Origin of the sequence: Vibrio metschnikovii CIP 69.14, from assembly GCF_000176155.1 — a bacterium.
Lineage (GTDB): Bacteria > Pseudomonadota > Gammaproteobacteria > Enterobacterales > Vibrionaceae > Vibrio > Vibrio metschnikovii.
In genome coordinates this window covers 749,729-865,071 of sequence record NZ_ACZO01000007.1, presented here as the reverse complement: position 1 = coordinate 865,071, position 115,343 = coordinate 749,729, and the positions used below count along the sequence as shown (strand labels likewise).

100 protein-coding genes, 4 pseudogenes and 5 CRISPR repeat arrays (2 of these 109 running past the window's edge) are annotated in these 115,343 nt (G+C 40.7%); of the genes and pseudogenes, 27 read left to right on the top strand and 77 right to left on the bottom strand.

Annotated features, from left to right (window positions below):
* The 24 genes from VIB_RS15405 to VIB_RS15285 all read right to left on the bottom strand — a co-directional run.
* Positions 1-379, bottom strand: partial view of a hypothetical protein gene (locus VIB_RS15405; RefSeq protein ID WP_040905389.1) — the 5' portion only. Its footprint begins 182 nt before the window's first position; 379 of the gene's 561 nt are visible here — the first part of the coding sequence; it begins with the start codon at positions 377-379; its stop codon lies off the left edge, out of view.
* Positions 380-1,509: 1,130 nt separating this feature from the next.
* Positions 1,510-2,697, bottom strand: a complete 1,188-nt coding sequence (locus VIB_RS15395) for a hypothetical protein (RefSeq protein WP_004397247.1) — start codon at positions 2,695-2,697, stop codon at positions 1,510-1,512.
* 841 nt (positions 2,698-3,538) lie between these two features.
* Positions 3,539-4,138, bottom strand: coding sequence for a pentapeptide repeat-containing protein (locus VIB_RS15390; protein ID WP_004397245.1), 600 nt, complete (start codon positions 4,136-4,138; stop codon positions 3,539-3,541).
* 135 nt (positions 4,139-4,273) lie between these two features.
* Positions 4,274-4,759 carry a GNAT family N-acetyltransferase gene (locus VIB_RS15385; RefSeq protein ID WP_040905388.1) on the bottom strand — a complete coding sequence of 162 codons (486 nt, stop codon included), beginning with the start codon at positions 4,757-4,759 and terminating at the stop codon, positions 4,274-4,276.
* A 136-nt stretch (positions 4,760-4,895) separates the two neighbouring features.
* Complete coding sequence (locus tag VIB_RS15380; protein WP_040905385.1) at positions 4,896-5,318, bottom strand: GNAT family N-acetyltransferase; 423 nt, start codon at positions 5,316-5,318, stop codon at positions 4,896-4,898.
* 202 nt (positions 5,319-5,520) lie between these two features.
* The gene (locus VIB_RS17480; protein ID WP_083797786.1) at positions 5,521-5,718 is read right to left on the bottom strand and encodes a DUF1289 domain-containing protein; all 198 of its coding nucleotides are present in this window, start codon (positions 5,716-5,718) and stop codon (positions 5,521-5,523) included.
* A gap of 908 nt (positions 5,719-6,626) precedes the next feature.
* Positions 6,627-7,253: a CRISPR direct-repeat array (repeat unit 28 nt; unit sequence TTTCTAAGCTGCCTGTGCGGCAGTGAAC).
* Between the two features lie 272 nt (positions 7,254-7,525).
* On the bottom strand, positions 7,526-8,314 hold the full coding sequence (locus VIB_RS15370; RefSeq protein WP_040905380.1) for a DUF2971 domain-containing protein: 789 nt from the start codon (positions 8,312-8,314) through the stop codon (positions 7,526-7,528).
* A gap of 613 nt (positions 8,315-8,927) precedes the next feature.
* The gene (locus VIB_RS15365) at positions 8,928-9,764 is read right to left on the bottom strand and encodes a DUF4393 domain-containing protein (RefSeq protein WP_004397240.1); all 837 of its coding nucleotides are present in this window, start codon (positions 9,762-9,764) and stop codon (positions 8,928-8,930) included.
* 1,114 nt (positions 9,765-10,878) lie between these two features.
* Positions 10,879-11,292 (bottom strand): VOC family protein, encoded by a 414-nt coding sequence (locus VIB_RS15360; protein ID WP_004397238.1) that lies wholly within the window; start codon positions 11,290-11,292, stop codon positions 10,879-10,881.
* Positions 11,293-11,473: 181 nt separating this feature from the next.
* Complete coding sequence (locus tag VIB_RS17800; protein WP_167535089.1) at positions 11,474-11,851, bottom strand: hypothetical protein; 378 nt, start codon at positions 11,849-11,851, stop codon at positions 11,474-11,476.
* A 73-nt stretch (positions 11,852-11,924) separates the two neighbouring features.
* Positions 11,925-13,454, bottom strand: a complete 1,530-nt coding sequence (locus tag VIB_RS15350; RefSeq protein ID WP_004397236.1) for an IS66-like element ISVme1 family transposase — start codon at positions 13,452-13,454, stop codon at positions 11,925-11,927.
* Between the two features lie 89 nt (positions 13,455-13,543).
* Positions 13,544-13,891: an IS66 family insertion sequence element accessory protein TnpB gene (gene tnpB, locus VIB_RS15345; RefSeq protein WP_040904400.1), complete on the bottom strand. Its 348-nt coding sequence runs from the start codon at positions 13,889-13,891 to the stop codon at positions 13,544-13,546.
* On the bottom strand, positions 13,885-14,193 hold the full coding sequence (gene tnpA, locus VIB_RS15340; protein WP_040904403.1) for an IS66 family insertion sequence element accessory protein TnpA: 309 nt from the start codon (positions 14,191-14,193) through the stop codon (positions 13,885-13,887). Before tnpA ends, tnpB begins: the two co-directional genes overlap by 7 nt.
* Positions 14,194-14,485: 292 nt before the next feature.
* Positions 14,486-15,325, bottom strand: coding sequence for an HNH endonuclease (locus VIB_RS17120; RefSeq protein WP_004397235.1), 840 nt, complete (start codon positions 15,323-15,325; stop codon positions 14,486-14,488).
* Between the two features lie 2 nt (positions 15,326-15,327).
* The gene (locus VIB_RS15330; RefSeq protein WP_004397234.1) at positions 15,328-16,905 is read right to left on the bottom strand and encodes an AAA family ATPase; all 1,578 of its coding nucleotides are present in this window, start codon (positions 16,903-16,905) and stop codon (positions 15,328-15,330) included.
* A 171-nt stretch (positions 16,906-17,076) separates the two neighbouring features.
* A complete protein-coding gene (locus VIB_RS15325; RefSeq protein ID WP_004397233.1) occupies positions 17,077-17,997 on the bottom strand; it encodes a hypothetical protein in 921 nt (306 codons plus the stop codon).
* Between the two features lie 2,146 nt (positions 17,998-20,143).
* Complete coding sequence (locus tag VIB_RS15320) at positions 20,144-20,503, bottom strand: VOC family protein (RefSeq protein WP_004396253.1); 360 nt, start codon at positions 20,501-20,503, stop codon at positions 20,144-20,146.
* 155 nt (positions 20,504-20,658) lie between these two features.
* Positions 20,659-21,072, bottom strand: coding sequence for a VOC family protein (locus VIB_RS15315; RefSeq protein ID WP_040905378.1), 414 nt, complete (start codon positions 21,070-21,072; stop codon positions 20,659-20,661).
* Between the two features lie 189 nt (positions 21,073-21,261).
* On the bottom strand, positions 21,262-21,549 hold the full coding sequence (locus VIB_RS15310; RefSeq protein ID WP_000221356.1) for a type II toxin-antitoxin system RelE family toxin: 288 nt from the start codon (positions 21,547-21,549) through the stop codon (positions 21,262-21,264).
* Positions 21,539-21,790, bottom strand: a complete 252-nt coding sequence (locus VIB_RS15305) for a type II toxin-antitoxin system Phd/YefM family antitoxin (protein WP_001250181.1) — start codon at positions 21,788-21,790, stop codon at positions 21,539-21,541. The genes VIB_RS15310 and VIB_RS15305 overlap by 11 nt, the downstream gene beginning before the upstream one ends.
* Before the next feature lie 207 nt (positions 21,791-21,997).
* The gene (locus VIB_RS15300; protein ID WP_004397231.1) at positions 21,998-22,597 is read right to left on the bottom strand and encodes a pentapeptide repeat-containing protein; all 600 of its coding nucleotides are present in this window, start codon (positions 22,595-22,597) and stop codon (positions 21,998-22,000) included.
* A gap of 147 nt (positions 22,598-22,744) precedes the next feature.
* Entirely contained in the window at positions 22,745-23,020 is a 276-nt protein-coding gene (locus tag VIB_RS15295; protein ID WP_004397230.1) for a hypothetical protein, read from the bottom strand.
* Positions 23,021-23,858: 838 nt separating this feature from the next.
* Positions 23,859-24,326, bottom strand: coding sequence for a GNAT family N-acetyltransferase (locus VIB_RS15290; RefSeq protein ID WP_040905372.1), 468 nt, complete (start codon positions 24,324-24,326; stop codon positions 23,859-23,861).
* A gap of 135 nt (positions 24,327-24,461) precedes the next feature.
* A complete protein-coding gene (locus tag VIB_RS15285; protein ID WP_040905370.1) occupies positions 24,462-24,932 on the bottom strand; it encodes an HPP family protein in 471 nt (156 codons plus the stop codon).
* Between the two features lie 94 nt (positions 24,933-25,026).
* Between VIB_RS15285 and VIB_RS15280 the strand changes: the two genes are divergently transcribed.
* The 3 genes from VIB_RS15280 (at position 25,027) to VIB_RS15270 (ending at position 28,172) form a co-directional block, all read left to right on the top strand.
* Positions 25,027-25,578, top strand: coding sequence for a TetR/AcrR family transcriptional regulator (locus VIB_RS15280; RefSeq protein ID WP_040905368.1), 552 nt, complete (start codon positions 25,027-25,029; stop codon positions 25,576-25,578).
* A 917-nt stretch (positions 25,579-26,495) separates the two neighbouring features.
* The gene (locus VIB_RS15275) at positions 26,496-27,302 is read left to right on the top strand and encodes a HipA family kinase (protein WP_004397228.1); all 807 of its coding nucleotides are present in this window, start codon (positions 26,496-26,498) and stop codon (positions 27,300-27,302) included.
* A complete protein-coding gene (locus VIB_RS15270) occupies positions 27,303-28,172 on the top strand; it encodes a hypothetical protein (RefSeq protein ID WP_040905367.1) in 870 nt (289 codons plus the stop codon). It abuts the gene before it with no gap.
* Between the two features lie 203 nt (positions 28,173-28,375).
* Positions 28,376-28,703: a CRISPR direct-repeat array (repeat unit 28 nt; unit sequence TTTCTAAGCTGCCTGTGCGGCAGTGAAC).
* A 1,027-nt stretch (positions 28,704-29,730) separates the two neighbouring features.
* On the opposite strand, the gene VIB_RS15265 is transcribed toward VIB_RS15270, so the two are convergent.
* The 31 genes and pseudogenes from VIB_RS15265 to VIB_RS15110 form a co-directional block, all read right to left on the bottom strand.
* Positions 29,731-30,225 carry a hypothetical protein gene (locus VIB_RS15265; RefSeq protein WP_040905364.1) on the bottom strand — a complete coding sequence of 165 codons (495 nt, stop codon included), beginning with the start codon at positions 30,223-30,225 and terminating at the stop codon, positions 29,731-29,733.
* 2,984 nt (positions 30,226-33,209) lie between these two features.
* Positions 33,210-33,725, bottom strand: coding sequence for a peptide deformylase (gene def, locus VIB_RS15260; RefSeq protein ID WP_004397216.1), 516 nt, complete (start codon positions 33,723-33,725; stop codon positions 33,210-33,212).
* 150 nt (positions 33,726-33,875) lie between these two features.
* Entirely contained in the window at positions 33,876-34,322 is a 447-nt protein-coding gene (locus VIB_RS15255) for a hypothetical protein (protein WP_040905362.1), read from the bottom strand.
* On the bottom strand, positions 34,315-34,800 hold the full coding sequence (locus tag VIB_RS15250; protein ID WP_004397210.1) for a hypothetical protein: 486 nt from the start codon (positions 34,798-34,800) through the stop codon (positions 34,315-34,317). Before VIB_RS15250 ends, VIB_RS15255 begins: the two co-directional genes overlap by 8 nt.
* 153 nt (positions 34,801-34,953) lie before the next feature.
* Positions 34,954-35,580, bottom strand: a complete 627-nt coding sequence (locus VIB_RS15245) for a class I SAM-dependent DNA methyltransferase (RefSeq protein WP_004397171.1) — start codon at positions 35,578-35,580, stop codon at positions 34,954-34,956.
* A 158-nt stretch (positions 35,581-35,738) separates the two neighbouring features.
* A pseudogene (locus tag VIB_RS15240) lies at positions 35,739-36,140 on the bottom strand (pentapeptide repeat-containing protein); the annotation flags it as partial.
* 11 nt (positions 36,141-36,151) lie between these two features.
* Positions 36,152-37,291, bottom strand: a complete 1,140-nt coding sequence (locus VIB_RS15235) for an ISAs1 family transposase (RefSeq protein WP_004396577.1) — start codon at positions 37,289-37,291, stop codon at positions 36,152-36,154.
* Positions 37,292-37,796: 505 nt separating this feature from the next.
* A complete protein-coding gene (locus tag VIB_RS15230) occupies positions 37,797-38,336 on the bottom strand; it encodes a hydrolase (protein WP_040905359.1) in 540 nt (179 codons plus the stop codon).
* Positions 38,337-39,859: 1,523 nt separating this feature from the next.
* Entirely contained in the window at positions 39,860-40,267 is a 408-nt protein-coding gene (locus VIB_RS15220; protein WP_172465335.1) for a hypothetical protein, read from the bottom strand.
* A gap of 154 nt (positions 40,268-40,421) precedes the next feature.
* On the bottom strand, positions 40,422-41,150 hold the full coding sequence (locus VIB_RS15215) for a hypothetical protein (RefSeq protein WP_004397203.1): 729 nt from the start codon (positions 41,148-41,150) through the stop codon (positions 40,422-40,424).
* Positions 41,151-41,299: 149 nt separating this feature from the next.
* Positions 41,300-41,692 (bottom strand): VOC family protein, encoded by a 393-nt coding sequence (locus VIB_RS15210; RefSeq protein ID WP_040905355.1) that lies wholly within the window; start codon positions 41,690-41,692, stop codon positions 41,300-41,302.
* 915 nt (positions 41,693-42,607) lie between these two features.
* Complete coding sequence (locus VIB_RS15205) at positions 42,608-42,928, bottom strand: hypothetical protein (protein ID WP_004397201.1); 321 nt, start codon at positions 42,926-42,928, stop codon at positions 42,608-42,610.
* A gap of 1,523 nt (positions 42,929-44,451) precedes the next feature.
* Positions 44,452-45,159: an aspartate/glutamate racemase family protein gene (locus VIB_RS15200; RefSeq protein ID WP_004397198.1), complete on the bottom strand. Its 708-nt coding sequence runs from the start codon at positions 45,157-45,159 to the stop codon at positions 44,452-44,454.
* A 159-nt stretch (positions 45,160-45,318) separates the two neighbouring features.
* Positions 45,319-45,927 (bottom strand): DUF3159 domain-containing protein, encoded by a 609-nt coding sequence (locus VIB_RS15195; protein WP_004397196.1) that lies wholly within the window; start codon positions 45,925-45,927, stop codon positions 45,319-45,321.
* Positions 45,928-45,999: 72 nt separating this feature from the next.
* Positions 46,000-47,130, bottom strand: coding sequence for an ISAs1 family transposase (locus VIB_RS15190; protein ID WP_004394916.1), 1,131 nt, complete (start codon positions 47,128-47,130; stop codon positions 46,000-46,002).
* Between the two features lie 333 nt (positions 47,131-47,463).
* Positions 47,464-47,754 carry a hypothetical protein gene (locus VIB_RS15185; RefSeq protein ID WP_040905353.1) on the bottom strand — a complete coding sequence of 97 codons (291 nt, stop codon included), beginning with the start codon at positions 47,752-47,754 and terminating at the stop codon, positions 47,464-47,466.
* 164 nt (positions 47,755-47,918) lie between these two features.
* Positions 47,919-48,761 carry a hypothetical protein gene (locus VIB_RS15180; RefSeq protein WP_004397194.1) on the bottom strand — a complete coding sequence of 281 codons (843 nt, stop codon included), beginning with the start codon at positions 48,759-48,761 and terminating at the stop codon, positions 47,919-47,921.
* A gap of 202 nt (positions 48,762-48,963) precedes the next feature.
* Positions 48,964-49,069 (bottom strand): annotated as a pseudogene (locus VIB_RS18285) (DUF645 family protein); the annotation flags it as partial.
* A gap of 266 nt (positions 49,070-49,335) precedes the next feature.
* Positions 49,336-49,659, bottom strand: a complete 324-nt coding sequence (locus tag VIB_RS15175) for a hypothetical protein (RefSeq protein WP_004397191.1) — start codon at positions 49,657-49,659, stop codon at positions 49,336-49,338.
* 1,505 nt (positions 49,660-51,164) lie between these two features.
* Positions 51,165-51,761: a glutathione S-transferase family protein gene (locus VIB_RS15170; protein WP_004397189.1), complete on the bottom strand. Its 597-nt coding sequence runs from the start codon at positions 51,759-51,761 to the stop codon at positions 51,165-51,167.
* Positions 51,762-51,911: 150 nt separating this feature from the next.
* A complete protein-coding gene (locus tag VIB_RS15165; RefSeq protein ID WP_172465335.1) occupies positions 51,912-52,319 on the bottom strand; it encodes a hypothetical protein in 408 nt (135 codons plus the stop codon).
* Positions 52,320-52,474: 155 nt separating this feature from the next.
* The gene (locus VIB_RS15160; protein WP_244262440.1) at positions 52,475-52,957 is read right to left on the bottom strand and encodes a toll/interleukin-1 receptor domain-containing protein; all 483 of its coding nucleotides are present in this window, start codon (positions 52,955-52,957) and stop codon (positions 52,475-52,477) included.
* Positions 52,958-53,415: 458 nt separating this feature from the next.
* On the bottom strand, positions 53,416-53,835 hold the full coding sequence (locus VIB_RS15155) for a GNAT family N-acetyltransferase (protein ID WP_004393806.1): 420 nt from the start codon (positions 53,833-53,835) through the stop codon (positions 53,416-53,418).
* Between the two features lie 204 nt (positions 53,836-54,039).
* Positions 54,040-54,321: a hypothetical protein gene (locus tag VIB_RS15150; protein ID WP_004397184.1), complete on the bottom strand. Its 282-nt coding sequence runs from the start codon at positions 54,319-54,321 to the stop codon at positions 54,040-54,042.
* Positions 54,322-54,476: 155 nt separating this feature from the next.
* Positions 54,477-54,941, bottom strand: a complete 465-nt coding sequence (locus VIB_RS17115) for a hypothetical protein (protein WP_050782762.1) — start codon at positions 54,939-54,941, stop codon at positions 54,477-54,479.
* A gap of 169 nt (positions 54,942-55,110) precedes the next feature.
* Positions 55,111-55,558: direct repeats of the CRISPR family, unit length 28 nt; unit sequence TTTCTAAGCTGCCTATGCGGCAGTGAAC.
* 953 nt (positions 55,559-56,511) lie between these two features.
* Positions 56,512-57,081, bottom strand: coding sequence for a hypothetical protein (locus tag VIB_RS17825; protein ID WP_004397182.1), 570 nt, complete (start codon positions 57,079-57,081; stop codon positions 56,512-56,514).
* 1,205 nt (positions 57,082-58,286) lie between these two features.
* A complete protein-coding gene (locus tag VIB_RS15130; protein WP_004397180.1) occupies positions 58,287-59,123 on the bottom strand; it encodes an HNH endonuclease in 837 nt (278 codons plus the stop codon).
* A 169-nt stretch (positions 59,124-59,292) separates the two neighbouring features.
* Positions 59,293-59,679: a CRISPR direct-repeat array (repeat unit 28 nt; unit sequence TTTCTAAGCTGCCTATGCGGCAGTGAAC).
* A 277-nt stretch (positions 59,680-59,956) separates the two neighbouring features.
* Positions 59,957-60,517, bottom strand: a complete 561-nt coding sequence (locus VIB_RS15125) for a hypothetical protein (RefSeq protein ID WP_040905340.1) — start codon at positions 60,515-60,517, stop codon at positions 59,957-59,959.
* A gap of 637 nt (positions 60,518-61,154) precedes the next feature.
* Positions 61,155-61,628: a GNAT family N-acetyltransferase gene (locus VIB_RS15120; protein WP_004397178.1), complete on the bottom strand. Its 474-nt coding sequence runs from the start codon at positions 61,626-61,628 to the stop codon at positions 61,155-61,157.
* 141 nt (positions 61,629-61,769) lie between these two features.
* A complete protein-coding gene (locus tag VIB_RS15115; protein WP_004397177.1) occupies positions 61,770-62,540 on the bottom strand; it encodes an alpha/beta fold hydrolase in 771 nt (256 codons plus the stop codon).
* A 625-nt stretch (positions 62,541-63,165) separates the two neighbouring features.
* A complete protein-coding gene (locus VIB_RS15110) occupies positions 63,166-63,870 on the bottom strand; it encodes a GIY-YIG nuclease family protein (protein WP_004397175.1) in 705 nt (234 codons plus the stop codon).
* 265 nt (positions 63,871-64,135) lie between these two features.
* Here VIB_RS15110 and VIB_RS15105 point away from each other — a divergent pair, with 265 nt between their 5' ends.
* A complete protein-coding gene (locus tag VIB_RS15105; protein ID WP_004397173.1) occupies positions 64,136-64,804 on the top strand; it encodes a class I SAM-dependent methyltransferase in 669 nt (222 codons plus the stop codon).
* A gap of 114 nt (positions 64,805-64,918) precedes the next feature.
* Here the strand turns inward: VIB_RS15105 and VIB_RS15100 are convergent, their stop codons facing one another.
* Positions 64,919-65,545, bottom strand: a complete 627-nt coding sequence (locus VIB_RS15100; RefSeq protein WP_004397171.1) for a class I SAM-dependent DNA methyltransferase — start codon at positions 65,543-65,545, stop codon at positions 64,919-64,921.
* Between the two features lie 262 nt (positions 65,546-65,807).
* Between VIB_RS15100 and VIB_RS15095 the strand changes: the two genes are divergently transcribed.
* Positions 65,808-66,476, top strand: coding sequence for a class I SAM-dependent methyltransferase (locus tag VIB_RS15095; protein WP_004397170.1), 669 nt, complete (start codon positions 65,808-65,810; stop codon positions 66,474-66,476).
* Between the two features lie 124 nt (positions 66,477-66,600).
* Here VIB_RS15095 and VIB_RS15090 read toward each other — a convergent pair whose 3' ends face one another.
* Positions 66,601-67,503: a hypothetical protein gene (locus VIB_RS15090; protein ID WP_147285757.1), complete on the bottom strand. Its 903-nt coding sequence runs from the start codon at positions 67,501-67,503 to the stop codon at positions 66,601-66,603.
* A 240-nt stretch (positions 67,504-67,743) separates the two neighbouring features.
* Between VIB_RS15090 and VIB_RS15085 the strand changes: the two genes are divergently transcribed.
* On the top strand, positions 67,744-68,706 hold the full coding sequence (locus tag VIB_RS15085) for an integron integrase (protein ID WP_004397167.1): 963 nt from the start codon (positions 67,744-67,746) through the stop codon (positions 68,704-68,706).
* Positions 68,707-68,753: 47 nt separating this feature from the next.
* On the opposite strand, the gene rplT is transcribed toward VIB_RS15085, so the two are convergent.
* The 5 genes from rplT to VIB_RS15060 all read right to left on the bottom strand — a co-directional run bounded on the left by rplT (position 68,754) and on the right by VIB_RS15060 (position 74,034).
* Positions 68,754-69,107, bottom strand: a complete 354-nt coding sequence (rplT, locus tag VIB_RS15080) for a 50S ribosomal protein L20 (RefSeq protein WP_004397165.1) — start codon at positions 69,105-69,107, stop codon at positions 68,754-68,756.
* A 41-nt stretch (positions 69,108-69,148) separates the two neighbouring features.
* On the bottom strand, positions 69,149-69,343 hold the full coding sequence (gene rpmI / locus VIB_RS15075) for a 50S ribosomal protein L35 (RefSeq protein ID WP_004397162.1): 195 nt from the start codon (positions 69,341-69,343) through the stop codon (positions 69,149-69,151).
* Positions 69,344-69,443: 100 nt separating this feature from the next.
* Positions 69,444-69,995 carry a translation initiation factor IF-3 gene (gene infC / locus VIB_RS15070; RefSeq protein ID WP_083797783.1) on the bottom strand — a complete coding sequence of 184 codons (552 nt, stop codon included), beginning with the start codon at positions 69,993-69,995 and terminating at the stop codon, positions 69,444-69,446.
* Positions 69,996-69,998: 3 nt separating this feature from the next.
* Complete coding sequence (gene thrS / locus VIB_RS15065) at positions 69,999-71,927, bottom strand: threonine--tRNA ligase (RefSeq protein ID WP_004397152.1); 1,929 nt, start codon at positions 71,925-71,927, stop codon at positions 69,999-70,001.
* Positions 71,928-72,132: 205 nt separating this feature from the next.
* The gene (locus tag VIB_RS15060; protein ID WP_004397151.1) at positions 72,133-74,034 is read right to left on the bottom strand and encodes a DEAD/DEAH box helicase; all 1,902 of its coding nucleotides are present in this window, start codon (positions 74,032-74,034) and stop codon (positions 72,133-72,135) included.
* A gap of 583 nt (positions 74,035-74,617) precedes the next feature.
* Between VIB_RS15060 and VIB_RS15055 the strand changes: the two genes are divergently transcribed.
* Both VIB_RS15055 and rnb read left to right on the top strand, forming a co-directional pair.
* Positions 74,618-75,580: an OmpA family protein gene (locus VIB_RS15055; protein ID WP_004397149.1), complete on the top strand. Its 963-nt coding sequence runs from the start codon at positions 74,618-74,620 to the stop codon at positions 75,578-75,580.
* A 281-nt stretch (positions 75,581-75,861) separates the two neighbouring features.
* Complete coding sequence (gene rnb / locus VIB_RS15050) at positions 75,862-77,865, top strand: exoribonuclease II (protein ID WP_004397141.1); 2,004 nt, start codon at positions 75,862-75,864, stop codon at positions 77,863-77,865.
* A gap of 70 nt (positions 77,866-77,935) precedes the next feature.
* Here rnb and VIB_RS15045 read toward each other — a convergent pair.
* A pseudogene (locus VIB_RS15045) lies at positions 77,936-78,606 on the bottom strand (MaoC family dehydratase).
* 192 nt (positions 78,607-78,798) lie between these two features.
* On the bottom strand, positions 78,799-79,569 hold the full coding sequence (locus VIB_RS15040) for a helix-turn-helix domain-containing protein (protein WP_004397129.1): 771 nt from the start codon (positions 79,567-79,569) through the stop codon (positions 78,799-78,801).
* Between the two features lie 339 nt (positions 79,570-79,908).
* On the opposite strand from VIB_RS15040, the gene VIB_RS15035 reads away from it, so the two are divergent.
* From VIB_RS15035 to VIB_RS17635, 8 genes are all read left to right on the top strand, one after another.
* Entirely contained in the window at positions 79,909-80,763 is an 855-nt protein-coding gene (locus VIB_RS15035; protein ID WP_004397127.1) for a hypothetical protein, read from the top strand.
* A 165-nt stretch (positions 80,764-80,928) separates the two neighbouring features.
* Positions 80,929-84,972: a zinc-dependent metalloprotease gene (locus tag VIB_RS15030; protein WP_004397125.1), complete on the top strand. Its 4,044-nt coding sequence runs from the start codon at positions 80,929-80,931 to the stop codon at positions 84,970-84,972.
* A gap of 168 nt (positions 84,973-85,140) precedes the next feature.
* Positions 85,141-86,793, top strand: coding sequence for a peptide ABC transporter substrate-binding protein (locus VIB_RS15025; protein WP_040905564.1), 1,653 nt, complete (start codon positions 85,141-85,143; stop codon positions 86,791-86,793).
* Between the two features lie 4 nt (positions 86,794-86,797).
* A complete protein-coding gene (locus tag VIB_RS15020) occupies positions 86,798-87,763 on the top strand; it encodes an ABC transporter ATP-binding protein (protein ID WP_040905561.1) in 966 nt (321 codons plus the stop codon).
* Positions 87,753-88,778, top strand: a complete 1,026-nt coding sequence (locus tag VIB_RS15015; RefSeq protein WP_004397116.1) for an ABC transporter ATP-binding protein — start codon at positions 87,753-87,755, stop codon at positions 88,776-88,778. Before VIB_RS15020 ends, VIB_RS15015 begins: the two co-directional genes overlap by 11 nt.
* Positions 88,775-89,743 carry an ABC transporter permease gene (locus VIB_RS15010; RefSeq protein ID WP_004397114.1) on the top strand — a complete coding sequence of 323 codons (969 nt, stop codon included), beginning with the start codon at positions 88,775-88,777 and terminating at the stop codon, positions 89,741-89,743. Before VIB_RS15015 ends, VIB_RS15010 begins: the two co-directional genes overlap by 4 nt.
* A 17-nt stretch (positions 89,744-89,760) precedes the next feature.
* On the top strand, positions 89,761-90,693 hold the full coding sequence (locus VIB_RS15005; RefSeq protein ID WP_050782769.1) for an ABC transporter permease: 933 nt from the start codon (positions 89,761-89,763) through the stop codon (positions 90,691-90,693).
* Positions 90,694-90,913: 220 nt separating this feature from the next.
* Entirely contained in the window at positions 90,914-91,126 is a 213-nt protein-coding gene (locus tag VIB_RS17635; RefSeq protein WP_115342682.1) for a hypothetical protein, read from the top strand.
* Between the two features lie 178 nt (positions 91,127-91,304).
* On the opposite strand, the gene VIB_RS15000 is transcribed toward VIB_RS17635, so the two are convergent.
* The 6 genes from VIB_RS15000 to phhA all read right to left on the bottom strand — a co-directional run bounded on the left by VIB_RS15000 (position 91,305) and on the right by phhA (position 96,460).
* The gene (locus tag VIB_RS15000) at positions 91,305-92,735 is read right to left on the bottom strand and encodes an aspartate kinase (protein WP_004397110.1); all 1,431 of its coding nucleotides are present in this window, start codon (positions 92,733-92,735) and stop codon (positions 91,305-91,307) included.
* A 95-nt stretch (positions 92,736-92,830) separates the two neighbouring features.
* Positions 92,831-93,217, bottom strand: coding sequence for an ectoine synthase (locus VIB_RS14995; RefSeq protein WP_040905329.1), 387 nt, complete (start codon positions 93,215-93,217; stop codon positions 92,831-92,833).
* 9 nt (positions 93,218-93,226) lie between these two features.
* Positions 93,227-94,492: a diaminobutyrate--2-oxoglutarate transaminase gene (ectB, locus tag VIB_RS14990; RefSeq protein WP_040905326.1), complete on the bottom strand. Its 1,266-nt coding sequence runs from the start codon at positions 94,490-94,492 to the stop codon at positions 93,227-93,229.
* Between the two features lie 11 nt (positions 94,493-94,503).
* A complete protein-coding gene (gene ectA, locus VIB_RS14985) occupies positions 94,504-95,058 on the bottom strand; it encodes a diaminobutyrate acetyltransferase (protein ID WP_172465337.1) in 555 nt (184 codons plus the stop codon).
* 285 nt (positions 95,059-95,343) lie between these two features.
* Complete coding sequence (locus tag VIB_RS14980; protein ID WP_004397099.1) at positions 95,344-95,676, bottom strand: 4a-hydroxytetrahydrobiopterin dehydratase; 333 nt, start codon at positions 95,674-95,676, stop codon at positions 95,344-95,346.
* A complete protein-coding gene (gene phhA, locus VIB_RS14975) occupies positions 95,666-96,460 on the bottom strand; it encodes a phenylalanine 4-monooxygenase (RefSeq protein WP_004397097.1) in 795 nt (264 codons plus the stop codon). Before phhA ends, VIB_RS14980 begins: the two co-directional genes overlap by 11 nt.
* 242 nt (positions 96,461-96,702) lie before the next feature.
* On the opposite strand from phhA, the gene VIB_RS14970 reads away from it, so the two are divergent.
* Complete coding sequence (locus VIB_RS14970; RefSeq protein ID WP_004397095.1) at positions 96,703-98,685, top strand: acetoacetate--CoA ligase; 1,983 nt, start codon at positions 96,703-96,705, stop codon at positions 98,683-98,685.
* A 58-nt stretch (positions 98,686-98,743) separates the two neighbouring features.
* On the opposite strand, the gene VIB_RS14965 is transcribed toward VIB_RS14970, so the two are convergent.
* The gene (locus tag VIB_RS14965) at positions 98,744-99,325 is read right to left on the bottom strand and encodes a class I SAM-dependent DNA methyltransferase (RefSeq protein ID WP_004397087.1); all 582 of its coding nucleotides are present in this window, start codon (positions 99,323-99,325) and stop codon (positions 98,744-98,746) included.
* A gap of 193 nt (positions 99,326-99,518) precedes the next feature.
* Between VIB_RS14965 and VIB_RS14960 the strand changes: the two genes are divergently transcribed.
* The gene (locus tag VIB_RS14960; protein WP_004397076.1) at positions 99,519-100,397 is read left to right on the top strand and encodes a LysR family transcriptional regulator; all 879 of its coding nucleotides are present in this window, start codon (positions 99,519-99,521) and stop codon (positions 100,395-100,397) included.
* Between the two features lie 176 nt (positions 100,398-100,573).
* Complete coding sequence (locus tag VIB_RS14955) at positions 100,574-101,473, top strand: cation diffusion facilitator family transporter (RefSeq protein WP_040905323.1); 900 nt, start codon at positions 100,574-100,576, stop codon at positions 101,471-101,473.
* 48 nt (positions 101,474-101,521) lie between these two features.
* Here VIB_RS14955 and yddG read toward each other — a convergent pair whose 3' ends face one another.
* Together yddG and VIB_RS14945 are read right to left on the bottom strand one after the other, a co-directional pair.
* Entirely contained in the window at positions 101,522-102,427 is a 906-nt protein-coding gene (yddG, locus tag VIB_RS14950; protein WP_004397074.1) for an aromatic amino acid DMT transporter YddG, read from the bottom strand.
* A 25-nt stretch (positions 102,428-102,452) separates the two neighbouring features.
* Positions 102,453-102,857 carry an OsmC family protein gene (locus VIB_RS14945; protein WP_040905320.1) on the bottom strand — a complete coding sequence of 135 codons (405 nt, stop codon included), beginning with the start codon at positions 102,855-102,857 and terminating at the stop codon, positions 102,453-102,455.
* 858 nt (positions 102,858-103,715) lie between these two features.
* Between VIB_RS14945 and VIB_RS14940 the strand changes: the two genes are divergently transcribed.
* The 4 genes from VIB_RS14940 to VIB_RS14925 all read left to right on the top strand — a co-directional run bounded on the left by VIB_RS14940 (position 103,716) and on the right by VIB_RS14925 (position 107,983).
* Positions 103,716-104,189, top strand: coding sequence for a dCMP deaminase family protein (locus VIB_RS14940; RefSeq protein ID WP_004397071.1), 474 nt, complete (start codon positions 103,716-103,718; stop codon positions 104,187-104,189).
* A 547-nt stretch (positions 104,190-104,736) separates the two neighbouring features.
* The gene (locus VIB_RS14935; RefSeq protein WP_004397069.1) at positions 104,737-106,170 is read left to right on the top strand and encodes a glyceraldehyde-3-phosphate dehydrogenase; all 1,434 of its coding nucleotides are present in this window, start codon (positions 104,737-104,739) and stop codon (positions 106,168-106,170) included.
* Positions 106,171-106,643: 473 nt separating this feature from the next.
* Entirely contained in the window at positions 106,644-107,594 is a 951-nt protein-coding gene (locus VIB_RS14930; RefSeq protein ID WP_004397066.1) for a VirK/YbjX family protein, read from the top strand.
* Positions 107,595-107,734: 140 nt separating this feature from the next.
* A complete protein-coding gene (locus tag VIB_RS14925; protein ID WP_040905317.1) occupies positions 107,735-107,983 on the top strand; it encodes an FxsA family protein in 249 nt (82 codons plus the stop codon).
* Between the two features lie 41 nt (positions 107,984-108,024).
* Here the strand turns inward: VIB_RS14925 and yghU are convergent, their stop codons facing one another.
* Positions 108,025-108,885 (bottom strand): glutathione-dependent disulfide-bond oxidoreductase, encoded by an 861-nt coding sequence (gene yghU, locus VIB_RS14920; protein ID WP_004397061.1) that lies wholly within the window; start codon positions 108,883-108,885, stop codon positions 108,025-108,027.
* Positions 108,886-109,343: 458 nt separating this feature from the next.
* Here yghU and cspE point away from each other — a divergent pair, with 458 nt between their 5' ends.
* The 4 genes from cspE (at position 109,344) to panF (ending at position 112,026) form a co-directional block, all read left to right on the top strand.
* On the top strand, positions 109,344-109,556 hold the full coding sequence (cspE, locus tag VIB_RS14915; RefSeq protein ID WP_004397054.1) for a transcription antiterminator/RNA stability regulator CspE: 213 nt from the start codon (positions 109,344-109,346) through the stop codon (positions 109,554-109,556).
* Between the two features lie 244 nt (positions 109,557-109,800).
* Positions 109,801-109,959, top strand: a complete 159-nt coding sequence (locus VIB_RS17630; RefSeq protein ID WP_004397053.1) for a hypothetical protein — start codon at positions 109,801-109,803, stop codon at positions 109,957-109,959.
* A gap of 326 nt (positions 109,960-110,285) precedes the next feature.
* On the top strand, positions 110,286-110,567 hold the full coding sequence (locus VIB_RS14910; protein WP_004397051.1) for a YhdT family protein: 282 nt from the start codon (positions 110,286-110,288) through the stop codon (positions 110,565-110,567).
* Positions 110,560-112,026, top strand: a complete 1,467-nt coding sequence (gene panF / locus VIB_RS14905) for a sodium/pantothenate symporter (protein WP_004397050.1) — start codon at positions 110,560-110,562, stop codon at positions 112,024-112,026. The genes VIB_RS14910 and panF overlap by 8 nt, the downstream gene beginning before the upstream one ends.
* Before the next feature lie 117 nt (positions 112,027-112,143).
* Positions 112,144-113,425: a CRISPR direct-repeat array (repeat unit 32 nt; unit sequence GTTTCAATCCACGCGCCTGCGGGAGACGCGAC).
* A gap of 175 nt (positions 113,426-113,600) precedes the next feature.
* Here panF and cas2 read toward each other — a convergent pair.
* The 3 genes and pseudogenes from cas2 to cas4 all read right to left on the bottom strand — a co-directional run.
* On the bottom strand, positions 113,601-113,894 hold the full coding sequence (cas2, locus tag VIB_RS14900; RefSeq protein WP_040905314.1) for a CRISPR-associated endonuclease Cas2: 294 nt from the start codon (positions 113,892-113,894) through the stop codon (positions 113,601-113,603).
* Positions 113,895-113,906: 12 nt separating this feature from the next.
* Positions 113,907-114,938: a type I-C CRISPR-associated endonuclease Cas1c gene (gene cas1c / locus VIB_RS14895; RefSeq protein WP_004397042.1), complete on the bottom strand. Its 1,032-nt coding sequence runs from the start codon at positions 114,936-114,938 to the stop codon at positions 113,907-113,909.
* Positions 114,935-115,343, bottom strand: a pseudogene (gene cas4, locus VIB_RS14890) (CRISPR-associated protein Cas4); its annotated part runs 101 nt beyond the window's last position; the annotation flags it as partial. The gene cas1c and the pseudogene cas4, both read right to left, overlap by 4 nt.

Here is a 115,343-nt window from a genome sequence, read left to right as displayed (position 1 = left end):
TATCAAACAGCACTTTAAATGGTTTTGATATCTCGAAAGGCTCACTTAAATCTAAGCAATGAATTTCAGCACTTGTCAGGTCACCAAAAATGTACTTTCTGAAACAAGCATTTTCGTTGTGAGCGCCACTTAAACAATAGAAAATCTCTTTTCCCGACTCGAATTTCTGAAAGCAGCGATTAGAGCCATTATGAAAGTTGTTTTGAGTAAAGATAAGAACATCCGCATCGGAAATTCTATCGCCAGTACCAGCAGCAAGTGAACCAAGTAAAACACCTGCAACCACATTTTCCTCATGCATAAATGAAGATAGGACAGACTTAATCAGTTCTCTTTGAAGTGGCAACGTTTCATCAAGTCTCAAATCATCTAGATTCAAAGCTACCTCCGTTTGTATAACGCCCGCTTAAGGGGCTGACAACGCTACTACCAAGTTTCCGCATAACACCGTAACCACCAAAATCAACGCATAATGAAAATGCTGCGCGTTGGAAGTCCCTCTTGAAGCGTTTGTTATGTTTCATTACCTATTGATTGCATTGGATTTTTACAATGCTTATTGGTTCAAGCAACTTTAACTCAAAATGATAAACTTGCCTACTTTCAGCAATCATTGGTGCAGATAAGATCCCAAATAAGCTGCAGCGAATTAGCCTGCGGAATCAAGGGACAAACAACACCAAAGGAAGAGACCGTTCAGCAAAAACAGAACCTTTTGCGTACACAATTTATCAGAGCAAAACCCGACAGAAACACAAAAGTATCGTTCAACTTTTAATAGCCACCAAAAAGAACAATAAACTCATAATATCAACAAATTAGAACAGAGAGCCTCTTAAATCAGACCAGATTTTTCCATTAAAACTTGTGAATTGATCTTGCTGAGGCTCAATAAAACATAACGCCCGCTTAAGGGGCAGACAACGCTACTACTAACTTTCCGCATAACACTGTAACCACAAAAGCCAACGCATAGTAAAAATGCTACGCGTTGGCTGTCCCTCTTGAAGCGTTTGTTATACGTGAATTCACAGTAACTCATTGTTATAATACAAAAAATAATGCTACATTAGCATTAATATCATGTTGAATGCCAATGGCAAACAAATAGCTAAATTACCCATTTTAGTGTTTGAGACACTTTTAAGCAGTGTAATAATCACTACCAACACCCAGATTGATGTAGATATGTAGCCTAAGTTATCATCCAAATTGCGGTAATATTGAAAGTTATCAAGTGACACTAGGATATTTGAGTCTTGTGCTTCCACTGCAGCTTGTAACACGCTATTCGCAACGAAACCATAATATTTCGATAAACTCAGAAGAACCAATTGAGTAAGTGTTGCTGTTATTAAAAATATCTTCATCATCTTCATACTTTAATTACGTATAACGCCCAATTAAGTAGCCCGAAACGCTACTGCCAAGCTTCCGCACAACACCGTAATCACTAAACTCAACGCAAAACGAAAATGCCACGCGTTGAGGGTCTGCTTGAATTGTTTGTTATATTTTCATTTCTGAGGAAAACTTTTTCTCAATACTAGTCAATAAATTAGAGACGAACTTTTCACTCCAACCAGAAACGAAAGATATAAGATAAATTAAATAAACCTCATGAGTGTTTAAGAAACCGAAGATCAAATTTGAACGTATTACAAAGTAGACCAGCATACCTGAAATACTTGTTACTACAATCTTAACAAGTAAATCAATAATCAACTCAACTTTACTGTAACCTCCCGACTGCTTAAAATAACCAATCGTAGAAAATAAAGAGAAAAAGCCGCCTAGAACACTAAAAAATACTACGTATCCTAACCCTTCCATTACTCTTGAAATATGGTGTTCACTGAGGAATTTAGTCGTGAGAACAATCAAATAAATCATGAACCCAAGCAAGGTATTAAAAATCACCTTTTGATTATAGAGTTGCTTAGTTGCTGATTGCAAAGATTTTTTGGCAATATCGAAATGACCTTCAAACACATCTCTTAAAGCAGTAGCATAAACTATAGTATACTTTTTCCTCAACTTATGATTAGTTAGAAGAGCTTGGAGATTATCTTTCTCTTGAGATAATAGTGAAAGCTGATTAAGAACATCTCCATTAGAAACACCATTAGTTGTTATCTTTACATGGTAAGCATAACTAACTTTTCCATCTTCCTCTTCGAATATTGTATAGTTAGCATTTGAAAAAATTGGAATTTTCTTTCCTTTAATGATCTTTTCTTCAAAGTTATACAGAGGTACATATGTTATTTGTGGAGAAATCATTTCAATAGAATCATCTATTGATTGATAAACATTTGCAGATATTCCTTTACATCTAAAGGAATCAACTAATTTTGGATAGGACTTACTATTTGAGTTAGTAATAATAAATAACTTCCTTGTAAAGTGAATATCCTCACCACTAAGAACCGTATCCTTCAAGTTTTTAACATGCTTATCCGCTATAAATAAAATATTGTCTAGCTCATTAATAAACTGGTCATTTAAATTATCAACAGCAACAGAAATATGAAAAAACATGTGGGAATAGTCGACAAGAAAAGTGATTTCATACTGTTCTGAATGCATCTCACCATCAGCATCTACATATTGAAATTTATTATCCCAATGTCCCGCTACTTCCCTAAATGGAAAAGAAGCGTTCAATTTCATTAAAATATCGATTAAGTTATTCACTAGTTAATAGATCCTTATTGAAAATATAACGCCCGCTTAAGGGGCTGACAACGCTACTACCAACTTTCCGCATAACACCGTAACCACAAAAACCAACGCATAATAAAAATGCCACGCGTTGGAAGTCCCTCTTGAAGCGTTTGTTATGTTTTATTACTTATTGATTATATTGATTTTTTACAATTTGCATTTGTTTCGGTCACTTTACCTCAAAATGATAAACTTGCCTACTTTCAGCAAGTATTGTTGCTAATAAGATCCCAAATAAGCTGAAGCGAATTAGCTTGCGGAATCAAGGGATCAATAACACCAAAGGAAGAGACCTTTTAGCGACAATTGAATCTTTTACGAACAAAATTTATCAGGGCGGAGCCGGAAAAAGCACAAAATCATCGATAAACTTGCGCTAACAAAACACTGTCAGCAAACGATGTGTCCATGAGATCCCAAACATGCTGAAGCGAAATAGCCTGTGGAATCAATGAGCAAACAACACCAAAGAAAGAGACCTTTCAGCAACAGTTTAATTTTTTGCGTACACAATTTATCAGAGCAGAGTTGGCCGAAAAAACACAAGCATCGTTCAACTTTCAATAGCCACGGAAAAGAATAATAAACTCATAATATCAACAAATTAGAACAGAAAACATCTTAAATTAAACCGGATTTTCCCATTAAATTTTGTGAATTAAGTTTGCTGAGGCTCAATAAAACATAACGCCGCGTTAAGGGGTGAGCAACGCAACTACCAACTCACCGCATTACACTAAAAACCAATAAAATCAACGCATAACGAAAATGCTACGCGTTGCGAATCCCTCTTTAACGCTTTGTTAGGCTATTAATCCACTAGTTCAATACCCAGACTTTCTAGTAAGCTTAACGCTTCATATCGTGAAAACTTTGCCTTTTTAACGTTATTTTCTAATACGTCAATTGAGTATGCTGTAGATTCACTGAAATCAACACCTTGCAAATTTGTTCTCATAAATAAACTGTGGCTAAAATCGCTATAAGTCATTGTTGAACGAGCAAAGTTACCTTCACGGAAATCAACATCATGCAGCTTGCACTCATCAAAAACCAATTCATTTAAGGTCAAGCCAAAGAAAGACGAGTCGTTTAAAATACAACGCTTAAAACTTAGCTCAAAGTCTGAATGATAAACTGGCCATGTCGCTTTCGTCCAATCAACACCAACTAACTTACTGTCTTGAAATTTAAGCTCAAATAACTTTGAGTTAGCAAAATCGACCAAGCTCAAATTACAGCGTTCAAATGTGCAGTTTGTGAACTTACATCTATGAAATTTAACCGATGAGAAATCGCAATCAGAGAATTGGCAATCTTCAAATTCAACGTCGGTATATTGCTGCTCAGGGGTAGCAATTTTCTCAAATGAAACGTCGAAATATTGCTCATTATTTTTTAAATCGGTCATAGTATCCTCTGAATAGCCTAACGCCCAATTAAGTAGCCCGAAACGCGACTACCAGCTTCCCGCATAACACCGTAATCACCAAAACTCAACGCACAACAAAAATGCCACGCGTTGAGGGTCTGCTTGAATTGTTTGTTATGTTTGTAGCCATTTATACATGATCAAACTATCAATATAACCTAAACGACCATGTTTATACCCTTTGGGAATGCGACCTATTACTTCAAACCCTAAATTTTGCCAAAGGTTTACTGCAACTTCATTTGTCGAAACAACACTATTAAATTGCATTGCTTCAAAACCAAGCTCCACTGCAATTTTCTGAGAATGCTCGCACATTTTACGAGCAACACCTTTACCTCTTGCTTTACTCGATACCATGTAACCACAATTGCATATGTGACTACTCGGTCCTGTTGCATTTGGCTTGATGTAGTAAGTTCCGAGAACCACATCATTTTCAATGAAAACAAACGTTTTTAAAGGCAATTCACACCAAATTGAATAAGCTTGTTCTAAAGTCATTGTAGGCTCAAAAGCGTAAGTTTCTTGAGCTTGGATTACATCTAAAAATGTTGGCCAGAATGATTCAAAATCTGACTTCGTAATTTCTCTGATCATAATTTTCCTGAAAAAACATAACGCCGCGTTAAGGGGTGAGCAGCGCGACTACCAACTAACCGCATTGCACTAAAAACTAACAAAATCAATGCATAACGAAAATGCTACGCGTTGCGAATCCCTCTTTAACGCCTTGTTAGGAGATTGTTCTCGACATGCTATAAAACCTGTCATCTTCACTATCGACAACAAAACCTGACCTATCATAAAGGTGGTAAGCTGGACTGATTTTAAACACCCGCAATCTAAGACGATTTGCACCTGAATTAATTGCTAAACGTTCACATTCAGCGAGTGCGTCTGCTCCAAACCCTTTATTTTGATGATTATGAATAACCTGTAAATCACGGATATAACAACCATCATTATCAAATGCTAAACGAATTGCACCGACAACTTCGTCTTTCAGCAACATGTCGAAATTGACCAAATTACTAATTTGTTCTTCAATTTTTGAACAATCCCAATCAACAGCATAGTGCTCGTAATATGAGCGCATATTTTCATAAGTAATCTGAGCTGAAGATGTTAAATTTTCTGTTCGCTGAAATGAAATCATGAAATCTCCTAACGCCCGGTTAAGGGGCAACCAACGCCACTACCAAGCTTCCGCATAACATCGTAACCACAAAAACCAACGCATAATAAAAATGCCACGCGTTGGTTGTCCCTCTTGAACCGTTTGTTATGTGTTTGTTTCAATTGGACTTTCACATGATCACTAAAATAATTACCGACCATATTTTGAATAGTGAAAAGCTCTACCTCGAATAGTGCTCTTTTCTTTTTTGGCATAATGATAGAATTTCAATCCTTTCTGCTATCGTTGATGATTGCCATTTGAGTATGTCATTGAGTGTTCTGAAACATCCTAAACAAATGTCATTTTCATCTAGACTGCAATGCCTATTACAAGGTGATTTAGGATCTTCACTTTCGGTTTCATTTACATTAACCATAGTTAATATCCCTTTATAAACAACATCTTGTGACAGAAAAAGTTATTGGGATTTGGCCTTACACATAACGCCCGCTTAAGGGGCTGACAACGCTACTACCAAGTTTCCGCATAACACTGTAACCACCAAAATCAACGCACAATGAAAATGCCGCGCGTTGGAAGTCCCTCTTGAAGCGTTTGTTATGCTTTATTACTTATTGATTAAATTGAACTTTTTCAAAACTCATTGGTTCAATCCACTTTAATTCAAAATGATAAACTTGCCTACTTTCAGAAAACATTGTTGCCGATAAGATCCCAAACAAGTTGAAGCGAATTAGCCTGCGGAATCAAGGGGTCAACAACACCAAAGGAAGAGACCTTTCAGCGACAATTGAACCTTTTACGAACACAATTTATCAGAGCAGAGCCGGAAAAAAGCGCCAAATCATCGATAAACTTGCGCTCACCAAACACTTTCAGCAAACAAGATGTTCATGAGATCCCAAACATGCTGAAGCGAAATAGCCGGTGGAATCAGTGAGCCAGCAACACCAAAGAAAGAGACTTTTCAGCGATAATCGAACCTTTTGCATACACAATTTATCAGAGCAAAACCCGACAAAAACACCAAAGCATCGTTCAACTTTCAATCGCCACAAAAAAGAACAATAAACTCATAATATCAATAAATTAGAATAGGAAAACTTCTAAATCAGACCAAGCTTTCCCATTAAAATTTATATATTGATTTTGCTGAGGTTCAATAAAGCATAACGCCGCGTTAAGGGGTGAGCAACGCAACTGTCAACTCACCGCATTACACTGAAAACTAATAAAATCAAAGCATAACGAAAATGCTACGCGTTGCGAATCCCTCTTTAACGCTTTGTTAACTGGCCGATCCCAAATGCCAAAATCACCAATTTCTTAAGCTGCCTATACGGCAGTAAACTGGTTGCTTGATTTGGATTAGAGCGAGTTTGTTTCTAAGCTGCCTGTGCGGCAGTGAACATGAAGACGAAGGCATCCAGTTCGACCAAGCATTTCTAAGCTGCCGGTGCGGCAGTGAACGTCTGGATTCACTATTAACGATATACCAGATATTTCTAAGCTGCCTGTGCGGCAGTGAACCAAATGACTGGACAACGATCGGAAGAATTACTTTTCTAAGCTGCCTGTGCGGCAGTGAACTTGATAAAGACGGCCAAGCAGTCGCCAAAGGCTTTCTAAGCTGCCTGTGCGGCAGTGAACAAACCCGAAGCGGACGCGCTCTGTCTAGGTCCTTTCTAAGCTGCCTGTGCGGCAGTGAACCCGATGATGTTTATGAAATGAGTCGTAAGCATTTTCTAAGCTGCCTGTGCGGCAGTGAACTGACGCTGTCATTTCTGTACGGTGTATATACATTTCTAAGCTGCCTGTGCGGCAGTGAACGTATAAACGTTAAGTAATTGGATAAATCAAAATTTCTAAGCTGCCTGTGCGGCAGTGAACGACTTGTAACTGAACCTTTTCAATGTCAAGAATTTCTAAGCTGCCTGTGCGGCAGTGAACTATGAAACTGTATCAGTAACCTATTGTTAATAAAAGTAATTACATCAAATTTCTCAAAATAACCTTTTATTTTTAACTCGATTTATTATTAATATAAATCAATAACTTAAAATTCAACGAAAAAAGATGGGTAATTTCATTGCCAGTTAACGCCCGCTTAAGGGGCAGCCAACGCTACTACCAACTTTCCGCATAACACCGTAACCACCGAAATCAACGCACAGTAAAAATGCCACGCGTTGGCTGTCCCTCTTGAAGCGTTTGTTATGTGATTAGATTACACCCAACTCTTGGGCTTTAATATTCGAGGTATAGAAAAACTCTTCAAACTTCAAGCCAAATTTGTCTTCACATTTCTTTCCTTGCCAAAAGCGAACATTTGGATTCTGACCTTGTAAAATGAGACAAATAATTTCAATGCACGCTTCATCAGTTTCAGAACCAAAATAAACCCCGGTTAAAGATGCTTGTTCGTACATATATGCCAATGGAGCTTCATTATGTATACAGCGCCATTCATTTTCATAGCGCCAAGCTGCCGACTTGGTATGAAGTAACTCGAGAACTGGCTCATAATTGCAATCAACAACCATGACTTCTGCGTCTAACTTAGGGAAATCATCAACGTATTTAACTTTTCTAGCTTTGCTAAATGGCTCAAGTGAAGTATCAAACTCTAAACAAAAGCCAGTATGCTTTGCTCCATAGTGAGACCACATCAGAAGGTTATTAAAATCGCTTGAGAAACATGACACTCCCTTGCCTTTTAAGTTAGTACCTAAAATGTCATACATTGCTCTATTTAACATCTGAGACAAATCACTATCACTCATGTTATTAAGCTGTTTGAGACTAAGCTCAGGTAAGTTTCCACGACCAAGGAAACTCTGCCGAAACCTTGATAACGACTCGACTCTGAGATCTAGACTGATCGGAAGTGAGCAATCAAATGGGTCATTAAATTGGCTTGGAAGAGAAAAATATATTTGACCATTTTTAAGATTAGCTAAAGCTTGCGTGGTAACGCTCTCATATTTGTATAATTTTTTCGGAATACTCATTTTTGTCCTAATCACATAACGCCCAATTAAGTAGCCCGAAACGCAACTACCAACTTCCCGCATTACACCGTAATCACTAAACTCAACGCATAATAAAAATACCACGCGTTGAGGGTCTGCTTGAATTGTTTGTTATATTTCAGTTCCAGACAGCTACTGAAACACCAAACAATCTTTGAAAATAGCAAACAACATCAATCACTTAACGTAACTTGAGCTAACTTTGGCACAAAAAACAGTTAATTTTTAAATTGGCTCAAGCTTACCCATTGATTCTGATGATAAATCTCAGAGAAACAAACCATTAATGTAAATCAAATCAAAATAGCTGCTAAATGCGCAAAAACGATAACATTCGTTAGCCATTGTTATACTTAATCAAATCAACAGCTATCCGTCACAAGAAATCATCAACCAACAAAGATCGCACATTACCACTTAAACCACTTAACTTTTAAATTTGTAACACGTTGAATTTAAGAGAAATATAACGCCCGGTTAAGGGGCAACCAACGCTACTACCAACTTACCGCATAATACCGTAATCACCAAAAACAACGCATAGTAAAAATGCCACGCGTTGGTTGTCCCTCTTGAACCGTTTGTTATGCATTTACCCTTTTGCACGCTTATCTATGACACACGCATTTATAAACTGTCTGCCTATGCCAGTAACGGCGATAAATTTTTGATCAAAACCAATTGAATGAGTCTCGTTATTTTCAAATTGCTTTTTGAGCATTTCAATATCTTGGGAGCTAGTAATAGCTTCGTATGCTTTAGGATCGTTCAGCCTTCGTCCTGAAGGAATTTCGAGAATTCCTAGCCTGCATAAGTTATCCAAGTAGTTAGGCGTAAGCTGTTGGTGCGTACAGCCGGCGATAGCCCCAATTTTTGAGACATTTCTATGGATAATGTTGAAACCTCTATCTTTTTTGTTTTGTAATTTAATGTCTACCATTGGAAACTGTTGCGCTGCCGCGAAGACTTTCAAGATTAAGCCTTCGTCGGGAGATAAGCTTTTAATAATATCTACGAATGACGGGTGTGCTTCTAAAACTGTTTTCGAATCTAGTGAATTCGCAATAAGGTTGGCAAACATATCCTGCAACGTTTCGTCCTGACCTGTAAATTTTAGTGCTTCAATAGCAGGGCCAGCAACATTCGGGGGTGGGGTCGTTATTCTATCTTGAGGGACGTTCTCTAATTTCTCTGATACTTTATTCTCCAGAAAATCCCTCATTTGGTCATAACCCCAAACCACTAAAGATATAGGTGCCAGTGCTACATTCACTGCTTTTCCTATAGTGCCGAGAGCCTTACCTGTTTCCTTGGCCAATGGCTGTAAAGCATCTTCATATATCGGTATAGCCTTCGTTAAAGCCGTGGCAGAGTCAATTGTCTGCTTAATAATTCCACCAGGGCTTTCGTTTTCCGTTTCTTCACTCATACTCGTTCCTTATGCATAACGCCCAATTAAGTAGCCCGAAACGCTACTACCAACATCCCGTACAACACCGTAATCACTAAACTCAACGCATAATAAAAATGCCACGCGTTGAGGGTCTGCTTGAATTGTTTGTTATATTTCAGTTCCAGATAGCTACTGAAACACCAAGCAACCCTTATAAAATAGCAAACAACATCAAATACTTAATGTAAAATGAGCTAACTTTTGATACAGAAAAACCGTTAATTTTTAAATCGACTCAAGCTTACCCATTGATTCTAATGATAAATATTAGATAAATAAGCAATTAATGCAAACCAAATTAAAATAGCTGCCAAATGCGATTAAACGATAATGTTTGTTAGTCATTGATATACTTGATCAAACCAACAGCTATCCATCACAAAAAATCATGAGCCAGCAAAGATTCCACATTACCACTTAACTTTTAAATTTGTAACACGTTGAATTTAAGAGAAATATAACGCCCGCTTAAGGGGCTGACAACGCTACTACCAACCTTCCGCATAACACTGAAACCACCGAAATCAACGCATAATAAAAATGCCGCGCGTTGGAAGTCCCTCTTGAAGCGTTTGTTATGCTTTATTACTTATTGATTACATTGAATTTTTTCAACGCTTATTGGTTAAAACAACTTTAACTCAAAATGATAAACTTGCCTACTTTCAGCAAGTATTGTTGTCAATAAGATCCCAAACAAGTTGAAGCGAAATAACCTGTGGAATCAATGAGCCAGCAACGCCAAAGGAAGAGACCTTTCAGCAACAATCAAACCTTTTTGCACACACAATTTATCAGAGCAAAACCCGACAAAAACACAAAAGCATCGTTCAACTTTCAATCGCCACAAAAAAGAACAATAAACTCATAATATCAATAAATTAGAATAGGAAAACTTCTAAATCAGACTGAGTTTTCCCATTAAAATTTATATATTGATTTTGCTGAGGTTCAATAAAGCATAACGCCCGCTTAAGGGGCTGACAACGCTACTACCAAGTTTCCGCATAACACCGTAACCACACAAACCAACGCATAGTAAAAATGCCACGCGTTGGAAGTCCCTCTTGAAGCGTTTGTTATGTGCGTACTAACGATGATCGCTGCTTAATTGCAACAAATCCCACTTATTTCCATAAAGATCCTGAAATACTACAACCGTTCCATACTCTTCAATTCGTGGCGCTTCGTTGAAAACAACACCATTCTCTTTCATCAGCTCATAATCTCGCCAAAAGTCATTCGTTTGTAGAAATAGGAAAACTCTACCGCCAGTTTGATTACCGATAAACTGAGTTTGTTCATCTGTACTCGCTTGAGCTAACAGTAAATTTGTCCCATTCGAATTGGGTGGTGAAACTTGAACCCAACGCTTACCGCCACCTAAATCGGTATCTTCAACTAGCGTAAACTGAAGCTTTTTAGTATAGAAATCAATGGCATCATCGTAGTTTTCGACCACCAGGGCGATATTGCCAATTTGCTGTTGGACGACTTTAGGCATAATTGCTTTCCAATAGTTTAAACACCTGATTCTATACTACTTTTGAACGTTTACCGAAAGCACATAACGCCCGCTTAAGGGGCAGCCAACGCTACTACCAACTTACCGCATAACACCGTAACCACAAAAACCAACGCATAGTAAAAATGCCACGCGTTGGCTGTCCCTCTTGAAGCGTTTGTTAGGAGTTTTCAATCTCCGCATCCCACATGTCGGTATCGCCATTAAACCTTTTGTACCAACTCCGTAGCGATACGTTGGATACGCTATTACTTTGTGCCCCCAACATTAGTGCTTCTGATATTTCAGCAAGCTCTGTATGCCTTTCAGTCGCATATGGCAATAATTTTTCAATTAAAAACAGAAGTCTAACAATGTTTCTCTGTTCTTGAGCTTGAAGTTTCTCTTGGGTTAGCAAATGCAAAACTTGAGCAGTGAGAACAGGTAAAATTATATTCAAATTCTTCTTTCGCTTAAGCCAAATTCCTTCGACTAAACTAATGCCTATTGTTCTAGATTGAGCACCTTGATTAAAATAATTGAGAGTCTTTTCTAGCAACTCGGCTTCATTTTTATCTTTAGCTTCCCTGAAGGTAAATACAAATGTAAGCGCCTAGTTAACCAGTGAGACCTTATTCAGCCTCGCTGATTTCTACATTCCATGGCATAAGATCAGTTAAATCATCGCTTGGTGAACGCTTCGGTAACTCCCTGAACAGGTGCACGAAGTAGAAGTAGGGATTGATGTCGTTGGCACGGCAAGTCATGACCAGGCTATAGAGGTTTGCGCTGGCCTTTGCTCCGTCTACTGAAGTTGAGAACATCCAATTTTTGCGCCCCGTGGTAAACGGACGCACATCTCTCTCAGTCACGTTATTATCGATGCTGATATGACCGTCTTCAAGATACGTAAGAAGTTTTGGCCACTGGTTTATCGCATAGTTGATGGCGATCCCGAGCTTACCTTTCGGTAGTTGTGTTTCCTTAATTCCGACCAACCATTGATGGAACTCATCGAGTATAGGCTTGGCTTTTTGTTGCCTTATCTGTCGCCGCTTTTCTGGGCTTAGTTTTCTAGTCTCCCGTTCTATACCGTAAAGCTTCCCGATATAGTTCAGCGCTTTTTCTACACGGCCAACTTTCTTGGTCGGTTGAGCTTTTTGAGCATCGGTGAACTTACGTCTTGCATGGGCCATGCAACCCGCTTGCGTGACATCTTTAAGAGTGTCATATGCGGGATACCCATCCGACAGCAGATAACCAGAGTAATCACCAAGGAAGGTGTTGAGGCAGTTTGCCCCGCGCCCTGGCTGATAATCATAGATAACCACAGGTGACTTATGGAACTCGCCACTGCGATAGACCCACATATAGGACTTGCTTTGCGCTGTTTTCCCTGGCTCTGACAGTACCTGTACCGTGGTTTCGTCTGCGCAGATTAAGCTTTCAGATAACAAGCGTGCTTTCATCTGGTCGATAATGACGTCAACGTTGTTCCCTAGCTGAACACACCAGTTGGCCAGCGTACCTCGGCTAATATCGATGTCGCCTCGCTTAAGAATATCAACCTGACGGTATAGCGGTAGCGCATCAACGTATTTGGCAGTAACGATGGCGGCGAAGGTTTCTGGACAACCGATACTTTTCGGGATCATGCTGGCGGGTTTGGGGGCTGTGACGATCTTGCTGCTGGTTTCGGTGTGTTCACACTGACGGCAGGCATATTTGGTTCGTTCATGGCGGATCACACTGATTTTCTGAGGGATGATCTTCAGCTCTTCAGAGGTTTCCACCCCACATTTATGTAATTCGTGCCCACAACATTTGCAGTGTGGGGCATTCAGAGTGTGAACCTGAACTTCTCGCTCCAGCTCTTCAGGTAGCGGTTTACGTCCTTTTTTATGATGAGCTGGCTCTGGTTTGTGCAGTGCATTTTGCTGCTCGGCTTCATTGAAGGTACCTTTAACCACCTTTTCACTCTGGGAAGAGAACCGTTTGGATTTACTGAGGTTGAGTTGCTCAAGCAGGAGTTCCACCCGTGTTTTAAGCTCAGCCATTTCTTCTTGCTGGGCCTGTAGTTGCCTGTCCTTCGCTTTGTTTTCTTCCTGAAGTGCTAACAGCATCGCTTTCAGTTGTTCTACATCGTCAGGAAGGTGATTCATCGGTCAGGCTGCTCTTGGTCAGGATTATGCTGTTAGTCTGACAGGGTAAAAGGATCGTTCAAGTCCTTTATCACGATCATGGTATTGGCTCACACTTCAAGGCCATATAAGGGCTGATGAGCTTTAGGGTGTTCCAGATTAAGCCCAGAGAGTAACCATTGAAGTTGCTGTCTGGAGATAGCGACATGACCAGATGCATTGGGTTTAGGCCAGTTAAAACGACCTTTTTCCAGTCGGCGGTAATAAAGCCAAAAACCATTAGTATCCCAGAACAAGATCTTAATTTTGTCTCGGCCGCGGTTGCAGAAGATAAACCAGGCTTCACTGAACGGATCCATTTCCAACACATCAGCCACAATCAATGACAAGCCATCAATAGACTTGCGCATGTCAGTTATGCCCGAGACCAGGTAAATACCCAAGTTCGGTATTAACACGTCAGAGCCTGTAACCAGTTTTGGATTTGGTGTGCTGGCATGTTAGAGGGAAATTCAACGGTCATTCCTGTTGGTAGTGAAAGCATAACCGACTGGCGTTCCCCTATGCTTTTCGGGCTATCTTCTATCAGGACAGGATGCACCACTTGTTGCTGTTCGCCCCCATAAAGCTTTTTGCGCCAGTAGTAAAAGGTATTTACCGTCAGTTGGTTTGCCTTGCAAAACGCGACAATGGATAACTCACTTTGGCTCTGTTGCTCAATGATTTCTGCCCAGAATTGAGTTTTGTTCGATTGGTTCATAGTGACTCCTTGGTTGCGAAATCACTATGCCTAGAATGCTGAGTTATTGGTAGGTGGGTTTAAATAGACGCTTACATACAAATTGAAGAATGGCTAAAAACCAACCAGCAATTGCGATTAAAATTGTCCAGTTCATATAAGTTACCTGAAACTCCTAACGCCCGCTTAAGGGGCAGACAACGCTACTACTCACTTTCCGCATAACACCATAATCACGAAAACCAAAGCATGATAAAAATGCCACGCGTTGGCTGTCCCTCTTGAAGCGTTTGTTAGTTGCGTTGCACATTTATCATTGAAAGCCCCCATTACAGTACCAATCACTTGATGCCAAAGCTTGATACATTGCAGTTCTCCACCAGTTCAAATGAACACAAGCTGAAGCATCTTTCTTGCTATTTAAAAAATCTCTAACGCCCACCTTAGAAGAAATATCATAAACTTTCTTTAACTCATATTTCAAAGGAGCGAGCTCAGTCGCTACTTGGACAGAAAATCTAGTTGCCAATTTGAAATCGTCAAAGTGTGCTTTGACCCTATCTTTATCAATTTGATGCCAGTTATCTGGAGGACTAACATAAAATGTTACTGAGGCTGGCGATGTCTGTTTCACAGATGCATACAACCACTGTTCATTGAACAACTTATGATCAAAATATGGATGAATTACCTGACTCTTTTGGTCAGTGGCCACACCTTCGTTCTTACCTCTATTACAGTCACTACATGCAGGAACTAAGTTTATTGGGATTATCGAAAAGCTCGGATATTTTTTCTTAGGCATATAGTGGTCTAGGGTGGTTGCCTGAGAAAAACCACAAAAAGGGCATATACCATTAGGTGCCAAGCTTAAGAGTAAGTCATACTTTACTCTACCTGCCTTATTTTTGACAAGTTGCTGCTCATATAGTTTAACTAACTCGTCTTTTAGAAGCTTACCAGTAGCTTCATACTCGTCATTTAGCTTATACAGTAAAGAATAGCCTGCATGTATTTTATATACTTTGTAACATGCTCTAATATATGATTTTGAATTAGACAGCCTTACTCTGTTTTCATTATTTTGTATACCTTTAATGCAAGCATCAAAAATTTCATCTGCATCTAAAGTTGGCTTACAGATTGTGAACATACTTAATCCTCTATATTCGCAATTAGTGCACGAAGAATAGCTTGCCCCTCGTAACCAATTTGGTTTCGATAATCCCTAAGAATTTGATCGTAACTTTTTCCTTCTTTTACGCTTTTAGCTAGTAAATCATAAAAGCCAGATTTTGACACTTCGAGGCCAAAAATCTCTCTTGTCAAAATACCTACGTTCTCACCAAAAGTTTCACTCTTAGGCCGAGTAACAGTACTAACTGTACGATTTCGTCTTAATATTGACACACAAGACTTAGGTATTTCCTGCAAAACCACAGGAGAATGAGTTGCGATGATAGCAACACCATTACGATTCAATAACATGTCCGAAAGCGCACGTGTGAACGCAGAAAGTAAAGGAGGATGAAGGTGGCTTTCAGGTTCATCAATCAGTACAAGAGTTTTCTCTTCTAAACATTCAACTAAACGAGTTAAGATTAATAGCACAATCGCGTGACCTGAGCTTAGGCTGGTGAATTTTTCGATTGCTGCCAGACCTAAATTACGTCTATCTTCAGTTAAATCACCTGCTTCGATTTCAATAAGCGAATCTAGATCCATGTTTGAAAAATTCACATCTGACTCTAGTTTATGCACAGCATTTAACCAACGTTCTCTTTTACCACTTACAGACAAACAAACCTTCAGGCTATCCAGCAGTTCTTGACATAGTTCATCCTTAGTTTTGAGTCTATCTTCACCGTTGTAGCTAGACTGATTTATGGTTTTTAAGCCAATATAATTGAAGTCTATATTTTTCAAAGTCTCTTTAGGTGGTGGAGTAAAAGGATCAAAGGCACTAAATGAAACTGAAATTACACCTCGAAAATAATCATCTTCTAAGTCAATAGGACCAAAAATACTTGGTTGATAGAAATGCCCGACTTTAGACCTTTCACTATTTCCATTTGAAATTATAGCATTAACCATATTATTCAAAATGGTTGTTTTTCCTACTCCATTTCTACCAATCAATGCGTGTATATTACTAATGGGTTTTGATTCAGGATCAATATTAAATTCCAAGATTATTCCTGAACTAGTATCATCGGCTTCTGTTTCATAGTAGAAATCATATTTTGTAAGAGGAACTCCTCCCTCAATAATCCTTTTAAATTGACTAGTTATTACACTCAAAGAAACATTACGCAATAATGAAGCATGAAATACTGAATCCGCCCCCCTTGAGCCATCTCTTTCCGCGATAGATAACCTCTTACTACTGAAAACAATATCTCCCAATCCTGTCAGTAAAGCACTTTTAAATTCGCTAGTTAGTGAGTTATTAATTTTTTCATAAAACTCAGGCTCTTGACCCACTGAGAAAAATTCATTTGGCAATGAACGGAAATTTTTATCAATTTTTTCACTAGTCCAACCCTCAGACTGACCAAAGTAACCAATCTTTGTGACACCCAAGTCATACCGATTGCCTAACTCATCAAAAACGATTATCGTAAAGATAGTTTTAAAGCCAAAATCATCCCAGTTATCCTCCTTTAAATACACTGTATTCTTAGCGATCGCGGGTATAGGTTCACTTCTGGTTGATTTAATAAAAATTAACATAAATTTCTCTACTCTATTTTTTGGCACTTTACACATGGAAAACAATTTAGCAACTAACGCCCGCTTAAGGGGCAGACAACGCTACTACCAAGCTTCCGCACAACACCGTAATCACAAAAACCAACGCATAGTAAAAATGCCACGCGTTGGCTGTCCCTCTTGAAGCGTTTGTTAGTTGGCTTTTCGCGTACTAACCGCCTTCTTATTTTTGCGTCGGAGTCGATAACTGTCATACTTGGTAAGAACTGAACCAATTACTCTATACGTAAACCAATTGTAATATTCTGCTTCAAAACTCTCTTTGTGCTGAATATCGTAGTTTTCTTGATTCCACGACTCAATGTCATGCACCGTGATTTCCGAACAAACTAAATTACCTAAACCAACTTGCTCATACAAAAAATTTTCTAACTGCTCTTTTGACTCCAAGCTTTCTTTCGTCAACCGAAAGCCCTTGAAACACCTTATTTCATAGTCGCGAGGATAAATAGCAACAACCTCCTCTTTACCATTTTCAAGCTTAATATCAACTATGAACTTTGTGTTCCCACCATACGACTTTCCTTTGTATGTCCCACGGTTAATTCTTATCACCGCGGTAAGGTAGTTTTTGAAAAAGTCTACAATCGGATTCCATATACGAATGTAGTCATTTACTACGTACTTGCCGTCTGATGTTGAGAGCAATAACTGTTTTTTTACTTTTTTGTTATCAAATAAGCTATCCAGTCGAATTCTCTTCATATTCACGCTGTATAAGTCAACAGCATCGTATTCTTTTCGATAAACTTCGAAAGGCTTTAAAATTAATGGAGAGCTTTCGAAATTTTCTATTTCTAGAAAATAGTTATGCCCTATTTTTAGGTAAATACTAAAAATGACCGTAGAGCGATCTTTCAGGTTTTCTAATGTAACACTAGAAACATATTTATCTTCGCAAAAAATACTGGAGCAAGTGACATACGAACCTCTAACACTTGAACCTGATTTAAGAAGGTAGGTTCTAACTGTGTAAATAAGAGCAATCACAGATATAATAAACGCTACGATCGAGTTGATTAGCGATATAAAATTTCCAATTTCTTCACTCATTTCAATTCACTTCCATCATACATAGTTGCACTGCCAACTAACGCCCACTTAAGGGGCTGACAACGCGACTACCAACTTTCCGCACAACACTGAAACCACCGAAATCAACGCATAATGAAAATGCCGCGCGTTGGAAGTCCCTCTTGAAGTGTTTGTTATGCTTTATTACTTATTGATTAAATTGAACTTTTTCAACATTTATTGCTTACGAATACTTTAACTCAAAATAATAAACTTGCCTACTTTCAGCAATCATTTGTGCCGATAAGATCCCAAACAGGTTGAAGCGAATTAGCTTGCGGAATCAAGGGGTCAACAACACCAAAGGAAGAGACCTTTCAGCAACAATCGAACCTTTTACAAACACAATTTATCAGAGCAGAGCCGGAAAAAAGCGCACAAACATCGATAAACTTGCGCTAACCAAACACTGTCAGCAAGCAAGATGTTCATGAGATCCCAAACATGCTGAAGCGAAATAGCCAGTGGAATCAATGAACCAGTAACACCAAAGAAAGAGACTTTTCAGCAACTGTTGAATCTTTTGCGTACACAATTTATCAGAGCAAAGTTGTCCGAAAAAACAGAAGCCTCGTTCAACTTTCAATATCCACCCAAAAGAACAATAAACTCATAATATCAATCAATTAGAATAGAAAACCTTTAAATCAGGCTAGGTTTTCCCATTAAAATTTATATATTGATTTTGCTGAGGCTCAATAAAGCATAACGCCCGCTTAAGGGGCTGACAACGCTACTACCAACTTTCCGCATAACACCGTAACCACAAAAACCAACGCATAATAAAAATGCCACGCGTTGGAAGTCCCTCTTGAAGCGTTTGTTATAACAACATAACCACTTTCATTTGATATATCAATTAATTAGCTCTTGAGAGAAGAAGAGCGTCTTACCACATTGTGAACAGAAGTGTTCTCGATGATAAGTTCTATTTAATAACGCTCGTACATTGACTCGTGAATTTCCGCATGAATAACAAGAAACTCGGTTTTCTCGAAAATTGTTGGGATATAACTCCCGATATCGTTCGTATGTCATTTTCTCAAACATAGATAATTGGCTAAGTCGTGATTTCATAATAAGAAAAGGGATAGCAACAAACATACCTCCCCAAACCAGACCAAATAAGTTAAACCCTAATGCAATTGAAATTATGATTGCACTGCAACCAATCAGCATAAACAACGAACAAAATACAATTATTGAAATTTTTGAAGTTTTATAATTCATAGGACTCCCCGTGTGAAGAATTAGTTATATTGACAATTTAGTTATTTTTAATGATGCGATTACTAGCGCAATAATTAACTGTTGTTATAACGCCCGCTTAAGGGGCTGACAACGCTACTACCAAGCTTCCGCATAACACCGTAACCACAAAAATCAACGCATAATGAAAATGCCACGCGTTGGAAGTCCCTCTTGAAGCGTTTGTTATGTTTTATTACCTATTGATTACATTGGATTTTTACAATGATTATTGGTTCAAGACACTTTAACTCAAAATGATAAACTTGCCTACTTTCAGCAATCATTGGTGCCGATAAGATCCCAAATAAGTTGAAGCGAATTAGCCTGCGGAATCAAGGGACAAACAACACCAAAGGAAGAGACCGTTCAGCGACAATTGAACCTTTTGTGTGCACAATTTATCAGAGCAGAGCCGGGAAAAAGCGCAAAATCATCGATAAACTTGAACGAACCAAACACTGTCAGCAAGCAAGATGTTCATGAGATCCCAAACATGTTGAAGCGAAATAGCTTGTGGAATCAATGAGCCAGCAACGCCAAAGAAAGAGACCTTTCAGCAAAAATAGAACCTTTTGCGTACACAATTTATCAGAGCAGAACACGATAAAAACACAAAAGCATCGTTCAACTTTTAATCGCCACCAAAAAGAACAATAAACTCATAATATCAACAAATTAGAACAGAAAGCCTCTTAAATTAGACCAGATTTTCCCATTAAAATTTGTGAATTGATCTTGCTGAGGCTCAATAAAACATAACGCCGCGTTAAGGGGTGAGTAACGCAACGACCAACTCACCGCATCGCACTAAAAACCAATAAAATCAACGCATAATGAAAATGCTACGCGTTGCGAATCCCTCTTTAACGCTTTGTTATGCGCGTGCTTCAGACCAAACAGCAAATTCATTACCACTTGGCTCTATAAAATGAAAACGACAACCACCAGGAAATTCAAAGATTGGACGGATGATATCGCCGCCATTTTTCACAACTTTCTCCAATGTGCTTTCAATATCTGAACTATAGAAAACTAAGAGTGCGCCACCATTTTCAGTCCGACTAGAACGCTCAGATTTGAAAAAACCACCATCTAAACCTTCATTTGAAAAAGCTGCGTATTCAGGCCCATAGTCAACAAAGCTCCAGCCAAAAACCTTTGAAAAGAATGCCTTCGTTGACTCTAAGTCTTTCGCTGCAAATTCTACATAATTGAGCTTTTCATGCTGATTCATTCTTCTGTCATTTTTCCAATTAGCGCATAACGCCCGCTTAAGGGGCTGACAACGCGACTACCAAGTTTCCGCATAACACTGTAACCACCAAAATCAACGCATAATGAAAATGCCACGCGTTGGAAGTCCCTCTTGAAGCGTTTGTTATGTGCGTACTAACGATGATCGCTGCTTAATTGCAACAAATCCCACTTATTTCCATAAAGATCCTGAAATACTACAACCGTTCCATACTCTTCAATTCGTGGCGATTCGTTGAAAACAACACCGTTCGCTTTCATAAGCTCATAATCTCGCCAAAAGTCATTCGTTTGTAGAAATAGGAAAACTCTACCGCCAGTTTGGTTACCGATAAACTGAGTTTGTTCATCTGTACTCGCTTGGGCTAACAGTAAATTTGTCCCATTCGAATTGGGTGGTGAAACTTGAACCCATCGCTTACCGCCACCTAAATCGGTATCTTCGACTAGCGTAAACTGAAGCTTTTTAGTATAGAAATCAATGGCATCATCGTAGTTTTCGACGACAAGGGCGATATTGCCAATTTGCTGTTGGACGACTTTAGGCATAATTGCTTTCCAATAGTTTAAACACCTGATTCTATACTACTTTTGAACGTTTTCCGAAAGCACATAACGCCCGCTTAAGGGGCAGACAACGCTACTACCAACTTACCGCATAACATCGTAACCACAAAAGCCAACGCATAATAAAAATGCCACGCGTTGGCTGTCCCTCTTGAAGCGTTTGTTATGCCGCTAGCTGAAGCGTGAAGCCAGCTTCTTATAAACAGCGTCTTTGTCTCGTTTACCAACAGCGAGTACATAAACGACAACTTCATTATCGATGACTTCATAAGCCAAACGATAACCAGATGTACGAAGTTTGATTTTGTAAACAGAATCATAACCTCGTAATTTTGATGATGGGACGTGGGGGTTTTCTAGCCTTTCTTTGAGTTTCTTTTTAAATTGACTCTGAATCGTTGGCGCTAGCTTACTCCACTCCTTTTGGGCTGCTGGCAAAAACTTTAACTTATAAGTCATCAATATTGATTTCCACAGCTTGCGACAAATCACCACGACGACTATCTACTATTTGGGAAAGCTCATAATCATCAAGCATATCCATCAGATACTCGTAAGTTTCAGCCGGTACAAGGTAAGCTGCGGGTTTGTTGTGGTTAAGGATCGCAATAGCTGAACCATCTGCCTCGTTCAAAAGAGCAGTTGGATTTTTCTTTAACTCTGAAATACTGGCAGAGCAATTCGCTAATACCTGTCTCATAACTTCACCATATAAGCATTAAAATCAGACCTAATTTTAGACCTTAATTTAAGCAATTGCTAGAGATTTACAAAAGAGGCATAACGCCGCGTTAAGGGGTGAGCAACGCAACTACCAACTCACCGCATTACACTAAAAATCAATAAAATCAACGCATAACGAAAATGCTACGCGTTGCGAATCCCTCTTTAACGCTTTGTTAGGCTATTAATCCACCAGTTCAATACCCAGACTTTCTAGTAAGCTTAACGCTTCATAACGTGAAAACTTTGCCTTTTTAACGTTATTTTCTAATACGTCAATTGAGTATGCTGTTGATTCACTGAAATCAACACCTTGCAAATTTGTTTTCATAAATAAACTGTGGCTAAAATCGCTATAAGTCATTGTTGAACGAGCAAAGTTACCTTCACGGAAATCAACATCATGCAGCTTGCACTCATCAAAAACCAATTCATTTAAGGTCAAGCCAAAGAAAGACGAGTCGTTTAAAATACAACGCTTAAAACTTAGCTCAAAGTCTGAATGATAAACTGGCCATGTCGCTTTCGTCCAATCAACACCAACTAACTTACTGTCTTGAAATTTAAGCTCAAATAACTTTGAGTTAGCAAAATCGACCAAGCTCAAATTACAGCGTTCAAATGTGCAGTTTGTGAACTTACATCTATGAAATTTAACCGATGAGAAATCGCAATCAGAGAATTGGCAATCTTCAAATTCAACGTCGGTATATTCCTGCTCAGGGGTAGCAATCTTCTCAAATGAAACGTCGAAATATTGCTCATTATTTTTTAAATCGGTCATAGTATCCTCTGAATAGCCTAACGCCCGCTTAAGGGGCAGACAACGCTACTACCAACTTTCAGCATAGCACCGTAACCACAAAAACCAACGCATAGTAAAAATGCCGCGCGTTGGCTGTCCCTCTTGAAGCGTTTGTTATATGCGTACTCAAGTTTTAGCTGAGGACTGCTCAGTTGCAACAATTTGGTCATGCTGCATTTTTGTCGACCATACTGTTACTGCTGTATAAATAACAGTACAAAGCGCAATAACGACCGTTAAAGCTACAATAGACTTTTGATGCTTATCTTGAACTTTAGAGCTTTCTTCTATGGCTTTTTGATGCAATTTTTGATTTTCAGCTAGGGTATCAATTGCTGAAATCAGACGATTGCCTACCCCAACAACACGATCTGTAGATTGGCTTATTTGATTGTATTCCAATATCTCATCTCCATATTTCGTAAAAGCATATAACGCCCACTTAAGGGGCTGACAACGCTACTACCAAGTTTCTGCACAACACCGAAACCACCGAAATCAACGCATAATGAAAATGCTGCGCGTTGGAAGTCCCTCTTGAAGTGCTTGTTATGCCTTATTACTCATTGATTACATTGAATTTTTACAATGATTATCGGTTGCAGCCACTTTAACTCAAAATGATAAACTTGCCTACTTTCAGCAATCATTGGTGCAAATAAGATCCCAAATAAGTTGAAGCGAATTAGCCTGCGGAATCAAGGGGCAAACAACACCAAAGGAAGAGACCTTTCAGCGACAATTGAACCTTTTACGAACACAATTTATCAGAGCAGAACCAGACAAAAGCGCACAACCATCGATAAACTTGCGCTAACCAAACACTGCCAGCAAGTAAGATGTTCATGAGATCCCAAACATGCTGAAGCGAAATAGCCTGTGGAATCAATGAGCCAGCAACACCAAAGAAAGAGACCTTTCAGCAAAAATAGAACCTTTTGCGTACACAATTTATCAGGGCAAAGTTGGCCGAAAAAACAGAAGCCTCGTTCAACTTTCAATAGCCACGAAAAAGAACAATAAACTTATAATATCAATAAATTAGAATAGGAAAACTTCTAAATCAGACTGAGTTTTCCCATTAAAATTTATATATTGATTTTGCTGAGGCTCAATAAAGCATAACGCCCGGTTAAGGGGCAGCCAACGCCATTACCAAGCTTCCGCATAACACCGTAACCACAAAAAACCAACGCATAATAAAAATGCCGCGCGTTGGCTGTCCCTCTTGAACCGTTTGTTAGCTTACAGTTTTCCACAGAGTCTTTGATTGCTCTGCAAAACCAAGTTTTGTATAAAATTTTTGTGCATGACCATTGAATGCCATGACCTCAAGCTTTATTTGCTCTGCACCTTGAGATTTAGCCCAATCGCTACATTTAGCCATTAGTTGTGTCCCAATACCGGAAACTCGGACACTTTCATCGACTACAATCGTGCCAACACGACAAATCGGTATTTTAACTAGAAATGGAACTACTTCATTTTTACTAATAGTGGCAGTAATAAACCCAACTACAGCACCGGAAACTTCCGCTACAAGAAATAGCCTTGATTGATCATTTAAGGCACTAAGAAGAAACTCTTTTTCTTCGAAAGACGGTTCAACAAATGCTTCCGGAGCATTTTCAAAATGCATTATTCCTATTTGATAATTTAGACGCAAAAGTGAGTCTATATCTGATGCTTGAGCTTCTCTAATTTCCATTTTCGTTCTCTGAATATGATATGTAAGCTAACGCCGCGTTAAGGGGTGAGCAACGCAACGACCAACTAACCGCATTGCACTAAAAACCAATAAAATCAATGCATAACGAAAATTCCGCGCGTTGCGAATCCCTCTTTAACGCCTTGTTAGCACTTTAACTGTTTCCCACTTAACTACCAACATTTGCATACTTTTACCTGCTAATACAATCAAAATTGCACCTAATAAAACTGGCGTAATTAGAAAACCCCAACTTTGTCCCGATAGCATGATTAACAACGGATTTGCTCCTGCTGGGGGATGTGTCGTTTTTGTCATTAACATTGCACTCACCGCTATTCCCGTTGCTAGCGCCAATGTAACTGGTGATACACCAATATACTGCGTAAAAAACACCCCAACAAAAGCTGTAATTAAGTGTCCAAAAATAACATTTTTAGGCTGAGCAAGAGGGCTACTTGGCACCCCAAACACAAGTACCGCTGTAGCACCAAAAGGAGCCATTAATAAGGCAACTTCATTCAATGTTGAATCTAGAAAAGAGAGTAACCCTATGGCTAAAAAAGCCCCGACACCTGCAAAAATCGACATGACCATACTATTCATAAATACACTCCAAGAAAGTAGACCAATCTGTCTACACAAGCAGAGTAGACAATTCGGTCTACACATGTCAATATCTATTTAAAGGAGAAATAAAATGAATCCAAAACGTCAATTACTGATAGATACAGCATTAGACCTTTTTTATAAAAATGGAATAAATTCAATTGGAATCAATGAAGTAATCAGTGTTTCTGGTGTAGCAAAACGCACTCTCTATTCTCATTTTGAAAGTAAAGAAGCCTTAATTATTGCATCTTTACAAAAACGACACGAAATATTTACTTCGTGGTTAGAACACAAGCTCTCAGGTTCTAACTCAAATCAGGATGTCATTCACCGTTTATTTTTATCGCTAGCAAGTTGGTTTGAGCACAAAGAGAATATGTTAGGTGATTTTAGAGGCTGCTTTTTCATTAATACTTCAGCAGAATTTAGCAACATGAACAGCGAAATATTTCAATTCTGTCACTTCCACAAAGAACAAGTACGGGAAATTATTAGTCGCCATCTTATAAGTACCGATAACACATTACTCGATGCTATCTGTATTATGAAGGAGGGAGCAATAGTTACCGCACATCTCGGTGGAAATGGAAATTTGGTGACATCAAAATGTATTCAAATACTGGAATCGTTTGAGTGCTAACGCCCACTTAAGGGGCTGACAACGCTACTACCAAGTTTCCGCACAACACGGAAACCACCGAAATCAACGCATAATGAAAATGCTGCGCGTTGGAAGTCCCTCTTGAAGTGTTTGTTATGCTTTATTACTTATTGATTAAATTGAACTTTTTCAACGTTTATTGGTTAAAGCCACTTTAACTCAAAATGATAAACTTGCCTACTTTCAGCAAGTATTGTTGCCGATAAGATCCCAAACAAGTTGAAGCGAATTAGCCTGCGGAATCAAGGGGCAAACGACACCAAAGGAAGAGACCTTTCAGCAACAATCGAACCTTTTACGAACACAATTTATCAGAGCTGAGCCGGAAAAAAGCGCACAAACATCGATAAACTTGCGCTAACCAAACACTGTCAGCAAGCAAGATGTTCATGAGATCCCAAACATGCTGAAGCGAAATAGCCAGTGGAATCAATGAACCAGTAACACCAAAGAAAGAGACTTTTCAGCAACTGTTGAATCTTTTGCGTACACAATTTATCAGAGCAAAGTTGTCCGAAAAAACAGAAGCCTCGTTCAACTTTCAATATCCACCAAAAAGAACAATAAACTCATAATATCCATCAATTAGAATAGAAAACCTCTAAATCAGGCTAGGTTTTCCCATTAAAATTTATATATTGATTTTGCTGAGGTTCAATAAAGCATAACGCCGCATTAAGGGGCAGCCAACGCTACTACCAACTTACCGCATAACACCGTAACCACCAAAACCAACGCATAATAAAAATGCCACGCGTTGGCTGTCCCTCTTAAATGCTTTGTTAAGCAGCATTCTATTTACGTGCGCTGACTAACGTAAACAAATTTCTCTTGTTGACCATATACACTATTGGCTTAGACTACATGCAATATGAAACTCAAGTCCATACAACATAATGAATACATGCATTGAAGTGCTTTCATCCGAACAGCTATCGGCAGTTTATGCGCAGCAAACGTCTGGTTTGATGGCTCAAACCTATTCTTGTGGCATAAAGTGGAACGATGGGAAAAGTTCTAAAGCGTTTATCAAACGCTTTAGCAAAACACGTACGCTAGCTCTAGTAAACGAAATCACTGGGTATATTATTGCCAAACACTGTGGATTGCCCGTTCCTCAACATGCAGGATTGATTAGTACGACTCCACAACAATTTGATGACGATACAAACCAGTATGAAAACTGGGCATTCGTTGTTAGTAGCCTTGATGGTGCGACCCCTGGTAGCTTTTACGAAGTCGACGATATTAAATCATGTAAAACCTTAATGAATTTGGTTGCTGGCTGGGATAAAGTTTCTGACGCAATTGCATTTGATGATTGGGTAGCAAACGAAGACCGACACTTAGGTAACATTATGGTTGCGGGGAAAAACCGAATTTATCTTTTTGACCACAGCAACTTGCCTATTAATTTGAACTGGCAAGCTGACCAATTGGACCCGAACCACGTGGCAAAGAATGTTTTAACGAACAACCTCTACGCTTTAAACTGTACTCCTCTACCTGTAAAGTCAATGGTTGCTCATGCAACTAATGCTCATGAAGATGTCTACTATGCTACAAAGCAGGAGTTATGTTATTGGTGGGACGTTTTACTTAGTAAAGATCCTGAAAGACGCGCTGCCCTCGAAACATTTATTGAAACAAGGGCGACTTTAGGTAATGAACGCGTTTGCGAAAGCTTGAGAATGTTGGCATAAATGATGGATACGTTAAACGATATTTTAAACTCCACCACCCGAGTTACAAATGTTTCAGGTAACTGGTATCAGTTTCAGTGGACTCCCGATATATCAACGGGTGAGACACTGAACATTGGTGTAGGCTTCAAAGAGCAATCTGGTGAGTTCAGCTTACAAATGCTTGACTACTACGAGCGTATTAATTGTTTTTACGGCAAAGAAATGCAATTTCAGCTCGAGCTAGCATGCAACATTGCACGAGAATTAGTCTTTAAAAAAGAGCTAAACGACACACAGAACCTGACACCACAAATAACGTTAAAACGAATTGGTTTTGCTCAAGGGAGAGACGTTGCCGAAGTACTGAATAATTTGTATAAGAACACTATTCCACTGGGTAAAAAAGTACGAAAAGCAGCCACCAATAGATTTTCGTCTACTTCAAGAGATCATGTTTACAATAGCTTAAAAGAAAAACTTAAAGCGAATTTGGATGTAGCATATTCACTCCACGTGCCAGAGAACCCTTATCAAACGGTTAGTGAAGGAAACGTAATACATAATCTGTTTTTGCCTTATAAGAAAACAAATGGTGTAGCTACTCTTGTATCTACTGCCTATTCAGATGTCCAACGAGTAAAGTGCAATTTGTTTGATGGATATAGAGACATAGATATCGCATCTAATCACCTAAAAACCAAAGCGAATGCCGTGTTCTTAATGCTGCCTGACGACTCATTGAAAAGAGATGCACAGATTGAAATCGAGAACGAATTAGACAAGTTTATCTGGCTCTTAAAACCACATAACTTTCACGTTGGCTCGCATGTAAAGATAGATTCATTAGCGGATGAAATTGCCGAGTGGTGTAACATCCAAGTTGCTTGATATGTACTCTCAGTAGCTTGTATACAAGTTATTGTTTACAAGCTGCTGCTTAACGCCGCGTTAAGGGGTGAGCAACGCGACTACCAACTAACTGCATTACACTAAAAACTAATAAAATCAATGCATAACGAAAATGCTACGCGTTGCGAATCCCTCTTTAACGCTTTGTTAACTGGCCGATCCCAAATGCCAAAATTACCAATTTCTTAAGCTGCCTGTGCGGCAGTGAACATGATCGGCATACAAACGATGCAACTGACCAATTTCTAAGCTGCCTGTGCGGCAGTGAACAGAGCAGGAGCTTGATGCGGCAAATGCACGCTTTTCTAAGCTGCCTGTGCGGCAGTGAACGGGCGAACATTGCAAAAAAGTTTAACGGGTTATTTCTAAGCTGCCTGTGCGGCAGTGAACACATTCTCCGGCTCATGTATGGGACGCCGTGATTTCTAAGCTGCCTGTGCGGCAGTGAACAATGTGTAAGACGTTTTATTCAATACGTTCTCTTTCTAAGCTGCCTGTGCGGCAGTGAACTATGAAACTTTAGCAGTAACCTATTGTTAATAATAGTAATTACATCAAATTTCTCAAAATAACCTTTTATTTTTCACTCGATTTATTATTAATATAAATCAATAACTTAAAATTCAACGAAAAAAGATGGGTAATTTCATTGCCAGTTAACGCCCACTTAAGGGGCTGACAACGCGACTACCAACTTTCCGCACAACACTGAAACCACCGAAATCAACGCATAATGAAAATGCTGTGCGTTGGAAGTCCCTCTTGAAGTGTTTGTTATGTTTTATTACTTATTGATTAAATTGAACTTTTCCAACATTTATTGGTTCAAGAAACTTTAACTCAAAATGATAAACTTGCCTACTTTCAGCAATCATTGTTGTCGATAAGATCCCAAACAAGTTAAAGCGAATTAGCCTACGGAATCAAGGGGTCAATAACACCAAAGGAAGAGACCTTTTAGCGACAATTGAATCTTTTACGAACAAAATTTATCAGGGCGGAGCCGGAAAAAAGCACAAAATCATCGATAAACTTGCGCTAACAAAACACTGTCAGCAAACGATGTGTCCATGAGATCCCAAACATGCTGAGGCGAAATAGCCTGTGGAATCAATGAGCAAACAACACCAAAGAAAAAGACCTTTCAGTGACAGTTTAATTTTTTGCGTACACAATTTATCAGAGCAGAGTTGGCCGAAAAAAACAGAAGCCTCGTTCAACTTTCAATCGCCACCAAAAAGAACAATAAACTCATAATATCAACAAATTAGAACAGATAGCCTCTTAAATCAGACCAGATTTTTCCATTAAAACTTGTGAATTGATCTTGCTGAGGCTCAATAAAACATAACGCCCAATTAAGTAGCCCGAAACGCAACTACCAACTTCCCGCACAACACCGTAATCACTAAACTCAACGCAAACCAAAAGTGCCACGCGTTGAGGGTCTGCTTGAATTGTTTGTTAGCAAAATATGAGGTGCATCGATTAAATTTCTGAGTTTTTCTAAACAGTGCAGCCATATTACTAGCAGCATTCACATATCCAGGTTTTCAAGTCGCCAATTCCATTCACCCTCATATTTAACGGTACAAATGAACTGAGTGCGGACCTCTGCACCAAAGGCATTCTGAGCATCGACATACGAACTTATTCGATATCTTCCACCCTCTAGGTCAGTTGTATGACGACTAGTAGCCACAAGAGAAGGAAAATTAGCAGTTCTTGGGGAGAGCAGTCGTTCACGTACGAATTGCTGACAAATATGAGCGGCCTCAACTGAAGAATGTGAATCTTTTGACGTATTTTTTATTCGATCTGGGGAGGAGTCATTGATGGGAAGCAACCATATGATGCATAAAATTATCATAATGGCTATAATCCAGCCGCCTTTACGATTTTTGACTTTCTCATTATTAAACGTAGTTTTTATCGTCCCAGCCTCCCATATATTTGCTCCACAGTTAGGACAGGCTTCCACCTTCTCTGAAGTCTCTTTCTTACAAATCGAGCATATAAATATAAATGCCATGAATTTTTCTCCTTAAAAAATAACATAATCCCTTTGCTACCTACTTTTTCTGAATTTGATTAACTCATTTGTACAAACTGTGGTAACGATAGTTTGCTAACGCCCGCTTAAGGGCAGGGAAAAATCATGAATATCCTTGCTACATAAGGGCTCAAAGCTGGTCAAAAACTTTACAACGAGCCTATTAGATAAATAGCCAAAAATTGTAACTCATTGATTTTAATAAACCATGAAAATCAACTCGATTCAAACTATTCAATCTATCCGGATTTTTCACTTTCGAATTCTTTATCAGAATGCTGCAAACCCTTTAAACATGGGCATGTTCATGATTTTTCCCTGCGCTTAAGGGGCTGACAACGCTACTACCAAGTTTCCGCATAACACCGTAACCACAAAAACCAACGCATAATAAAAATGCCGCGCGTTGGAAGTCCCTCTTGAAGCGTTTGTTATGCTTTATTACTTATTGATTAAATTGAACTTTTTCAACATTTATTGGTTAAAGCCACTTTAACTCAAAATGATAAACTTGCCTACTTTCAGCAAGTATTGTTGCCGATAAGATCCCAAACAAGTTGAAGCGAATTAGCTTGCGGAATCAATGGGCAAACAACACCAAAGAAAGAGACCGTTCAGCGACAATTGAACCTTTTACGCACACAATTTATCAGAGCAGAGCCGGACAAAAGCGCACAATCATCGATAAACTTGCGCTAACCAAACACTTTCAGCAAGTTAGATATTCATGCGATCCCAAACATGCTGAAGCGAAATAGCCATTGGAATCAATGAACCAGTAACACCAAAGAAAGAGACTTTTCAGCGATAATCGAACCTTTTACGTACACAATTTATCAGAGCAAAAGCCGACAAAAACACAAAAGCATCGTTCAACTTTCAATCGCCAAAAAAAAGAACAATAAACTCATAATATCAATAAATTAGAGGAGGAAAATTTCTAAATCAGACTGAGTTTTCCCATTAAAATTTATATATTGATTTTGCTGAGGTTCAATAAAGCATAACGCCCGCTTAAGGGGCTGACAACGCTACTACCAAGTTTCCGCATAACACCGTAACCACCAAAATCAACGCACAATAAAAATGCCGCGCGTTGGAAGTCCCTCTTGAAGCGTTTGTTATGCTTTATTACTTATTGATTAAATTGAACTTTTTCAACATTTATTGGTTAAAGCCACTTTAACTCAAAATGATAAACTTGCCTACTTTCAGCAAGTATTGATGCCGACAAGATCCCAAACAAGTTGAAGCGAATTAGCCTGAGGAATCAAGGAGCAAACAACATCAAAGGAAGAGACCTTTCAGCAACAGTTGAATCTTTTGCGTACACAATTTATCAGAGCAGAGCCGGACAAAAGCGCACAAACATCGATAAACTTGCGCTAACCAAACACTTTCAGCAAGTAAGATGTTCATGAGATCCCAAACATACTGAAGCGAAATAGCCTGTGGAATCAATGAACAAGCAACACCAAAGAAAGAGACCTTTCAGCGACAATCGAACCTTTTGCGTACACAATTTATCAGGGCAAAGTTGCCGAAAAAGCACAAGTATCGTTCAACTTTCAATCGCCACCAAAAAGAAAAATAAACTCATAATATCAATAAATTAGAATACAAAAACGTCTAAATCAGACTAAGTTTTCCCATTAAAATTTATATATTGATTTTGCTGAGGCTCAATAAAGCATAACGCCCAATTAAGTAGCCCGAAACGCGACTACCAACTTCCCGCACAACGCCGTAATCACCAAACTCAACGCACAACAAAAATGCCACGCGTTGAGGGTCTGCTTGAATTGTTTGTTATATTTCAGTTCCATACAGCTACTGAAACACCAAGCAACCTTTAAAAATAGCAAATAACATCAGTTATTTAACGTAAGTTGAGCTAACTTTTGGCACAAAAACAAACAGTTAATTTTTAAATTGGCTCAAGCCTGCCCATTGATTCTGATGATAAATCTCAGAGAAACAAACCATTAATGTAAACCAAATCAAAATAGCAGCTAAATGCGCCAAAACAATAATGTTCGTTAGTCATTGATATAATTGACAAAACCAACAGCCACCTGTCAAAAAATCATCAACCAGCAAAGCTTTCACATTACCACTTAACTTTTAAACTTGAACACGTTGAATTTAAGAGAAATATAACGCCCACTTAAGGGGCTGACAACGCGACTACCAAGTTTCCGCACAACACTGAAACCACCGAAATCAACGCATAATGAAAATGCCGCGCGTTGGAAGTCCCTCTTGAAGTGTTTGTTATGATTTATTACTTATTGATTAAATTGAACTTTTTCAACATTTATTGCTTACGAACACTTTAACTCAAAATGATAAACTTGCCTACTTTCAGCAATCATTGGTGCAAATAAGATCCCAAATAAGTTGAAGCGAATTAGCCTGCGGAATCAATGGGCAAACAACACCAAAGGAAGAGACCGTTCAGCGACAAATGAACCTTTTGTGTGCACAATTTATCAGAGCAGAGCCGGAAAAAAGCGCACAAACATCGATAAACTTGCGCTAACCAAACACTGTCAGCAAGCAAGATGTTCATGAGATCCCAAACATGCTGAAGCGAAATAGCCAGTGGAATCAATGAACCAGTAACACCAAAGAAAGAGACTTTTCAGCAACTATTGAATCTTTTGCGTACACAATTTATCAGAGCAAAGTTGTCCGAAAAAACAGAAGCATCGTTCAACTTTCAATATCCACCAAAAAGAACAATAAACTCATAATATCAATCAATTAGAATAGAAAACCTCTAAATCAGGCTAGGTTTTCCCATTAAAATTTATATATTGATTTTGCTGAGGTTCAATAAAGCATAACGCCCGGTTAAGGGGTGAGCAACGCAACTACCAAATCACCGCACAACACCATAACCACTGAAATCAACGCATAATAAAAATGCCGAGCGTTGCGAATCCCTCTTTAACCGTTTGTTATGTGCGTGGTTGAGAGTGCGATTTGACATACTTTTTCACCTTTTTCATCGCCATTTGACGCTTTAACGGTGAAATATAATCAATGAATAAATTACCAGAAAGATGATCAATCTCATGCTGCATAACGATAGCCAGAAAATCATCACTTTCGATCGTGATTCGCTGACCTGTTCGATCTAACGCCGATACCACAACTGATGTATAACGCTCCACCTCTGCATAATAATCTGGAACTGAAAGACACCCCTCTTGACCTAAAGCTTTGTTGCTACCACTCACTACTTCAGGGTTAATCAATATCAATGGCTGATCTCGATTATCTGAAAGATCGATAATAACAACCGCTTCTTTACGACCCACTTGAACTGAAGCTAGACCTATACCATTATCAGTTGAATATAGGGTTTCCAACATATCATCGATTAATTTCTGAACCGATTCAATATCCTGAACTTTCTCTGCTGTAATCTTAAGCCTTGGATCTGGTGCTGTAAGAATTTCTAAAACTGCCATATTTACCTTTATACTTTAAGCACATAACGCCCGCTTAAGGGGCTGACAACGCTACTACCAAGTTTCCGCATAACACTGAAACCACTGAAATCAACGCATAATAAAAATGCTGCGCGTTGGAAGTCCCTCTTGAAGCGTTTGTTAGCATGCTTAAATTTCCCACTCGGCTAAATCTCGTACAATAGACTTAGCTTCTGAAGGTGCCCACTCCATCATTTTTGCCCAAAGGATTTCATCAAAACGCTCATCTAAGTACGCATACCGTAAAATAGTAATCAACTTTCCTCTATGACATCTACCTCCAAAATGAGTTTCGAGATCGTAGAAACTATAAAGACGATTTTCTAGCCATTCTGCATCTATGTAATTAAGCACTTCACTAATGTCATTTTCTGATATTCGATAACAATCGTAATAAGGATCAATCAAATTTTCTTCTGGTATATGCACTGCCTGAAAAATGGGATAAAGATCATTTGCTACTGCATAAACATATGATGGACTGAACCCACAAACATCACCGTGAATACGATAATTTAAAGTAATTATCAATTTTCTATTTTCATAAAGAGCTAGTAATTGTAAATCGTTAGTCATTTTTATTGGCCTCATGATCAATTGCTACTGCTATGGTGTTTAGGTTTTCAATTAAGCTACTAATTGCATCAATTCTTTCGTTTTCTTCTGCTTTGTTAAAATCAATAGTTATTAGAAGATTAAATATTTCATCAAGTTCTTTCTTAAATGTTTCAGAGTGCTTATATGTCGCTTTGAAGTCATTTCTAAAATCTGTAACTTCAGCAAGATCATCTTCAATTGAAAGCCCCTGTCGACTAATATTCTGACCTCGCCTCACATACCGACCAAGTTTTTTCACTAGAGCCTTAATCTTCTCGACTTCTTTTACCAAGTCTTTCTGCTTCATTACATCCATTAGACGTAATTCGATTTTAGATGCTTCGCTAGCACTATCTCTCGCTTTTCGGTATTGAAGCCAAGCAACACCTGCACCAAAAACAGAGCCAATGGCTCCTAGACCTGATACAAAGCCTAAAATATTGCTGCTTTCTTCCACTTAATACCTCGGAATCATAATTTTTACTCTGCATGCTAACGCCCGGTTAAGGGGTGAGCAACGCAACGACCAACTCACCGCACAACACCGTAACCACTGAAATCAACGCAAAACAAAAATGCCGAGCGTTGCGAATCCCTCTTTAACCGTTTGTTAGGCTTTGCTTGCCTCAACCATTATGTAATAGCACTCATACCCTTTACTGGAAACGTAACCGCGTAGTGTTTCTAATTTAGTGAGATTAAAGCCTGCTCTTTCAAACATACTTTTTACCTCAGCTTCTGTGTATGCGTTATGCACGACTTCACCACTATGGGTCATCCTTGGCAACTTTGCATTACTTGGATCATGCAACTGAAACGACATAAAACAGATACCATTTGCGCTTAACAATTGGTGAACTTCTTTCAAGAGCTGTTCAGGGTTTGATAAAAATTCGCTAAAACCGAGTGCAGTAACAACATTTATATCATTAGAAATAAGATGACCTAAAGGTTCATCAAGGTTATGAACATGTAGACTTTGGTAAATATTTCGACTCTCAGCAATACGTATCATTTCAGGTGATACATCAATTCCAACAATACTTGAATTTGGGATTAGCTCAGAAATAATAGTCCCGATAGTGCCAGTCGCACACCCTAAATCTAAGTACTTCCGAAATGGTAATTTCAAAGAATGTAGCTTTTTTTCTATCCAAACAGGACCAATGTATTGTGAATCTAAAACTAAATCTTCATACCTTACAGCAATTTGATCGTACATATTCGATACGCTCATACTCATTACTTCCTTATAATCTGTGTAAAGCCTAACGCCGCGTTAAGGGGTGAGCAACTCAACTACCAACTCACCGCATTATACTAAAAACCAATAAAATCAACGCATAACGAAAATGCTACGCGTTGCGAATCCCTCTTTAACGCTTTGTTAGGCTATTAATCCACCAGTTCAACACCCAGACTTTCTAGTAAGCTTAACGCTTCATAACGTGAAAACTTTGCCTTTTTAACGTTATTTTCTAATACGTCAATTGAGTATGCTGTTGATTCACTGAAATCAACACCTTGCAAATTTGTTTTCATAAATAAACTGTGGCTAAAATCGCTATAAGTCATTGTTGAACGAGCAAAGTTACCTTCACGGAAATCAACATCATGCAGCTTGCACTCATCAAAAACCAATTCATTTAAGGTCAAGCCAAAGAAAGACGAGTCGTTTAAAATACAACGCTTAAAACTTAGCTCAAAGTCTGAATGATAAACTGGCCATGTCGCTTTCGTCCAATCAACACCAACTAACTTACTGTCTTGAAATTTAAGCTCAAATAACTTTGAGTTACACGGAAAAATCATGAACATTCCCGTAAATAAAGGCTTCCCAAAACCTTCAAAAGATACTCTGGATCCATCGCGCACATCGCTCGTTTGTGTTTAATGCTCGCTTTCAGCGTCGTTTCACTTTTTAGCATGTTTAAGCACATCTGTCTGATCCTTGCGAAATTCTCTGCTCGTGCTTCCGCTCGTTTACGGCAAGCATCTTCACCAAATTCTGTATCCAACATCCAATGCATCGACTCAACTAACCAGTGCGAGCGCGAAGCATTTAACAATTCTTTAGCACTGAGCGCTTTCGAACTAATATAATATCGAACCGTTACATCCGATTCTTGAGCCACTGCTGATTCTTGACGAATAGATACCACAATTCCCATCGTTTTAAGCCCCGGCCAATCAAATTCAAGATCACCCAAAACACTTAAATCTTCGTTCACTAAGGCTAATCGTGTTTCTTTTCGGCCTCGCGATGTTTCTTGAGTACTGTAAGAATCACCGTCATGTTGTTGCAGCATGCCCATATTGAAATAATGATTAAAAGCTTGCTCAAGACGACCTTGGTTTCTTTTTACTGCCAGCAAGTAATCTGCGTTCTTTTCAAGGATTTTTCGTGCGATTTTCTTTTGGCAACCCATCGCATCAATGGTCACTAAACAACCTGATATATCAAGCACTTGAAGCAGATCAGGGATGGCGGTTATCTCATTAGATTTCTCGTAAACTTTATGCTGTCCCAGACACACGCCATTTTCTGTGGCAAACGCATTAACCATATGAATCGCACCAAGCCCACGAGAATCATCATAAGACCCTCGAACAGTTTTACCGTCTATCGCTATCACTTCACCGTCAGTGAGTTCACAGCACGATTTCATCCATTCGATAAAACACTTTTGTAAGCGTGTCGCATTAATCATGCCCATCACTCTAGCTATGGTCATAGCAGAAGGAACACCATGACTAAAATCACCAAAGCGTTTGAGGAAATCTAGCCACCTTGTGCCGTAAAGATGAATGGCTTTCCAATCATCCTGTCCGGAAAGTACTGCACAGATTGTTAACAAAATGATATCCGTTAACTTGTGTTCGACTTTACCTTGTTGACGGTAATCTGGGATGACATCGAAATGCATAAATGGGTGCTGGTTACTCATCGTTTTTGACCTCCATTTTGTCTATGAAGGTATTAGAAAACACTGAAAATGATCGTCAAATTGATCATCGGTTAATTGCTTGTTGTGTGATAGCGTTATCGATCGGAACAAGAAAACCGTGAACTTACTATGCCATAAACCCTTTAAACATGGGCATGTTCATGATTTTTCCCTGGATAAATATCAGATAAATAAGCAATTAATACAAACCAAATTAAAATAGCTGCCAAATACGATTAAACGATAATGTTTGTTACTCATTGATATACTTGATAAAACCAACAGCTATCCATCACAAAAAACATGAACCAGCAAAGATCCCACATTACCACTTAACTTTTAAATTTGTAACACGTTGAATTTAAGAGAAATATAACGCCCACTTAAGGGGCTGACAACGCTACTACCAAGTTTCTGCACAAAGCCGAAACCACTGAAATCAACGCATAATAAAAATGCCGCGCGTTGGAAGTCCCTCTTGAAGTGTTTGTTATAAGGTGGATAACTACTTAATTAAATTGAGTATTTCTTTAAACTCTGGCTCTCGGCAATCTTTAACTAGTTCATAAAGACTCATTTCCAAACCAGTTATATCAACTCCAGAACCTGCTAACTTTCTGATTGCTAGCTTTTTGTTTAATTCATCACGTGACGCAACACAATCGCTTACCAAGTGTATATCGTAACCCAGATTTTTTAGATGAAGTGCCGTTTGATAAACACATATATGAGCTTCGATCCCACATATTAACCAAGAAGCTTTATCTGATTTTTGGATTGCCTCAATAAAACGAGGCTCACTACAAGCGTCAAAACTGAACTTGCCAATAGGCTTTTGATTACTCAATAACTCATTTATCTCTTCGATAGTTTTACCTAATTTATCAGGATTCTGCTCAAGCCAAACTATTGGTAAACCAAGAAATTGTGCTCCTTTAACTAGTTTTGTACAGTTTGAAACGAGCTCGTTACTATTAGATACCAATCGGGCAAGCTTACCTTGAATATCAACGACAATCAGGCCAGTGTTTTCCTTATTAAGCATACAAACTCCTTTGCTAAACCACCTTATAACGCCCACTTAAGGGGCTGACAACGCGACTACCAACTTTCCGCACAACACTGAAACCACCGAAATCAACGCATAATGAAAATGCTGCGCGTTGGAAGTCCCTCTTGAAGTGTTTGTTATGCTTTATTACTTATTGATTAAATTGAACTTTTTCAACATTTATTGCTTACGAATACTTTAACTCAAAATGATAAACTTGCCTACTTTCAGCAATCATTGTTGCCGATAAGATCCCAAATAGGTTGAAGCGAAATAGCCTGCGGAATCAAGGAGCAAACAACGTCAAAGGAAGAGACCGTTCAGCAACAATCGAACCTTTTACGGACACAATTTATCAGAGCAAAGCCGGACAAAAGCACAAAATCATCGATAAACTTGCGCTAACCAAACACTGTCAGCAAGCAAGATGTCAATGAGATCCCAGACATGCTGAAGCGAAATAGCCTGTGGAATCAACGAGCCAACAACACCAAAGAAAGAAACCTTTCAGCAACAATCGAACCTTTTGCACACACAATTTATCAGAGCAAAAGCCGACAAAAACACAAAAGCATCGTTCAACTTTCAATCGCCACAAAAAAGAACAATAAACTCATATTATCAATTAATTAGGATAGAAAACCGCTAAAACCAGACCAAGCTTTCACATGAAAATTTATATATTGATTTTGCTGAGATTCAATAAAGCATAACGCCCACTTAAGGGGCTGACAACGCTACTACCAAGTTTCCGCACAACACGGAAACCACCGAAATCAACGCATAATGAAAATGCTGCGCGTTGGAAGTCCCTCTTGAAGTGTTTGTTATGCTTTATTACTTATTGATTAAATTGAACTTTTTCAACGTTTATTGGTTAAAGCCACTTTAACTCAAAATGATAAACTTGCCTACTTTCAGCAAGTATTGTTGCCGATAAGATCCCAAACAAGTTGAAGCGAATTAGCCTGCGGAATCAAGGGGCAAACGACACCAAAGGAAGAGACCTTTCAGCAACAATCGAACCTTTTACGAACACAATTTATCAGAGCTGAGCCGGAAAAAAGCGCACAAACATCGATAAACTTGCGCTAACCAAACACTGTCAGCAAGCAAGATGTTCATGAGATCCCAAACATGCTGAAGCGAAATAGCCAGTGGAATCAATGAACCAGTAACACCAAAGAAAGAGACTTTTCAGCAACTGTTGAATCTTTTGCGTACACAATTTATCAGAGCAAAGTTGTCCGAAAAAACAGAAGCCTCGTTCAACTTTCAATATCCACCAAAAAGAACAATAAACTCATAATATCCATCAATTAGAATAGAAAACCTCTAAATCAGGCTAGGTTTTCCCATTAAAATTTATATATTGATTTTGCTGAGGTTCAATAAAGCATAACGCCGCGTTAAGGGGTGAGCAACGCAACGACTAACTTACTGCATTGCACTAAAAACTAATAAAATCAATGCATAACGAAAATGCCGCGCGTTGCGAATCCCTCTTAAACGCTTTGTTATGTGATTTTACGCTTGAGTTCCATTTCTTGCTCTTTGAACAATACATAATCACTAGACTTTCGACTTTTTGCTGCCGTAAACCATTGAATCCCTGTTTCATCTAAGTGATTAAATTCCAAACGAAACTCGTATTTGTTACTGCTAACAAAACCTAAAAAAGCACCGAACAAAAACGCTACCAATGGCAAAAAAGACGCAAAAGCTAATCCATATTCGTGATGTTCTGATGGGATAAAGATAAAAAGTAAACTCGATGAAATTGCACCCAAAAGGAGCATTCTCAAAAGATGGTCTTTGAACGTCAAAACTTTTACTTCAACACCAACAATTCGGCTTAAATCATAAGCATCCGAATTTACTTTCAATTGATTATTTGATTGTTGAATTACCACTGAATTAGCCACTAAATTCTCCTTTTTGTAGCCGAATTTACAATATCACATAACGCCCAATTAAGTAGCCCGAAACGCAACTACCAACTTCCCGCACAACGCCGTAATCACTAAACTCAACGCATAATAAAAATGCTACGCGTTGAGGGTCTGCTTGAATTGTTTGTTAAGCAAAATATTCACCGCCCCACCTTGCGCTGTTTTCGCTAACTTCTTTATAGGTAGCTACTTCTCGATAATATAAATGCCCATGCCCCATATCGACTTCTTCACAAAATACAATTTCTGCATAAGGTTCGCCTTTGTTAGCAAAATGACAATAGATATGCGGAAAGTAGTAATATTCATCTCCATCAAAATCAACATCTTCGATGAACTCATAAGGGATTTTCCCTATCATGTAGACCCTTATGTCACCTGTTTCGTTTTCTTTATAGTTAGTATATCGCCAGCCATCAGGACCTTCAGATAAGGTACCAAACCTTAAAGCAACATAGATTCCTTTATGGTAGGTATCCAGTAAACCAACTCTAAACCAAGGTGAGATACCTTTAGAGTCAGGATCAACATCAGGGTAAGAATCTAGTCGATTCACATGGCGGATTATTACGTCTTTTCTAAGGTTGTCTCTGCGACATTTGAGAACTTCAGCTTCAAATTTCTTTTTTAAATTTTGGCTATGCTTAATTAGTTCGCCAGGAGTGAATGACTTACCCTCACGCTTAATAAAATGAACCTCGTAGCGACGAAATACCTCTAGTGCAACAAAAGATAAGCCACCGAGATACAGAGCAGGTTCGTAATTACCCTCTGGAAATTTGACCCATTGATATCCAAAATACGCACAACTTATGAGAGCAACTATCTCAATAACGCCTAATACTTTTTTTACCACTGAGGTTCCTCTATTTTGCTTAACGCCGCGTTAAGGGGTGAGCAACGCAACTACCAACTGACCGAATTGCACTAAAAACTAATAAAATCAACGCATAACGAAAATGCTACGCGTTGCGAATCCCTCTTGAACGCCTTGTTATAGCGTGGTTATTTGCTCTCTGTAGACAAAAAATGGGTTGCACAAAGTTTATTACCTGAAGGATCTCGTAAATAAGCTAAATAGAGCTTTCGGTCTCCACTGATTCGGATCCCTGGTGGATCCTCACAAGTAATGCCTCCATTCGCTATACCTGCTGCATGCCATGCATCAACTAATTCAGGACTACTAACTTTAAAACCAATCGTTATGCCATTACCATGAGTAGCTGGTTCACCATTTACTGGCTTCGTAATGCCTAAAGTACTTTCTTTATTACGATAGAAACAGCGGCCTTTCGCATCAATAAAACCATTCGAGTAACCAAGAACGGCCATAATGGCATCATAAAAAGCCTTTGATTTCTCTATATTATTTGAGCCGATCATTATATGACTAAACACAGTAATTCCCTTTCTTAAATGAAGTTATGACATACTCTGCAACATCGAATCATCTCTGTCTATGCCAAAATGAACAGTAAGCTATAACGCCCACTTAAGGGGCTGACAACGCTACTACCAAGTTTCCGCATAACACCGTAATCACTTAAGCCAACGCATAATGAAAATGCCGCGCGTTGGAAGTCCCTCTTGAAGTGTTTGTTATGCTTTATTACTTATTGATTAAATTGAACTTTTTTCAACATTTACTGCTTACGAATACTTTAACTCAAAATGATAAACTTGCCTACTTTCAGCAATCATTGGTGCCGATAAGATCCCAAACAGGTTGAAGCGAATTAGCCTGCGGAATCAATGAGCAAACAACGCCAAAGGAAGAGACCGTTCAGCAACAAATGAACCTTTTGTGTGCATAATTTATCAGAGCAGAGCCAGGCAAAAGCGCACAAACATCGATAAACTTGCGCTAACCAAACACTGTCAGCAAGCTAGATGCCAATGAGATCCCAAACATGCTGAAGCGAAATAGCCTGCGGAATCAAGGAGCAAACAACGCCAAAGAAAGAGACCTTTCAGCAACAGTTGAATCTTTTGCGTACACAATTTATCAGAGCAAAACCCGACAAAAACACAGAAGCATCGTTCAACTTTTAGTTACCATAAAAAGAACAATAAACTCATAATATCAATCAATTAGAACAGAAAGCCTCTAAATCAGACTGAGTTTTCCCATTAAAATTAATATATTGATTTTACTGAGATTCAATAAAGCATAACGCCCGCTTAAGGGGCAGACAACGCTACTACTCACTTTCCGCATAACACTATAATCACGAAAACCAACGCATGATAAAAATGCTACGCGTTGGCTGTCCCTCTTGAAGCGTTTGTTATGCTAATTGTCTTGCAATGACCTTACTGATGATTTTCATCAATTTTTTCATATAACTTAGCGATATGTTCATTAGTTTCAGTTGCGTTTAATTGCTGGCGACTCTCGATTACTTGGGTATTGTACTCAACAAGCTTTTGAATAAAGACGTCAAAAAATCCAAGCGGTACTATTAGTGTAACAACAATGGAAATCAACATAATCTCAAGAAGCCAAGCTTTAAAGAAAAAATATGACAAGACAAGAGTTAAGGCCATAAAGATCTTAAACAGCTTCGTAAACTTGCTTAATTTAAGTGCTAATTCAATATCACCAGTTAGTAACTTTTCAGCATATTTATTCATATTGGATCCTTACTAAAAATTAGCATAACGCCCACTTAAGGGGCTGACAACGCGACTACCAAGTTTCCGCACAACACTGAAACCACCGAAATCAACGCATAATGAAAATGCTACGCGTTGGAAGTCCCTCTTGAAGTGTTTGTTATGCTTTATTACTCATTGATTACATTGAATTTTTACAATGATTATCGGTTGCAGCCACTTTAACTCAAAATGATAAACTTGCCTACTTTCAGCAATAATTGTTGCCGATAAGATCCCAAACAAGTTGAAGCGAATTAGCCTGTGGAATCAAGGGGTCAACAATACCAAAGGAAGAGACCGTTCAGCGACAATTGAACCTTTTACGCACACAATTTATCAGAGCAAAGCCGGACAAAGGCGCACAATCATCGATAAATTTGCGCTAACCAAACACCGTCAGCAAGTAAGATGTTCATGAGATCCCAAGCATGCTGAAGCGAAATAGCCTGCGGAATCAATGATCCAGCGACACCAAAGAAAGAGACCTTTCAGCAACAGTTGAACCTTTTGCGCACACAATTTATCAGAGCAAAATCCGACAAAAACACACAAGTCTCGTTTAACTTTTAAGCGCCACCAAAAAGAACAATAAACTCATAATATCAATAAATTAGAATAGGAAAACTTCTAAATTAGACTGAGTTTTCCCATTAAAATTTATATATTGATTTTGCTGAGGTTCAATAAAGCATAACGCCCACTTAAGGGGCTGACAACGCTACTACCAAGTTTCCGCACAACACTGAAACCACAGAAATCAACGCATAATGAAAATGCTGCGCGTTGGAAGTCCCTCTTGAAGTGTTTGTTATGCTTTATTACTCATTGATTACATTGAACTTTTACAATGATTATCGGTTGCAGCCACTTTAACTCAAAATGATAAACTTGCCTACTTTCAGCAATCATTGGTGCAAATAAGATCCCAAATAAGTTGAAGCGAATTAGCCTGCGGAATCAATGGGCAAACAACACCAAAGGAAGAGACCTTTCAGCGACAATTGAACCTTTTGCGTACACAATTTATCAGAGCAGAGCCGGACAAAAGCGCAAAAAGCATCGATAAACTTGCGCTAACCAAACACTGTCAGCAAGTAAGATGTTCATGAGTTCCCAAACATGCTGAAGCGAAATAGCCTGCGGAATCAATGAGCAATCAACACCAAAGAAAGAGACCTTTCAGCAAAAATCGAACCTTTTGCGAGCACAATTCATCAGGGCAAAGTTACCGAAAAAGCACAAGTATCGTTCAACTTTCAATCGCCACAAAAAAGAACAATAAACTCATAATATCAATAAATTAGAATAAGAAAACTTCTAAATCAGACTGAGTTTTCCCATTAAAATTTATATATTGATTTTGCTGAGGTTCAATAAAGCATAACGCCGCGTTAAGGGGTGAGCAACGCAACTACCAACTCACCGCATTGCACTAAAAACTAATAAAATCAACGCATAACGAAAATGCCACGCGTTGCGAATCCCTCTTTAACGCCTTGTTAGGGCGATGCTAATTTGACCGCTTTTTCTACTATTTCACGACAATGAATTTCTGTTGTCGAAAATAACGGTATACCATGATAGTTAGGACAATTAAGTAATAAAGGGATTTCAGTACAGCCTAAAATAACACCTTGTACATTCTGCTCAACTAATTCGTCGATAACCGATAAAAAACCATACTTTGTTTCATCCTTGAATTTATTTAATACCAATTCTGATACGATTTTCTGATGGATATACTTTCTAGAGTCCAACTTAGGTACTACAGCTTCAATACTAAAACTGTTAAGAACGCCTTTATAGAACTCCGTCTCCATAGTTTTCTGTACACCGATGAGTCCAACACGATCCAAGCCAAAGCTTTGAATAGCCTTAGCAGTAGCATCTCTTATATCTACAAATTCGACATCATATTTATCTTTCATAGCTGGCATGAAACGATGCAATCCATTTGCACATAAAGCGACTACCTCTGCTCCTCCCGATACAAGCACATCAACAGCATCGACAATCATTTTCTCACACAGTTTTTCTGTTGGATCATTATTTTGATTATCGAGAAATAACCCTTCATCAAGACTTTCAATTAGGACGTGAGCACTTTTATGGCCGCCGAGACTCTGATTAGTAAAAACATTAATAAGTTTGTAGTATTCAAGAGTCGATACCCAGCTTAACCCACCCACTAATCCAATTTTCTTCAACGTAATGCTCCTTTATATCTGTAAGCCCTAACGCCCGCTTAAGGGGCAGACAACGCTACTACCAACTTACCGCATAACACCGTAATCACACAAACCAACGCATGATAAAAATGCCACGCGTTGGCTGTCCCTCTTGAAGCGTTTGTTAGCAAGCATTTATCATTCATCATACTTTGAAAACTGGACTCTAACATAACTGACTGAAAATATGATTAAACTAACATGTAAAGGCCAGCCTAATAACAAGTTAAGTATAACCAAAGTATCTGCATCAACTGGATAGAAAAACAGAAATATTAATGCCTTAACGAAATATATCGATATCCAAACATACGATAGCCGTTGCCAGATACTAAGATAAGTCTCCGTTGAACTAAATTCCCAGTTTTTTAACTCAGGAAGTCCAGCTTCGGCAAACAATTGGGGGATGGGCTTTTTTAATATGGAAAAAATTAAAAAGGCAATCGCAACTTGCAACGCACCAATCAATGATTTTATGAATAGAGTGTCCAACAACCAAGCATCAGGGATCAACCACGCAATACAAATTTCAATTAAGCCTAAAAAAGCAAAGAAAAATGCTATATATTTTGTCGATTTCAGGAAAAAGCTCGCAATAATGGCATAAGCTCCGGAAGCAACTACAGCGAAAACCAAACCGAACTTCCAATAACTCACTGCATATATTATTGCGGGAATGATCATCGAGACAATTGCTTCTCGGTTAAATAACACTCGTTTTACTATATCGAGATTTTCTTCATTCATAGATAACTTACCTATGCTTGCTAACGCCCGGTTAAGGGGCAACCAACCACGGAAATCGCATGAATACCCCCGTCATTCAAGGGCTCCAAGTACCTTACCTAAGTACTCCACATCCATCGCGCACTTCATTCGTTTGCGTTGAATGCCTCCCTTAAAGCTCGTTTCTTGCTTTAAAAGGTTCAAACATACTTGCCTGATCCTTGAAAAAGCCTCTGCGCGATCATCGACTCGAATGCGACATGCATCTTCTCTAAAAGTAACATCAAGTTGCCAGTGCATCGACTCAATTCCCCAGTGAGAACGCGTTGCATCATGTAACTCTTTCGCACTGAGTTTTTTCGAGCTGATGTAGAAGCGGACAGACATATCTTGCTCTGTCGCACGCTCTTCTGTTTTACGCATGTTGACCATGATGCCGACACTTTTCAGGTTTGGCCATTCAAGCTCTAAATCACCTAAAAATGACAACTCATGCGTGACTAATGCACAGCGTGTTTCCTCGCGGCCATGCCCTTTTTCTTGGCTCGCATAACTGTCGCCCTCTGCAAACTCCTGCAACATCGAAGGGCGATAAAACTCACCTATTGCTTTCTCTAACGAGCCTTGGTTTCCCTTTACAGCAAGTAAGTAATCGGCATTTTTATCGATTATCTTTTGCGCGATTTTTCTTTGACAACCCATAGCATCAATCGTCACCAAACAACCAGAAATATTTAGCAATTCCAACAACTTAGGTATTTCTGTGATTTCATTGGTTTTTGCATTCACCTTAGATTGACCAAGACAAAGCCCTTGTGCGGTTGCAAATGCATTGACCATATGAATTGCAGAGCGTTCTTCAGATTTGTTATAAGAGCCGCGAACGGTTTTACCATCGATTGCAACCACTTCGCCATCTGTGATTTGATGACAATCTTTCATCCAACTAATGAACGCTTTTTGCATCGCTGACGGGCTCACCATCCCCATAACGCGAGCGATGGTATCTGACGACGGAATACCATTCTCAAAATCACCCAATGATTTAAGAAAATCGGTTCGGCTTTCACCAAAATCACAGATACCTTCCCAGGTATCAAAGCCGGAGAGCACACCACAGATCGTCAACAAAATAATGTCTGACAATTTGTGTTCTACCTTAGCGGCTTGACGGTAATCTTTTATCACTTCGAAATGCATAAATGGGTTCGTTATTGTCGTCATAATTTGGCTCCGTTTAAGTACAGAACCATTAAAAAACACTCAAAATGATCTACAAATTGATCCTTAATGAGTTTCCAATATTGTGATGGATGCTAAAGAAATACCTTGTAAATTAGAAGGCACTAATTTGACGAAAACCCTTTAAAAATAGGCATATTCATGCGATTTCCCTGGGCAACCAACGCTACTACCAACTTTCCGCATAACACCGTAATCACAAAAACCAACGCATAATAAAAATGCCATGCGTTGGTTGTCCCTCTTGAACCGTTTGTTATGTTTTATTGCAACCAGCTGATTTTATTGAAAATGTTCTTAGGATCATCAACTGGTTTAAGACATTATTGCCTTACTTCTAAAAAGTGTTTTTTTGCAAGATAAGCAAATATGTTTATAACGATGATCTGCATGAGCTGTTAATGGTTGAAAAATCACTTTATCTGAACCACAACTAAAGCATTTCGCACTTTCTGAATCTGCCGTTTTACATTCTGGATGCTTTATAAAATAATCCTCAAGTGTCGGTAATTTGTGCCAATCATCATCCTGTGGCTTCGAATATGATACGAAATAGTAGAATGCAGCAGCAGAACCCAAAACTAAAACCAACCAAATGAAATCCATTTCTGTTCCTCAAGTTATCCCGAAAACATAACGCCGCGTTAAGGGGTGAGCAACGCGACTACCAACTCACCGCATTGCACTAAAAATCAATAAAATCAACGCATAACGAAAATGCTACGCGTTGCGAATCCCTCTTGAACGCTTTGTTATGTAACTGCCCAATTTTAACTGAGTTTAATTTGAGGTCTCATCACTATGGTTTGATTTGACTCACAACCCAAACATCGAATATTTAGTTCTTGTTCGAATTTTAATTCTTTAAACGTATTTGTGGGAACTTCTAAATAATTTTCACAACTTTGGCATCTAAATTTAATTATACGCCTTGTAATTATATGCTTGTGATTCCCATCAGGCTCTACAAGATAACTTTCACTACACTCTGGATTAATACAATTAACAACCACCGGAGATGTCAAAACTTTAACTGGTTTTTTAATAATCACATCACAAACACAACAAGTGAAAGAAAAAACTTTACCAAAAGAACCACCAACAAGTAAGTTTCCAGATTTATAATCAGATAAATAGTCAATAAATAATGAGATTTTTTGCTTTATCTTTTCTTTGTCGCCATAAATATTAATGTCACCTGACTTAATGGTTGGAACTGGTATATGGAGAGCAACATTTGAGAATGCATGCCAGAACTTGTGTAACTTATTTATATTTAGTTCAGCTTGATTTCCGATCGAAGTATAATTGATTGATTCAAACTCTTCTTTGGTTGCGGGAGTTCTACCATCGACTTTGTCATTAGAGATAGATAAAGAAAACCCTTTTGTAATATATTCATTAATATCATCAGATACTTGTTTTACGACCTGTTTAGGCTGCCAACTTTTTAGATCTTCCTCTGATAAATATGAATACGATAACTTAAATCTTTCATAACAAAGTAACTCTATAGTTAATCGTCCTTCTAATGCTGCGTAAGTCAAACTCTCAATAGTGTCTTCCAGCAATAGTGCTTTAATCACATCAATTCTTTTAGAAATATCTAACAAACTTAAGTCTCCAAACAGTTACATAACGCCCGCCTAAGGGGCTGACAACGCATTACCACTAAACTCAAACACAACAACTGCAACCACCGCGGCTCAATGGGACTGGAAACGCCACGCGTTGACAGTCCCGCTTGAGGCGTTTGTTAGTTTCGTAGCCTATTGTTTCAAAATGACTTTTAACCACTTTTTCTTGAAAGGCATTTTACGCAAAAGCATCACGCAAACACACGTCCAACGCCAAAAGCCGTGACGTTGGCTGCCAAAACGTTAAGTGTCCGTGACAAAGAAAGCCAGATCACAGCGATGATTCAGCGATTTTGAAACCGCTGAACTTTCAACGCGTTCTACCAAATCAGCATCAGGAAAAACCAAAAGCCAAATTGTGCAGCTTGAACGATAAAGGCTGAATTTTCAGAACCTTGTGCGTGAATTTTTGATGATTTTTCCTGAGAGAAACTAACGCCCGGTTAAGGGGCAACCAACGCTACTACCAACTTTCCGCATAACACCGTAACCACAAAAACCAACGCATAGTAAAAATGCCACGCGTTGGTTGTCCCTCTTGAACCGTTTGTTATGTACGTTCTTCACCTTTACCCAAAAGATAGCCAGTCAATAATGCATCTAATTCTTGAAGACTCATATGACCAAAATTTTTCACTAAATATTTAGTTGCTTCAGACGAATTTGATGGGTTTGTAACACCGAACTCAGACTTATAGTTGCCAACTTTTGCTTTTACCGATTCAAATTTAAGACCTGTAGATTCAGAAAGAACAGAACATAAATCACTTTGTAACCCTCTCGGAAACTCAAGTTCTGCGAGAGTTTTATAAATGATTAAACATCTTAGTTCAGTCTCGAAATTCCAACCTGAGTCAGCTTTAAATGAGTACATTTTTTCTCCTGAGTACATAACGCCCACTTAAGGGGCTGACAACGCTACTACCAAGTTTCTGCACAACACCGAAACCACCGAAATCAACGCATAATGAAAATGCTGCGCGTTGGAAGTCCCTCTTGAAGTGTTTGTTATGCTTTATTACTCATTGATTAAATTGAACTTTTACAATGATTATCGGTTGCAGCCACTTTAACTCAAAATGATAAACTTGCCTACTTTCAGCAAGTATTGTTGCCGATGAGATCCCAAACAAGTTGAAGCGAATTAGCCTGCGGAATCAAGGAGCAAACAACGTCAAAGGAAGAGACCGTTCAGCAACAATCGAACCTTTTACGAACACAATTTATCAGAGCAAAGTCGGAAAAAAGCGCAAAATTATCGATAAACTTGCGCAAACCAAACATTGTCAGCAAGCAAGATGTTCATGAGACCCCAAACATGCTGAAGCGAAATAGCCAGTGGAATCAATGAACCAGTAACACCAAAGAAAGAGACCTTTCAGCATCAATCGAACTTTTTACGCACACAATTTGTCAGAGCAGCGCTGGCTAAAAAAGCACAAATATCGTTCAACTTTCAATAGCCACCAAAAAGAACAATAAACTCATAATATCAATAAATTAGACTGAGTTTTCCCATTAAAATTTATATATTGATTTTGCTGAGGTTCAATAAAGCATAACGCCCACTTAAGGGGCTGACAACGCTACTACCAAGTTTCCGCACAACACTGAAACCACAGAAATCAACGCATAATGAAAATGCTGCGCGTTGGAAGTCCCTCTTGAAGTGTTTGTTATGCTTTATTACTCATTGATTACATTGAACTTTTACAATGATTATCGGTTGCAGCCACTTTAACTCAAAATGATAAACTTGCCTACTTTCAGCAATCATTGGTGCAAATAAGATCCCAAATAAGTTGAAGCGAATTAGCCTGCGGAATCAATGGGCAAACAACACCAAAGGAAGAGACCTTTCAGCGACAATTGAACCTTTTGCGTACACAATTTATCAGAGCAGAGCCGGACAAAAGCGCAAAAAGCATCGATAAACTTGCGCTAACCAAACACTGTCAGCAAGTAAGATGTTCATGAGTTCCCAAACATGCTGAAGCGAAATAGCCTGCGGAATCAATGAGCAATCAACACCAAAGAAAGAGACCTTTCAGCAAAAATCGAACCTTTTGCGAGCACAATTCATCAGGGCAAAGTTACCGAAAAAGCACAAGTATCGTTCAACTTTCAATCGCCACAAAAAAGAACAATAAACTCATAATATCAATAAATTAGAATAAGAAAACTTCTAAATCAGACTGAGTTTTCCCATTAAAATTTATATATTGATTTTGCTGAGGTTCAATAAAGCATAACGCCGCGTTAAGGGGTGAGCAACGCAACTACCAACTCACCGCATTACACTAAGAACTAATAAAATCAACGCATAACGAAAATGCCGCGCGTTGCGAATCCCTCTTGAACGCTTTGTTATGTGTTGGCTTAAATCATACCAACGTAACTTTTTTGTTCTTTGACCCTTTCGCACCACGATTGGATATTGGGATAATGAGATAAATTAAAACCACCTTCGTCAGCAACATGTGTATAAGCGTACAGAGCAATATCAGCGATCGTTAATTGGCAACCAACAAGATAATCTGTTTCAGCCAATCGACTGTCCATTATTGATAAAGCTTTATTACCACCAGGTTGTAAAGAATAATACTCTTCCAACCTGGAATCTGGCATACCTTGATATTTTTGGATAAAACGTGCCACAGCGATAAATGGCTCATGGCTGTATTGTTCAAAGAACAACCACTCGTACATTTTAGCCTTTTCATATTTATCACTAGGGATCAACGCCGTCCCATCCGCAAAATAACCAAGAATTGCGTTCGATTCTGACAAACAGCGGCCATCATCCAAAACAACAACCGGTATTTTACCGTTTGGGTTAATTGATAAAAACTCAGCCGTTTTTGTATCACCTTTTAAAATATTAACGTCACACCACTCATGCTCAATGCCCAAAAAAGAAAGCAAAAGCTTAACCTTGTAACAGTTACCAGATTGGATATCTCCATAAACCTTCACTACAAATCTCCTTTTGTATGCTCAAAAACACATAACGCCGCGTTAAGGGGTGAGCAACGCAACGACTAACTTACTGCATTGCACTAAAAACTAATAAAATCAATGCATAACGAAAATGCCGCGCGTTGCGAATCCCTCTTAAACGCTTTGTTATGTGATTTTACGCTTGAGTTCCATTTCTTGCTCTTTGAACAATACATAATCACTAGACTTTCGACTTTTTGCTGCCGTAAACCATTGAATCCCTGTTTCATCTAAGTGATTAAATTCCAAACGAAACTCGTATTTGTTACTGCTAACAAAACCTAAAAAAGCACCGAACAAAAACGCTACCAATGGCAAAAAAGACGCAAAAGCTAATCCATATTCGTGATGTTCTGATGGGATAAAGATAAAAAGTAAACTCGATGAAATTGCACCCAAAAGGAGCATTCTCAAAAGATGGTCTTTGAACGTCAAAACTTTTACTTCAACACCAACAATTCGGCTTAAATCATAAGCATCCGAATTTACTTTCAATTGATTATTTGATTGTTGAATTACCACTGAATTAGCCACTAAATTCTCCTTTTTGTAGCCGAATTTACAATATCACATAACGCCCGCTTAAGGGGCAGCCAACGCTACTACTAACTTTCCGCATAACACCGTAACCACAAAAACCAACGCATAGTAAAAATGCCACGCGTTGGCTGTCCCTCTTGAAGCGTTTGTTAGAGCGCTACTAGCTCCGCAAGTTTGCTAGCAACATTATCTATTGGATCTTCTGCTGTATCTAAGCCACTTCGCGAGCCGAGTAACGGGCTTACATCGCGAAGATCGTCATACGTAGTGTCGTGGACAATTGGTACTAGCAAATCAGTGGAGAGTAAAGCCGACAGCTCTTTGTCAGCAACACCTTCCCCAGCTATGCGTTTCAAAAATGATGGAGTTACCATGACAATTCCAATTCTCGATTTAGCTAAACCTTTATCGATTTCACGCATTAAGTTTGAGCCGAGCAAAACATCTTTTTCACTAAACCAAACTGAAACACCTTTAGCTTCGAGTAAGTCATGCAACTCCTTAGCGATTCCTTTACGGTCATCCCAAGCGTGACATAGGAAAATATCACGAAGATCTGGTTTAGAAGCTCGTCTCTCTACATTTTTTCGGACTGGAGTAAGAGTTCTGATTTCAGCTTGAGTATAAACCACAGAAGAGCCAGGACTTGACCAACTTGGCCTAGTAGAACTACTTGAACCACCTGAACGATGACTACTTCCGCCGGACGGAGAGAATGAGGACGATGGGTATGATGAATATGAACTGTAGCTACCACGACTACTACATGCTGGACAGTTAGCTCTAGCACTTGCTGTACGATGGCCATTTACTGGTGCTGTACATCTTGCCATATAATAATTCTCCAATTATGAATTTAACTCAATGGTAAATGATTGAATGCAATATGAAACAATAACGATATGGCATTTTAAACACGGTCACAGAATGTGATTATAGCCGGTGCGCTCTAACGCCGCGTTAAGGGGCAGCCAACGCAACTGCCAAGCTTACGCATAACACCGTAACCACAAAAACCAACGCATAATAAAAATGCCACGCGTTGGCTGTCCCTCTTGAACGCTTTGTTATAAGCAAATAACACATTGATTTAATTGATTTTCAACTGTTCTACGCCATATAGAACCCATGCACTATTAAGAGCTTCAAAACCAATTTTCGGATAATAACCTTGTGCTTTCGGTGCTGACAGTAAAACCAATTTACAGCTTGGGCTCAGCTCTTCTTTGGTCACTAAGATCAGATATTTACCTATACCATTGGATTGAACACTTTCATCAACAGCTAAATCAGACAGATAGCAGCAATAATGGAAATCTGTCACTGAACGAGCCACACCGACAAGTTGATCGTTCAGCCATGCGGTCACAATTAAATTAGAGTTATCGAGCATACCCTGAATAGTTGACTCATTATCCAAAGGACGCCGCTCACCCAATGATGTTTTCTTCAGTAAACTCACGAATTGTTCAACTGAGATTGGATGGTTTACTTTGTACTCGATTTCCATTTTTCATCCTCTGGAGCTGAATTTGCTTATAACGCCCGGTTAAGGGGTGAGCAACGCAACGACCAACTCACCGCACAACACCGTAAACCACAAAAATCAACGCATTACAAAAATGCTGCGCGTTGCGAATCCCTCTTGAACCGTTTGTTATATTTTCGTTCTCAACCCTAATGTGACCGAGAGCTTAAGATCAACAAAAAACCATTAACAAACTGATAATTCTCGATTTTCTAAAACCGTAGCAGCTTCGGCTCGCTCAATAATTTTCAACAATACCGATTGAATGGCTTCATCTTCACGAACATCTTTATTACTCGTAAATCGCTGAATTTGCGGTTCAGCATTTTCTTCAGACAAAAAGGTAATGACCACTTCGGTAGCGAAATCTGTCGTTTTACCGAAATACTCTAAAGATATTTGTGGATAACCTTTGAAACCTCTTTGTACTCGTTTCAATATGCGTTTTTTCGCCTTATCCACGTTCATCATGAATCCTTTTGATTGCTGAACTTAAAAAAAATATAACGCCGCATTAAGGTGTGAGCAACGCTATCACTAAACTAAACCATACCACCGTAAACACGAAACCCAACGATGACATCAAAAATGCCAAGCGTTGGGAATCACTCTTAAATGCTTTGTTATGCCTGTGCTGACAGTTGCTCCAAAACAATTCTATAACACGACTCAAACTCACTTTCTAAGCCTGGAGATGAATACTTTTTTAAGTGAATACGATAGTCCGCTGTGCCATTATCTTGTACTTCAAAAGTAGACAGGAATTCACTGTGATCAGATAAAATCACAGATGGATTCTCATAACCATACTCATTAAATTGGTCTGCTGTAATGTCAATATGCAGCCCATTCAAATATAGCCAAACATGGGAGCCTAATTCTTGCCCAAAACCGCCATTTTCACCTCGGATTAACTTTGCCTGAGGGAAACCGTTATCAGTTAAATAAGCCGCCAATAACTGTGAGCAATCATCACAACACGCATGAGGAAACTCGCTTACAGCAAGAGAAGTCCCATCAAAGTCATGTGGGCTAAGAGCTTCCATAGCCAGCCGAAACTGCTCTATTAAAGACCTGAGTTGTTCCATTTTTCCTCCAAAGGCATAACGCCGCGTTAAGGGGTGAGCAACGCAACTGCCAACTCACCGCATTGCACTGAAAACTAATAAAATCAAAGCATAACGAAAATGCTACGCGTTGCGAATCCCTCTTGAACGCTTTGTTAACTGGCCGATCCCAAATGCCAAAATTACCCATTTTTTAAGCTGCCTATGCGGCAGTGAACCGTTTGAAAACGTAGTCAATGCAAGCTTTGACTTTCTAAGCTGCCTATGCGGCAGTGAACAGCGCTCGGTTATTTACCTAATGATATTCGTTTTTCTAAGCTGCCTATGCGGCAGTGAACGTCGCCAGAGCAGCGATAGAAAAATCTTACAATTTCTAAGCTGCCTATGCGGCAGTGAACGTTCGCCTTCACATGAACGAGGGTCTGTATTATTTCTAAGCTGCCTATGCGGCAGTGAACCCGTGATTTTTAAGCTAGAATGAAAAAAAAGATTTCTAAGCTGCCTATGCGGCAGTGAACTGCCTGACAATTCCGTATCCGTCTATATGTTCTTTCTAAGCTGCCTATGCGGCAGTGAACGTTATATGCTAACGACAGGAACTGAACTTAGATTTCTAAGCTGCCTATGCGGCAGTGAACAATGAAACTCTATCAGTAACTTATTGTTAATAAAAGTAATTACATCAAATTTCTCAAAATAACCTTTTATTTTTCACTCGATTTATTATTAATATAAATCAATGACTTAAAATTCAACGAAAAAAGATGGGTAATTTTATTGCCAGTTAACGCCCGCTTAAGGGGCTGACAACGCTACTACCAACTTTCCGCATAACACCGTAACCACAAAAACCAACGCATAATAAAAATGCCGCGCGTTAGAAGTCCCTCTTGAAGCGTTTGTTATGCTTTATTACTTATTGATTATATTAAACTTTTACAATTTTCATTTGTTCGAAGCAGCTTAACTCAAAATGAAAAACCAGCCTACTTTCAACAATCATTGTTGCCGATAAGATCCCAAATAAGTTGAAGCGAATTAGCCTGCGGAATCAAGGGGTCAACAACACCAAAGGAAGAGACCTTTCAGCGACAATTGAACCTTTTACGAACACAAGCTATCAGAGCAGAGCCGGAAAAAGCGCAAAATCATCGATAAACTTGAACTAACCAAACACTGTCAGCAAGTAAGATGTTCATGAGATCCCAAACATGCTGAAGCGAAATAGCCTGTGGAATCAATGAGCAAGCAACGCCAAAGAAAGAGACCTTTCAGCAAAAATCGAACCTTTGGCACACACAATTTATCAGAGCAGAGTTGGCCGAAAAAGCACAAGCATCGTTCAACTTTCAATAGCCACCAAAAAGGACAATAAACTCATAATATCAATAAATTAGAATAGGAAAACTTCTAAATCAGACGGAATTTTCCCATTAAAATTTTTGAATTGATCTTGCTGAGGCTCAATAAAACATAACGCCGCATTAAGGGGCAGCCAACGCTACTACCAACTCACTGCATAACAGCGTAATCACAAAAACTAACGCATAATAAAAATGCCACGCGTTGGCTGTCCCTCTTAAATGCTTTGTTAGTTGGCTTTTCGCGTACTAACCGTCTTCTTATTTTTGCGCCGGAGTCGATAACTGGCATACTTGGTAAAAAACCCAATTACTCTATACGTAAACCAATTATAATACTCTGCTTCAAAACTCTCTTTGTGCTGAACATCGTAGTTTTCTTGATTCCACGACTCAATGTCATGCACCGTGAATTCCGAACAAACCAAATTACCTAAATTAACTTGCTCATACAAAAAGCTCTCTAACTGTTCCTTTGACTCCAAACTTTCTTTCGTCAACTGAAAGTCCTTGAAACGCGTCATTTCATAGTCGCGAGGATAAATACCAACAACCTCCTCGTTACCATTTTCAAGCTTAATATCAACGATGAACTTTGTGTTCCCACCATACGACTTTCCTTTGTATGTCCCACGGTTAATTTGTATCACCTTAATGAGGTTGTTTTTGAAAAAGTCTAGAATCGGATTCCATATATGAATGTAGTTATTTACTAAGTACTTGCCGTCTGATGTTGAGAGAAATAACTGTTTTTTTACTTTTTTGTTGTCAAATAAGCTATCCAGTCGAATTCTCTTCATATTCACACTGTATAAGTCAATAGGGTCATATTTTTTTCGATAAACTTCGAAGGGCTTTAAAATTAATGGGGTAGCTTTCGAAATTTTCTATTTCTAGAAAATAGTTATGCCCTATTTTTAGGTAAATACTAAAAATTACCGTAGAACGATCTTTCAGGTTTTCTAATGTAACACTAGAAACATATTTATCTTCGCAAAAGATACTGGAACTAATACCATACGAACCACGAACACTTGAACCTGATTTTAGAAGGTAAGTTCTAACTGTGTAAATAAGAGCTATCACAGATATAATCAACGCTACGATCGAGTTGATTAGCGATATAAAATTCCCGATATCTTCACTCATTTCAATTCACTTTCATCATACATAGTATCACTGCCAACTAACGCCCACTTAAGGGGCTGACAACGCGACTACCAAGTTTCTGCACAACACCGTAATCACTTAAGCCAACGCATAATGAAAATGCTGCGCGTTGGAAGTCCCTCTTGAAGTGTTTGTTATGCTTTATTACTTATTGATTATATTGAACTTTTTCAACGATTATTGGTTAAGACCACTTTAACTCAAAATGATAAACTTGCCTACTTTCAGCAAGCATTGTTACCGATAAGATCCCAAACAAGTTGAAGCGAATTAGCCTGTGGAATCAATGAGCAAACAACACCAAAGGAAGAGACCTTTCAGCAACAATCGAACCTTTTGCGTACACAATTTATCAGAGCAGAGTCGGAAAAAAGCGCATAACCACCGATAAACTTGCGCTAACCAAACACTGTCAGCAAGTAAGATATTCATGAGATCCCAAACATGCTGAAGCGAAATAGCCGGTGGAATCAATGAGCAAGCAACACCAAAGAAAGAGACCTTTCAGCGACAATTGAATCTTTTACATACACAATTTATCAGAGCAAAACCCGACAAAAACACACAAGCATCGTTCAACTTTCAACAGCCGCCAAAAAGAAAAATAAACTCTAATATCAATAATTTAGAATACGAAAACTTCTAAATCAGACTAAGTTTTCCCATTAAAATTTATATATTGATTTTGCTGAGGCTCAATAAAGCATAACGCCCGCTTAAGGGGCTGACAACGCGACTACCAAGTTTCCGCATAACACTGAAACCACCAAAATCAACGCACAATAAAAATGCCACGCGTTGGAAGTCCCTCTTGAAGCGTTTGTTATGCAGTTTTTTAGCCACTACAGTAGATATTTTCACGATGCCATGACATATATTTTTCGTGCTCCTGAGCTAAATCAATTTTGATAGACTTAGATATACCAAGTGCATTTAAATCAACTTTCGTAAGATCTTTGGAAACAATTATCCCCCCAAATTTATCGAACGAAATCAGCCCTTTGTCAAATAGCGCATCTAGGTTTGGGGTTAAAAGCAAGCCATTGAAAACATCGAGTCGTTCATTGTGATTGCTATCTTTCCACGGTTTGATGTGAGAGGCTCTTAAAATGTCGACTTTCCCACAACCAGTAATACTGCACTTCTTCCAATACTTAATTAATGACTCTCTAAACTTTCCTTGCCCAATTCTTGACTTTATTAATTGCTCTCTCTCAGTGTTAGTAAGAGATGGATCTTTGTTTATTTCATTCTCGATAATACTATCCAAAAACTCATCAACATCTGTTGTTCGCCAGTACTTTCGAGCGGCTCCAAAGCTACCTTTTTCATTTGCGATAAAGCCTAGTGAGCTACAGTATGAAACATAAGCACTTTCAAGACTAGAATTACTCGACGCTACCGTATCTAGTACTTGATCTATGGCTTTATTCGTTACCCGCCCATCTTTATTACTGTTTTTCTTATGTTTTTCTAAAGAATTGTCTATATATCCTACGAAGCGTGAAGGAGCAAAATACAATGAACCGGCAAAAATATAGGGCACAAAGCAAGTGCCTTTTTTTATTAAAGATAAGAACTCTTCCCTCTCTGACTTTGAACCAGAAGTTCTGATTCTTTCAAGTTCAGAAATATTTGCTTGAAGCTCTTCAAGACTTTCGACCAACTTCATACACTCTCCAACTGCATAACGCCGCGTTAAGGGGTGAGCAACGCAACTACCAACTCACCGCATTACACTGAAAACTAATAAAATCAAAGCATAACGAAAATGCTACGCGTTGCGAATCCCTCTTTAACGCTTTGTTAACTGGCCGATCCCAAATGCCAAAATTACCAATTTCTTAAGCTGCCTATACGGCAGTAAACTGGTTGCTTGATTTGGATTAGAGCGAGTTTGTTTCTAAGCTGCCTGTGCGGCAGTGAACCCTTGGCGAGTGTTTTGCGTTTTTGGCTGCGCTTTCTAAGCTGCCTATGCGGCAGTGAACGACGTTTGGTTCTCGTCAATCCAATGTCTATTTTTCTAAGCTGCCTATGCGGCAGTGAACAAACGTTCGGGTCCTTACCCTTTGGTATGACTTTTCTAAGCTGCCTATGCGGCAGTGAACATTACTATACGGGGTTCGCTGAACGCACAACTTTTCTAAGCTGCCTATGCGGCAGTGAACCCGATGATTGTTACGCCAGCGCCAGCAACGAATTTCTAAGCTGCCTATGCGGCAGTGAACTATGAAACTTTAGCAGTAACCTATTGTTAATAATGGTAATTACATCAAATTTCTCAAAATAACCTTTTATTTTTCACTCGATTTATTATTAATATAAATCAATAACTTAAAATTCAACGAAAAAAGATGGGTAATTTCATTGCCAGTTAACGCCGCGTTAAGGGGTGAGCAACGCAGCGACCAACTCACCGCATCACACTAAAAACCAATAAAATCAAAGCATAACGAAAATGCCACGCGTTGCGAATCCCTCTTGAACGCTTTGTTATACAAACATTCACAGTTTTTCTGATAGCTTTTTTAAATAGTTTTTAGCCAGTTGATTGTTATCTCGACTTAGCCACTTGATGCAATCGAAAAGCTCCCAAACCAAACCTTTGTCACCATGAACATAAGTTGGGAAATCTTCGTGCTTCGGTGCAGGAATGTCAGTTAATCGGCTTTCAACCATTCCTATTTTATCAAACAGCACTTTAAATGGTTTTGATATCTCGAAAGGCTCACTTAAATCTAGGCAATGAATTTCAGCACTTGTCAGGTCACCAAAAATGTACTTTCTGAAACAAGCATTTTCGTTGTGAGCGCCACTTAAACAATAGAAAATCTCTTTTCCCAACTCGAATTTCTGAAAGCAGCGATTAGAGCCATTATGAAAGTTGTTTTGAGTAAAGATAAGAACATCCGCATCGGAAATTCTATCGCCAGTACCAGCAGCAAGTGAACCAAGTAAAACACCTGCAACCACATTTTCCTCATGCATAAATGAAGATAGGACAGACTTAATCAGTTCTCTTTGAAGTGGCAACGTTTCATCAAGTCTCAAGTCATCTAGATTCAAAGCTACCTCCGTTTGTATAACGCCCGCTTAAGGGGCTGACAACGCTACTACCAAGTTTCCGCATAACACCGTAACCACCAAAATCAACGCATAATAAAAATGCCGCGCGTTGGAAGTCCCTCTTGAAGCGTTTGTTATGCTTTATTATTCATTGATTACATTGAACTTTTACAAAATTCATTTGTTCTCAGAAGTTTAACTCAAAATGGCAAACCAGCCTACTTTCAGCAATCATTGTTGTCGATAAGATCCCAAACAAGTTGAAGCGAATTAGCCTGCGGAATCAATGAACCAGCAACACCAAAGAAAGAGACCTTTCAGCAACAGTTGAATCTTTTGCGTGCACAATTTATCAGGGCAAAGTTACCGAAAAAGCACAACTATCGTTCAACTTTCAATAGCCACAAAAAAGAACAATAAACTCATAATATCAATGAATTAGAATAGGAAAATTTCTAAATCAGACTGAGTTTTCCCATTAAAATTTATATATTGATTTTGCTGAGGCTCAATAAAGCATAACGCCGCGTTAAGGGGTGAGCAACGCAACGACTAACTTACCGCATTGCACTAAAAACCAATAAAATCAATGCATAACGAAAATGCTGCGCGTTGCGAATCCCTCTTTAACGCCTTGTTAGGCGGCGGTTCTCTGCATTATATGTTGAGGACCAACTGGACCACCTAAATATAAATTTCCTGTGTCTTCAAAACCACATTTAAGATAACAATTGTACGCGGCTTTATTACGGCAATTTACCGTCAATTGTAACCGTTCAAACTCTGGATAGGTTGAAGCAACATAGCTTGGTAACAAATTCATTGCTCTACTCGCAATACCTAAACCTTGATGATTATGATCAATCAGCAAAGCTCGAACGCCTAGCGCTTTTGGATCACTAAAACTATAAGCGTCAGAATAAGACAGATCTAAGACGAAAAAACCAACAACTTGATCATTTTCGATGATCAAATGAGGATGTTCATCTTCTTTTAAAGATAAGATGAATTCACCAAGCTTATCGACTGTGAACTGAATTTGTTCGGGTTTTACTCGTAATTTTTCAACTTCATCATCACGACTTTTATTATATTTCTCAATAATTAACATGTTACCTCGATCTCAAATGACGCCTAACGCCCGCTTAAGGGGCTGACAACGCTACTACCAACTTTCCGCATAACACCGTAACCACCAAAATCAACGCATAATGAAAATGCCACGCGTTGGAAGTCCCTCTTGAAGCGTTTGTTAGTTTTTGTGCTGCGACAAGAACTGCTCTAACATTTTACCAACCAATTCCGGAGATTCTTGATGCGAGGAATGTCCTGTCAATGGGATATTGGCAAAACTACAACCTGTAATTTTCGACTTTAAAGCCGCAGCCTCATCCAACGAAAACAAGAAGTCATTATCACCTCGCATTACTAATGTCGGGCAACCAATTTTTTCAACTAATTTATGTGGATAACCAGATTCTGTTGTATCAAGCCAGACGGCTTTCACAGCGTCTACGAGTTTAGGGAAATCCGGTTTAGGATTTGACGCCTCATATAAAGCAACATCATCGGCAAACCTTGATGACCAAAATTCAGCCGTCAAACCACTTAGTAATTCAACCGATGGATCATCTGCCTCTAATCGCCACTGCGAGCCAAGTGTCACCAAACAAGATACCTTTTCCGGCTCTTGTATTGCTAACCGATAACCTACGATACCACCGTCACTAAAACCAAAAATTGAATATTTATCGATACCCAAATAGCTCAGAACATGCTGAACGTCTTGCTGATATTGCATGTAATTAAGTGGACGTTCACCTAAAAGGGACTTCCCGTGACCACGGAAATCTATACTTATCAATTGATAGTCAGCAGCAACATATTTATGAATTGAACTTAACTCATTCAATGAACCAAGACCGCCATGAAGCATCAATAAGGGCTTGCCATCATGATTACCTGAAAGCTCGTAATAAATCTCGGAGCCACTAACACTTACATACCCATTTTTATTTTTCATTTTATCGACCAACTACGTTTGTATTGATTTGACCTGAAAAAACTAACGCCCAATTAAGTAGCCCGAAACGCTACTACCAACTTCCCGCATAACACCGTAATCACCAAACTCAACGCACAACACAAATGCCACGCGTTGAGGGTCTGCTTGAATTGTTTGTTATATTTCAGTTCCAGATAGCTACTGAAACACCAAACAACCTTTGAAAATAGCAAATAATATCAAACGATTAATCTAAAATGAGCTAACTTTTGATACAAAAAACAGTTAATCCTTAAATCGACTCAAGCTTACCCATTGATTCTAATGATAAATATCAGATTAATAAGCAATTAATGCAAACCAAATTAAAATAGCTGCCAAATGCGATTAAACGATAATGTTTGTTAGTCATTGATATGCTTGATCAAACCAAAAGCTATCCATCACAAGAAATCATCAATCAGTAAAGATCCCACATTACCACTTAACTTTTAAATTTGTAACACGTTGAATTTAAGAGAAATATAACGCCGCGTTAAGGGGTGAGTAACGCAACTGCCAACTCACCGCATTGCACTAAAAACTAATAAATTCAACGCATAATGAAAATGCTACGCGTTGCGAATCCCTCTTAAACGCTTTGTTATATGCCTGATTCACGAAAGTCTTTTTCAATTAAATTAATAATTTCCGCGATAACCGGAATTTCAATGCCAAGAATCTTAGCATGCCCTTTATGACTCTGTTCTACGTCATAACCATGATGCTCTAAGAAATTTTTTATTTCCTCAAAGAAACCTTTACTTCGGCCAATAGATAAATGATGCTTCCCTGATTTTCGAGCATTTACATAATATGTTAATTCTTTATTAGCACTAAAAAACGTTGGTCCTGAGTTTCTAGAACTTGATCGAAGTGGCGTATCTAATAGATCTGAAACTTCACCTAATAAGATGTGATCTGATTTTTGTTTCGCTTCAACCTCTTTCTTGATTACATTTTGTGTATACGAATCTTCGCTTTTTTCAATTTCAATAGGAGTTGCACCAATCAATGACATTATTGGTTGCATCCTTTCAACTAGCGTATCTTCTTTATCTAGAAACCACTCACCCTCTACACGGCTCTCCTCCATGAAGGCATGGAGTGCCAGTTCAACAGCACGAGCATCACTATGCTCCCAAGCAGCTACACATTGTGCTTTTATAGGTGATTTAGTATTACTAATTTGCTGTAAACGTGAGGATAATGTTGCGTTTCCCGAACCCGTAATACCTACTTTTTTATACGGAATATCGATATGACCACCAACATCAATATGCCTCATGATATAAATTATAGAATGCATAAATTATTATTTCTCCGATACTTGCCTAAGGCATATAACGCCGCGTTAAGGGGTGAGTAACGCAACTACCAACTCAACGCATTGCACTAAAAACTAATACAATCAACGCATAATGAAAATGCTACGCGTTGCGAATCCCTCTTGAACGCTTTGTTAAATGCCTTGCACTAAACTCAAATTGCTTTAACCTTTATCACACTTTTTGTTTCGTCATCTATGGATTATTAGTATTTGGCTTAGCTTTACTACCTAACCAAGAACCATTATGACAACTACACTTCGCATTCGTTACCAAACTATTGTCATTGGAAACAATGATATACATCTATGCACTTTACGTGATAAACAACAGTTTAGCGACCCTAAAAATACGGCACAAAACTTAGGTATCTCTTCTGCTTCATGGCCAATTTTCGGGGTGGTTTGGCCATCCAGCTTAGTTCTAGCACACCATGTTCTTAACTTAGATACCAATAACAAACGAATTCTTGAAGTCGGTTGTGGCATTGGATTATCAAGCCTACTTCTGAATGAGCAAATGGCAAACATCACCGCCACGGATTATCACCCTGAAGTTGAGACATTCCTAGACAGAAACACTCAACTGAATAATCGGAAAAAAATTGCTTTCGAACGTGTCGACTGGGCAGATGCGAACAGTCAACTCGGCCTTTTTGATTTAATCATTGGTAGCGACCTTTTATATGAAGACCAACACATCTCATTGTTGGCTCAGTTCATTCAAACTCATGCTAATCCAACATGCGATATTATTATTGTTGACCCAGACCGAGGTCGGAAAAACAAACTTAGCTCGAAAATGAGTGAATATGGATTTACGAGTGATCACATAAGACCAGACAATACCGATTATTTAGAGCAAAAATTTAAAGGTCACATACTCAGATTTTCGCGTACATCTGAAAGCATTTAACGCCCGGTTAAGGGGTGAGCAACGCAACGACCAACTCACCGCACAACACCGTAACCACTGAAATCAACGCAAAACAAAAATGCCGAGCGTTGCGAATCCCTCTTTAACCGTTTGTTAGGCTTTGCTTGCCTCAACCATTATGTAATAGCACTCATACCCTTTACTGGAAACGTAACCGCGTAGTGTTTCTAATTTAGTGAGATTAAAGCCTGCTCTTTCAAACATACTTTTTACCTCAGCTTCTGTGTATGCGTTATGCACGACTTCACCACTATGGGTCATCCTTGGCAACTTTGCATTACTTGGATCATGCAACTGAAACGACATAAAACAGATACCATTTGCGCTTAACAATTGGTGAACTTCTTTCAAGAGCTGTTCAGGGTTTGATAAAAATTCGCTAAAACCGAGTGCAGTAACAACATTTATATCATTAGAAATAAGATGACCTAAAGGTTCATCAAGGTTATGAACATGTAGACTTTGGTAAATATTTCGACTCTCAGCAATACGTATCATTTCAGGTGATACATCAATTCCAACAATACTTGAATTTGGGATTAGCTCAGAAATAATAGTCCCGATAGTGCCAGTCGCACACCCTAAATCTAAGTACTTCCGAAATGGTAATTTCAAAGAATGTAGCTTTTTTTCTATCCAAACAGGACCAATGTATTGTGAATCTAAAACTAAATCTTCATACCTTACAGCAATTTGATCGTACATATTCGATACGCTCATACTCATTACTTCCTTATAATCTGTGTAAAGCCTAACGCCGCGTTAAGGGGTGAGCAACGCAACTACAAACTCACCGCATTACACTAAAAACTAATAAAATCAACGCATAACGAAAATGCCACGCGTTGCGAATCCCTCTTAAACGCTTTGTTAAATGCCTTGCACTAACCTCAAATTGCTTTAACCTTTATCACACTTTTTGTTTCGTCATCTATGGATTATTAGTATTTGGCTTAGCTTTACTACCTAACCAAGAACCATTATGACAACTACATTTCGTATTCGTTACCAAACTATTGTCATTGGAAACAATGATATACATCTATGCACTTTACGTGATAAACAACAGTTTAGCGACCCTAAAAATACGGCACAAAATTTAGGCATCTCTTCTGCTTCATGGCCAATTTTCGGGGTGGTTTGGCCATCCAGCTTAGTTCTAGCACACCATGTTCTTAACTTAGATACCAATAACAAACGAATTCTTGAAGTCGGTTGTGGCATTGGATTATCAAGCCTACTTCTGAATGAGCAAATGGCAAACATCACCGCCACGGATTATCATCCTGAAGTTGAAACATTCCTAGACAGAAACACTCAACTGAATAATCGGAAAAAAATTGCTTTCGAACGTGTCGACTGGGCAGATGCGAACAGTCAACTCGGCCTTTTTGATTTAATCATTGGTAGCGACCTTTTATATGAAGACCAACACATCTCATTGTTGGCTCAGTTCATTCAAACTCATGCTAATCCGACATGCGATATTATTATTGTTGACCCAGACCGAGGTCGGAAAAATAAACTTAGCTCGAAAATGAGTGAATATGGATTTACGAGTGATCACATAAGACCGGACAATACCGATTATTTAGAGAAAAAATTTAAAGGTCACATACTCAGATTTTCGCGTACATCTGAAAGCATTTAACGCCGCGTTAAGGGGTGAGCAACGCAACTACTAACTCACCGCATAGCACTAAAACCAATAAAATCAACGCACAATGAAAATGCCGCGCGTTGTGAATCCCTCTTTAACGCCTTGTTAGGTGAAATTACTGGTGCCCAACTCTTATTTTTTTAATTATTTCTTCATTATGCAATTTAAATTGGGTTTGTCTGTAAGTATCATTAGTTTCTCGTACAAAGGAGCAATATGTTTCTCTACCAAAATCAAAGCTCCACTTTTTGATGTTAGAGTTATCACTAGATTCGATAATATTAACCATTCCAACTTTTGCATATAGCCCGACAGTACTAATTGTACGCATTATATAATCGAATTGATTTCTCTGTTTTTCTCCATTTTGGTTAAGGTACTCATTTTTACCTTTATTAAAACTGCGATTACTAAAAATCATTGTGTAGAATGGTTTTGTAGCACCTTCAATACTTGAAACATTAAAGTTTGCTGTTTTTGATTGATTTAAATAGAACTCACTATCGTTATAACTAACTGCTTGCCATAAAGCTTTACTGGGAGCAGATAATTCTTCTCGATGATTTGGAAATAGTTTAACTTCTACTCCAAACCAGCCTTTATAAAAGCCCATATCAGATAATGATGATCTTGGGTAAAGCATAAAGTCCATACGGACTTTCATGTCCTCAACAAGGTGCTTACCTGGAACTTCTTTTGCAATATAGAACCATTCATCAAAAACATTAAAAAACCAATCTTGGACTTCTTTTTCATTCTTGAACAAGGTTGATTTTGGCAAACTATTGTTGCTGACTAAGCTTTGTTGTGAACCAGCCCCTAAATCAACGACTGAATAACCACTACTTTTTAGTTGTTCGAAAGTAGTTAGGCTCAATGCTGCGCCAATATTCGAGTTGCAAGTTACACATCTACGATACCTAGTAGTCCCGCCATTATGATTTTTTTGAATAGTGAGCTTGAAGTCACTTTTTCCACAGCTTCTACATTCCATTTTTACCCTTAAATCATCAATCACTCTATTGCCAAAACTTTCACCTAACGCTTATTACACTGAAACATGCCGTCTTTTCTTCCACGCTACCGCCGCCTTTTTAGAGCAAAGGTCGAACAATCGTAACATAATAACCATCTGATTCATCATGTTATACACCATCGCAATGAGAAGCAGATCTAAATAAACGGCAAAATGTCACTTAGTTATTGACAGCCTATAAAACCCACATCACTGTATATAAAAACAGCAAAGGATTTATGTATGAAATCTCAATTTCTGCTTAGCGTAAAGGAATATATGCAAGTCAGGTATTATGCTAACAAAACTATAGAATCTTATATACATTGGATAACGCAATATGTGGTCTTTCATAATAAAACTCACCCTAATCTATTAGGCTCTCGTGATGTCGAACAGTTTTTAACCTACTTAGCTGTTGAAAAAAAAGTAGCAACCAAAACACAATCATTGGCTTTGAATGCACTGAGTTTTTTGTATAGGGAGATCATCAAAGAGCCATTGACACTGGAAATGAAATTCCAAAAATCTCAATTGGAAAGAAAGCTACCGATCGTCATGACGCGAGAAGAAATAAAACGCTTCTTTAATCATGTTGATCCAAAATATCAGCTTCACATCAAACTACTTTATGGTTCAGGACTAAGATTGATGGAATGCGTTCGCTTACGTGTACAAGATATCGATTTTGATTATGGAGCTTTGAGGATATGGCAGGGAAAAGGAGGGAAAAATCGAACAGTAACACTGGCCAAAGAGTTACACCCTTTAATCAAGGAACAAATATCACTCGCAAAACGATACTACGATAAAGATATGGAAACGAAAGGTTATGGTGGCGTATGGTTGCCTAACGCATTAAATAGCAAATATCCGACAGCACCATTCGAATTTCATTGGCATTACTTATTTCCATCTAACGCATTATCGGTTGATCAGGAAAGCAACTTATTACGTCGGCATCATATTAATGAAACCTCATTACAACGAACCGTAAAAAGAGCAGTAAAAGAAGCTGAAATTAAAAAATCAGTATCTTGCCATACGCTAAGACACTCATTTGCGACCCATCTTCTCGAATCAGGAGCTGATATTCGAACGGTACAAGAGCAGCTTGGTCATGCTGACGTCTCAACGACACAAATTTATACTCATGTATTGGATAGAGGAGCAAACGGGGTATTGAGCCCTTTATCTCGCTTATAAAAAAGGAGAGCCTAAGCCCTCCTTTCGATTAAACAGTTAAAACTCTATTACAGAGCAGCTTTCGCTTTCTCAACAAGAACAGAAAATGCTGCTTTGTCGAATACTGCGATATCTGCGAGGATCTTACGATCGATCTCGATAGATGCTTTCTTAAGACCATTGATGAAACGGCTGTAAGATAGACCATTTTGACGAGATGCAGCGTTAATACGCGCGATCCATAGCTGACGGAACTGACGCTTTTTAGTGCGACGGTCACGGTAAGCATATTGGCCTGCTTTAGTAACGGCTTGGAAAGCTACGCGGTAAACACGTGAACGTGCACCATAGTAACCTTTAGCTTGTTTTAGAACTTTCTTATGACGTGCACGAGCTTGTACACCACGTTTTACGCGAGGCATTATGTCTCTCCTAAACTAAACGATAAATAAACTAAAAAGAATTAAGCGTATGGCAACATGCGCATAACACCAGCCACTTCACATTTCGGAAGGATTGAGTTAGGGCGTAGTTGACGCTTGTTCTTAGTAGTACGCTTAGTCAGGATGTGACGTTTAGTAGCGTGCTTGTACTTAATACCACCAGCTGTTTTCTTAAAACGCTTAGCAGCACCTTTGTTGGTTTTCATCTTAGGCATGATGAATAACTCCGCATTGTAGTAGTTTAATAACAATGTAATTAGGGCGAATAAAACCCAGCTTTTAATCACTAGGTTTTATTACTTGCAATGCCGTTAATTACTTCTTTTTAGGGGCAAGCATCATGATCATCTGGCGTGCTTCAATTCTGCTCGGGAAAGATTCTACTACCGCGATATCAGCCGTATCTTCTTTCAAACGATTCAAAACATCAACACCGATTTCTTGGTGCGCCATCTCACGGCCACGGAAGCGAATAGTTACTTTCACTTTGTTGCCTTCTTCAAGGAAGCTAGTCAGGTTGCGTAGTTTTACCTGATAGTCTCCGATATCAGTTCCAGGACGGAATTTTATTTCCTTAATCTGGACCTGTTTTTGCTTCTTCTTCTGCTCTTTAGCAGCTTTACTCTTTTCAAAGAGGAATTTGCCATAGTCCATCACACGACAAACAGGTGGCTCGGCGTTAGGGCTGATCTCTACAAGATCCATACCAGCTTCTACGGCCGCTTCTAGTGCTTCGCTGATTGATACAACACCAACGGATTCACCATCTGCGCCAGTTAAACGAACTTCACGAACGCCACGAATTTCACCGTTTAAACGGTGCTGGTTTGGTTTGGCCGGCTGTTGGCCACGTCTTCCGCCTTTAATAGTTTATTCCTCCAGATTGAGCTGACGGCTAGAAACTTCGGCTTGGATGTGAGTTATGAAATCATCCAATTTAAATTTACCTAAGTCCTTGCCCTTTCGAGTACGTACTGCAATTTCACCAGCTTCCATTTCTTGGTCGCCACAAACGAGCATATACGGTACACGTTTTAAAGTATGTTCGCGGATTTTAAAGCCTATCTTCTCATTTCTCAAGTCCGCTTTCGCACGAATGCCACATTTTTGTAGCTTTTGTACGACTTCTTGAGCGTAATCAGCCTGTTTATCGGTGATATTGACTACCACGGCTTGTTCAGGAGCTAACCACGTTGGGAAGAAACCCGCATATTCTTCGATAAGAATACCGATAAAGCGCTCAAGAGAACCTAAAATCGCACGGTGAATCATAACCGGGACTAAGCGCTCATTACTTTCACCAACGTAGGTCGCGCCTAAACGTGATGGAAGATTGAAGTCCAATTGAACTGTGCCACATTGCCATGCTCTATCCAAGCAATCATACAAAGTGAATTCAATTTTAGGACCATAAAAAGCACCTTCACCTTCTTGAATCTCATAGGCAATACCCATTGCGTCAAGCGAGTGTTTCAGGGCCTCTTCAGACTTATCCCAAATCTCGTCACTGCCTACTCGTTTTTCAGGACGGGTAGATAGTTTAACCGCAATATTTTCAAAACCAAAGGTATTGTACGTGTCGTACACCATTTTAATGCACGATGTCACTTCTTGTTGAATTTGATCTTCAGTACAGAAAATATGCGCATCATCTTGAGTGAAACCACGCACACGCATAATACCATGTAATGAACCTGAAGGTTCGTTACGATGACACGATCCAAATTCGGCCATACGCAAGGGTAAATCACGATATGATTTCAAACCTTGATTAAAGATTTGTACGTGACCTGGGCAGTTCATCGGCTTAATCGCATATTCACGATTTTCTGATGATGTGGTAAACATCGCGTCCGCGTATTTATCCCAGTGACCAGAACGTTCCCATAGAACGCGATCCATCATCAGTGGACCTTTCACTTCTTGGTAATCATATTCCGTTAATTTATGACGAATGAAAACTTCTAAATCACGGAAGATAGACCAGCCATTATGATGCCAGAAAACCATTCCTGGCGCTTCTTGCTGCATATGAAAAAGGTCAAGTTGTTTACCAATTTTACGATGGTCACGCTTGGCCGCTTCTTCTAAACGAGTTAAATGAGCTTGTAGTGCTTTCTTATCATGAAAAGCCGTGCCATAAACACGTTGTAACATCTTATTGTCACTGTTACCACGCCAATACGCGCCAGCTACACTAAGCAGTTTAAAATGCTGACAAAAACCCATATGAGGTACGTGTGGACCACGACACATATCGATATATTCTTCGTGATGATAAAGACCTGGGCGATCATCACGAGCAACATTTTCGTCTAAGATTTCGATTTTATAAGGTTCACCACGAGATTCAAAAGTATCCCGAGCTTCCTGCCAACTGACTTTATGCTTAACAACCGCGTATTTGGTTTTAACCAAATCTTTCATTCGCTGTTCGATGCGCTCAAGATCTTCTTGTGAGAGTGAATGATCAAGATCGATATCGTAGTAAAAACCACTATCGATGGTTGGACCGATAGCCATTTTTGCTTGCGGATAAAGCTGCTTAAGAGCATGCCCTAATAAATGCGCGCAAGAGTGACGAACAATTTCTAATCCATCAGCCTCATCTTTAACCGTAATAATTTCAAGGCTTGCATCATGTTCAATCAGATCGCAAGCATCAACACGTCGGCCATCAATACGGCCTGCAATGGTTGCTTTAGCAAGGCCAGGACCGATAGATTGAGCGACGTCCATTGTAGAGACAGGGTGATCAAATTGACGCTGACTGCCGTCAGGAAGAGTAATAATAGGCATGAATAATCCTTACAGTGGTGTTGCACACCAAGCAACACGTGTTCAGTACGTTAAAAGTAAACATCGATGGTCACTCGGTAACACGAATACCGGATCATCAACGTTGGACGATTGTACCTAGGTCACATCCTTAATGTAAAGGATGAATGCGAAACCAAATAAATAAGCCCGTAGCATTCCACCACGGGCTTAATATCAGTACTAATTAAGCTTCGCTAGGGCGACGGCTTGAAGTACTTGGGCGATCACCGCGATAGCTGCTACGACCATCTGCGCCACGGTTGCGGTCAAAGCGGCGCTCACCTTCACGAGGAGGACGAGAATCACTGCGTGCTGGACGTGGTGCGCCATCACGAGCACCACGGTAACCACCACCATCACGATTACCTTCTGGACGACGACCACGTGACTCGCGGAAGTCATCAAAATCACACACAACTGCACCCACCTCTTTCTGGCGAATACGTAGCTTACGTAATTTACCCGTCACATCGCTAGACATACTTTTTGGTAACTGAACAAACGTATGACCTTGGGCTAATTTAATCGCACCGATAGAACCTTTGGTTAGACCAAGTTCATTAGCTAATGCGCCAACGATATCTTTAACTTGTACACCTTGATCACGGCCAACTTGTAATTGGTAAGTATCCCAATCAACATTACGCACGTTATCACGGCTACCAAATTCACGACGACCATCACGGCTGTCCGTACGGCCATCACCAGATTCACGGCGATCACGACGACGAGATTTATCACGCTCAATCGCAGCCAACATTGGGTCTTCACCGGTATAAAACAGTGGACGTTTACCTTGTTGACGTTTAAGTAAAATAGCCGCTAGCGTCGTTGCATCAACCTCTAATGAAGCTTGTAGCTTCTCAACCAGTTCAGCAAACTTTTCTAGTGCTGCATGATCTTTGTCTGCTTCTAATTCAAGACCTAGCTGAGTTAAGCGCGATTCAGCAACTTTATCACGATGAGGTAGCTGGATCTCTTCCATTGAAGTGCGAGTTACTCGTTCAATGGTGCGTAGCATACGAATTTGGTTGGTGCGAACCAACAAAATCGCTTTACCCTTACGTCCAGCACGACCAGTACGGCCAATACGGTGGATGTAAGATTCAACATCGAATGGAATATCATAGTTGAATACGTGGTTAATACGTGGCACATCAAGGCCACGAGCCACAACATCCGTTGCGACTAAAATATCAATCACACCTTGTTTGATATGATCAACGGTACGCTCACGCAACGATTGAGGAATATCACCGTGCAAAGCTGCGGCTTTAAAGCCACGCGCAATTAACCAATCGGCTAGACGCTCGGTATCTTGACGGGTGCGAACAAACACGATAGAAGCGTCAGTTTCTTCAGTTTCAAGTAGACGAGCCATGGCTTCGTCTTTCTCTACACCTTTAACAACCCAATATTGCTGCTCAACTTTTGCCACAGTTTGGTTTGAACCGGCCACGTCAACACGTGCAGGATCACGCAAAAAGCGGTCAACAATGTCTTTAACAATCGGGGGCATAGTCGCAGAAAATAATACGCGCTGCGCTGTTTCTGGCGATTGCTCCATGATCCATGTGACGTCATCGACGAAGCCCATTTTCAGCATTTCATCAGCTTCATCTAAAACGAAAGTGTGACACTCGTCCAAATGTAAACGTTCACGCGTGATCAAGTCTTTAACACGACCCGGCGTACCAACAATGATATGAGCGCCAGATTTTAAAGCGCGCATTTGATCGACGATGGAGGCGCCACCGTAAATCTCTAATACTTTTAATCCCTTGATATTTTTACCGAGGGTTTTAATTTCCGCGGCAACTTGAATCGCTAACTCACGAGTTGGTGCCATAACAATTGCTTGTGGCTTGTACTGAGTGAGGTCTAGCTTATTCAGAAGCGGTAAAGAGAATGCGGCCGTTTTACCGGTACCGGTTTGCGCTTTACCTAATGCATCACGACCTGCTAATAAAAGAGGTATCGCGGCAGATTGAATTGGGGTTGGAGTAACAAAGCCCATTTCGTTTAGGGCAGAAAGGAGTGTGCTGTTTAGTGCTAAATCACTAAATTGAATAACGGTTTCTTGCATGTGGATCCCACTAAAAGAATAAATAACTAAGGTCCCACGTGCTATACCATTTCCAACCAATCCTAAAAGAAGAGCTGATTCCGTTCAGATGCGGATGAGTCTCAAAAAGCATCAAGCCACTAGGGACATCTAAGGGAGGCGGATTATTCACTAAAAGCATAAAAAAAGCCAGAAAAAATTGAATTTCATCACATATTTTTTCTTAAAGACGACAAAAAACACAATCTGTATGAACTTAGCGCACCCTTTGAAGAAACTTTACTCACCACCTCCTACTTCTTGTCAAAATGATAAGGGGGCTTTATCTCATCAATCTAGCTTGCCATCTGCACTGATTCTTTAAACCAACAAGATAATCATCAATATATAAGCTAAAAAACAAAACGGATTTTTCCTACACCCGCTGTTTCTTTAACTGATATCTAATCATTCATACTTACCGAATAATGGGCAGGACTTAGCGAAATGGTTGGTCTAATTCCGCATAAAGCAGTGGCAACCTATTATTGAACAGCGTTTTTTAACATGTTCGCTGATAAATAAAGAAATAAGAATAAGTCGTTATTATTTTTAAGGATAAGTAATGAAAAAAAATCTGGTCTCTCTTTCCATCATCGCTGCACTCACAATGACAGCCGTGAGCGTTAATGCCGAAACACATTCTGATTCTGCGATCGATCAATCAGGCTGGTGGATCGGTGCTGCGTCTGGCGTGACAACTGCCGATGGAAAATCCATCACTGGTCACAGAGATAAAGCCGTTAGCCCCAAACTTGAATTAGGATACGATGTCAACCAATACTGGGGGGTTTACACCGGTTATGATTATGTTCATCGTTTAGGTGTTGATAAGCTACATATCGGATCTTTGGGGGTCAAAGGTCAATATGAGCTTATGGATAACCTCTCTGTATTTGGTAAATTAGGCGCATCCTATATCTATTCTGATATCAGCTCATCGAATATAAAAACAGACACGTTTACTGGTTCAGCTGGCATTGGCCTTGAGTATCAATTGACTAACGCGATTTCAACAAAAGTGGGTTACGACTACTATGATCGCGTACAGGTTAAAGAAGGCCGGAATCCACACCTACACCAGATTTACTGGGGGATGGCGTATAAATTTGGTCAACCAGCAACACCAAGAGTCGTAACTGAGCAAATTGAAGTGATTCAAGAACGTGTCATTGAAGTTCCGGTTCAGGTTGAAGTTGCTAAAGCGGCTCGTACTGATTTCCTACTGCCTTTTGCTTTAGGTAAATCTACGCTTGAAGATCTCTCTTACTTCTATCTCAATGAAGTCGTCGATGTGATGCGAACTAATCCAGCGTTGGTTGCCCATCTAGTCGGTCGTACAGATAGCACTGGTTCTGATGCGATCAATAACAAGATTTCAGCGCAACGTGCTCAAGCGGCTTCTCAATACCTTCAATCTCAAGGCATTGATGCAAAAAGAATTAACGTATCAGCGGTCGCAGATTCTCGTCCTTTAACTCAAGGCAGTGCTGATATCGAACGTTCAGTACAAATCATTCTTAAATAGACCTTATGCCCTCTCCTCGGAGAGGGCATTATCCGCACTACTCCATCCTATGGTTGAATATCGTCCAACTCTTAATTCGTCACTTTTCTAGACTGTAAGCTACCCAACTCAAGCAAAAGAGCACGCTATACTTTTATCTTATTGCCAAGTACCATGTAGACCATGGCAGATTGACAAGACTTCCCCACGAATAAACCACCTATTTAACATTCTCAGAATCGCTTTTAGGCAGTGATAGGGAACCCAATCGCACTTTAAGAATTAAAGGGTTACAATTAAACATGTTTCAAGACAATCCACTTCTTGCTCAACTCAAACAACAAATTCAAGAAAACCTACCCAAAAAAGAAGGTCAGATTAAATCGACCGAAAAAGGCTTTGGCTTTCTTGAAATAGATAGCAAAAACAGTGTCTTTATCCCACCACCCTATATGAAAAAATGCCTACACGGTGATAAAGTCATGGCAATCATTCGCACCGAAAATGAGCGTGAAGTTGCTGAACCACAAGAATTGTTAGAGCCGTCATTAACGCGTTTTATTGGCCGTATAAAAATTCATAAAGGTAAAATAAACGTTGCCCCTGATCATCCTCAACTGAAGAAACTCCCGCTGCGAGCCAAAACCCGAAAAGGCATTAATCCACAAGAAATGCAGGAAGGTGATTGGGTAGTAGCTACATTAATCGGTCATCCACTCAAAGGCGATACTGGTTTTTTGGTTGAAATCACTCAAAAAATTACCGATGCTGAGGATAAAATTGCCCCATGGTGGGTCACCTTAGCAGAAAATGATTTACCCAACTGTGAACCTCCCGGTGTGGAGCATTGGTCACTGAACGATGATTCTGCTTTGCAGCGTATCGATTTAACCCATGTACCGTTTGTAACTATCGATGGCAAATCGACCAAAGATATGGACGATGCGTTATACGCGATTCAGCGCCAAGATGGCGGATTTGATGTCACGATAGCGATTGCCGATCCCACTGCGTATATAACCGCTAATGACAGTATGGATAACGTCGCACGCGAGCGTGGATTTACTATCTATCTTCCTGGGCGCAATATTCCTATGTTACCGCGTGAATTAGCGGATAATCTTTGTTCACTGATCGAGAATGAAACTCGTCCAGCTCTGTGCTGTACCTTAACAGTCGATAAAGATGGCGTAATTAATAGTGAGAGTATTCGTTTTTTTGCAGCTTATATCCGATCACAAGCACGTCTTATCTATGATGAGGTATCAGACTGGTTAGAAACCGGTGAATCTCAATGGCAACCAAGCTCTGAAATTGCGCAAGTGGTTCAGGATTTGTATGCCTTTTCTCAAGCTCGCGCCCAATGGCGTGAAACTCATGCCGTAGTTTTCCCAGAAAGGCCAGATTATCGCTTTGAACTCAGCGAAGATAACGATGTTATCGCTATTCACGCCGATAAGCGTCGTAGCGCGAATCGCCTCGTTGAAGAAGCAATGATCACCGCCAATATTTGTGCAGGTAAAATACTGCAATCGTCTTTTTCAACTGGCGTATTTAACACTCATGCCGGGTTTAAAAACGATAAAATTACCGATGTTATTGCGCTTATCAAAGAACACGGTGCTGAGTTTGATGAAGCTTCACTGACCAGTCTAGAAGGATTTTCTGCCTTACGACGCTGGTTAGCCAACCAACCGACCGCTTATCTGGATAATCGCCTGCGTAAATGGCAAACCTACAGCGAGATTGGCAATCAACCTTTACCTCATTTCGCAATGGGGCTGGATATCTATGCGACATGGACATCACCGATCCGTAAATATGGTGATATGGTGAACCATCGTCTGTTAAAAGCTCATATTCTCGGTACAGCTCCCGAGCAATGGCCTGATGAGAAATTGGGTGAAGAACTAGCTATGCATCGTAAACATCATAAAATAGCCGAGAGAAATGTTGCCGACTGGCTCTATACACGCACTCTTGCCGAAGAGCCGAGCAAACAGACCCGCTTTACTGCTGAAATTTTTGATATTAACCGAGCGGGTATGCGAGTTCGCTTACTCGAAAATGGCGCAAGTGCTTTCATTCCGGCCACACTCATTGTCGACAATAAAGAGCGAATCGTCTGTCATAGTGAGCAAGGAGTCTTAGCAATTGATAATCAGCCAACCTATCGACTAGGTGATACATTAGAAGTCGTCTTAACCGAGGTTAATCAAGACAATCGCAGTATTGTTGCGAAACCAACCCAAACCTTTGCTGAGCTAGCAACGTTGGCCGATAACACCGACGTCGAGTCAGTCTAAAAACTAAATCGGTATAAAAACTAAGGGGAAGCATCGGCTTCCCCTTTTTATCACTGTCATATAGGTAGAATTAAAAGTGCAGTTGAATGACCGAAACCACCACGCATGCGGGGCGACGGACGCCTTCTATTTCTACTTTATTTCGCGTTCAATCTCTAAACCTTTTTTCACTGGCGTCACTTTGAGTAAAGTACTGACAGCACGAAGACGATTCCCTGCTTTGACTGGATAAGGGAATCGCACTGAATTCAAACCAATATTGACGACCATTTTCGCCGTCGGAAAAAGCGGTTGATTGACATCAACGCTATCGGTCAGTTTTGGTAATAGGGATAAGGTTAAAAAGCCATGAGCAATAGTCGTTTTAAATGGAGACTCTACGGCAGCTCGCTCTGGATCGGTATGAATCCACTGCTGATCCTCCGTAACGTCAGCAAATTGATTAATGCGCTGTTGATCGACGGCTAACCACTGCCCAGTATGGATAACTTCACCTAACTTATCCGTCAATTCATGATAAAGCGCCTGTGCTTCTGGTTTTAAAACGATTTCAGCGGGTAACTGAGTATCTTCATTCGCCGGCTGATGAAACTCTTTCACCCACGAAAAAAGCTGACGACTGTTCGCTCTATCTAAAAAACCATCCCAGTACTCACGTACCACTGGCGACATCCATTGCTTAAATTCCGTAGTCTTGACTAAATTTTCAGCACGATGCTTTAAAAGATCGCTCACTTTCATCAGAACCTCATTCCTAACAAAGAAACACTGCTAATTCGTTAATTTTGAGGCACTTCACACTAATCCGCAAACACTTTCGAGCGCACACCTGTATGCCATAGCCAATTTATTATTAATAAACAATTACTTATCAATAAAACATTATTTTATTAGCTACCTTAGCTTAGAGTAAATACTTCATCTTGATCCCCATTAACCTATTCGCGTAGATAATGTTTTCAAAAATGCAGGCTCTATCTCTTTTATCCCTTCCGATAACCAAAAACCGTTTCCTTCAGTGACCGCAAATAAAAGGTTTTTCCGCAGCGCTTCTCTGTTTTTCAGTTTGTTATTTTGAAAATGAAACTGTTGTATTTTCTCATACAACAGATCCGCTAACTGTTTCGTTTGCTCATTCGTCAACGTTACTCGACATAAGCCAAGCTGAGGAATATGACAGTTAGTGAAGACATCCTGCTTTAACTTGCTCGTAAACAGTTGATCCAGTTTTGAACCTTCATGAAATGAGTAATAAGGAGGCGTCAGATAATTGATTCCCGAGTTGTGCGGCTTAATCTCTATCAGCCCCATCACCTCTAATGCCCGCAAATAGACATAGACACTTTGATCGGAAAGCTGGTTTTCTTGTTTGACCTGTTCAACGGGTTTGCCCTTTACTCGAATCTCGTTAAAGAAGTCATAAAGAAACGGATATTCAAAGAAAAGCTCATCTCGCTTTTCGCCACTTAAATCCAAAGTATCAGTATGAATTTCACCCGCTAAACGAACCAACTCTTCAAGGTTAGTATCCAGTATTGAAGCGTATTCAAGCAGTTTATCGAGACTGATTGATTGGCTATGAAAATGGCGTTTCAGTGTTGATACCGGAACATTAATTCTCTCCGACAACTCGCTATAAGTGACATTTTTCTCTTTTAATTTTTGGCGTAATGCTTGCAGTAATAAATTGGCGCAGAAACTCATACAACATCCTTGCTTATGTGGTGCGACATTGGCACCTGCTTATTCTTATCGGCTGATCCGACCTGTAGGCAGTTAAGCACAATAGCTTATTTATATTCTGCGGTTCAATAGCTCAATAGATGAAACTTTACGGTATCAATAAATAACACCCCACAAATCACTCCCAAAAATAGATTGCTTGAATTAAGTCAGTTGAGTTACAAGCATGTTAAACAAATATAACAGTCACATGAATCGGTATCACTAAGGAATGGTTTAGCTCACATTGATGAGTAACAACTGGTGAAATACACATGATGAACTGTCACACAACACACATTGCAACATGGAAGTTAATACATGCAAATCTACTCTTTATCACGGATAGTGATGTTATCGTCATTGCTGATGATCAGTCATCAAGCCGTCGCTAACACACAACCTTTCGCTTACCCACAAGAATTAGAATCGGAATCTGAGCAAAGCGCTGATTTTGTACCCAGCTATGCAGCCAGTTTAACTTTTGGCTATGATTCAAATGTTTACAACAAAAATGACTACCGTTCAGAACGTAAGCTATGGTGGAACAGTACACTCAGCCATACCTTTGCTCCTCATTATTCAATTTCGCTTTCAACCGGAGCCTATCGCCCATTACAGCAAGAGCGCGGTGATTTTTTTACCGACACGGCTATCGCTTTACACCGACATTCTCAATTTACTTTTGGCGAAACGGGACGCATTGGCTGGCAAGCTCAATTCACACTGCCAACATCAGAGTTTTCACGCAAAGACAAACTGACGACCGCCCTAAGGTTATCAACCCCTATCCAGTGGCAAGCGGTCAATATAGATTGGCAATTTACGCCTCGCTTACGCAAAAATTTCCACCGCTATGAAACCATGGGCGAGCGTTCGCTAACCGAATGGATTTACGGTTTTCACTTTCTTGGCAGTTACCAGTGGCGCGATTTTACTCTCAGCAGTTCAGTGCTGGGAGGCAATACCATTAGCTACGCTGGTACGCGACGTAATTCATTCGATTATGCAGGCGATGTCAATCTCAGTTACCGCGTAAACCAACATGTGGCCTTTAATGTCGGAGCCTCAAACTCCGGTGTTTATTACGATGCCGCACAGGGTACCTTGGGGAACATCGATCTTTTTGATGCAGATAGAGTGATTTACTCCGCCAGTATCAGTTTGAACTATTAACAAACACCACTCGATTTATAACAAACCATCACACATTCATTGCTTTCATCGGCATAACCCATCATGGGTCATTATTATCCGTTCAATAATGACTCATTGTCTGTGCTTGATGAATCGGTTGATGTGTGCGAGTAAATAAACACAACAAACATAGGTAGCAATACGATGAGAAGACTCTTGTTAGCATCGTCGATTACCGTCATTTTGGCGGGATGCGGCGCAGATAAACAATCTTATGATACGCTTCCCCGTGATATCAAAGAAATCGCGGTAAAAGATCTTAAAACAGAAGGTCGCTGGTTTTACGTTCCGACCACTGGTGCCGCTCCGCGCTTTGCGATTAATCAGTTTCCTTTTTTACAAGGTATGCCGCGTTATGCTGAGCTATGTTTTAGCGAGCGAGGCCTTGAAGTACGAAATTTTGATAGAAATTATCCAAACAGCAATTTGCCAAAAGATCAAAATGGTTTTTGCATTAATCAACCTCAAAATTCGGTTGGTATGGATACACTCACCAACTTCTCCCATATTTTAACCATTCCAGGAGATTTTGCTGCCTACCGCTGTAATGAAGATCGTTATGGTGACTGTACCAATAAAGAAGAAAAAAATACCGATGCAGATCTCCCTTTTCGAGCCAATACCCACTTCACGCCTAAACCAGAAGGTTTATTAGTTGCTGAGTTAAATTGGGAAGACTTTTATGGCATCCGCGATGGTATTTCTGAAGTTGGCAATGCAGAGCTGATCTCTTGGCAATTTGACCCAGCTGACGGGGTGCTTAACTTTGAAATTGAGCGTACTTTCCAAATCGACAAAAGTAAAATCGGCTCTTTCATTAACTGGAGTACCCGAGCTGGCTTACGGGATGCTATTGAAGATGGCGCGTTTAAGTCTCGTTTTCATTACTCATTAGTCCATGAAAGCCAATTGGCTGCTGCTGATTATCAGCCAATACCTTATGCTGTAAAAGATGAAAATGATATCGGCTTTTTTACTACATCATCGAAGGTACTAAACCCAATTACTAACCGTTATGACCGTACAGTCACGTATCTTAACCGTTTTAATCCTAATGCTCCGATCGAATATTACTTAAGTGATAGTTTCTTTGATCCAAAAAACAAACTGTTTTTAGATTCAACCCTAGAAACCATTGACTTAATGAATAAAACCTTGCAACTCATTGAGCCAGATTCAGGCAAACCTGACATCACCATAGTCAACCGTAGCAAACCGATGAATATCCATCCAGGTGACTTACGCTATAACGTGATTAACCTTATTGATGAACCTTTAGCCAATGGCCTGTTAGGTTACGGACCATCGGTCAGCCATCCTTTAACAGGAGAAATCGTCAAAGCTCATGTTAACCAATACTCAGGTGTAGCGCGCGCTGGTGTGCCTATGTATTGGAACAATTTGGTACGTTTTTATAATCGTGGCCAACTAGAAAAAAGCTTAACTGATCGTAAAACCATAGAGCAAGCAACTCAAAATAGTCAACTCGCTATTTCACAAGAGCTTGAAACACGTTTAGCGCAACAAACCGCACTACAACTTGATGCTTCACGTCAACGCGTCGATGTTAATGGCGTTTACATTAACCCACATGATAGCGATTTACATACCACTCAATATAAACAGAAACAAACTCTCCCTGAATCGCCATTTAATATACTGGATGAAGATTTAACGTTCGATGAGCTTATTCAAGCAGAAGAGAGTCGCTTAGCTTCCTGGTCGGAAAATAATATCTACCCTGTTGAGGCGAGTTGGGTTTCTGCTACTTCTAAAACTTTACTGGATAACTTACCACTAGAAGATGAAGGCTTTTACCATACGATCGCAAACGAAGATGGTAAACAAGTTCGTCAATTAAAACGTTGGTCTGAGTTACCAAAAGATCTTCAACAGCAAGCCGCTGATGCCATTACCGTCACCACCTATGCAACGACACTGGTGCACGAAATCGGTCATAACTTAGGTTTAAGACATAACTTTAAGGGCTCTAACGACAGTGATAATTTCTATACTGCTGAAGAAGCTTTTGAATTAGGCTTAAACAATATCCCAGCCTACAGTTCAATCATGGATTATGCGCCCAGTATGTTGGACCAATTGCCGACTTGGGGTAAGTATGATCTAGCGGCGTTTAAGTTTGCCTATGGACGTAAGGTGGATGTTAAAGCTCCAGAAATTGCTCAAGCCCTGTTTTTAAATGATAACACCGAGCAAGCATCAAGCCTGATTGACTGTACTTTAAGTGCCAGTAACACACTCTACACCTGTGATTTATCTAAATTTGATAAGCAACATTATCAAGCGAGCCAATATGGAGAACATCACGAAAAGTTTGAATACGTGCGATATGGAGCGCTGCATTATATTAACGAGCTAACCAAAGCAAACAACATACAAGATGTGACCGCTTTCCCTTATCAGTTCTGTACCGATGGAAATGTCGCATTAAACAGCGATTGTAACCGCTTTGATGAAGGCACCAACTTAACTGAAATCGTTCAATATTCTTGGCAACGTTATCTTGATGGTTATGATACTCGTAATGCAGGTGTCAATGGTGTGACCAGCTTATTTAATAGCGATTATCCACGTTACATCATGAATCGCGCTAGAGAGATGAACCAAATTCGGGAAATGCTAGAAGATTTAGAAAGTATTGATTATCGCTTGCAGCGTTTTGCTCCAGCAGGAGCGAAACCTACTGATTTTATCGCCAGTTATTGTGCAATTGAAGATAATAAAGATGCTTGGTTCTGTGATCGTTCACAAGCCGCACAATTGGCAGCTCAATTCTTCTTAGATGTTCTAAGAACGCCTGAACATCAGTGTGTTATCAGAAATACTGCTGGTACTTCTCGCGTTGAATCTTTCGGAGTCATGCTCAATGCAGCGTCGCATCTAATCCCAGTGAATTACGACATTACTAATGCGTCATGTTTTGATTCTGTTGGTAAACAAGTCATTAGCAGCTATGCGTCTGGTTTTTCTCCGATTGCTGAAACGGAAAATGGGCGTTTCATTAACTCAATCAATAGTTTTGATCCAGATGCACCATGGTCAAACGCCGTCTCTGTTTTAGGGATTTGGCCAGATAAATTAATTGCCAGCCAAATGTTAGCTCGCCGCTATAGTCTGCGTAATACAAATGAAGTGAGTTTTGCTAACTTACTTGATTTACCTGGTGTAAAAGCTCAATTTGACGAAATCATGCTCAACCTTGTTGCTAAAGAGCAACTACTAGAGCCTGTGCGCTTAATCGATGCCCAAGGTCAGGCGTTTAACTTACCTGCCAATAGTAGTGTGACGGTCAACTTACATAAAACAGAACTGATTGAGTCTTTACCTTTTATGACTCCAGGCCTAGCTCGTAGCCTGAATATTTCAATATTCCGCCGTCAGAATTTAGCGGAAGCTATGCTATCTATCGCGGCAGGGAATATGCACACCAATGATTGGGTGCTGCGTTCTCGAGCCACTGCTCAAGCCGATAGTTGGACTAAACAATTGCCACATTTACGTATGAGTAATGAAGGTATTGACTTTGATATTGATGGTAAAACCTACGTTGCCACCAAATCGAATACCATTGCTCAACGATTTGCGAAAAAAATGGTTAATAGTGAGGGTTACGAGCTGAAATTAGTCTTAGATCGAATCGATAATGACATTATCCTTAACCAAGTTGAAAAAATTGAAGCCGCTTGGCAAGGGATCTTGACCAGTATAGATCCAATGTTCCACAGCCCAATAGCAGCGCTCAATCCAGCATTAATTGAAATCTTTTATCAAGCTGAACAAGCTGAAGATGAAACAGTTGCAGGCATGTTCTTGAGATCATTGCTAACAGCAACTGAAACTGAGGTGTTACAAGGCATTGGTAATGCAGATAAAGATGGATTTTATGACCAGTACCAAAATATGACTAACGATAATACATTCGACCTAATGGAGTTATTTACTATTTTCCAACGCAGTCGAACTTTCTATAACTCACCTTTTGTCGAGCAATTTCTTCCTGCTCTTCAGCAGGTATACGCTGGTCATCAAACAGCAAAAGCTGATGAAAAATGGTTTTGGACCACTGACTTTTACCTATTAAATGCATATATCAAAGGTGATCTCGATCAGCTCTTAGGCCAAAACCTTAGAGTGTTAGACTCCTTACCTGTCGCTGGATGGCGATAAGGATAAACTAGCACGCTAATATTTAAGCCTCTTCGCTCATTTTTTGAGCCGAGAGGCATTAAATCTAGACACAAATTCAATCATTCTCTTGGCATCAATGCCTTTTATTGAATGAAAGAAACAAATATGCAACATTACCCATTGATAATTACACATGGAGCCGTGATGATGAAAAAAACACTCTTAGCGGTCGCTTTAAGCAGCAGTTTGCTTAGTGCGGCAACCATCGCCAATGATCTTTCGTTGGGCATTACTCAATTCCCAAGTAACTTACATCCTGTGATTGATTCAATGACAGCCAATTCGCTGATTATGGGGACCGCCTTTCGTGACATGGTCGCTTACAACCATGATTGGCAAAGTTTCTGTATGTTATGTACAGAAACCCCTTCTTTGGATAATGGACGTGCGGAAAAATACACCAGAGAAGATGGCACACTCGGTATCAAACTCACCGTTGAGCTCAAAGATGATTTATATTGGGGAGATGGTACCCCCATCACCACCAAAGATGTGCTCCTGTCTCATGCCGTTCTGACCGATCCTAATGTCAAAGGCATTCCCGGTTTAGAAAGCAACCGAATCATGGAGAAAGTAGTGGCTTTGGATGACAAGACTTTCGAGGTCTATCTTAATAAAGCGCACTTTAAGTACCGTGATTATGTTCCGTCTGTGCTTCCTGCTCACCTAGAAGAAGCGATCTATCGCGAAGATCCAACGACGTATGATCGCCGAACACTATACGTTACCCAGCCCACGCATCCCGGCTTGTACAATGGTCCTTTTCGTATCACGCAAATTTCACAAGGTAGCTTTATCACCTTAGAGCGTAACTCGCATTGGAAAGGGCAAACGCCGGATTTTAATCGCCTGATCTTTAAAGTCGTCGAAAACACGGCAGCACTTGAGGCGCATTTGTTATCAGGTTCTGTCGACTACGTTCCGGGTGAGCTGGGCTTTTCGATTGAACAAGCCTTACAATTTGAAAAGCGTCACGCGAATCGCTTTACGGTCGAATACGCGCCAGGATTACTCTACGAACATCTTGATACTCAAATGGATAATCCGCATCTCGCCATTCGTGAAGTACGTCAAGCGCTGATGTACGGCATGAACCGAGAAGAGCTGGTCAATCGTCTATTTGAAGGACGTCAACCCGTTGCTCACAGTAACGTTCATCCACTCGATGTCACTTTCTTTGATGGGGTACATCAATACCAATACGATCCGGTCAAAGCTCGCCAATTGCTTGAAAAAGCGGGCTACACGCTGCGTAACAATGTCATGGTTGATAAAGAAGGTCGTCCACTCCAGTTAGAATTAATGACTACCGCCGGTAACCGCTCTCGTGAGTTGGTCCAGCAAGTTTTGCAATCACAATGGCGACAAATTGGCGTACGCGTACAAATTAATAACCAACCCGCTCGTGTCTTTTTTGGTGAAACGCTCAATCAACGTAAACATCAGGCATTGGCCATGTTTGCTTGGGCTTCTGCACCTGAAAGCCCACCATTAACGACCCTTCACTCAGCGCAAATTCCATCAGCCGAGAATAACTGGGCGGGTCAAAACTATATTGGTTACAACAACCCAGAAATGGATGTTTTACTCGAAAAAATTGAAGTGGAGCTCGATGATGAGGCTCGTCATCAACTGTTCCACAAAATGCAGTCACTTTACGCAGAAGACTTACCCGCATTACCTCTTTACTTCCGCTCTGATAGTTATGTGATGCCAAAGTGGCTAAAAGGCGTGCGCCCAACGGGTCATAAATACCCCTCTACCTTATGGGTAGAAGAATGGCGTAAAGATGGGGCATAAACCAATGAGCGAAGTATTATTAGATGTAAACCAATTGCGGGTGACCTTCCATGGTCACCCGGCCGTGCATGATATTAGTTATCGTATCCATGCTGGTGAGATTGTTGGAATTGTCGGTGAGTCTGGCTGTGGCAAAAGTCTAGCGTCTTTAACCCTAATGGGGTTGCAACCATCGATTATGCAAGCCTCTGGTTCGGTCACGTTTGCCGGACAAAATATCCTGACCAATACCGCTGAGCAATGGCAAAAACTACGCGGTGAAGGCATCGCGATGATCTTTCAAGAGCCAATGACCGCCTTAAATCCGGTGGTCACGGTTGGCGATCAAATTGCAGAAATGTTTCTTCTTCATCAAGGAGACAACAAAGCACAAGCGCGACAAAAAGCGATTGAAATGCTGGAACAAGTGCATATCCCCGATCCACTGCGTCGCGCCAAAGCTTATCCACATGAGCTGTCTGGTGGCATGCGCCAGCGGGTAATGATAGCCATGGCGCTCGCCTGTCGACCTAAACTGATCATTGCCGATGAGCCAACCACCGCCCTCGATGTTACCGTACAAGCGCAGGTTTTAGACCTGCTTGAAGAGCTGAGAGAAACCACTGGCACCGCCATTCAATTTATTAGTCACAATTTAGGTGTCGTCTCACAACTTGCCGATCGCGTCGTCGTGATGTACACCGGTCGAGTGGTAGAAGAAGGAACCTCTGATCAATTATTTAGCGATCCACAGCATCCTTACACCCAAGGGCTACTCGCTACCCTACCGCGGATTGGCCACCGTCAAGCTCGTTTACCCGCGATTGCTGGGAGTGTGCCTCCACTTGGGCAACGCAGTCTCGGCTGCCCATTTGTCGATCGTTGTCAGCAAGCGAAACCACTCTGCCACCAGCAGATGCCGGCAACACTCTCCCTTTCAAACTCGCACAGCGTTGCGTGCCATCAAGTGGAGTTTGCCCATGCTAGTTAAACTCGATAATGTCAGCCAAGCGTATCCAATTGGCGACAGTGATTTTTTTGGACGCCATCAGCAATATCTTCACGCGGTGGATGATATTTCACTGCAGATTAGCAAAGGCGAAACCTTAGCGATTGTCGGCGAGTCTGGCTGTGGCAAATCCACCTTAGGCCGAATGGTCTCATTGCTTGAAAAACCAAGTAAAGGCGAGGTGTACATCACAGGGCAACCGACCGCTAACTTAAGCAAAAAAGCCATGAAAGCGCTGCGTAAGCAACTTGGGCTGGTCTTTCAAGACCCTTATTCGGCGCTTAACCCTCGCATGACCGTCTCACAACTGGTCTCTGAGCCATTAGAAGTCTATGGTATGGGTAATCGTGAGCAGCAACGCGCTAAAGTATTAGAGGCATTATACTCGGTTGGCTTAAGTGAAGATGCACTCAACCGTTATCCTCATGAGTTTTCGGGCGGACAACGTCAACGGATCTGTATCGCACGCGCATTGGTATTGGATCCGGAGCTGATCATTGCTGATGAGCCATTATCCGCGCTGGATGTCTCGGTACAAAGCCAAGTGCTCAACTTATTTGTTGAGTTAAAAGAAACTCGCCAACTGTCCTTCTTTTTTATTAGTCACGATATGGCGGTCGTCGATCATCTGGCGGATACCGTTGTGGTGATGTATTTAGGGCGTATTGTCGAACAAGCGCCGCGCGAAGCTTTCTTTTCTGCCCCTGCTCATCCTTACAGCCAAGCTCTACTTGCTGCCGTACCCGAGGTCGCTCTGGGACGCAGACGTAAAGGCTTAGCGCTGCAGGGGGATGTACCGAGTCCGATTAATCCGCCATCCGGATGCACCTTTCATCCGCGTTGTGCTTTTGCTGATGAGCTATGCCGTCAGAAGAAACCCGCGATGCAAACACTCGCCCACGCCAAACATCAAGTCGCTTGTCACTATCCGCAATTAGTGACCCGTTCTGATGCGGTAAAAAATGACGCTCATATTGCTGTTATGGAGGTTTCATGAAAACCTATTTAGCTCATCGTTTTATTCAAAGCCTATTGGTTTTGCTGTTTGTTTCCTTCGTTTCTTACAGTCTTATTGGCCTGATGCCGGGCGACCCGATTGATTTGATGTTTGAATCCGATCCGACCATGACACCTGCCGATGTGGCAAGAATGAAAGCGTTATATGGATTAGATCAACCGCTCATCACTCGTTATTGGCACTGGCTAACTTCCGCTTTGCAAGGAGATTTCGGTTATTCAAGACTCTATTCGCAACCGGCGATCGATGTCTTGATCCCAGCGGTGGTCAATACCTTAAAATTAGTCGGCTTCGCGACTTTTTTCTCTTTAGCGATTGCTATCCCCGTCGGTATTATTGCCGCGTTAAAACACCGTAGCTGGGCGGATTATTTAATTAGCTTTGCTGCGTTTGTCGGCTTTTCTACCCCTGCATTTTGGCTAGCCTTAATGCTTATTTTACTCTTTTCTGTCACCTTGGGCTGGTTTCCTGCTGGCGGAACGGGACAAGCTGAAGGGGGCGGGTTTTGGTTAACCGCGAAACATATGGTACTACCGACGATCACGTTAACCGTGTTAAACGTTGCTAGCCACTCACGTTACGTGCGTGGCACCATGCTGGAAGTGATGCGCCAAGATTATATTCGTACCGCTAAAGCTAAAGGGGCAGATAATAAACGGGTGGTGATTCATCATGCCCTACGTAATGCGATGATCCCACTCGTCACTATCGTTGCCCTTGATATTGGCTTTATGCTCTCTGGAGCCTTAATTACCGAAACGATTTTTGCTTGGCCGGGGATGGGCAAACTGATTTTTGATGCCATTATGGGGAATGATTACAATCTGGCGTTGCTCGGTTTAATGGTGATTACCTTTACCGCATTGTTGGGTAACTTAGTGGCCGATTTACTGTACGCAAAATTGGATCCGCGTATTTCTCTAAGCCGAGGAGCGACATCATGAGTCAAGGAACAACGACGATGAGTTCGAATGTTGTGCTTCCTGAGCAGCCAAAAGCTCAGCCTAGTGTTTCACCTTGGCGTTTAGTCTGGAACCGATTTAAGCGCCATAAAGCCGGTGTAGTCAGTGCCATTTTTGTTGTACTGCTGGTGATCCTATGTTTCTCTGCCTCTTTAATTGCGCGTTGGATGGGACATGACCCGTTTGACGTCAATTTCTTTGCTCGCTTAGAACCAGCGAGCAGTACCCATTGGTTAGGAACCGATGAGCTGGGCCGTGATGTTTTTTTACGTCTCTTATATGGTGGACAAATCTCATTAATGGTTGGCGCGGTGGCGGCATTTGCCACAGCGATTATCGGTAGCTTGATTGGTGTTTGTGCCGGATACTTTGGCGGAAAAATCGATGCAATTTTAATGCGGATTGCCGATTTCACCCTCTCACTGCCTACCTTACCATTGATGATTGTTCTGGCCGCCGTGGACTTGCGTAAGTTAGGTCTACCCGATGAATGGGTGCAAGGCGATACCATTAGCCTGTTACGGATCATTGTGATTGTCGCTCTCTTCGGTTGGCCGACTACTGCACGCTTGGTGCGTTCTGGCACCTTATCAGTTCGTGAACGTGAATACGTAAAAGCTGCGGTCGGTTATGGCGCTTCTTCCGCTCGCATCATCCGTAAACACGTATTGCCGAATGTACTATCACCCGTAATCATTTCGACCACCATGGCCTTAGGTGGCGTCATCTTACTTGAGAGTGCTTTATCTTTCCTTGGCTTAGGTATTCAGCCGCCCCTGCCTTCATGGGGTAATATGCTGCAAAATGCCCAAGAAATGATTTGGCAATCTCCGGGACTGGCGATTTATCCAGGAGTAGCTATCTTATTCACCGTCATGGCGTTTAACTTTTTAGGTGATGCGCTACAAGATGCGTTAGATCCTAAAGCTTAAACGCTCATACTTTATCAAGATCATCCACGCCGCCCCTATATTCGAGGGCGGCTTTTTTTCAGTCACTTTTATCCCTAACGATGTTTTATTCGAAATCAGTGAGTGTTAGGGAAGCCAAACACACTATTTTTCCTTATCCCGCTTGAAGTCCGTATTTTTTGCCTTATTTATATGGGTAAGCCACCTACATTGACTGTTAAACGTATTAACGGGGGTACCGATGAATACCTTGCCCAATATCCATTTACAAGTCTCGGAAACTGCCTCGGGAGCAGCAAGTCCCCATTGGCCTGCGGTGATGGCCTTTCCTCAACGTAGCCAAGATACTCTTTTTTTACCGCCGCCAAAACGGGTGTTCGCTTTGATACCCGGTCTTTGGTTATGGCTAGACGTTATGAGATTAGCCAACCTTTGGAAACCGACGATTCATTAATCGCCCAGATCGACGAACCGCTACCTCTATGCGCGATTAACAATCAAGCTTTATTGTTCAACCCAACGGTTAAGGGGCAGAGAAATTGATTGAACAACACCGCAATAAAATACGAAACCGCTACAAAGTCATCAGCTCTGTAGCGGTTGAATGGCTATATAGTTCGCGGATAAACGGCCTAAGCCGCTTTGACTTTGTCGTCCGTTTTCACACTGGTATTTTGGCTAATTAGAGCTTGGTGTAAAGCGCAAATTGCACTGTTATAATCACCGTCTTCCACCACAAATTGCACATTAACATTGCGCATCGATGAGTGAGCAGCCATCGGGTTGACCCCCGCTTCCATTAAAGACTGCATGCCTTTACCGAGCGCGAGGTTAGTATTAATCGAGGCTCCAATCGCCGAGATTAACGCAACCATTTTCCCTGAAATCGACGCATTCGGATAACGCTTCTCTGCTTTATACAGGACATGATTCAAGTTATCGCTCGTGCCACTCAAGAAGTAAGTCATTGAATTTGCGTTCATTTCTTTACCAACTAAATGGACTTTCGCTTCAGCAATGATTTCCATCAGTTCATAGCTGGCATTATCAACATTACCCACCATGCTTTGATCAAACATATGTAAGGCGAACACTTTGTTGCGCCCAGCAATGATCTCGACTTTATTGGCTTCCGGTTGATGATGATTTGAAATCAGCGTACCAGGATGATCCGGTTCAAAGGTATTTTTGACTCGAAGTTCAATGCCTTTTTTACGTAATCCAGCCGCGGCGTTAGGATGAATCGCTTCCATACCCAAATTAGCCAACTGATCGGCCACATCAAAATTCGTCAGTCCCAGCGGGCGAACTTTCTCCGGCCCAACGACTCTAGGGTCTGCGGAGCTAAGGTGATATTCTTTATGAATAATCGCTTGTGAGGCGTCGGTTAATACGGCTATCCGGCTAAAGGTCATTTCGCTGTAGCCGCGATCATAACTCTTCATTAAGCCTTGGTCGCAATAAGCGTAACCGGTAACAATGGGTAACTCTCGCGTCACATCAATATCAGCAAAGGCACGTTCAATCACCTCATCCAACTGGCCACGCGTTTGTTCACTCCACCCCGATAAATCGACAAACCGAGCATTAATGCCCAACGTTTTCAATTTAAGCGTGGTGTTATAAGCACTGTGCGCTTCGCCAATAGAAGAGAGGAACTCTCTAATTTGTGGTAAATAATGACGCAGTGAAAACTGACCATATTGGCAGGTTTCTAAAATGTTGTTGACGCAATTGACCGCTTCAGAGAGACGAGAGCGAATAAACTTATCAGCGCGAATTCGACTCATGGGATCGGCAAACAGATTTTCGTTGATCATCAACATCCGTTGTTCAAGCTCGTGTATCGCGTCTTGCCAGTGTTCATCACGCTTAGCAATCATTTGATAAATACCCGGTTTCCCGGTGCGTTTGCACTCTAAGAGTGCATCGGTCATCCCTGAATAAGCCGATACCACAAATATTCGTCCATACGGGTTAGTCGGCTTTAAAAAAATATTGTCCAGTACAGCATCAAACGCCGACATGGAAGTACCACCGATTTTTTCTACGGTGTAAGACATAAGGTCTCCTTGTATTGAATATCGGTTAGGTGATAAGCAGCGTAATAGACTTTGATTCGTTCAACATCCATTGACGCTGCTTATGGTCAGCGGATTTACTCAACGAGGGGGTAAACGCCATCTTTATCGTGGACTTCCGCTCCCGTAATCGGAGGATTAAACACGCACGCCATCACCATATCGGCCTCTTTATTGGCTCGTAGATAATGCTCATCATGCTTATCCAAAATATACAGTGTGCCTGGTTTGATGACGTAGGTTTCACCGCCGACGACTTCTATCTCCCCTTCACCCGACATGCAATAGACCGATTCCAGATGATTTTTGTAGTGTATATGGGTCTCGGTATTTTGATAAATCGTCGTGATGTGAAATGAGAAACCCATATTATCGTCTTTGAGCAACATGCGAACACTTTCCCACGTTTCGGCGACGACGCGACGTTCACTTTGTTGACATTCTTGTAATGTTCTAACAATCATAATTTTTCCTTAGGATGCTTTTTGAATAAACTGCGGAGCGACGTTTTCCACCGCTTGCTGGAAAATCGTTAAGCCTTGCTCCAGTTCATTTTCACTGATCGTCAAGGGGCAGAAAAACTTCACCACTTCATCTTGTGGCCCTGCGGTTTCAATCACCATGCCTAAGCGGAAACATTCGCGAGCAATCTTATTGGCGATATCGCCATCTTGACATTCAATACCTTGCATCAATCCACGCCCTTTTAAACGCGTAAATAGGCTTGGAAAACGGCGGATGGTCTGCTGAATCGTATGGGCGACTTGTTCAGCTCGGGCTTTAATGTGCTGTTGAAAATCATCATTAGCCCAATAGGTTTGTAATGCTTTCGCCGCCGTCACAAAGGCGTGATTATTACCACGGAAAGTGCCGTTATGCTCTCCAGGCTTCCAAACATCTAACTCTGGTTTAAACAAGACGATCGCGAGCGGTAAACCATAACCACCGATCGATTTTGATAGCGTCACTATATCTGGCTTAATACCGGCAGGTTCAAAACTAAAGAAGGTTCCCGTACGTCCACAACCGGCTTGAATGTCATCGACAATCATCAGTACACCGTGCGTTCGACAAATTTTACTCAGCTTTTGCAACCAAGGGTAAGAGGCCGCATTCAACCCCCCTTCACCTTGTACGGTTTCCAATAGCACAGCTGCGGGTTTATCCAAACCAGAGGAAGGATCGCCAAGCATGGTCTCAAACAGCGCTAGGCCATCGATATCGGCATAACCGTCGTAAGGGATACGAGTCACCCCTGATAGCCCCATACCAGCACCACCACGATGATGTTGATTCCCTGTGGCGGCTAAAGCGCCATAAGTACAGCCATGAAAGCCATTTGTGAAAGCCACAATATTGGTTCGCCCTGTCACTTTACGTGCCAGTTTCATCGCCGCTTCAACCGCATTCGTCCCCGTTGGTCCAGTAAACTGCACTTTATAATCAAGCTGGCGCGGCTCAAAAATGTAGGTTTGTAGCGCATGTAAAAAATCAGCTTTCGCTTCTGAGTGCATATCCAAACCGTGGGTAATACCGTCTTTATCAATGTACTCAAGCAATGCCTGTTTAAAAATGGCGTTATTATGGCCGTAATTTAACGAGCCTGCGCCCGCTAAGAAATCTAAGTAGGCATCACCATCTTGGGTATACAACCAGCTTCCTTTTGCTGTAGAGAACACAACAGGAAAATTATTGGCATAAGATTGAACGTTTGATTCTTTCTTTTTGAAGATATCCATAACGATGGGATTTATCCTTTTTGGTTGGTGGGAAGAGAGAGCGGGATACGGTACAAGTATTCCGTGTCATGCTCGCCATCAAAGTGGCGAGTCTCATCGAGAAAAGTAGACACTTCACCGCGTTCGCCATGTGCTCGATCCAGCTTTTTAAATAATTTCCAAGAACCTTGATTATCACGAGTAATGGTCGTTTCTAACACTCTGATATCGCTCAATTCATCACGAGTCAGCAGCTCATTCAGCATATGGAAAGCCAGACCCATACCTCGCGCAGTGGGACTCACTGCGACTTGCCAAATAAATAACTCATTCGGCTTATCCGGCTTGCGATAGGCTGAAATAAAACCGACCAATTCCTGATCACGCTCAGCAATTACACAAGTGTTTTGAAAGTGGGTAGATTGTAAGAAGTTGCAGTAAGCAGAGTTTTCATCCAGCGGAGCACACTGTGCTATCAGATCATGAACTCGCTTACCATCCGTTCGGTGTGGGACCCGAAAAGTCCACTCATCCTGAGTGTTTTGCATAATTTCTGGGTATGCAACCCAAGGCGATGCTGTCATCATAGTTTGATACATATTATCCATTAGAACTCTAAACAAGTTTCTTTTATAAACTAACAGTCTCAGCGACTTTTTCAAGCTTAAATTTTACCAAAAAGCACAACCACTCCCTAAATTAATGATAAATATAAATAAAAAATAAGAATAAAAATAAACCCATCACAACAAAAAGATTAGATGTGTAACAATAATGACAGTTTTATGAAGATAGAATGAAGGGGCATATGAGGATGGAACTGGGGGAAGATCACTCAGGCGAAGACTCAATATCGCCTGAGGATCATTCACTTAACGAGGCAGTTTGTCACAGCGTGCAGCACAAATAAAATCGTTATTGTGCAGTCCATGAATGGCATGGGTCCACCAAGTTAATGTCGTTTTACCCCACTCGACCGTGATTTTAGGATGATGATGCATCGCTTCAGCAAGGTTTGCTACCTGATCAGAAAACGCCCAAGCCTGCTTGAAATTGTTAAACCGATAGACTTTTTCTAACTGAGGAACACCGTCTCGATGCACCAGTGCCCATCCATCAAGTTCACTCAGTAATGTCTGCTGCTGATCTTGAGTTAAAGCAGTTGCGTTGCTATCACAGGCTTCACAACGTAATTCATCCAACATAGTTTTCTTCCTTTACAGTAAATGGCGCTGGTAGTAAGCCTAGTGCCATGGCTTGTTCAACATAATGCATTAAATCTAATTGACTGAGTGAGTAAAGCTCACCTATCTCTTCCAATACGTAATACACCGGCTGAATATGATCGATTCGATACGGGGTGCGCAGTACTTGCAACAAATCAAATCGCCGATGCTGCGAGTCTGGTTTATCTAGCGCGCAGCGTGTTTCTGCAGGAGAAGAGAGAATACCGCCGCCATAAATTTTGACGACCCCTTGCTCTTTTACTAAGCCAAACTCAACCGTAAACCAGTACAAACGAGCTAAATAAGCCCGTGCTTTAGGAGAAGCCTTCTTGCCTAATTGACCATATCGATGAGTAAATGCCGCAAAATCAGGGTGCGTTAACATGGCACAATGGCCATAAATTTCATGGAAAAAATCGGGCTCCTGTAAATAATCAAACTCTTGTCGAGATCGTAAAAACGTTGCCGCGGGAAATTTTTTATTGGCCAATAACGCAAAAAAATGATCAAAGCTGATTAAGGCGGGAACGGGGGCAATTTGCCAGCCGGTTTCTCGATCTAAGGTATGATTAAGCTCAGACAGTCGTGGGACTCTGTCCGCTGACAGTGCCAATAAATCCAATCCATCTAAGTAAGGCTGGCAAGCGGTCTCGCTAACAATCGACTGCTGACGAGCGACAAGATCGTGCCACACACAATGCTCTTCTTTGCTCCAATCGATCTCACCGTGTTGATTGAGTGATTTAGCAACGTAACAACTCATGACGGAATCTCCGTAACATTATTATTACATTTAGCGTATTCACGGTTGCTTCAATCTGCCATTCCTCTGCAAGGATTGGATCGACTTGTCGGTGTAACACTTTATTTACATTCGTAGATGGCATTCCCCCTATTGAGTATGCCTTAATCTATAATTTTGCTTGTTTATCAATCTTCTTTTTTGACTTTACAGCAATCTATACAACACTTTTGTTATCTAAAATTTGCTAACTTGAGGAAGACATGTCTCACTCTGACCCGATTTGGACACCTAGCCAACAACGTATTCATGCTTCTGAACTGTACCAATTCATTCAACATCTTCATCAACAAGGCTATGCAATGACTCACTATGATGAACTGCATCAATGGTCGGTTCAATCTTCCGAACGGTTCTGGAGTGAAATCTGGCAATATTGTGATGTGATTGGCTTACGTGGAACGTTATTATCAACTCAAGGCGAGGCACGCTGGCCGCCATTCATGCCGAGTCGAGATACCGTTTGGTTTGCGAATGCGGAGCTTAATTACGCAGAAAATTTACTCGCTTATGCCTATCAACAGCCGGAAAATATTGCTCTTTGGTTTCATAATGAGCGCGGCCAAAGTCGCCACTTAACGTGGCAACAACTCTCTGTTCAAGTCTGCATGATTCAGCAGTGGTTGATACAAAATGGTATCGGTCGAGGGGATGTGGTCGCGGCGTATCTACCTTATATTCCAGAAGCTGTCGTGGCCATGCTCGCGACCACCAGTTTAGGGGCAATCTGGACATCAACTTCCCCAGATTTTGGGGTTAACAGCGTGGTTGAGCGTTTTGCACAAGTGGAGCCTAAAATTCTATTTTGCTGCGATGGGTATACCTTTTCAGGTAAAACGCACCAGATGCATGAACAAAACTCCCAAGTAGTGACTCGATTACCGACGCTCAATAATGTCTGCCAAATTGATTATCTGCAAAAGCGCGCCTATAACCCAAGCATCAATGAGCATTTTTCCCATTGGGCATCCATTCTCGCTAGCTATACACCAAAAGGATTAACCTACCAACGCGTAGCATTTAATGATCCTTTGTTTATTCTTTACTCTTCAGGCACGACTGGACAGCCTAAGTGCATTATTCATTCTGTCGGAGGAACTCTGCTGAATCATCTGAAAGAGCACCAATTACATTGTGATATCCAAGCTAACGATCGGGTGTTTTACTACACGACCTGTGGCTGGATGATGTGGAATTGGCACGTATCAACACTCGCGAGTGGAGCGACCTTAGTGATTTTTGATGGTAGCCCAATTTATCCGAATCCCGATGTTCTCTGGCAGTTGGCTGAGCAATCACAAACAACGCTGTTTGGCACTTCTGCTATTTATCTAGAATCATTGCAAAAATCAGGGTTTTCACCCAATCAACATCATCACCTGGCGGACCTTAAAACGATCTGTTCTACTGGTTCAGTGCTCTATCCTCATCAGTTTGATTATGTTTATCAACATATTAAGTCAGATGTGCATCTCGCTTCGATTTCTGGAGGCACTGATATTTGTGGCTGTTTTGTCTTGGGCAACCCACTCTCACCCGTCTATCGGGGAGAATGCCAAGTTGCGGGGTTAGGCATGGACGTAGCGGCGTTTAACTCGCGGGGAGAAGCGGTCATGCAACAGCGCGGAGAGTTAGTCTGTCGCAACAGTTTCCCCAACCAACCGATTGGTTTTTGGAACGATAACGGCGAGCGCTACCATAATGCTTACTGGGCGAAGTATCCGGATACTTGGCACCATGGTGACGATGTCATGCGCTCAGAACAAGGCGGATTTCTCTTCTATGGCCGAAGTGATACGACACTCAATCCTGGCGGAGTACGCATCGGTACTGCGGAGATTTACCAAGCGCTTAAATCGATTACCGAGATAGCGGATGCGGTCGCCGTCGGCCAAAAGCAGCAAGGCGATGAAATTATTGTTCTTTTTGTTGAGTTGTCACAAGGTGCTTCGCTCAACGATCAACTGATCGAGACCATTAAACAACAATTGCGCACCCAATGTTCACCGAGACATGTACCGAAGAAAATCTATCCTATTTCTAAAGTACCGAGAACGCGCTCCGGTAAATTGGTCGAGTTAGCGGTTAAGCAAATACTCAATGGGCAAACAGTCGACAATCGTCATGCGATTGATCATCCTGAAGTGCTTGATGAGGTGGCGAGTTACGTCAACACAACCACCTAATCAACCAACGCCGCACTCTACTCACATCGTCAGAGAGACTCAAACCAGACGTGTACGGCTATTTACGTCCTAGCGCAAAAAAGGCGGCTTGTGGTCCATCCGGGGTATCGATAACAAACGCTTGTGCAACCTCAATGGTCGTAAAGCCTGCTTGGGTAAAAGCTTGTCTGACGTTGAGTTCATGTAGATGGTGATCGGCTAGCGTATTGTCTGCTAACCAATCCCACTGAATAAACAAACCACCTTGATCTAGTAACGAGTAAATAATCTCGACTACTTGTGGAAAGTCATCAACGTAAGCACACACAGAAGCGGCGACGACAAGATCAAACTGCTTTCGAAAAGCTGGATGTTGAGCCACTAAGCCGCGCGTTAAACTATCGACCACAGGCTCGACATTGGGTAGCTCTTTTTTATCCAGCTCCTCAATCATCGATTCTGAGCCATCCAGTGCGACGATAGTTTTCGCCAAAGGTGACATCATCTGACTTAAGAAACCCGTCCCACAGCCATAATCAAGAATATGCTTGCCATCCAAGGACGTTAAGGTCTTCAGTTGCTGAAATACCTGCTGAACAAACTTCGTGTTTGTTGTATTGTTTTCCCAATTTTTCGCGAGATTATCCCAGTCGTGTACCATCATGGTCTCCGTATTACGTCTTGTATTCTGGTAATATGCCAAGATTAAACCAAAATAGAGTCAACTTCATAGCGTTAGCGAACAATCTTGGTTAAGAAAATACAATATTCATCGTAATGCTGAGAAAATCGGCAATGAAAGTGGAAGTTATCAGTCTTGATTAACGTCACTCCCGTTTAATAATGGAACCCTCATGAACCTATCACAAATAGAAGCATTTTGTGCTATCGCCGATGCAGGCTCAGTTTCCGAGGCGGCTCGCCAACTGGAATGTAACCGAACCAAACTGAGTATGGCGGTAAAAGCGCTGGAAAATGAACTTAAGGTTGAGCTATTAGTCCGCAGTGGTAATCAAGTCACATTATCGGAAGCCGGTAAGGCTATCTATAAAGACTGCCAAAGCTTATTAATTACAGCGACCAGAATTAAACGCACCTGCTCGCAGGTGTGTGATGAATTTGCCGCTGAAATGTGGATTGCGCGTGATGACTCTCTGCCTGATGTGTTATGGCAAGATTTGGCTCATTCACTGAATAATTTATTTCCTAATACGTCCTTTAACATCGTCCTTGCCTCGAGTGGTGATCTAGCCAGTTTAGTCGCAACCGAGCAGGTTGACTTCGCGTTTGGTGTCGATTACGAGCGTTTGGACGATCCTCGTATCAGTTACCAGCCACTTGGTAAAATCCGCATGATGTCGGTCTGTAGCGTCAGTCATCCTTTAACTAAACTCAAACGAGTGTCCGATGAAGACTTACGTAAATCGATGCAAGCGGTGATGGTTTACCTCAATGATCAAGATAACTCAAACCTTGAGCCCTTTTCTCGCCGCTATATTGGTTTCTCAAGTTTTGAATATATGCTGGCGACCATATTGACCGAAAGCGCTTGGGGAGTGTTACCTGAGCCATTAATTCGCCATCATCTGCGCGAACAACGTTTAACCGTTATTCGCCACACCTACGGCTTAACTCAAGAAGATTATTGCATGTATACCATCCCTGGTGACGCAGAAAATCCAGCCATGCTTTGGCTAGCTGATAAGCTCAGTGATTACCTATTTGACTTTTAAATAACCAATGGCAGTCAGAGTCAATATTTTTGACAGCAAAAATAGCGCGCAACCTACTGTTTTAAATGGATTTATTTTAAATTCTTGTTTTTTATTTAGATGTGTAAGTAAATTGAGATTGTAATAGACCGATTTTAAGCCAAAATACGTTTAGTTTTTAAATCGGTAGATGTTTTATGTGTGCTCAAACAAGTTTAAATGAAAATCGTGTCTTAACCTTCTCCGCCCTTATCGCATCAGTATTTGCCCTTGGCGGATTAGTGGTTGGTTTACTTGTAGGGTCATTAGTTATTGTCTTTGATGGAGTCTACTCTCTCATCAGTTTACTGTTAACATTATTGTCGCTGGTCGCTTCACGTTATATACGTAAGCCGTCTGATGCGCAGTTCCCTTTTGGTCGTGCGCTATTTGAACCAGCGGTTATTGTTATCAAAGGCAGCGTGATCTTACTACTCGTCGCCTACTCACTGTATTCTGCGATCGGTGCTTTAATCACTGGCGGTAGAGAAGTCGATGCTTCGATTGCAACCCTTTTTGGTACAGTCAATGTTATCGGCTGTGGCTTAGCATGGTGGTATATGGCAAAACTGAGTAAACGCCACGCTTCAGGCCTGATTGGTGCAGAGGTTAAACAATGGCAAATGGATACATTGCTCAGCCTTGCAGTAACCATCGGCTTTATTGTGGCACTGGGTGTAACTTTTACTCCCTTCGCTCACTATGCGGTCTATGCTGACCCGTTGATGATGCTTGCTATGTCGTTTTATTTTTTAAAAGTACCTTTCGGGATGGTGAAAACGGCATTACGCGAAATATTCCTCATGTCACCGAGTAAAGATATTTGTAAGCGCGTTGATCAAAGTATTATCGATGCTTGTAAAGAATCAGAGCAAGATATTGAATTAACCGGAGTGACCAAAGTCGGTCCGGAATTATGGGTAGATGTGGATATCTATCCTGAAGACAACAGCGATGTAATTTTAGTCGATGATATCGAACAAACCAGAAAAACCATCGCTAAGCGTTTATCTGGGTTACCACTGAAACTACAAATTAACGTCAATATCGCGCGTTAATCCCTGCTTATCCTAACCAATAAACCCGCCGTTAATGGCGGGTTTATTTTAGGTGCTCGCTTCAATCAGATTAGGTTTATCACGCGTTAACCACCAGCAGAGTAATGAACCCAACGTCACCATTGCCACCCCTTGCCAAAAGCTGGTATCGAGTATCACACCAAGAATTAACGATGAAAAAAGCGTCGATATTACAGGGGTAAAATAAGAGAGTGTTGCCAATAACAACATATTGCCACGCAAAATAGCGATATTCCATAACGCATAACCACTGCCCATCACCACACCAGTCAGTATGACATTGAAGGTGGTGATTGGGCTAAAGCTCAATGGCCCTTCTTGGCTTAGCGCGTACTTTATCCATAACACTATCGCTGTAGCGATAAAAAACAGAGCGATAGCATTTTGACCTTTTGCAATTAATTTCGTCACGTTGCAATAGATTGCCCAAATCACCGCCCCCATAAAGGCCAGCCCATAGGTCAAAGGATTACTGGCAATATTATTTACCACATGTGTGATAGAGAATCCGGCGTCTCCCGTTAAAGTCCAAACAACACCGGTAAAGGCCAGACCAACACTCGGATAAAGCCAAACGCTGACTGTTTTTTTACTTAAGATAACCGCTAGTACTACCGTGATCGCTGGCCATAAGTAATTAATCACCGCCATCTCTAAAGCCTGATGACGACTATTGGCCATACCTATCGCTAATGCCAAGCAGATTTCATAGCTGACAAATAACCCTCCTCCTATCAATAAATAGCGAAGAGAAAAATGTTGTCGTTTAGGGACACCAAGCACGAGTATTAAAAAGAGAGCGGCAATAGTATAGAGTAAAGCTGCACCACCAATCGGTCCGAAAGCTTCAGCAACAGTGCGCATTAAACCAATCATTGCTCCCCACAATAAAATGGCAGCAATCCCACATCCTGTATATTTAAAATGGCTCATGCCTGTTCCCTTTTATGCTCATTCGTTAAGCATTAATGACTTCCCAGCTGTGGGTGAGCTCAATACTTTCACCAAGCATTAAACAAACTGAACAGTATTTATTGAGTGAATCTGCCACCACTTGTTCAACAATTTCTGACGACACATGGCTCCCTTCAATCGTAAAATGCAGATTAATATGAGTAAAAAGACGCGGCGCCGTTTCTCTACGCTCAGTGATCAACGATACACGACAACCCGTTACCGCTTGCTGAGCTTGCTTTAAGCCATTAACCACATCCACTGAGCTACACCCCCCAGCGGCCATCAACACCATTTCCATCGGGCTGGGCGCAGAGGAGCCTGCATTACCATCCATTACGATAGAGTGTCCTGACGGTGATTGACCAATAAATCTTAATCCATCAACCCATTGTACTTCTGCTTGCATAGAATAACTCCTGTCTTTAGCCTAGATTGGCCTTGCAAAGTAAATATTATCTTTAAGATAAACGGGGGCTTCATCGTGACGACCCGATGACCATCACTGCAATATATCTAAGCCGATAAAAAAAGCCAGTTCGTAGTACAAAAGAAAACCCCACTAAGCTTACGCCTAGTGGGGTTCAGTTCTTACTCGCAGCAATCCGGCTACTAATCAAGTGCTCCCTGCATCAATTCCTTGATAGTCTGCTATATCCGTTAGCACATTCCGTTTCATCGCCATCCTAGCGGTGTCCCTTACTCTATCATCCTGATAGACGTGCCTTATTCCTTTAAGATGTCCATTAACCATCCGTGATAACCATCCTAGTTATTCGCGTCCTGCTAATGTCCTTTGCTTTCCTTGCCGATGTTTCATCCTGAATCATCGAATCTTCGTCCTGAAGATGACCTATCCTTGGGTCTTTCCTGTTCCGTGTCGGCTTCCTGCTGACAAATTCAGAATACGGCAACACTGTTTTTCGGCAAGGTTGTGAATGAACATTTCTATTCAGCCCAGCAACTTATTACATAAATAAGTCATTAAAAACAATAAGATAAAAATAAAATGGCCCTTTTACCCATAACAAAAAACGCACATCTCTCACATTGATTGTAAGAGATCTCTCACAAGGCTTATCGCTAAATCACCCATAGCAATCTAGCGAGGAGCGATAAAAAACGAGAGTTCAGTCTCACTCTAGTAAAGCCAAGCCTAACCAATCAACGTTTTTCTCGCATGACGGGCGCAAAATTTATCTAGACTAAGCTCGACAAAATCACGATCATGACTGACAAATAACGTTACGTTAAGGAAACCAAGATTATGATTTCAAAATGGGCGCAACGCTTCTACCAAATGGCCGAACTGGTTGGTTCTTGGAGTAAAGATCCGTCTACTCAAGTCGGTGCCGTGATCACCAAACAAAATCGTATTGTCTCTGTCGGCTTTAATGGCTATCCCCATGGTATCTCTGACAGCGCAAATACCGATGACCGTGACATGAAATATTTAAAAACATTGCACGCTGAAGAAAACGCGATTCTCTTCGCCAAACGTGATTTGGATGGCTGTGAAATTTATGTGACTCATTTTCCGTGCCCCAATTGCGCGGCTAAAATCATTCAAACTGGTATTTCTGCAGTGCATTGCCCTGAGCAGTCTGACGATTTTCTTTCTCGTTGGGGCGACAAAATAAAAGTTAGCCAAGACATGTTTTTACAAGCAGGGGTAAAAGTAAACTGGTTACCTTTAAATGAGCTCAAACCGATCAGCCAGATCCCACCAGCGAATCTCTAATTAATACCACCAGTAACCACTTAAGAGTGCCTTGTCTGGTAACCACCGTTCATTCACAAGCAGGTAGGTAAAAATTAACCTACCTTGTGCTTGCCAATAACCCTAATCAATTAAGGACTACTTTCAGATAGCGAACACATTCAAACCACATGGATTAAATCACGCTCATCAATACAGATTAACCTGCTGAATAAACAGGAATTTTCGACTGAAATCACAAAAATTAAGTAACTAATTTTTCTTTTTCAAACACAACTATGATTTCAATGCATATCCTCACGAAATAAGTGACATTAATTAAAATTGTCAATACCGACTTAACCCTTAAAAACTCCGCTATAACACCAGAAAACAGTAGAAACATAGCCTAATATATGGCCATTAATTTTACTAGCAGAATAACCGCTCAAGATTTACAATCCCGACACAATCCAATAACAAGCTAGCTCAATACTAAACACAATACAAATTGTGATGGTTGAGCACGTGATGCTTATCGCTTGCGGTGACATCACGTTTAACCCTACGTGAAAGGTCTTAAGTCAACATGAGCCCAGAAAAACATCGCCTCGATTGGCAAATTAGCCAAACCATCGCTGAATCTATGTCGCCTCTGATTGGCAAACTTTACCGACAAGCAGGTGTAGAAATCTTATTGTTTGGTAAAACGCTGATCAATGCGACCACAATTGACATCATCAAAGCTCATAAAATTGCGAGTCGCTATATCGGAGAATCTTTATCTCTTGAACAAACCATACCTTTGCTCACTTCATTGGCAGAGATGACCCTATCGCCTTGTAAAATCGATATTGGCCAATTAGCGCATCGTTATTGGCAACATCATGATGACGCCGATGCTATGCAAGATTACTTGCATACGGCACTTGTTGAAGCTGTGAACGGCGAACCCATGAATCAACCTAAAGATGTTGTGCTTTATGGTTTCGGTCGTATTGGCCGTTTATTGGCTCGTTTATTAATAGAAAAAAGTGGTCCGGGTTACCCATTACGCTTACGTGCGATTGTCGTTCGTGGCGGTAAAGACGGAGATTTAGAAAAACGAGCCAATCTATTGAGACGAGATTCCGTCCATGGCCAGTTCAACGGTAGTATTATTATCGATAGTGAACGCAAGGCACTGATTGCCAATGGCAACTATATCCAAATGATCTATGCTGACTCACCGCAAGAGGTCGATTATAGCCACTATGGTATTCACGATGCGCTTGTCGTTGATAACACCGGTGTGTGGCGCGACAGTGAAGGGTTGAGCCGTCATTTAGCTTCTCCAGGTGCGAGTAAGGTTTTGCTCACCGCGCCCGGTAAAGGCGATATTAAAAATGTGGTTTTTGGGGTGAATGAATCGGTGATTAGCGCTGATGATACGATCATATCCGCAGCAAGTTGTACGACCAACGCAATTACGCCCATTCTTAAAGCGATGCACGATCAATATGGTGTGCTATCTGGGCATATTGAAACCGTTCATTCTTATACCAACGATCAGAATTTGATTGATAACTTCCACAAAGGTGAACGTCGTGGCCGATCGGCCTCTCTGAATATGGTGCTGACCTCGACAGGTGCAGCGAAAGCCGTCGCCAAAGCGTTACCGGAGCTAGCAGGAAAATTAACCGGGAATTCGATTCGCGTACCGACCCCCAATGTATCGATGGTGGTTGCTAACTTAAATCTAGCCAAAGAAACCGATAAAGCCTCGTTAAACCACTATTTAAGACAAATTGCTACTCACTCCCCTCTTTCAGCGCAAGTTGACTATACCGATTCAACTGAAATCGTTTCGAGCGATTTAGTCGGTTCACGTCATGCTGGCGTCGTTGATGGTGCTGCAACGATCGCCCAAGGCAATCGCTGCGTTTTATATGTCTGGTACGACAATGAATTTGGTTACAGTTGCCAAGTCATTCACTGTATGGAACAAATGATGGGCGTGCGTTACAAAACGTATCCCCAATAATCGAAACCGACTCCACAACACAATAATAATAAACCGAATGTGCTGAGCGAAAGGCGGCGGAAAGAGTTACGACGCTTTTATATTATTGGGTAGCCAATAATGTTCAGGACAGATGGATCCATCATCCCCCCTTGCCGCTTATCACGACCGATAGGCGGCTTTTTTTTTGGTCCACTAGCGATACTCTGCTCTCGGGTTACGGCTAACTAATATAATTTATAGTTATTAATCAAAGTCAATCAATACATTGACATAAATACAATTCAGGCTTTCATTGATAGAAAAAGGACAATAGATCAGGAATTATGATTAAGAGATAATCAGAGTGCAGCATTATTAATAAGTTAACACTATACATAACCTCGATTAAGACAATCCCATACAAAAAAGTACACAAACACAATAGCGATGTTCTTGGCTGTGAGTAATAATACTCGCTGAATATTATCTGTATTACAGTAGTGGTAATTCGTGTGCGATTAAAATTAGCCTCGGCAGCTCATGCTCAAAGCCAAAAACATAAATTGAGAGATATCAGTAAGTTTATTCTTAGATCTTATCTCTATCCTCGTCATTTCCAAAAGATGGTAAACTTATTCCATCATAAGCGTCGGCAACATATTTTTATTCGCCAGCCAAATTATATCATGAAATGTATGATTCCATTTCTACATATTGGTTTAAGTAAAAGTGATGTCATACAGTTGCTCAATGACCACCATTCATGGCTAGAAGCTACTTTTTCTCGTGCCGCTATTCTTAAAATACATACTGATAAATTATATTTAGGCAGTATCCATATTGACGATGAAAATTATCAACTTACTTTAAGCTTCGATGGAAGAATACGTAAAGAAGGTGAATTGGCGTTATCACTAGAAGATAATACAGGCTATGCTTATTATACTTTAGGTTTCACGATTCAAAACAACCTATTATTAATTGGCTGCATGCAAGGTGCCGTTAACGATAATGGTTTCAGCCGAACATTCACTAAAGCTATCTATGGTTTAAGACCTAAATCATTTATGGTTGAAGCGGTTCAATTTATCGCTCAATATTTAGACATGAAAGCTATCTATGCGGTTAAAAATTCAGCCCATATTTATAATGCAAAGCGATATGGTAAAAAAAGCGATTCCATCAATTTAGACTATGACCAATTATGGCAAGAACACGATGGCGTTGATCACAACCGTTGGTTTTATTCTTTACCCTTATCTGCTAAGCGTCGCGAAATGGAAGAGATAAAGCGTCCGAAACGCAAAATGTACCGTGAACGATATGTATGGTTAGACGCTTACCAACAGCAACTTTATGCCTTATTACAGCCATCATTACTCTATCCTCATAATCTTAAGATGAGTATTGCTGAACAAGTCGCTTGGTTGACTGATGAGTCAACACAACAATCGATTAGTTAGCGTTCATAATAGGGAGGGAAGTACACTCTCCCTCGGTGAAACCTCTCATCAACATTAATGCGATTTGAGTCAGCATCGTTCATGTTTTCTTCATCACAGATGAGGTATGATAAATTGATATCGATTTTGGGAGACTGTTTATGTATCGAGTATTAATAACCACCTTGACATTAATCTGCGGTTTTTTTGCCTTAATCTTTGGCTTACTGCTCGCGATTCCACTCACCTTGATCGCCATCATCAGTGGTAAACGGTTAGAAAGGCAGCTAAGACGCCGCCCTTTTCATCAAGCTCACAATAACGAAAGTGAACATATTATTGAAGGTGAGTTCGAAGAAGTACCACATCGCGAACAAAATTCCGAACAACGTAGCGATTACCGTCAATAACATTAAGGTGGCGTCGTACTCGTTTACTGTACGATTTCAACTTACTTCGGTTGCTGTGCCAATACGCGATCAATATCTTGTGCGTTATGACGCTCAGCTAACTGCTCCCAAGCCTCTCCCCATGTTCGGTTGACAATTCGACCACGTTGCACTGCCGGACGTTCTGCAATGGTTTTCGCCCAACGTTGCACGTGTTGATAAGATTGCACATCCAGAAACTCAGCCGCATTGTAAGCATTGCCTAGCACTAGATTGCCATACCAAGGCCAAATCGCCACATCAGCAATCGTATATTCTTCACCCGCAATATAAGTCTGTTTGGCCAGTTGTTTGTCTAACACATCCAGTTGACGTTTCGCTTCCATTGCAAATCGATTGATAGGATAAGCAAACTTTTCTGGAGCATAAGCATAAAAGTGACCAAATCCCCCACCCAAATAGGGAGCAGATCCTTGCAACCAAAACAACCAATTCATCACTTCTGTACGTTCGGGCAAAGCTTGTGGTAAGAAATGACCAAATTTTTCCGCAAGATAGAGCAAAATATTGCCCGATTCAAAAACGCGAATCGGCGATGCTAACGAACGATCCATCAATGCAGGGATTTTCGAGTTAGGATTAACCTCAACAAATCCAGATCCGAATTGCTCACCATCACCAATTTTTATCAAAAAGGCATCGTACTCGGCTTGGTGAATACCTAATGCTAATAACTCTTCTAACAAGATAGTGACTTTTTGCCCATTAGGTGTCCCCATAGAGTAAAGTTGGATCGGGTGTTGACCTATCGGTAACACTTGTTCGAAACGAGAACCAGAGTCAGGTCGGTTAATACTTGCCCATTGTCCGCCATTTTCACTCTCCATGGTCCAAACCTTAGGGGGTACATATGCTTGTGTCATAACACTCTCCTTGCTTATTATCTTGTCAGTAAATCTTGCCGAAACATCGTTTATACCCAAACGACTTGAAGTTGCAGGTAGGCGGCAAGTGAGTGAATTCCCCATGAGCATAGGCAAACGATGTGATTGGGGTGAACGAACGTAGCCAACACCGCTGCAGCTTCAAGTAGGGAGAGTATACTCATTGTTAATTAACTAAGATATTGGGGCAGTTTCCAAACGTTCAAGCGATGCAGCGATCATCTTGAAATAAATAAGTCTCGCTATTTACTCGGCAACGTGTATAGTGAAGTTGGCTCTTAAAGCAGAGTTGTTAATGTGACATAAAGTGTAAGTTTTTGCTCAGAAAACCATCGATACCCTTCGTTTAGTGCCTGTACAAGTTTACCTTCATCTACCATTCAATTGCTTATCTATCAGCCAACATTAATTTAGTATCATAAAATATAGAGGTAATTATGTCAGGTAAAGTGACAGGTTCAGTAAAATGGTTCAACGAAACTAAAGGTTTCGGTTTTCTTACTCCAGATAACGGTGGAAGTGATGTTTTTGTTCACTTCAACTCAATCGCATCTGAAGGATTCAAAACTCTCGCTGAAGGCCAAAAAGTAAGCTTCAACGTTGAGCAGGGCAAAAAAGGCCCTCAAGCAGAACAAGTAACGGTTCTGTAATAGAATGTTGATGGCGTGATACTTTATCACGCCATTGTTTTATCCATCACTTCCTTCTCCGCTTTGAGAAAAGCTTGCCACTCACGATACCGCACGACCAATATTTCTCGTTGAAATAACACTGAAATAGAGGTGTTAACGATGATGCACGGATTACATTCACTTTTGTGCAACAAATCTAATAACTCGGTTCTTAGGCTGGCCTTTAATCCTCATTAGTGTACTAATAGGAATCATTTTTTAAATGGATGATACCAACATGGCAAAAGCACCAAAAAAAACCAAGACAGCCGCTCCTCAAGCGGACAGCAATGAGAAAATGCCGTTAACTCAGCACCAAACGCGTAAAAAAATTGAAGATATTCTTGAGCAAAGAGCCTTTGAAAAGCAGTATGGTGGATAAGTTACCGATGGCCGACTGCCTTTTAGCAGCCGTCATACGCTAAAAGGCCAACGCTTAAGCACTTTTCTCTTTATGTAATCATCGAGTTAAGCATTATTGATTCATCAATAACCATCTGTATCCAGCTGTTTCATTCATTCTGTACGATATTTTTTGTCTCCAACGCCATATTTGTAATACCATACCTCCCCTTAGAAACTCGCTATTCCCAAACTACTCGATCTTGTCATCATCAGCCTTGTTCACTATTGCTATTGAACAAACGGATACCAATAATCCGACGTTAACTTCAAGTAGCTAGGGATACCTAATCACTGAGGAAACGGATGAATAACCGACAGCGTATTATTCAACAAACTCATCGCGAAGCATTAGCCGCTCTGATCCTCGCCTTGGGTTACTTTATCTGGTGGTATGTCACGGCTTATGGCTTCTCTGCGCCTTTTGATGATCTTGAATTGCCAGCACTCTACTTCGGTATGCCGTTGTGGTTTTTGCTGTCTTGTGTGGTAGGCCCAATAGTATTTACTCTTCTCTGCGCGTTAATGGTGGCATTCATTTATCGCGATATTAGTCTTGAACCAGATATGACGACCCGTGATGAATAATCAACTTCTCTTGCCTCTCATCATTTATTTAGCAGCCGTATTTGCGATTGCTTTTTTTAGCCGGCGTAGAACAACAGATGGCGGCTTTCTCAATGAATACTTTCTTGGTGGGCGCAGCATGGGGGGATTTGTGCTCGCAATGACGCTTGCTGCCACTTATGCCAGCGCTAGCAGCTTCATTGGCGGGCCAGGTGCCGCTTATAAACTTGGCTTAGGTTGGGTTTTGCTCGCGATGATCCAGTTACCAGCAACCTGGTTAACTCTTGGTATATTAGGTAAAAAGTTTGCGATTGAAGCTCGTCGTCATAATGCGTTAACTCTCAATGATATGTTATACGCTCGCTTTAAAAGTCGTAGTGTGGTTATTTTGGCATCGACGTCTTTACTGCTGGCATTTTTTGGTACGATGGTCGTGCAATTTGTTGGTGGAGCACGCCTATTACAAACGGTTACTGGGCTCTCTTATCAACATGGCTTAATGCTGTTTGCTTTTACTGTTGGTCTTTATACAACCATCGGCGGGTTTCGTGCGGTAGTAATGACCGATACCGTGCAAGGGATCATGATGTTAATCGGGACTTTTGTACTATTAGCAGGAGTGATCCACGCTGGTGGTAGCCTTGGCACACTAATCACGGAACTGCATCGTATTGATCCTGCGTTAATTACCCCCTACGGCCCCGATCAATTCCTCAGCCAGCCATTTATGTTGAGCTTTTGGATACTGGTTTGCTTTGGCGTGATTGGGTTACCCCATGCCGCCGTTCGTTGTATGTCTTATAAAGACAGCCAATCGCTGCACAAGGGTATAGTCTTAAGCACTATTATGATGGCTTTGTTGATGTTTGGTACTCATTTATCGGGAGCATTAGGGCGCGCTATCGTGCCGGATCTTACTAGCCCAGATCAAATCATGCCGACCTTAATGATCACCGTTCTTCCGCCTTTATTGGCAGGGATTTTCCTCGCCGGCCCCATGGCGGCGATTATGTCGAGTATTGATTCACAGCTAATCCAAGCCTCGGCGACATTATTAAAAGATCTCTATCTTAACTATATTAATCCCAGACTCATCGATGAGCCGCAGGCAGAAAGTAAGATGACTCGCTTATCTTTGTGGGTGACGATGATTTTTGCTTTGTTAGTTTTTTTTGCTGCAACCAATCCACCGGAGATGATTGTCTGGCTTAACTTAATGGCACTCGGAGGCTTACAAGCGGTATTTCTCTGGCCTTTGGTGCTCGGTTTATATTGGAAAAAGTCTTCATCGACAGGCGCATTGAGTTCAATGATCGTTGGGCTTTCCACCTACACGAGTTTAATGTGGTTAAAACCTGATTTAGCGGGCATCCATCCCATCGTCCCGACCCTACTGTGTGGATTACTCAGTTTTATTATGATGAGTTATCTAAAACCGGATACAAGGCAACAGCTTAAAGAAAGTATGGTTGAGCGTTAAGTGAAGCCCGGTAATTTGCTGCCGTAACAGCAAACTGTCGACCTAAGCGAGTCGAGTTTCACTATGTTCTTGTGAGGTGGGACTTTTGTCAGAAAGATACGAGTTATCAGTAATGGTGTTTCAATCCACGCGCCTGCGGGAGACGCGACGGGCGCAATGACATACCTATCTTCAACAATCTTGGTTTCAATCCACGCGCCTGCGGGAGACGCGACCAGATATCGTCCTAACCTTGGGCTCATAAACAAGGTTTCAATCCACGCGCCTGCGGGAGACGCGACCTGTCGGTAAAACTAACTCGTTATTTACTAACTTGTTTCAATCCACGCGCCTGCGGGAGACGCGACGACGTTGATTATCAAAATCAATATTAATAACTTGTTTCAATCCACGCGCCTGCGGGAGACGCGACAATATAGCATCCATAACTAATCCAAAGGTAAAAGTTTCAATCCACGCGCCTGCGGGAGACGCGACGATTTGATGAACCAAGATATACAAATCGCTGAGTTTCAATCCACGCGCCTGCGGGAGACGCGACGACGTTGATTATCAAAATCAATATTAATAACTTGTTTCAATCCACGCGCCTGCGGGAGACGCGACTTTACCTTCACTGATTGCCGTATCTATCGCACTACGTTTCAATCCACGCGCCTGCGGGAGACGCGACAAGGTGTTTACAGCCAGTACCAGATATTTGAAAGTGTTTCAATCCACGCGCCTGCGGGAGACGCGACCAAAAAGAGGGCCAACAGCAACTAAATTCAGTCGTTTCAATCCACGCGCCTGCGGGAGACGCGACCATCGTGATGGTGCAACTTCTGGCGTGTTGAAGGGTTTCAATCCACGCGCCTGCGGGAGACGCGACCCATCGCTAGCCGATAAGAGACGTCTTGCAGCTGTTTCAATCCACGCGCCTGCGGGAGACGCGACCTTTTGACTCAATCAAAACCCGCCCATATCTCAACAAGTTTCAATCCACGCGCCTGCGGGAGACGCGACTTTAATGGAACTGGATATACCAGATTGGCTGATTGTTTCAATCCACGCGCCTGCGGGAGACGCGACCAAACCCAAGAGCTATGAAACTGACATCAATAGTGTTTCAATCCACGCGCCTGCGGGAGACGCGACTTCTGTCTCATCGCTGGGCATAAAGTCTTGCGGAGTTTCAATCCACGCGCCTGCGGGAGACGCGACGCGGCTGATGCGTTGTCTATAGCTGACTCGAGCGTTTCAATCCACGCGCCTGCGGGAGACGCGACAACGATGCGGCAAGTGAAATTATTGGCTGGGCAAGTTTCAATCCACGCGCCTGCGGGAGACGCGACGACAGTTTTTACTATCTTTCTTTTGTCTTTCTGGTTTCAATCCACGCGCCTGCGGGAGACGCGACTGCCTATTGTGAAAGGCACGTGTAAACTAGCATATATTATGGTTTGCCGCTAACTTTACGCGGTAGAAGAAAACTATTTTGTGTAAAGCTATAAAAATAAACATTTTCTATATTTTTAAAGAACTTATGCAATCGCTAGCTCCCCAATGTTTTAGTGAGCACTCCAACCTAGCGATTATAAAATTAGGGTATCTCTAAATATATCTATCGCTTCTTTCGCGCCATGGTGCTCTACTTTGTTTTGCCAGTTTTTACCGAGCTTATAAAAACGCAAACTGTCGACTTCAGGATCATAAATAGATAAAAGTTTATCTTTAAATTCTAACCATTGTGTTGAGTCTATTTCACATTCAAACACTGAATATTGCACTCTCATACCATAGTCTAAGCAGACTTTTGCTAATTGCCTGAGACGTTTTTGTCCATCTTCACTAGCAAAAGATACATCGTAGGTGACCAATACCATCATGGCGTACTCTCCTTATTTTTTGATCACAAATGGCGGATAATAGGCTAAGTCACCACGTAAATGCCGGGCTAATAACATAGCTTGGACATGCGGTAATAAACCAATTTGCACCTTTTCTTGCAAAAAAGGGTGTATGACTTCTTCTTGTTTTTTAGCTTGGTACGCCTGAAAAACCAGTTTACGCGCGTCGTCTTTTATGCTGACTCCACCAAGACAATCTGTCTCAAAGTCTTTCGTGGTGAGGCTTTTATTATTAAAGAGTTTTAAGGCAATACTATCGACAACATAAGCTCTAAACTCTTCTAAAAGATCGAGGGCGAGGCTATTTCTGCCCGGACGCTCCTTGTGTAAAAAACCGACCTGAGGATCTAATCCAACTCCTTGTAATGCCCCACTGATCTCTTGCCCTAATACAGAATAAAGCAGTGAAATAACCGCATTAACGGGATCTTTAGGCGGCCTTCGAGTGCGCTTAGCAAATAATTGTTTACTTTCGTTGCCTTTAAACATGTCAGCGAAAGCAGAAAAGTAATGTGATGCGGCCTCTCCCTCTAGCCCTAAAATGGTATCGTAGACAGTCACTCCTTTGAGTTGCTCAATAATTTGTTTTAAACGATCAATGGCTTTTTCTAACTGTGGCGTACTATTGTGATTGCGCCTAAAGCGTAAAAGCAACATACGAGATGAACGTATTTTTGCGGCGACAATGTGCTTGGCAAGTTCGTTTGCAGCCTGCTCCTGAACGCTAAACTGCTGCCTACGCAATAATACGTTGCCCGTTTGTTTGCCAACCACATTGGCGAGAAAACGACCATGCATATCAAAAAAAGCGAGATGTGTACCATTTTCACCACAAAAGCCAAGTAACTGCGGCGAAACCATAATATTACCAAAACAAAATATGCTACCAATAGAATGAATAGGAAGCTGCATCAGTTTTTGCTTTTCTCCATCCACTTTCTGTTCAATTAGTAAGGTTTCGCGTTGCTTATGTAAATAGACGCCATCTTTAGTGATATAAAGTGAGTTTTGCAGTTTTTTCATTCCGCCTCCGTGTTAAACAATCCGGCTACGTAACCGCTTGAACCATCTTTATTGGTTAAATCTGGCTGACAGATCTCAATTAAAGAACATGCCTTACAGTGTTTACCTTTGGTTGGCGGAGGTGTTTTTCCGTTTGCAAACAGCTGTTGCACTTGGGTAATCAAGGCGTTAGTTTTCGTTCGCAGTGGGTTATCGAACTCAACTTCAATGCGTTTGCGTGTTTGCCAATACCAAAGTGCACCATTTTTGACTTCAACGGATAGCATTTCTTCGATACATAAAGCTTGCGCGCACAGCTGTACTTTGTCGATATCGCTGGCTTTTGGCTTCCCTCGTTTATATTCAACGGGAACAAATTGGTTGCTGAGTTTATGGTGCTCTAATAAGTCTAATTTGCCTGTTACG

Excerpts from the sequence above, each read along its gene's own strand:
- tnpA (WP_040904403.1), bottom strand. The coding sequence starts at position 14,193 with ATGAACCAATCGAACAAAACTCAATTCTGGGCAGAAATCATTGAGCAA.
- rplT (WP_004397165.1), bottom strand. The coding sequence starts at position 69,107 with ATGCCTCGCGTAAAACGTGGTGTACAAGCTCGTGCACGTCATAAGAAA.
- cas1c (WP_004397042.1), bottom strand. The coding sequence starts at position 114,938 with ATGAAAAAACTGCAAAACTCACTTTATATCACTAAAGATGGCGTCTAT.
- VIB_RS14940 (WP_004397071.1), top strand. The coding sequence starts at position 103,716 with ATGATTTCAAAATGGGCGCAACGCTTCTACCAAATGGCCGAACTGGTT.
- VIB_RS15190 (WP_004394916.1), bottom strand. The coding sequence starts at position 47,130 with ATGACGACAATAACGAACCCATTTATGCATTTCGAAGTGATAAAAGAT.
- VIB_RS15015 (WP_004397116.1), top strand. The coding sequence starts at position 87,753 with ATGCTAGTTAAACTCGATAATGTCAGCCAAGCGTATCCAATTGGCGAC.
- def (WP_004397216.1), bottom strand. The coding sequence starts at position 33,725 with ATGGCAGTTTTAGAAATTCTTACAGCACCAGATCCAAGGCTTAAGATT.
- cspE (WP_004397054.1), top strand. The coding sequence starts at position 109,344 with ATGTCAGGTAAAGTGACAGGTTCAGTAAAATGGTTCAACGAAACTAAA.
- VIB_RS15270 (WP_040905367.1), top strand. The coding sequence starts at position 27,303 with ATGATGGATACGTTAAACGATATTTTAAACTCCACCACCCGAGTTACA.
- VIB_RS15275 (WP_004397228.1), top strand. The coding sequence starts at position 26,496 with ATGAATACATGCATTGAAGTGCTTTCATCCGAACAGCTATCGGCAGTT.
- VIB_RS15370 (WP_040905380.1), bottom strand. The coding sequence starts at position 8,314 with ATGAGTATTCCGAAAAAATTATACAAATATGAGAGCGTTACCACGCAA.
- VIB_RS15095 (WP_004397170.1), top strand. The coding sequence starts at position 65,808 with ATGACAACTACATTTCGTATTCGTTACCAAACTATTGTCATTGGAAAC.
- VIB_RS15245 (WP_004397171.1), bottom strand. The coding sequence starts at position 35,580 with ATGAGCGTATCGAATATGTACGATCAAATTGCTGTAAGGTATGAAGAT.
- VIB_RS14935 (WP_004397069.1), top strand. The coding sequence starts at position 104,737 with ATGAGCCCAGAAAAACATCGCCTCGATTGGCAAATTAGCCAAACCATC.
- VIB_RS15085 (WP_004397167.1), top strand. The coding sequence starts at position 67,744 with ATGAAATCTCAATTTCTGCTTAGCGTAAAGGAATATATGCAAGTCAGG.
- VIB_RS15000 (WP_004397110.1), bottom strand. The coding sequence starts at position 92,735 with ATGTCTTACACCGTAGAAAAAATCGGTGGTACTTCCATGTCGGCGTTT.
- phhA (WP_004397097.1), bottom strand. The coding sequence starts at position 96,460 with ATGAGTTGTTACGTTGCTAAATCACTCAATCAACACGGTGAGATCGAT.
- VIB_RS15130 (WP_004397180.1), bottom strand. The coding sequence starts at position 59,123 with ATGAAGTTGGTCGAAAGTCTTGAAGAGCTTCAAGCAAATATTTCTGAA.
- VIB_RS15020 (WP_040905561.1), top strand. The coding sequence starts at position 86,798 with ATGAGCGAAGTATTATTAGATGTAAACCAATTGCGGGTGACCTTCCAT.
- VIB_RS15310 (WP_000221356.1), bottom strand. The coding sequence starts at position 21,549 with ATGACTTATAAGTTAAAGTTTTTGCCAGCAGCCCAAAAGGAGTGGAGT.
- VIB_RS15320 (WP_004396253.1), bottom strand. The coding sequence starts at position 20,503 with ATGAATCAGCATGAAAAGCTCAATTATGTAGAATTTGCAGCGAAAGAC.
- cas2 (WP_040905314.1), bottom strand. The coding sequence starts at position 113,894 with ATGATGGTATTGGTCACCTACGATGTATCTTTTGCTAGTGAAGATGGA.
- VIB_RS15155 (WP_004393806.1), bottom strand. The coding sequence starts at position 53,835 with ATGGAAATCGAGTACAAAGTAAACCATCCAATCTCAGTTGAACAATTC.
- yddG (WP_004397074.1), bottom strand. The coding sequence starts at position 102,427 with ATGAGCCATTTTAAATATACAGGATGTGGGATTGCTGCCATTTTATTG.
- VIB_RS15315 (WP_040905378.1), bottom strand. The coding sequence starts at position 21,072 with ATGCCTAAAGTCGTCCAACAGCAAATTGGCAATATCGCCCTTGTCGTC.
- VIB_RS15195 (WP_004397196.1), bottom strand. The coding sequence starts at position 45,927 with ATGAATGAAGAAAATCTCGATATAGTAAAACGAGTGTTATTTAACCGA.
- VIB_RS15280 (WP_040905368.1), top strand. The coding sequence starts at position 25,027 with ATGAATCCAAAACGTCAATTACTGATAGATACAGCATTAGACCTTTTT.
- VIB_RS14980 (WP_004397099.1), bottom strand. The coding sequence starts at position 95,676 with ATGTTGGATGAATTACGTTGTGAAGCCTGTGATAGCAACGCAACTGCT.
- VIB_RS14910 (WP_004397051.1), top strand. The coding sequence starts at position 110,286 with ATGAATAACCGACAGCGTATTATTCAACAAACTCATCGCGAAGCATTA.
- VIB_RS15025 (WP_040905564.1), top strand. The coding sequence starts at position 85,141 with ATGAAAAAAACACTCTTAGCGGTCGCTTTAAGCAGCAGTTTGCTTAGT.
- VIB_RS14995 (WP_040905329.1), bottom strand. The coding sequence starts at position 93,217 with ATGATTGTTAGAACATTACAAGAATGTCAACAAAGTGAACGTCGCGTC.
- VIB_RS15010 (WP_004397114.1), top strand. The coding sequence starts at position 88,775 with ATGAAAACCTATTTAGCTCATCGTTTTATTCAAAGCCTATTGGTTTTG.
- VIB_RS15380 (WP_040905385.1), bottom strand. The coding sequence starts at position 5,318 with ATGATTTCATTTCAGCGAACAGAAAATTTAACATCTTCAGCTCAGATT.
- VIB_RS15325 (WP_004397233.1), bottom strand. The coding sequence starts at position 17,997 with ATGAGTGAAGAAATTGGAAATTTTATATCGCTAATCAACTCGATCGTA.
- panF (WP_004397050.1), top strand. The coding sequence starts at position 110,560 with ATGAATAATCAACTTCTCTTGCCTCTCATCATTTATTTAGCAGCCGTA.
- VIB_RS15205 (WP_004397201.1), bottom strand. The coding sequence starts at position 42,928 with ATGAATAAATATGCTGAAAAGTTACTAACTGGTGATATTGAATTAGCA.
- VIB_RS15385 (WP_040905388.1), bottom strand. The coding sequence starts at position 4,759 with ATGATCAGAGAAATTACGAAGTCAGATTTTGAATCATTCTGGCCAACA.
- ectA (WP_172465337.1), bottom strand. The coding sequence starts at position 95,058 with ATGATGACAGCATCGCCTTGGGTTGCATACCCAGAAATTATGCAAAAC.
- VIB_RS17630 (WP_004397053.1), top strand. The coding sequence starts at position 109,801 with ATGGATGATACCAACATGGCAAAAGCACCAAAAAAAACCAAGACAGCC.
- rpmI (WP_004397162.1), bottom strand. The coding sequence starts at position 69,343 with ATGCCTAAGATGAAAACCAACAAAGGTGCTGCTAAGCGTTTTAAGAAA.
- VIB_RS15330 (WP_004397234.1), bottom strand. The coding sequence starts at position 16,905 with ATGTTAATTTTTATTAAATCAACCAGAAGTGAACCTATACCCGCGATC.
- VIB_RS15105 (WP_004397173.1), top strand. The coding sequence starts at position 64,136 with ATGACAACTACACTTCGCATTCGTTACCAAACTATTGTCATTGGAAAC.
- VIB_RS15390 (WP_004397245.1), bottom strand. The coding sequence starts at position 4,138 with ATGACCGATTTAAAAAATAATGAGCAATATTTCGACGTTTCATTTGAG.
- ectB (WP_040905326.1), bottom strand. The coding sequence starts at position 94,492 with ATGGATATCTTCAAAAAGAAAGAATCAAACGTTCAATCTTATGCCAAT.
- VIB_RS17120 (WP_004397235.1), bottom strand. The coding sequence starts at position 15,325 with ATGTTCACAATCTGTAAGCCAACTTTAGATGCAGATGAAATTTTTGAT.
- VIB_RS15055 (WP_004397149.1), top strand. The coding sequence starts at position 74,618 with ATGAAAAAAAATCTGGTCTCTCTTTCCATCATCGCTGCACTCACAATG.
- VIB_RS15035 (WP_004397127.1), top strand. The coding sequence starts at position 79,909 with ATGCAAATCTACTCTTTATCACGGATAGTGATGTTATCGTCATTGCTG.
- VIB_RS15175 (WP_004397191.1), bottom strand. The coding sequence starts at position 49,659 with ATGTACTCATTTAAAGCTGACTCAGGTTGGAATTTCGAGACTGAACTA.
- VIB_RS15040 (WP_004397129.1), bottom strand. The coding sequence starts at position 79,569 with ATGAGTTTCTGCGCCAATTTATTACTGCAAGCATTACGCCAAAAATTA.
- VIB_RS15150 (WP_004397184.1), bottom strand. The coding sequence starts at position 54,321 with ATGAACGTGGATAAGGCGAAAAAACGCATATTGAAACGAGTACAAAGA.
- VIB_RS14925 (WP_040905317.1), top strand. The coding sequence starts at position 107,735 with ATGTATCGAGTATTAATAACCACCTTGACATTAATCTGCGGTTTTTTT.
- VIB_RS15350 (WP_004397236.1), bottom strand. The coding sequence starts at position 13,454 with ATGAATCACCTTCCTGACGATGTAGAACAACTGAAAGCGATGCTGTTA.
- VIB_RS15300 (WP_004397231.1), bottom strand. The coding sequence starts at position 22,597 with ATGACCGATTTAAAAAATAATGAGCAATATTTCGACGTTTCATTTGAG.
- VIB_RS15100 (WP_004397171.1), bottom strand. The coding sequence starts at position 65,545 with ATGAGCGTATCGAATATGTACGATCAAATTGCTGTAAGGTATGAAGAT.
- VIB_RS15235 (WP_004396577.1), bottom strand. The coding sequence starts at position 37,291 with ATGAGTAACCAGCACCCATTTATGCATTTCGATGTCATCCCAGATTAC.
- VIB_RS15120 (WP_004397178.1), bottom strand. The coding sequence starts at position 61,628 with ATGTTAATTATTGAGAAATATAATAAAAGTCGTGATGATGAAGTTGAA.
- thrS (WP_004397152.1), bottom strand. The coding sequence starts at position 71,927 with ATGCCTATTATTACTCTTCCTGACGGCAGTCAGCGTCAATTTGATCAC.
- VIB_RS15290 (WP_040905372.1), bottom strand. The coding sequence starts at position 24,326 with ATGGAAATTAGAGAAGCTCAAGCATCAGATATAGACTCACTTTTGCGT.
- VIB_RS15255 (WP_040905362.1), bottom strand. The coding sequence starts at position 34,322 with ATGACTAACGATTTACAATTACTAGCTCTTTATGAAAATAGAAAATTG.
- VIB_RS14955 (WP_040905323.1), top strand. The coding sequence starts at position 100,574 with ATGTGTGCTCAAACAAGTTTAAATGAAAATCGTGTCTTAACCTTCTCC.
- VIB_RS15030 (WP_004397125.1), top strand. The coding sequence starts at position 80,929 with ATGAGAAGACTCTTGTTAGCATCGTCGATTACCGTCATTTTGGCGGGA.
- yghU (WP_004397061.1), bottom strand. The coding sequence starts at position 108,885 with ATGACACAAGCATATGTACCCCCTAAGGTTTGGACCATGGAGAGTGAA.
- VIB_RS15285 (WP_040905370.1), bottom strand. The coding sequence starts at position 24,932 with ATGAATAGTATGGTCATGTCGATTTTTGCAGGTGTCGGGGCTTTTTTA.
- VIB_RS15115 (WP_004397177.1), bottom strand. The coding sequence starts at position 62,540 with ATGAAAAATAAAAATGGGTATGTAAGTGTTAGTGGCTCCGAGATTTAT.
- VIB_RS15365 (WP_004397240.1), bottom strand. The coding sequence starts at position 9,764 with ATGAGTGAAGAAACGGAAAACGAAAGCCCTGGTGGAATTATTAAGCAG.
- VIB_RS14945 (WP_040905320.1), bottom strand. The coding sequence starts at position 102,857 with ATGCAAGCAGAAGTACAATGGGTTGATGGATTAAGATTTATTGGTCAA.
- VIB_RS14965 (WP_004397087.1), bottom strand. The coding sequence starts at position 99,325 with ATGGTACACGACTGGGATAATCTCGCGAAAAATTGGGAAAACAATACA.
- VIB_RS15265 (WP_040905364.1), bottom strand. The coding sequence starts at position 30,225 with ATGGCATTTATATTTATATGCTCGATTTGTAAGAAAGAGACTTCAGAG.
- VIB_RS15110 (WP_004397175.1), bottom strand. The coding sequence starts at position 63,870 with ATGCATTCTATAATTTATATCATGAGGCATATTGATGTTGGTGGTCAT.
- VIB_RS17825 (WP_004397182.1), bottom strand. The coding sequence starts at position 57,081 with ATGAAGAGAATTCGACTGGATAGCTTATTTGACAACAAAAAAGTAAAA.
- VIB_RS15305 (WP_001250181.1), bottom strand. The coding sequence starts at position 21,790 with ATGAGACAGGTATTAGCGAATTGCTCTGCCAGTATTTCAGAGTTAAAG.
- VIB_RS17480 (WP_083797786.1), bottom strand. The coding sequence starts at position 5,718 with ATGGTTAATGTAAATGAAACCGAAAGTGAAGATCCTAAATCACCTTGT.
- VIB_RS17635 (WP_115342682.1), top strand. The coding sequence starts at position 90,914 with ATGAATACCTTGCCCAATATCCATTTACAAGTCTCGGAAACTGCCTCG.
- VIB_RS14960 (WP_004397076.1), top strand. The coding sequence starts at position 99,519 with ATGAACCTATCACAAATAGAAGCATTTTGTGCTATCGCCGATGCAGGC.
- VIB_RS14970 (WP_004397095.1), top strand. The coding sequence starts at position 96,703 with ATGTCTCACTCTGACCCGATTTGGACACCTAGCCAACAACGTATTCAT.
- VIB_RS15005 (WP_050782769.1), top strand. The coding sequence starts at position 89,761 with ATGAGTTCGAATGTTGTGCTTCCTGAGCAGCCAAAAGCTCAGCCTAGT.
- rnb (WP_004397141.1), top strand. The coding sequence starts at position 75,862 with ATGTTTCAAGACAATCCACTTCTTGCTCAACTCAAACAACAAATTCAA.
- VIB_RS15230 (WP_040905359.1), bottom strand. The coding sequence starts at position 38,336 with ATGCTTAATAAGGAAAACACTGGCCTGATTGTCGTTGATATTCAAGGT.
- VIB_RS15360 (WP_004397238.1), bottom strand. The coding sequence starts at position 11,292 with ATGCCTAAAGTCGTCCAACAGCAAATTGGCAATATCGCCCTGGTGGTC.
- VIB_RS17115 (WP_050782762.1), bottom strand. The coding sequence starts at position 54,941 with ATGGAACAACTCAGGTCTTTAATAGAGCAGTTTCGGCTGGCTATGGAA.
- VIB_RS15060 (WP_004397151.1), bottom strand. The coding sequence starts at position 74,034 with ATGCAAGAAACCGTTATTCAATTTAGTGATTTAGCACTAAACAGCACA.
- VIB_RS15185 (WP_040905353.1), bottom strand. The coding sequence starts at position 47,754 with ATGGATTTCATTTGGTTGGTTTTAGTTTTGGGTTCTGCTGCTGCATTC.